General features: G+C 67.3%; 113 protein-coding genes, 1 tRNA gene, 2 pseudogenes and 1 riboswitch. Of the genes and pseudogenes, 62 read left to right on the top strand and 54 right to left on the bottom strand.

Annotation, left to right across the window (positions count from 1 at the left end):
- Positions 1–378: 378 nt before the first annotated feature.
- Positions 379–2,748, bottom strand: a complete 2,370-nt coding sequence (locus CA234_RS05735; protein ID WP_126001127.1) for a TonB-dependent receptor — start codon at positions 2,746–2,748, stop codon at positions 379–381.
- Between the two features lie 225 nt (positions 2,749–2,973).
- On the opposite strand from CA234_RS05735, the gene CA234_RS05730 reads away from it, so the two are divergent.
- On the top strand, positions 2,974–3,444 hold the full coding sequence (locus CA234_RS05730) for an Hsp20 family protein (protein ID WP_125977122.1): 471 nt from the start codon (positions 2,974–2,976) through the stop codon (positions 3,442–3,444).
- Positions 3,445–3,897: 453 nt separating this feature from the next.
- The gene (locus tag CA234_RS05725) at positions 3,898–4,785 is read left to right on the top strand and encodes an NmrA family NAD(P)-binding protein (protein ID WP_126001096.1); all 888 of its coding nucleotides are present in this window, start codon (positions 3,898–3,900) and stop codon (positions 4,783–4,785) included.
- Positions 4,786–4,972: 187 nt separating this feature from the next.
- On the opposite strand, the gene CA234_RS05720 is transcribed toward CA234_RS05725, so the two are convergent.
- The 3 genes from CA234_RS05720 to secG all read right to left on the bottom strand — a co-directional run bounded on the left by CA234_RS05720 (position 4,973) and on the right by secG (position 7,732).
- Positions 4,973–5,605: a peptidylprolyl isomerase gene (locus tag CA234_RS05720; protein ID WP_241213269.1), complete on the bottom strand. Its 633-nt coding sequence runs from the start codon at positions 5,603–5,605 to the stop codon at positions 4,973–4,975.
- Positions 5,606–5,636: 31 nt separating this feature from the next.
- Complete coding sequence (locus tag CA234_RS05715; protein WP_125977125.1) at positions 5,637–7,268, bottom strand: CTP synthase; 1,632 nt, start codon at positions 7,266–7,268, stop codon at positions 5,637–5,639.
- A 107-nt stretch (positions 7,269–7,375) separates the two neighbouring features.
- On the bottom strand, positions 7,376–7,732 hold the full coding sequence (gene secG / locus CA234_RS05710) for a preprotein translocase subunit SecG (RefSeq protein ID WP_125977126.1): 357 nt from the start codon (positions 7,730–7,732) through the stop codon (positions 7,376–7,378).
- 239 nt (positions 7,733–7,971) lie between these two features.
- Between secG and CA234_RS05705 the strand changes: the two genes are divergently transcribed.
- The 13 genes from CA234_RS05705 (at position 7,972) to CA234_RS05650 (ending at position 17,519) form a co-directional block, all read left to right on the top strand.
- Positions 7,972–8,325 carry a MarR family transcriptional regulator gene (locus CA234_RS05705; RefSeq protein WP_084253223.1) on the top strand — a complete coding sequence of 118 codons (354 nt, stop codon included), beginning with the start codon at positions 7,972–7,974 and terminating at the stop codon, positions 8,323–8,325.
- A gap of 43 nt (positions 8,326–8,368) precedes the next feature.
- Positions 8,369–8,635: an SH3 domain-containing protein gene (locus tag CA234_RS05700; protein WP_241213262.1), complete on the top strand. Its 267-nt coding sequence runs from the start codon at positions 8,369–8,371 to the stop codon at positions 8,633–8,635.
- Positions 8,632–9,570: an N-acetyl-gamma-glutamyl-phosphate reductase gene (gene argC, locus CA234_RS05695; RefSeq protein WP_125977127.1), complete on the top strand. Its 939-nt coding sequence runs from the start codon at positions 8,632–8,634 to the stop codon at positions 9,568–9,570. Before CA234_RS05700 ends, argC begins: the two co-directional genes overlap by 4 nt.
- A gap of 167 nt (positions 9,571–9,737) precedes the next feature.
- Entirely contained in the window at positions 9,738–11,198 is a 1,461-nt protein-coding gene (zwf, locus tag CA234_RS05690; protein WP_126001094.1) for a glucose-6-phosphate dehydrogenase, read from the top strand.
- Between the two features lie 218 nt (positions 11,199–11,416).
- Positions 11,417–12,124, top strand: a complete 708-nt coding sequence (pgl, locus tag CA234_RS05685; protein ID WP_125977129.1) for a 6-phosphogluconolactonase — start codon at positions 11,417–11,419, stop codon at positions 12,122–12,124.
- Positions 12,125–13,948, top strand: coding sequence for a phosphogluconate dehydratase (gene edd, locus CA234_RS05680; protein WP_125977130.1), 1,824 nt, complete (start codon positions 12,125–12,127; stop codon positions 13,946–13,948).
- Between the two features lie 127 nt (positions 13,949–14,075).
- Complete coding sequence (glk, locus tag CA234_RS05675; protein WP_125977131.1) at positions 14,076–15,044, top strand: glucokinase; 969 nt, start codon at positions 14,076–14,078, stop codon at positions 15,042–15,044.
- 29 nt (positions 15,045–15,073) lie between these two features.
- The gene (gene eda / locus CA234_RS05670) at positions 15,074–15,658 is read left to right on the top strand and encodes a bifunctional 4-hydroxy-2-oxoglutarate aldolase/2-dehydro-3-deoxy-phosphogluconate aldolase (RefSeq protein ID WP_126001126.1); all 585 of its coding nucleotides are present in this window, start codon (positions 15,074–15,076) and stop codon (positions 15,656–15,658) included.
- A 119-nt stretch (positions 15,659–15,777) separates the two neighbouring features.
- Complete coding sequence (locus CA234_RS05665; protein WP_093295321.1) at positions 15,778–15,984, top strand: ParD-like family protein; 207 nt, start codon at positions 15,778–15,780, stop codon at positions 15,982–15,984.
- Between the two features lies 1 nt (position 15,985).
- Positions 15,986–16,753 carry a type I methionyl aminopeptidase gene (map, locus tag CA234_RS05660; RefSeq protein WP_126001093.1) on the top strand — a complete coding sequence of 256 codons (768 nt, stop codon included), beginning with the start codon at positions 15,986–15,988 and terminating at the stop codon, positions 16,751–16,753.
- A gap of 113 nt (positions 16,754–16,866) precedes the next feature.
- A complete protein-coding gene (locus tag CA234_RS24255; protein ID WP_164521714.1) occupies positions 16,867–17,034 on the top strand; it encodes a hypothetical protein in 168 nt (55 codons plus the stop codon).
- On the top strand, positions 17,034–17,330 hold the full coding sequence (locus CA234_RS05655) for an antitoxin Xre/MbcA/ParS toxin-binding domain-containing protein (RefSeq protein WP_125977134.1): 297 nt from the start codon (positions 17,034–17,036) through the stop codon (positions 17,328–17,330). Before CA234_RS24255 ends, CA234_RS05655 begins: the two co-directional genes overlap by 1 nt.
- A 9-nt stretch (positions 17,331–17,339) precedes the next feature.
- Complete coding sequence (locus CA234_RS05650; protein WP_010543827.1) at positions 17,340–17,519, top strand: hypothetical protein; 180 nt, start codon at positions 17,340–17,342, stop codon at positions 17,517–17,519.
- 18 nt (positions 17,520–17,537) lie between these two features.
- Here CA234_RS05650 and CA234_RS05645 read toward each other — a convergent pair whose 3' ends face one another.
- Together CA234_RS05645 and CA234_RS05640 are read right to left on the bottom strand one after the other, a co-directional pair.
- Positions 17,538–18,221, bottom strand: coding sequence for a PEPxxWA-CTERM sorting domain-containing protein (locus CA234_RS05645; protein ID WP_125977135.1), 684 nt, complete (start codon positions 18,219–18,221; stop codon positions 17,538–17,540).
- A 135-nt stretch (positions 18,222–18,356) separates the two neighbouring features.
- Positions 18,357–18,827: a YaiI/YqxD family protein gene (locus CA234_RS05640; RefSeq protein WP_126001092.1), complete on the bottom strand. Its 471-nt coding sequence runs from the start codon at positions 18,825–18,827 to the stop codon at positions 18,357–18,359.
- Positions 18,828–18,941: 114 nt separating this feature from the next.
- On the opposite strand from CA234_RS05640, the gene CA234_RS05635 reads away from it, so the two are divergent.
- Positions 18,942–19,388: a hypothetical protein gene (locus CA234_RS05635; RefSeq protein ID WP_164521719.1), complete on the top strand. Its 447-nt coding sequence runs from the start codon at positions 18,942–18,944 to the stop codon at positions 19,386–19,388.
- A gap of 36 nt (positions 19,389–19,424) precedes the next feature.
- Here CA234_RS05635 and CA234_RS05630 read toward each other — a convergent pair whose 3' ends face one another.
- The 9 genes from CA234_RS05630 to fabD form a co-directional block, all read right to left on the bottom strand.
- On the bottom strand, positions 19,425–21,002 hold the full coding sequence (locus CA234_RS05630) for an alginate export family protein (RefSeq protein WP_241213260.1): 1,578 nt from the start codon (positions 21,000–21,002) through the stop codon (positions 19,425–19,427).
- Between the two features lie 153 nt (positions 21,003–21,155).
- Positions 21,156–22,937: a methyl-accepting chemotaxis protein gene (locus CA234_RS05625; RefSeq protein ID WP_241213259.1), complete on the bottom strand. Its 1,782-nt coding sequence runs from the start codon at positions 22,935–22,937 to the stop codon at positions 21,156–21,158.
- A gap of 267 nt (positions 22,938–23,204) precedes the next feature.
- Entirely contained in the window at positions 23,205–24,809 is a 1,605-nt protein-coding gene (locus CA234_RS05620) for a peptidase S10 (protein WP_125977139.1), read from the bottom strand.
- Between the two features lie 78 nt (positions 24,810–24,887).
- Positions 24,888–25,904 (bottom strand): endolytic transglycosylase MltG, encoded by a 1,017-nt coding sequence (mltG, locus tag CA234_RS05615; protein ID WP_126001089.1) that lies wholly within the window; start codon positions 25,902–25,904, stop codon positions 24,888–24,890.
- 4 nt (positions 25,905–25,908) lie between these two features.
- A complete protein-coding gene (gene fabF, locus CA234_RS05610) occupies positions 25,909–27,168 on the bottom strand; it encodes a beta-ketoacyl-ACP synthase II (protein WP_125977141.1) in 1,260 nt (419 codons plus the stop codon).
- Positions 27,169–27,303: 135 nt separating this feature from the next.
- On the bottom strand, positions 27,304–27,552 hold the full coding sequence (locus tag CA234_RS05605) for an acyl carrier protein (protein WP_010543822.1): 249 nt from the start codon (positions 27,550–27,552) through the stop codon (positions 27,304–27,306).
- 100 nt (positions 27,553–27,652) lie between these two features.
- A complete protein-coding gene (locus CA234_RS05600; RefSeq protein WP_125977142.1) occupies positions 27,653–28,186 on the bottom strand; it encodes a hypothetical protein in 534 nt (177 codons plus the stop codon).
- Between the two features lie 34 nt (positions 28,187–28,220).
- Positions 28,221–28,961, bottom strand: coding sequence for a 3-oxoacyl-[acyl-carrier-protein] reductase (fabG, locus tag CA234_RS05595; protein ID WP_126001088.1), 741 nt, complete (start codon positions 28,959–28,961; stop codon positions 28,221–28,223).
- A 13-nt stretch (positions 28,962–28,974) separates the two neighbouring features.
- Positions 28,975–29,910 (bottom strand): ACP S-malonyltransferase, encoded by a 936-nt coding sequence (fabD, locus tag CA234_RS05590; protein WP_126001087.1) that lies wholly within the window; start codon positions 29,908–29,910, stop codon positions 28,975–28,977.
- A 280-nt stretch (positions 29,911–30,190) separates the two neighbouring features.
- On the opposite strand from fabD, the gene CA234_RS24750 reads away from it, so the two are divergent.
- The 5 genes from CA234_RS24750 to CA234_RS05565 all read left to right on the top strand — a co-directional run bounded on the left by CA234_RS24750 (position 30,191) and on the right by CA234_RS05565 (position 34,251).
- Positions 30,191–30,784, top strand: a complete 594-nt coding sequence (locus tag CA234_RS24750; RefSeq protein WP_241213258.1) for a PEPxxWA-CTERM sorting domain-containing protein — start codon at positions 30,191–30,193, stop codon at positions 30,782–30,784.
- A gap of 149 nt (positions 30,785–30,933) precedes the next feature.
- The gene (gene rpsF, locus CA234_RS05580; RefSeq protein ID WP_125977145.1) at positions 30,934–31,308 is read left to right on the top strand and encodes a 30S ribosomal protein S6; all 375 of its coding nucleotides are present in this window, start codon (positions 30,934–30,936) and stop codon (positions 31,306–31,308) included.
- A 14-nt stretch (positions 31,309–31,322) separates the two neighbouring features.
- A complete protein-coding gene (gene rpsR, locus CA234_RS05575; protein WP_010543816.1) occupies positions 31,323–31,547 on the top strand; it encodes a 30S ribosomal protein S18 in 225 nt (74 codons plus the stop codon).
- An 11-nt stretch (positions 31,548–31,558) separates the two neighbouring features.
- Positions 31,559–32,152: a 50S ribosomal protein L9 gene (gene rplI, locus CA234_RS05570; RefSeq protein ID WP_125977146.1), complete on the top strand. Its 594-nt coding sequence runs from the start codon at positions 31,559–31,561 to the stop codon at positions 32,150–32,152.
- 209 nt (positions 32,153–32,361) lie between these two features.
- On the top strand, positions 32,362–34,251 hold the full coding sequence (locus CA234_RS05565; protein ID WP_125977155.1) for a potassium transporter Kup: 1,890 nt from the start codon (positions 32,362–32,364) through the stop codon (positions 34,249–34,251).
- Between the two features lie 62 nt (positions 34,252–34,313).
- Here the strand turns inward: CA234_RS05565 and CA234_RS05560 are convergent, their stop codons facing one another.
- From CA234_RS05560 to CA234_RS05545, 4 genes are all read right to left on the bottom strand, one after another.
- Positions 34,314–35,825: a SulP family inorganic anion transporter gene (locus CA234_RS05560; protein WP_125977147.1), complete on the bottom strand. Its 1,512-nt coding sequence runs from the start codon at positions 35,823–35,825 to the stop codon at positions 34,314–34,316.
- On the bottom strand, positions 35,822–36,517 hold the full coding sequence (locus CA234_RS05555; protein ID WP_125977148.1) for a carbonic anhydrase: 696 nt from the start codon (positions 36,515–36,517) through the stop codon (positions 35,822–35,824). Before CA234_RS05555 ends, CA234_RS05560 begins: the two co-directional genes overlap by 4 nt.
- Before the next feature lie 101 nt (positions 36,518–36,618).
- Entirely contained in the window at positions 36,619–37,932 is a 1,314-nt protein-coding gene (locus CA234_RS05550; protein WP_241213257.1) for an ATP-binding protein, read from the bottom strand.
- Positions 37,933–37,940: 8 nt separating this feature from the next.
- Positions 37,941–38,651 (bottom strand): response regulator transcription factor, encoded by a 711-nt coding sequence (locus CA234_RS05545; RefSeq protein ID WP_121079427.1) that lies wholly within the window; start codon positions 38,649–38,651, stop codon positions 37,941–37,943.
- Positions 38,652–38,797: 146 nt separating this feature from the next.
- On the opposite strand from CA234_RS05545, the gene CA234_RS05540 reads away from it, so the two are divergent.
- The 15 genes and pseudogenes from CA234_RS05540 to pncB all read left to right on the top strand — a co-directional run bounded on the left by CA234_RS05540 (position 38,798) and on the right by pncB (position 52,580).
- On the top strand, positions 38,798–39,256 hold the full coding sequence (locus CA234_RS05540; RefSeq protein ID WP_126001086.1) for a hypothetical protein: 459 nt from the start codon (positions 38,798–38,800) through the stop codon (positions 39,254–39,256).
- A gap of 56 nt (positions 39,257–39,312) precedes the next feature.
- Positions 39,313–39,513: riboswitch (cobalamin riboswitch) on the top strand.
- Between the two features lie 153 nt (positions 39,514–39,666).
- Entirely contained in the window at positions 39,667–40,683 is a 1,017-nt protein-coding gene (gene cobT / locus CA234_RS05535) for a nicotinate-nucleotide--dimethylbenzimidazole phosphoribosyltransferase (RefSeq protein ID WP_126001085.1), read from the top strand.
- The gene (locus tag CA234_RS05530; protein WP_125974308.1) at positions 40,680–41,246 is read left to right on the top strand and encodes a histidine phosphatase family protein; all 567 of its coding nucleotides are present in this window, start codon (positions 40,680–40,682) and stop codon (positions 41,244–41,246) included. The genes cobT and CA234_RS05530 overlap by 4 nt, the downstream gene beginning before the upstream one ends.
- Positions 41,243–41,965 carry an adenosylcobinamide-GDP ribazoletransferase gene (cobS, locus tag CA234_RS05525; RefSeq protein WP_125974307.1) on the top strand — a complete coding sequence of 241 codons (723 nt, stop codon included), beginning with the start codon at positions 41,243–41,245 and terminating at the stop codon, positions 41,963–41,965. Before CA234_RS05530 ends, cobS begins: the two co-directional genes overlap by 4 nt.
- Entirely contained in the window at positions 41,962–42,939 is a 978-nt protein-coding gene (locus CA234_RS05520; protein WP_126001084.1) for a threonine-phosphate decarboxylase, read from the top strand. The genes cobS and CA234_RS05520 overlap by 4 nt, the downstream gene beginning before the upstream one ends.
- Positions 42,932–43,864: an adenosylcobinamide-phosphate synthase CbiB gene (cbiB, locus tag CA234_RS05515; protein ID WP_125974302.1), complete on the top strand. Its 933-nt coding sequence runs from the start codon at positions 42,932–42,934 to the stop codon at positions 43,862–43,864. The genes CA234_RS05520 and cbiB overlap by 8 nt, the downstream gene beginning before the upstream one ends.
- Positions 43,852–45,309: a cobyric acid synthase gene (locus CA234_RS05510; protein WP_126001083.1), complete on the top strand. Its 1,458-nt coding sequence runs from the start codon at positions 43,852–43,854 to the stop codon at positions 45,307–45,309. The genes cbiB and CA234_RS05510 overlap by 13 nt, the downstream gene beginning before the upstream one ends.
- Positions 45,306–45,812, top strand: a complete 507-nt coding sequence (cobU, locus tag CA234_RS05505) for a bifunctional adenosylcobinamide kinase/adenosylcobinamide-phosphate guanylyltransferase (RefSeq protein ID WP_126001082.1) — start codon at positions 45,306–45,308, stop codon at positions 45,810–45,812. The genes CA234_RS05510 and cobU overlap by 4 nt, the downstream gene beginning before the upstream one ends.
- A gap of 26 nt (positions 45,813–45,838) precedes the next feature.
- Positions 45,839–46,117: pseudogene (locus CA234_RS05500) on the top strand (membrane dipeptidase); the annotation flags it as partial.
- Positions 46,118–46,233: 116 nt separating this feature from the next.
- Positions 46,234–46,686 carry a MarR family transcriptional regulator gene (locus CA234_RS05495; RefSeq protein ID WP_241213255.1) on the top strand — a complete coding sequence of 151 codons (453 nt, stop codon included), beginning with the start codon at positions 46,234–46,236 and terminating at the stop codon, positions 46,684–46,686.
- The gene (locus tag CA234_RS05490) at positions 46,683–48,728 is read left to right on the top strand and encodes an FUSC family protein (RefSeq protein ID WP_125974294.1); all 2,046 of its coding nucleotides are present in this window, start codon (positions 46,683–46,685) and stop codon (positions 48,726–48,728) included. Before CA234_RS05495 ends, CA234_RS05490 begins: the two co-directional genes overlap by 4 nt.
- Positions 48,725–48,940, top strand: a complete 216-nt coding sequence (locus CA234_RS05485; protein WP_125974292.1) for a DUF1656 domain-containing protein — start codon at positions 48,725–48,727, stop codon at positions 48,938–48,940. The genes CA234_RS05490 and CA234_RS05485 overlap by 4 nt, the downstream gene beginning before the upstream one ends.
- Positions 48,937–49,866 carry an efflux RND transporter periplasmic adaptor subunit gene (locus tag CA234_RS05480; protein ID WP_241213254.1) on the top strand — a complete coding sequence of 310 codons (930 nt, stop codon included), beginning with the start codon at positions 48,937–48,939 and terminating at the stop codon, positions 49,864–49,866. Before CA234_RS05485 ends, CA234_RS05480 begins: the two co-directional genes overlap by 4 nt.
- A 2-nt stretch (positions 49,867–49,868) precedes the next feature.
- A complete protein-coding gene (locus CA234_RS05475) occupies positions 49,869–51,266 on the top strand; it encodes an efflux transporter outer membrane subunit (protein ID WP_125974290.1) in 1,398 nt (465 codons plus the stop codon).
- Positions 51,267–51,275: 9 nt separating this feature from the next.
- Complete coding sequence (gene pncB, locus CA234_RS05470; RefSeq protein ID WP_126001081.1) at positions 51,276–52,580, top strand: nicotinate phosphoribosyltransferase; 1,305 nt, start codon at positions 51,276–51,278, stop codon at positions 52,578–52,580.
- Here pncB and CA234_RS05465 read toward each other — a convergent pair.
- From CA234_RS05465 to CA234_RS05455, 3 genes are all read right to left on the bottom strand, one after another.
- Positions 52,577–53,620, bottom strand: coding sequence for a DUF2332 family protein (locus tag CA234_RS05465; protein ID WP_241213253.1), 1,044 nt, complete (start codon positions 53,618–53,620; stop codon positions 52,577–52,579). The genes pncB and CA234_RS05465 overlap by 4 nt on opposite strands.
- Positions 53,621–53,723: 103 nt before the next feature.
- On the bottom strand, positions 53,724–55,571 hold the full coding sequence (locus tag CA234_RS05460; RefSeq protein ID WP_342449839.1) for a methyl-accepting chemotaxis protein: 1,848 nt from the start codon (positions 55,569–55,571) through the stop codon (positions 53,724–53,726).
- Positions 55,572–56,085: 514 nt separating this feature from the next.
- Positions 56,086–56,319: a hypothetical protein gene (locus tag CA234_RS05455; protein WP_125974284.1), complete on the bottom strand. Its 234-nt coding sequence runs from the start codon at positions 56,317–56,319 to the stop codon at positions 56,086–56,088.
- Between the two features lie 99 nt (positions 56,320–56,418).
- Here CA234_RS05455 and CA234_RS05450 point away from each other — a divergent pair, with 99 nt between their 5' ends.
- Positions 56,419–57,573, top strand: a complete 1,155-nt coding sequence (locus tag CA234_RS05450) for an aminotransferase (RefSeq protein ID WP_125974282.1) — start codon at positions 56,419–56,421, stop codon at positions 57,571–57,573.
- A 4-nt stretch (positions 57,574–57,577) separates the two neighbouring features.
- Here the strand turns inward: CA234_RS05450 and mtnA are convergent, their stop codons facing one another.
- Genes mtnA through CA234_RS05430 form a run of 4 tightly spaced genes read right to left on the bottom strand, consistent with a single transcriptional unit; the run spans position 57,578 to position 60,448 of the window.
- Positions 57,578–58,624, bottom strand: coding sequence for an S-methyl-5-thioribose-1-phosphate isomerase (mtnA, locus tag CA234_RS05445; protein WP_125974280.1), 1,047 nt, complete (start codon positions 58,622–58,624; stop codon positions 57,578–57,580).
- A complete protein-coding gene (gene mtnC / locus CA234_RS05440; protein ID WP_125974278.1) occupies positions 58,621–59,253 on the bottom strand; it encodes an acireductone synthase in 633 nt (210 codons plus the stop codon). Before mtnC ends, mtnA begins: the two co-directional genes overlap by 4 nt.
- A 23-nt stretch (positions 59,254–59,276) precedes the next feature.
- Positions 59,277–59,825 (bottom strand): cupin domain-containing protein, encoded by a 549-nt coding sequence (locus CA234_RS05435; RefSeq protein WP_164521718.1) that lies wholly within the window; start codon positions 59,823–59,825, stop codon positions 59,277–59,279.
- Positions 59,822–60,448: a methylthioribulose 1-phosphate dehydratase gene (locus tag CA234_RS05430; RefSeq protein WP_126001079.1), complete on the bottom strand. Its 627-nt coding sequence runs from the start codon at positions 60,446–60,448 to the stop codon at positions 59,822–59,824. The genes CA234_RS05435 and CA234_RS05430 overlap by 4 nt, the downstream gene beginning before the upstream one ends.
- A gap of 263 nt (positions 60,449–60,711) precedes the next feature.
- Here CA234_RS05430 and CA234_RS05425 point away from each other — a divergent pair, with 263 nt between their 5' ends.
- Positions 60,712–61,431: a murein L,D-transpeptidase catalytic domain family protein gene (locus CA234_RS05425; protein WP_125974275.1), complete on the top strand. Its 720-nt coding sequence runs from the start codon at positions 60,712–60,714 to the stop codon at positions 61,429–61,431.
- Positions 61,432–61,680: 249 nt separating this feature from the next.
- Entirely contained in the window at positions 61,681–63,732 is a 2,052-nt protein-coding gene (locus CA234_RS05420) for an NAD(+) synthase (RefSeq protein WP_126001078.1), read from the top strand.
- 6 nt (positions 63,733–63,738) lie between these two features.
- Here CA234_RS05420 and CA234_RS05415 read toward each other — a convergent pair whose 3' ends face one another.
- From CA234_RS05415 to fdhD, 3 genes are all read right to left on the bottom strand, one after another.
- Complete coding sequence (locus tag CA234_RS05415) at positions 63,739–65,340, bottom strand: response regulator (RefSeq protein ID WP_126001077.1); 1,602 nt, start codon at positions 65,338–65,340, stop codon at positions 63,739–63,741.
- 72 nt (positions 65,341–65,412) lie between these two features.
- A complete protein-coding gene (locus CA234_RS05410) occupies positions 65,413–65,943 on the bottom strand; it encodes an NTP transferase domain-containing protein (RefSeq protein WP_125974272.1) in 531 nt (176 codons plus the stop codon).
- On the bottom strand, positions 65,940–66,689 hold the full coding sequence (gene fdhD, locus CA234_RS05405; protein ID WP_126001076.1) for a formate dehydrogenase accessory sulfurtransferase FdhD: 750 nt from the start codon (positions 66,687–66,689) through the stop codon (positions 65,940–65,942). The genes CA234_RS05410 and fdhD overlap by 4 nt, the downstream gene beginning before the upstream one ends.
- A 67-nt stretch (positions 66,690–66,756) precedes the next feature.
- Here fdhD and CA234_RS05400 point away from each other — a divergent pair, with 67 nt between their 5' ends.
- Positions 66,757–69,018, top strand: coding sequence for an FdhF/YdeP family oxidoreductase (locus CA234_RS05400; protein ID WP_126001075.1), 2,262 nt, complete (start codon positions 66,757–66,759; stop codon positions 69,016–69,018).
- A gap of 109 nt (positions 69,019–69,127) precedes the next feature.
- Positions 69,128–71,347: a glycoside hydrolase family 3 C-terminal domain-containing protein gene (locus CA234_RS05395; protein WP_125974269.1), complete on the top strand. Its 2,220-nt coding sequence runs from the start codon at positions 69,128–69,130 to the stop codon at positions 71,345–71,347.
- 45 nt (positions 71,348–71,392) lie between these two features.
- Here CA234_RS05395 and CA234_RS05390 read toward each other — a convergent pair whose 3' ends face one another.
- The 3 genes from CA234_RS05390 to CA234_RS25145 all read right to left on the bottom strand — a co-directional run bounded on the left by CA234_RS05390 (position 71,393) and on the right by CA234_RS25145 (position 73,901).
- On the bottom strand, positions 71,393–72,412 hold the full coding sequence (locus CA234_RS05390) for an oxidoreductase (RefSeq protein ID WP_125974268.1): 1,020 nt from the start codon (positions 72,410–72,412) through the stop codon (positions 71,393–71,395).
- A 92-nt stretch (positions 72,413–72,504) separates the two neighbouring features.
- Positions 72,505–73,017 (bottom strand): GAF domain-containing protein, encoded by a 513-nt coding sequence (locus tag CA234_RS05385; RefSeq protein WP_126001074.1) that lies wholly within the window; start codon positions 73,015–73,017, stop codon positions 72,505–72,507.
- The gene (locus CA234_RS25145; protein WP_209092187.1) at positions 73,014–73,901 is read right to left on the bottom strand and encodes a GGDEF domain-containing protein; all 888 of its coding nucleotides are present in this window, start codon (positions 73,899–73,901) and stop codon (positions 73,014–73,016) included. Before CA234_RS25145 ends, CA234_RS05385 begins: the two co-directional genes overlap by 4 nt.
- A gap of 235 nt (positions 73,902–74,136) precedes the next feature.
- On the opposite strand from CA234_RS25145, the gene CA234_RS05375 reads away from it, so the two are divergent.
- From CA234_RS05375 to CA234_RS05360, 4 genes are all read left to right on the top strand, one after another.
- A complete protein-coding gene (locus CA234_RS05375; protein ID WP_125974265.1) occupies positions 74,137–75,597 on the top strand; it encodes an altronate dehydratase family protein in 1,461 nt (486 codons plus the stop codon).
- A 127-nt stretch (positions 75,598–75,724) separates the two neighbouring features.
- On the top strand, positions 75,725–75,955 hold the full coding sequence (locus CA234_RS05370; RefSeq protein ID WP_125974264.1) for a hypothetical protein: 231 nt from the start codon (positions 75,725–75,727) through the stop codon (positions 75,953–75,955).
- Positions 75,956–75,960: 5 nt separating this feature from the next.
- Complete coding sequence (locus CA234_RS05365) at positions 75,961–76,485, top strand: gamma carbonic anhydrase family protein (protein ID WP_125974263.1); 525 nt, start codon at positions 75,961–75,963, stop codon at positions 76,483–76,485.
- A 112-nt stretch (positions 76,486–76,597) separates the two neighbouring features.
- On the top strand, positions 76,598–77,542 hold the full coding sequence (locus CA234_RS05360) for a nitronate monooxygenase family protein (protein WP_125974262.1): 945 nt from the start codon (positions 76,598–76,600) through the stop codon (positions 77,540–77,542).
- 4 nt (positions 77,543–77,546) lie between these two features.
- On the opposite strand, the gene CA234_RS05355 is transcribed toward CA234_RS05360, so the two are convergent.
- Positions 77,547–78,008 (bottom strand): DUF1465 family protein, encoded by a 462-nt coding sequence (locus CA234_RS05355; RefSeq protein ID WP_126001073.1) that lies wholly within the window; start codon positions 78,006–78,008, stop codon positions 77,547–77,549.
- Positions 78,009–78,081: 73 nt separating this feature from the next.
- Positions 78,082–78,279: a DUF465 domain-containing protein gene (locus CA234_RS05350; protein WP_125974260.1), complete on the bottom strand. Its 198-nt coding sequence runs from the start codon at positions 78,277–78,279 to the stop codon at positions 78,082–78,084.
- 161 nt (positions 78,280–78,440) lie between these two features.
- Between CA234_RS05350 and CA234_RS05345 the strand changes: the two genes are divergently transcribed.
- Complete coding sequence (locus CA234_RS05345) at positions 78,441–78,593, top strand: YdcH family protein (RefSeq protein ID WP_125974258.1); 153 nt, start codon at positions 78,441–78,443, stop codon at positions 78,591–78,593.
- 153 nt (positions 78,594–78,746) lie between these two features.
- On the opposite strand, the gene CA234_RS05340 is transcribed toward CA234_RS05345, so the two are convergent.
- The 3 genes from CA234_RS05340 to CA234_RS05330 all read right to left on the bottom strand — a co-directional run bounded on the left by CA234_RS05340 (position 78,747) and on the right by CA234_RS05330 (position 80,460).
- On the bottom strand, positions 78,747–79,121 hold the full coding sequence (locus CA234_RS05340) for a PilZ domain-containing protein (RefSeq protein WP_125974256.1): 375 nt from the start codon (positions 79,119–79,121) through the stop codon (positions 78,747–78,749).
- A 114-nt stretch (positions 79,122–79,235) separates the two neighbouring features.
- A complete protein-coding gene (dksA, locus tag CA234_RS05335) occupies positions 79,236–79,703 on the bottom strand; it encodes an RNA polymerase-binding protein DksA (RefSeq protein WP_125974254.1) in 468 nt (155 codons plus the stop codon).
- 301 nt (positions 79,704–80,004) lie between these two features.
- Complete coding sequence (locus CA234_RS05330; RefSeq protein WP_125974252.1) at positions 80,005–80,460, bottom strand: host attachment family protein; 456 nt, start codon at positions 80,458–80,460, stop codon at positions 80,005–80,007.
- 95 nt (positions 80,461–80,555) lie between these two features.
- Between CA234_RS05330 and serS the strand changes: the two genes are divergently transcribed.
- From serS to CA234_RS24250, 4 genes are read left to right on the top strand one after another with little or no spacing between them, the layout of a single operon-like run.
- Complete coding sequence (serS, locus tag CA234_RS05325; protein WP_125974250.1) at positions 80,556–81,836, top strand: serine--tRNA ligase; 1,281 nt, start codon at positions 80,556–80,558, stop codon at positions 81,834–81,836.
- Complete coding sequence (gene surE, locus CA234_RS05320; protein WP_125974248.1) at positions 81,836–82,603, top strand: 5'/3'-nucleotidase SurE; 768 nt, start codon at positions 81,836–81,838, stop codon at positions 82,601–82,603. The genes serS and surE overlap by 1 nt, the downstream gene beginning before the upstream one ends.
- Positions 82,604–82,615: 12 nt before the next feature.
- A complete protein-coding gene (locus tag CA234_RS05315; protein WP_125974320.1) occupies positions 82,616–82,960 on the top strand; it encodes a DMT family protein in 345 nt (114 codons plus the stop codon).
- 44 nt (positions 82,961–83,004) lie between these two features.
- Complete coding sequence (locus CA234_RS24250; protein WP_164521717.1) at positions 83,005–83,145, top strand: hypothetical protein; 141 nt, start codon at positions 83,005–83,007, stop codon at positions 83,143–83,145.
- A gap of 39 nt (positions 83,146–83,184) precedes the next feature.
- Here CA234_RS24250 and CA234_RS05310 read toward each other — a convergent pair whose 3' ends face one another.
- Genes CA234_RS05310 through CA234_RS05300 form a run of 3 tightly spaced genes read right to left on the bottom strand, consistent with a single transcriptional unit; the run spans position 83,185 to position 86,256 of the window.
- Complete coding sequence (locus tag CA234_RS05310) at positions 83,185–85,011, bottom strand: M2 family metallopeptidase (protein ID WP_125974246.1); 1,827 nt, start codon at positions 85,009–85,011, stop codon at positions 83,185–83,187.
- 59 nt (positions 85,012–85,070) lie between these two features.
- A complete protein-coding gene (locus CA234_RS05305) occupies positions 85,071–85,763 on the bottom strand; it encodes an alpha/beta fold hydrolase (RefSeq protein ID WP_241213267.1) in 693 nt (230 codons plus the stop codon).
- 49 nt (positions 85,764–85,812) lie between these two features.
- The gene (locus tag CA234_RS05300; RefSeq protein WP_125974242.1) at positions 85,813–86,256 is read right to left on the bottom strand and encodes a GFA family protein; all 444 of its coding nucleotides are present in this window, start codon (positions 86,254–86,256) and stop codon (positions 85,813–85,815) included.
- A 163-nt stretch (positions 86,257–86,419) separates the two neighbouring features.
- Between CA234_RS05300 and CA234_RS05295 the strand changes: the two genes are divergently transcribed.
- Positions 86,420–88,270, top strand: coding sequence for a cache domain-containing protein (locus CA234_RS05295; protein WP_241213265.1), 1,851 nt, complete (start codon positions 86,420–86,422; stop codon positions 88,268–88,270).
- A 107-nt stretch (positions 88,271–88,377) separates the two neighbouring features.
- Here the strand turns inward: CA234_RS05295 and CA234_RS05290 are convergent, their stop codons facing one another.
- From CA234_RS05290 to CA234_RS05270, 5 genes are all read right to left on the bottom strand, one after another.
- On the bottom strand, positions 88,378–88,734 hold the full coding sequence (locus CA234_RS05290) for a tetratricopeptide repeat protein (RefSeq protein WP_125974238.1): 357 nt from the start codon (positions 88,732–88,734) through the stop codon (positions 88,378–88,380).
- A 269-nt stretch (positions 88,735–89,003) separates the two neighbouring features.
- A complete protein-coding gene (locus CA234_RS05285) occupies positions 89,004–89,429 on the bottom strand; it encodes a biopolymer transporter ExbD (protein ID WP_125974236.1) in 426 nt (141 codons plus the stop codon).
- A 26-nt stretch (positions 89,430–89,455) separates the two neighbouring features.
- The gene (locus tag CA234_RS05280) at positions 89,456–89,935 is read right to left on the bottom strand and encodes a biopolymer transporter ExbD (RefSeq protein WP_125974234.1); all 480 of its coding nucleotides are present in this window, start codon (positions 89,933–89,935) and stop codon (positions 89,456–89,458) included.
- Positions 89,936–90,018: 83 nt separating this feature from the next.
- Complete coding sequence (locus CA234_RS05275; RefSeq protein WP_125974232.1) at positions 90,019–90,822, bottom strand: MotA/TolQ/ExbB proton channel family protein; 804 nt, start codon at positions 90,820–90,822, stop codon at positions 90,019–90,021.
- Between the two features lie 75 nt (positions 90,823–90,897).
- On the bottom strand, positions 90,898–91,572 hold the full coding sequence (locus tag CA234_RS05270; RefSeq protein WP_125974230.1) for an energy transducer TonB: 675 nt from the start codon (positions 91,570–91,572) through the stop codon (positions 90,898–90,900).
- A gap of 404 nt (positions 91,573–91,976) precedes the next feature.
- Between CA234_RS05270 and CA234_RS05265 the strand changes: the two genes are divergently transcribed.
- Positions 91,977–92,636 carry a hypothetical protein gene (locus CA234_RS05265; RefSeq protein ID WP_206431092.1) on the top strand — a complete coding sequence of 220 codons (660 nt, stop codon included), beginning with the start codon at positions 91,977–91,979 and terminating at the stop codon, positions 92,634–92,636.
- Between the two features lie 21 nt (positions 92,637–92,657).
- On the opposite strand, the gene CA234_RS05260 is transcribed toward CA234_RS05265, so the two are convergent.
- The gene (locus tag CA234_RS05260) at positions 92,658–93,029 is read right to left on the bottom strand and encodes a dihydroneopterin aldolase (RefSeq protein WP_093295416.1); all 372 of its coding nucleotides are present in this window, start codon (positions 93,027–93,029) and stop codon (positions 92,658–92,660) included.
- Positions 93,030–93,213: 184 nt separating this feature from the next.
- On the opposite strand from CA234_RS05260, the gene CA234_RS05255 reads away from it, so the two are divergent.
- From CA234_RS05255 to CA234_RS05240, 4 genes are read left to right on the top strand one after another with little or no spacing between them, the layout of a single operon-like run.
- Entirely contained in the window at positions 93,214–93,735 is a 522-nt protein-coding gene (locus CA234_RS05255) for an N-acetyltransferase (protein ID WP_125974228.1), read from the top strand.
- A gap of 58 nt (positions 93,736–93,793) precedes the next feature.
- The gene (locus CA234_RS05250; RefSeq protein ID WP_126001072.1) at positions 93,794–94,360 is read left to right on the top strand and encodes a DUF1285 domain-containing protein; all 567 of its coding nucleotides are present in this window, start codon (positions 93,794–93,796) and stop codon (positions 94,358–94,360) included.
- Positions 94,357–94,953 carry a CoA pyrophosphatase gene (locus CA234_RS05245; protein ID WP_126001071.1) on the top strand — a complete coding sequence of 199 codons (597 nt, stop codon included), beginning with the start codon at positions 94,357–94,359 and terminating at the stop codon, positions 94,951–94,953. The genes CA234_RS05250 and CA234_RS05245 overlap by 4 nt, the downstream gene beginning before the upstream one ends.
- Positions 94,941–96,188 (top strand): CCA tRNA nucleotidyltransferase, encoded by a 1,248-nt coding sequence (locus CA234_RS05240; protein ID WP_125974222.1) that lies wholly within the window; start codon positions 94,941–94,943, stop codon positions 96,186–96,188. Before CA234_RS05245 ends, CA234_RS05240 begins: the two co-directional genes overlap by 13 nt.
- Here the strand turns inward: CA234_RS05240 and CA234_RS05235 are convergent.
- The 3 genes from CA234_RS05235 to CA234_RS05225 all read right to left on the bottom strand — a co-directional run bounded on the left by CA234_RS05235 (position 96,128) and on the right by CA234_RS05225 (position 101,237).
- Positions 96,128–97,807 (bottom strand): bifunctional diguanylate cyclase/phosphodiesterase, encoded by a 1,680-nt coding sequence (locus tag CA234_RS05235; protein ID WP_126001070.1) that lies wholly within the window; start codon positions 97,805–97,807, stop codon positions 96,128–96,130. The genes CA234_RS05240 and CA234_RS05235 overlap by 61 nt on opposite strands.
- Positions 97,808–97,907: 100 nt before the next feature.
- Positions 97,908–100,148 carry a DNA topoisomerase IV subunit A gene (parC, locus tag CA234_RS05230; RefSeq protein ID WP_125974218.1) on the bottom strand — a complete coding sequence of 747 codons (2,241 nt, stop codon included), beginning with the start codon at positions 100,146–100,148 and terminating at the stop codon, positions 97,908–97,910.
- Positions 100,149–100,232: 84 nt separating this feature from the next.
- A complete protein-coding gene (locus CA234_RS05225) occupies positions 100,233–101,237 on the bottom strand; it encodes a hypothetical protein (protein WP_126001069.1) in 1,005 nt (334 codons plus the stop codon).
- 196 nt (positions 101,238–101,433) lie between these two features.
- Between CA234_RS05225 and CA234_RS05220 the strand changes: the two genes are divergently transcribed.
- The 4 genes from CA234_RS05220 to purQ all read left to right on the top strand — a co-directional run bounded on the left by CA234_RS05220 (position 101,434) and on the right by purQ (position 104,288).
- Positions 101,434–102,264, top strand: a complete 831-nt coding sequence (locus CA234_RS05220) for a DUF4349 domain-containing protein (RefSeq protein WP_164521716.1) — start codon at positions 101,434–101,436, stop codon at positions 102,262–102,264.
- A 140-nt stretch (positions 102,265–102,404) separates the two neighbouring features.
- On the top strand, positions 102,405–103,184 hold the full coding sequence (gene purC, locus CA234_RS05215; RefSeq protein WP_093295430.1) for a phosphoribosylaminoimidazolesuccinocarboxamide synthase: 780 nt from the start codon (positions 102,405–102,407) through the stop codon (positions 103,182–103,184).
- A 211-nt stretch (positions 103,185–103,395) separates the two neighbouring features.
- The gene (purS, locus tag CA234_RS05210) at positions 103,396–103,626 is read left to right on the top strand and encodes a phosphoribosylformylglycinamidine synthase subunit PurS (RefSeq protein ID WP_125974214.1); all 231 of its coding nucleotides are present in this window, start codon (positions 103,396–103,398) and stop codon (positions 103,624–103,626) included.
- Positions 103,623–104,288, top strand: coding sequence for a phosphoribosylformylglycinamidine synthase subunit PurQ (purQ, locus tag CA234_RS05205; protein ID WP_125974212.1), 666 nt, complete (start codon positions 103,623–103,625; stop codon positions 104,286–104,288). Before purS ends, purQ begins: the two co-directional genes overlap by 4 nt.
- Before the next feature lie 55 nt (positions 104,289–104,343).
- Here purQ and CA234_RS05200 read toward each other — a convergent pair whose 3' ends face one another.
- Entirely contained in the window at positions 104,344–105,123 is a 780-nt protein-coding gene (locus tag CA234_RS05200; protein ID WP_125974210.1) for a sulfite exporter TauE/SafE family protein, read from the bottom strand.
- 104 nt (positions 105,124–105,227) lie between these two features.
- Complete coding sequence (locus CA234_RS05195) at positions 105,228–105,971, bottom strand: queuosine precursor transporter (protein ID WP_164521715.1); 744 nt, start codon at positions 105,969–105,971, stop codon at positions 105,228–105,230.
- A gap of 63 nt (positions 105,972–106,034) precedes the next feature.
- Between CA234_RS05195 and CA234_RS05190 the strand changes: the two genes are divergently transcribed.
- A tRNA-Arg gene (locus tag CA234_RS05190) sits at positions 106,035–106,111 on the top strand.
- Between the two features lie 311 nt (positions 106,112–106,422).
- Here the strand turns inward: CA234_RS05190 and CA234_RS05185 are convergent.
- A pseudogene (locus CA234_RS05185) lies at positions 106,423–106,755 on the bottom strand (TonB-dependent receptor plug domain-containing protein); the annotation flags it as partial.
- 228 nt (positions 106,756–106,983) lie between these two features.
- Here CA234_RS05185 and CA234_RS05180 point away from each other — a divergent pair.
- A complete protein-coding gene (locus CA234_RS05180; protein WP_125974156.1) occupies positions 106,984–107,919 on the top strand; it encodes an endonuclease NucS domain-containing protein in 936 nt (311 codons plus the stop codon).
- Positions 107,920–107,940: 21 nt separating this feature from the next.
- On the opposite strand, the gene CA234_RS05175 is transcribed toward CA234_RS05180, so the two are convergent.
- Positions 107,941–108,636: a hypothetical protein gene (locus CA234_RS05175; RefSeq protein WP_125974154.1), complete on the bottom strand. Its 696-nt coding sequence runs from the start codon at positions 108,634–108,636 to the stop codon at positions 107,941–107,943.
- 133 nt (positions 108,637–108,769) lie between these two features.
- Positions 108,770–109,155, bottom strand: a 386-nt coding sequence (locus CA234_RS24565) for a hypothetical protein (protein WP_206431091.1), incomplete at its 5' end; no start/stop codon positions are given.

Raw genomic sequence — 109,155 nt, 5'->3', positions numbered from 1 at the left:
AGCAATCGCAAGTGTTTGTAGCGGGAACCTACTAAGGGGGCTGACGAGCAGTCGTCACGCAGGCGCCCGGGTCGGCAACGGCTCGGGCGTTTGCTTTTCCGGGGCCTCTGCCGGCTGTTTCATCTCGGCACGATCTTCGCGCGGACTTGTTGCGCGCCAGCCCTGGTGGCGGCTTTCGCGACCATCCCCCATCGCCGTCATCCCCGCGAAAGCGGAGCTCCATTGATGGAGTCGGTGCGGCAGGTACCGAAACGTCCTGGCAAATGGATCCCCGCCTTCGCGGGGATGACGCCAGTAGCAATTATCGGGCGGAGCAGGTCGCCCCGCCCCGCCCGCCAACCTCCCCCGGCCATGGCGGGAGGCCAGTGCGTGTCACGATCAGAAGGAACCGCTGATCGTGAAACCCCAGGTACGCGGGTCGCCCGGCTGGCCGACGACCAGCCCGGTATTGCCCGACTGCACCGAGAGCAGCTCGAAATAGCGCTTGTCGAACGCGTTCCGCACCCAGGCGAAGGCATTCACCTTGCCCTTGCGATAGCCGAGCCGGAAGTTGGACAGCGCGAAACCGTCGATCCAGGTATAGGCCGACGGCGACGGGTTGGACGAGAAGCGCGAGCGCCAGCTGCCGTCATAGCCGAGATAGACCTGCCCTTCCTGCACCGGCGCATTCACCTCGCCGCCAAAGCCGAGCGCCCATTCCGAGATGCCCGGCAGCACCTGGCCCGAAATGTCGCAATTGGCCGGACTCACCCCGCCCGGCGTCCCCGGCGCGCTCGGCGTCGTGCCCGTGGTGCCGCCGGACAGCTCGGGCGGGCACGGCGCGTCGCGGAAGCGGACGTACTTGGCATCGGTATAGGCGCCGTTGACGTAGAGCTTGAAGCGATCGGTCGGCTGGAAGTTCGAATCGACCTCGACGCCGCGCACCCGCACCTTGTCGGCATTGGCGAGATAGCCGCGGATCACGCCCAACTGGCCGTTGGTGACGGTCGCCTGGTAATCCTTCACCTCGGTCCAGAAGCCGGCTAGGTTCAGGGTCGCGCGGCGATCGAGGAACTGCGTCTTTAGGCCCAGCTCGAAATGGTTGACCTTCTCGGGCTTGACCGAGGCAGCACCCAGGATCGGGTTGTTGTTCGCCTCGAGCGGCAGGCCGGACAGGTTGATCCCGCCCGACTTGAAGCTGCGTGCATAGGTCGCATAGCCATGCACGTCGCGGGCGAAGTCGTAGGAGAGCGTCGCGTCGCCCGAGACGTTCCAGTCGCTGAACCGCGCCGAATAATTCTGCGGGGCCAGTACGCCGCGCTGATCGGCGGTGAGGGTCGTGCTGCCCGCGCCGTTGATAACGACCGCGCGGTACGAGCCGGTCTTCTTATCGTAGTTCAGCCGCAGGCCGGGCTGGAACCGCAGCTTGGGCAGGACTTCCCAGTTCAGCTTGCCGAACACCGCAAAGCTGGTGTTGTCGAACCCGATCGTGTTCTTCGAGGTGAGGTCGTTGAGCGTAGCCGGAGTGTTAGCGGCCGCGCTGGTCGGGTTGAGCAGCCAGCGGCTCGCCGCCGGGCCCTGGACCTGCGAGCCCTGAGTGTCGATCGTCTGGTGGAAGACGAACACGCCCGCAGTGTACTCGAGCCGGTTCCTGCCGTTGGAGGCGATCCGCAGTTCCTGCGTCACCTGCTTCTGCTGCGACGGGTTCTGCGAGACGGTGGTGATCGGCAGCCCGACGAAATCGCGGTCGTTCGCCGGCTGCCAGTCCCAATAGCGCCAGGCGCTGACCGAGGTGATCGTCGCCGGCCCGAGGTCCCAGTTCGCGACCAGCGAGGCACCGCCGATCTCCTGGCGCGAATTGATGTCGGCATCGAGATCCGTGCGGCGGTCGAACAGATCGGTGCTTGGCGGCGTGTAGCCGAACGCCGCCGCCAGCGCGGCATATTGCCGGTCGAGCGGCCGCTGGGTGGCGCCGATGCGGACATAATATTGCACGCAGCACAAGGGGTTCTGCAGGTTGAAGTCGCCCGAGAGCGCCAGGTCGAGATTGGGCGCCGCGCGCCACAGCAGCTGGCCGCGCACACCGTAATTGTCCAGCCGGTGAAGGTTGCTGTCCGACCTGGTGTCGTAGATCGTGCCCTTTCGTTTGCTCACCGAGGTCGACAGCCGCACCGCCAGCTTGTCGTCGGCGATCGGCGCCGAGGCCGAGCCCTTGATCTGGAGGAAGTCGTAATTGCCCGTGCTCGCCTCGAAGCGCACCTCGGGGGTGAATCTCGGCTTCCGCGTGGTGATGTTGATCGCGCCCGCAGTGGTGTTCTTGCCGTACAGCGTGCCCTGCGGCCCGCGCAGCACCTCGACCCGCTCGACATCGACGAAGTCGAAGGTGGAGGCGCCGACCCGGCCGATATAGACGCCGTCGACATAGAAGCCGACGCCCTGCTCGATGCCGTCATTGGTAAGGCCGAACGGCGCCCCGAGCCCGCGAATGTTGATCGCGGTGTTGCGCGGGTTGCTCGAATAGAATTGCAGCGCCGGCTGCGACTGCTGGATACGGGACACGTTGAACGCCCCCGCCTCCGCCAGCGTCGCGCCGCTCAGCACCGAGAGCGCGACCGGCACTTCCTGAATCCGCTCCTCGCGGCGCCGGGCGGTCACGACGATGTCGCCGTCTTGGCGTTGCGGCGCCTCGGCGACGGGGGCCGGCACATCGGGTTCGTGCGCCGCAGGCGTCGAAGCGGATAGCAGCAGCGGAATCAGCGGCAGGCTCATCATGTTCCCCTAGAGCGTCGCCTCAATTTCCACTGCTTTGATAGGATTTATCGAGAAAGGAGATGTTTAGGCCCGGCTAGCGGGAATTGGGCCCCCTCTTGAATTAGCAGACCGCAACACCAGATCAGCGTGGCGAGGCGCCGAACGGGCTTCGCACCGATGTCGCGGCAGTCGGCCGGGCATCGAGATGATCGACGTTCAAATTGCTCACAGGAGAATCTGAAGATGCGTCAGCTCGACTTTACTCCCTTCCGTCGCTCGGCGATCGGGTTCGACCGGCTGTTCGACATGCTCGAAGCCAGCGCCCGCCAGGCGAATTCGGAAAACTATCCCCCCTTCAACCTCGAGCGTCTTGCCGAAGACCGCTATCGCATCACCATCGCGGTGGCCGGCTTCAAGGCGGACGAGATCGACATCACCGCGCAGCAGAACCTGCTGCTGGTCGCCGGCAAGAAGGCCGGGGAGAATGAGAACAACCAGGGCAATTATCTGCACTTGGGCATCGCCAACCGCAGCTTCGAGCGCCGCTTCGAACTCGCCGATTTCGTGCGAGTGGAGAATGCGAACCTGGCCGACGGCCTGCTGACGATCGAGCTGCTGCGCGAAGTGCCCGAGGCGATGAAGCCCAAGAAGATCCAGGTGGGTACCGGCAGCGCGCCGGCCGCGATCGACCATCGCACGGCCAACGCAGCGTAACGGCACCTGGCAAGTTCGCGGCGCTCCCCTCCCTTAGGCGCCGCGACGGGGCGCCCGGGCTTCGACCCGGGCGCCTTTTCTTTTGGGGGCGGGGCGACGCAAGGGGGTGCGACCGCCCGCTTACTACCGCCACCAGCTCGGTCGCTTCCTGCCCGACCGCCTCTAGAGCATTTTCAAGTTGACCGTGTACGGTCAACGACTCGGAAAATGCGGCAAACAAACATCCAGAGCGTCTTCACCCATGGTGAAAACGCTCTGGGCCGATCGCACCGGACCGCTGCAGGAACCCGCCTTGTAGCCTGGTCCGATCGCATGCGTTCGTCCAAGGGCGCATGCGAGGTGCTGGCATGCTTACAGGAAGAAGAGAAGGTGGCCCTGGAGCCCTATAGGTTTGCCGATCAAAAGTGGTAAGCCAACACCGCTGGGTTCCAGCAGGAACGGAGACGACCGACGATGATCGTGGTAGCAGGGGCATCCGGGGACCTTGGCGGACGCATTGTTCAGGAACTCTATGCGCTCGACGCGCCCGTTATTGCGCTTGCGCGGCCCGGTACATCGGCGGCTAGCCTGCACGATAAAGGATTTGTCGTACGGGAATGCGATTTCAGCGATGTCGACTCCATCGCGCGCGCACTTTCCGGCGCGCAATGCGTGGTCTCCGCGCTGAGCGGGCTGGATCCGGTCATCGTCGGAGCACAAGGGCGCCTGCTCGATGCTGCGGTCCAAGCCGGGGCGGCGAGGTTCATACCGTCCGACTTCGCCATCGACTTTCGCCGCGTACCGCCCAAGTCCAACCGGAATCTCGCGCTTCGCCGCATGTTTCTTGAGAAGGCACAATCGGCCCCGATCCGTTTGACGTCGATCCTCAACGGTGCGTTCATGGACATGCTGACCGGGACGATTCCGATCATTCAGCACCGAATCAAGAGCGTGCTGTACTGGGGCAGCGCCGATCAGCCGATGGACTTCACGACCATCGCCGACACGGCTCGCTATACGGCCAGGGCTGCAATCGATCCGGAAGCGCCGCGCTGGCTCAAGATTGCAGGCGCGCAGGTCAGCGTCCGGGACATCGCCGCAGCGGTCAGCCGCGTGCGGGGAAGCACATATCGCGTCCTTCCCGCCGGGACGCTCGGTTCGCTCGGGCTGATCATCCAGATTGCAAGACGGATCGCACCGGGCAGGCCGGACGATCTCTATCCCGCGTGGCAAGGCATGCAGTACATGCGAAACCTGTTCGCCGGGGAAGGAGCGTTCGAGCCTCCGCTCGACAATGATCGTTACCGCGACATGACATGGACCTCACTCGATGAGGTGCTGCGCGCTGCCCGAGCAGCCTGAATACCGCAACCGCTGAGCGTCGGCGCGTGGCAAGCGCTGCCGTCCGGCGAAACAATCGGAAATGATTGCCGAGTCCCGAACTTCGACACCGGACGACTGGTGCGAGGGAGCTTCCCCTGAGCGCGCCAGAGGCCTGGTCCTGGCGAGAATTGGCGCTGTCCGGATTGCGCGCTTGGCTCCCGCCGCCTCACCCCGCCGGCTTCAACCCCAGCAGCCACGGCTTCACCCGCCCCGTCGGCCTGGCGACCCCGTCCAGCCGTTCGGCGCGGACGATCGTCACCGGCTTGAGGATCATCTGGCCCTTCATCACGTCGCGCCCGCCGCCGCTGGGCAGCGCGAGGATGCGCTGGACCACGTCCATCCCGCCCACAACGTGGCCGAACGCCGCGAAGCCGAGGTTCGCACCGCGCGCGTCGAGCCCCGGATTGTCGCCGACCATGATCGAGAAATTGCCATTGGCCGAATTGGGATTTGGCCCGTGCGCCATCGAGATGGAGCCGTTCAGGTGCTTGAGCCCGGTCTTGCTGGTCGGCTCGAGCGGCAGCGGGTCGAGCATCCGACGCGCATCGGTGCCGACGCCGCCCTGGATGAAGCCCTTGGTGGGCTCGGTCTTGCGCCGCGCGGTGCGGTAGAAGCTGGTGCCCTCCAGCCGCCCGTCATCCACATAGGCGAGGAAGTTGGCGACGGTCTTGGGTGCGCGCTTGGCATCCAGCGCCAGCGTGATCGCGCCCATGCTCGTCACCAGCCGCACGCGAACCTCGCCGGGCACAGGCCGCGGCTGCTGCGGCGCCGGCGCTGCGGACACCGCCAGCAGCGCCAGTCCGGCGACGAAGACCCGTCGCAGCACGCCCTTAGACGAGCCGCGAGTGCTTGACGGCGGCTTCGATGAAGCCCGCGAACAGCGGGTGCGGATCGAACGGCTTGGACTTGAGCTCGGGGTGGAACTGCACGCCGACGAACCAGGGATGGTCCGGCCGCTCGACGATCTCGGGCAGCGTGCCGTCGGGCGACATGCCCGAGAAGACCAGGCCGCCTTCTTCGAGCACCGGCTTGTAGGCGGTGTTCACCTCGTAGCGGTGGCGGTGGCGCTCGCTGATCGAATCGGTGCCGTAGATCGACGCGACCACGCTGTTGCCGCCAAGCTTGGCCGGATAGGCGCCGAGGCGCATCGTGCCGCCCAGGTCGCCGCCTTCCTCGCGCTTCTGCAGGCCGTCGGCGGTCATCCATTCGGTGATCATGCCGACCACCGGCTCTTGCGTAGGGCCGAACTCGGTGGTCGAGGCGTCGGCGATGCCCTGGGCGCGGACGCCCTCGATGCACGCCATCTGCATGCCGAGACAGATGCCGAAGAACGGCACATTGCGTTCACGCGCGAAGCGAACGCCGGCAATCTTGCCCTCGCTGCCGCGCTCGCCGAACCCGCCGGGGACGAGGATGCCGTGCATCGGCTCGAGCATCGCGGCGACTTCGGCCTCTTCCTGCTCGAACAATTCGGCGTCGAGCCAGCGGATGTTGACCTTCACGCGGTTGGCGATGCCGCCATGGACCAGCGCCTCGGTGAGCGACTTATAGGCGTCGGGCACGCCCATATATTTGCCGACCACACCGATGGTGACTTCGCCCTCGGGGTTCTGCAGCCGCTCGACGATGCCGCTCCAGCGGCTGAGGTCGGGCGCCGGGCCCGGCTCGATGCCGAAGGCCTTGAGCACTTCGCCGTCCAGGCCTTCGCCGTGATATTGCAGCGGCACCGCATAGATGCTCTTGGCGTCGAGCGCCGGGATCACCGCCGAGGTCGGCACGTTGCAGAACTGCGCGATCTTGGCGCGCTCGCCGGCCGGCAGCGGACGCTCCGAGCGGCACACCAGCACGTCCGGCTGGACGCCGAGCGCGGCGAGCTCGCGCACGCTGTGCTGGGTCGGCTTGGTCTTGAGCTCGCCGGCGGCGGCAATGTACGGCACCAGCGTCACGTGGATGCTGACCGTCTGGCCGCGCCCGAGATCGTTGCGGAGCTGGCGAATCGCCTCGATGAACGGCAGCGATTCGATGTCGCCCACCGTGCCGCCGATCTCGCACAGCACGAAATCGAGATCCTCGGTCTCGGCCTGGGCGAACGCCTTGATCGCGTCAGTCACGTGCGGGACCACCTGCACGGTGGCGCCCAGATAGTCGCCGCGCCGTTCGCGCTCGATGATCGTCTTGTAGATCCGGCCCGAGGTGACGTTGTCCGCCTGGCGCGCGGTCACGCCGGTGAAGCGCTCGTAATGGCCGAGGTCGAGGTCGGTCTCCGCGCCGTCGTCGGTGACGTACACCTCACCATGCTGGTGCGGCGACATCGTGCCGGGATCGACGTTGAGATAGGGATCGAACTTGCGGATGCGGACTCGATAGCCACGGGCCTGGAGCAGCGCCGCGAGGCTCGCTGCCATGAGACCCTTGCCGAGCGAGGAGACCACGCCGCCGGTGATGAAGATGTACCGCGCCATGGGAGAAAACGCCTAACGTCAAAGGGCGCAGACCGGCAAGCGTTAGAATCCGCCGGTCGCGCAAATTTTACGGTGAATCCGCCGCAAGTGCGGCGAACTACGGATGCTTACTGGCTGAACGGAACCGCGCTGTTGCCGGTCGGTGCCGTATCGTTGCCGGTCGGCGCCGGAGCGCTCGGGACCGTGAGCGGGGCGACCGCGGCGGGCGCCTTCTGCAGGCCGGCGTCGATCTTGGTCGAGTGCCGGGTGGCCGCCAGGAAGGCGAGCACGATGCTCATCAGGATGAACGCGGTCGCCAGGATCGCGGTCATGCGCGTCAGGAAATCGGCCGCGCCGCGTGCCGACATGAGACCGGCCGGGCTGCCGCCCGAGGTGAGACCGCCACCCTCCGACTTCTGAACGAGGATCACCCCCACCAGCAGGGCGGCGATGATGAACTGAACGACGAGGAGGAAGGTGAACATGAAATCCGGTGCCCGTTAGCGAAGGGCGCGACATAGGCGAGCCGCCCGGCGCAATCAACCGCCTGTTCCGCCCCCGGCTCCGGTGCCTGTGCGCAACCCCATGGCAGACCGGCATTTTCATCGCGATTTTCGCACAACATTTCGCCCGCGCACTGAAACCTAGTTGTAAAATGCGCGTTTGTTTCTTCGGTTCGATGCCGTGCCGGGCCTGAAACGAACGAGTGGTGCTTGTGAACGCTATGTCCGAACAGACCCTGTGGGGGTGGAAGAATACGCTGATCGATTATGTGCGCTCGGGCGAGCCCGATCTCACCAATCGGCAGATGGCGCTGCTGATGCTTGTATATCTGGACCCCGGCCCCCATACGGTGCGCGGTCTGGCGCGGGCGCTCAACGTCTCGAAGCCGGTGGTCACGCGTGCCTTGAATCGACTGGGCACGCTCGGCTATCTGCGCCGCCAGCGCGACGACACCGACAAGCGCAACATCTTCGTAGCGCGTACCGCGGAAGGGGCAGAGTTTCTTGCAGAGTTCGGGCATTTCCTCGCTGGCAACACCATCAGCGAGCCAGTCCCAGAGCGCGCCGACGCGTAAGCGTCTGGCGCTGGACGGCCGTTCGGCCGCGATCGATCCCCGGGTGGACGCCGTCCGCCCCGACATCGCCGATATCCGCCTCGCCGGCCGCGTTTTCGCGCCGCATTATGCATCGCCGATGCCGCGCGTGGTCCATTTCGAGACGCCGCTGCGCGCGACCGCCAAGGGCGACGAGCCGGCGCTGACCATGCTCCAGAAGGGCGATGTGTTCGAGGTTCTCGAAATCGCCGGCAGCCACGCCTGGGGCGTCGCCCCCGGTCCGGCCTTGGTCGGCTATATCGACGCATCGGCCTTGGGGGAGACCGAATGATCGCGCATGTATTCATCGACGGTGCCGCCGGCACCACCGGCCTGGAGATTCGCGAGCGCCTCGCCGGCCGTGCCGAGATCGAGGTGATGGTCCTGGACGACCAGGACCGCAAGGATCCGAAGAAGCGCGCGCAGGCACTCAACGCCGCCGATTTCGTCATCCTCTGCCTGCCCGACGACGCGGCGCGCGAAGCGGTGGCGATGATCGAGAACGAGCGGACGCGGGTGATCGACGCCTCCACCGCCTATCGCACCGCCGCTGACTGGACCTATGGCTTCGCCGAGCTCGAGCCCGGCCAGGCCGCGGCGATCGCCGAGGCGGCGCGGGTGAGCAACCCCGGCTGCTACCCCACCGGATTTCTTGCGCTGGTCCGCCCGCTGATCCGCGCCGGGCTGATCCCGCACGACTTCCCGCTGAGCGTCAACGCCGTCTCGGGCTATTCGGGCGGCGGCCGTGCGATGATCGCCGAGTTCGAGGGCGACGGCCCGGAGGCGACCGCCACCGCCTTCCGGCCCTATGGCCTGTCGCTTGCCCACAAGCATGTGCCCGAGATGCAGAAGCATGCGCGGATCGAGCATCCGCCGATCTTCCTGCCCTCGGTGGCGCGCACCTATCGCGGCATGATCGTCGAGGTGCCGCTGCCGCTGTTCGCCTTCACCCGCAAGCCCTCGGTCGAGGCGCTGGAGAACGTCCTGCGCGACGCCTATCGCGATTCGCCGGTGGTGCAGGTGCTGCCCGCCGATGTGCCGACGGTGTCGATCGAGGAAAATGCCGGCACCGATCGCCTGTCGGTCCGCGTGTTCGGCAATGACGAGACTCGCCAGGCGCGGCTGATCGCCACGCTCGACAATCTCGGCAAGGGCGCTGCGGGTGCCGCGGTGCAGAACCTCAACATCATGGCCGGGCTCGATCCGACCGCCGGGCTGGTGCTCTAACTACCCCGCTCCTGCCTTCTTGTCCCCCTCCTGCCTGCGAGAGGGGACAAGAAGGCAGGAGCGGAATAAAACTCCAAAATTTGCCGCCTTCGCATACCTATTCCTCCCCTCCGGCTTGATCTTTCGGCCGCATTGGTGTCTCGCGGGGCGAACCAATCGAGAGGGAAATGATGCAGCAGCCCGTCGGCAAATTGCTTCTGTTCGGTGCCACCGGTGATCTGGCGCAGCGCATGCTGCTCCCCTCGCTCTACGCGCTGCACGCCGATGGCCTGTTACCCGATGGCCTCACCATCACCGGCACCGCGCGCTCCGAGCATGACGACGAGGGCTATCGCGCCTTCGCCGCCAAGGCGCTCGACCAGTTCCTGCCCGCCGATCGGAAGGACGACAGCGCTGTCGCCGGCTTCCTCCAGCGCGTGCACTATCAGACGCTCGATGCCTCGCAGACCGAAGGCTATGCCGCGCTGAAGGAAAAGCTGGGCGACATCTCCGGCGGCCTCGCCATCTTCCTGTCGACCGCGCCCTGGTTGTTCGGCCCGACGATCAAGGGCCTCGAATCGGCGGGCCTCGCCGGCGAGAATGTCCGCATCAGTCTGGAGAAGCCGCTCGGCCGCGACCTCGCCTCCAGCCGCGAGATCAACGACATCGTCGCGGAGGCCTTTCCCGAGGAGCGCACCTTCCGGATCGATCACTATCTCGGCAAGGAGACGGTGCAGAACATCCTGGCGCTGCGCTTCGGCAACTCGCTGTTCGAGCCGGTGTGGAACGCCCGCGGCATCGACAGCGTGCAGATCACCGTCTCGGAGACGGTCGGCCTCGAAGGCCGCGCCGGCTTCTACGAGGATACCGGCGCGCTGCGCGACATGGTGCAGAACCACATGCTCCAGCTCGTCGCGCTGATCGCGATGGAGCCCCCTGCCCGCTTCGACGGCACCTCGATCCGCGACGAGAAGGTCAAGGTCCTGCGCTCGCTGCGCAAGATCCCGCCGGCCGAGGCGCCCAACCTGACCGTCGTCGGCCAATATGGCGGCGGCGCGGTGAAGGGGCAGATCGTGCGCGATTACGCCACCGATCTCGGCAAGGACTCGCGCACCGAGACCTTCGTCGCGATCAAGGCGCATGTCGACAATTGGCGCTGGCAGGGCGTGCCCTTCTATCTGCGTACCGGCAAGCGGCTCGCCGAGCGCCGCTCGGAAATCGTCATCCAGTTCAAGCCGGTGCCCCACTCGATCTTCGCCGAGCGCGGCGGCATGCTCCAGCCCAACGCGCTGGTCATCCGCCTCCAGCCGGAAGAATATGTCCAGCTGCTGGTGATGGCGAAGCAGCCGGGCCTCGACCGCGAGGGCTATCGCCTGCGCGAAGTGCCGCTCAACCTCAGCCTCGACGCCGAGTTCGCCGGCACCACCCGCCGCATCGCCTATGAGCGCCTGCTGCTCGACCTGATCGAGGGCGATCCCACGCTGTTCGTCCGTCGCGACGAAGTGGAAGCGCAGTGGGAATGGATCGACGCGATCCGCGCCGGCTGGGACGCCAACGATCTCAAGCCCAAGCCCTATGCCTCGGGCAGTTGGGGGCCCTCGCTCTCGATCGCGCTCACCGAGCGCGACGGGGTGCATTGGCACGAATGAACGGGGCAAGCGCCTTATCTACAGACGTCATCCCGGCGAAAGCCGGGATCCATTGCCCTCACCGTCTCGGCTCCATCCCCGGCGTCGCTGTAAAATGGATCCCGGCTTTCGCCGGGATGACGGTTGAAGGGCGAGCGAAACCGCGAGCCAAACCCTATATCGGACCCGCGCGGCGCCTGCGCCGCTGACCAGGTCCCACCGAAACCCAAGGAGCTTACATGACGACCGAAATCGAATGGTGGGACTATGACGACTCCGCCGAGATGGGCGACGCGCTCGCCGGCGACGTGCAGTTCATCATCGAAAGCGCGATCGATGCGCGCGGCGCCGCGGTCATCGCGCTCGCCGGCGGCCGCACTCCTGGCCCGATCTATGCCAAGCTGAGCAAGGCCAAGCTCGACTGGAAGCGCGTGACGATCATCCCCACCGACGATCGCATCGTACCGATGGGCGACCCGATGTCGAACGTCACCGGCCTCGCCAAGGTGTTCCTGCCGCTCGGCGCCCGCGTTATCCCGGTCGTCAGCGAGAAGGCCGACGACTACAAGGCCGCCGGCCGCGCGGCGGACGCACGCCTGCAGGATTTTCACTGGCCGCTCGACCTTTGCCTGCTCGGCATGGGCGCCGATGGCCACACCGCCTCGATCTTCCCCGGCCCCGATCTCGCCGAAGCGCTGACCGGCCCCAAGGAGCGCCGCGCGTTGGGCGTGATGCCCGATCCGCTGCCGCCCGAAGCCCCGGTCCCCCGCGTCTCGCTGTCGCTCGCCGCGATCGTCTCGGCCCGCGCACTGATGATCGCGATCACCGGCCAGGAGAAGAAGGACGTGCTGGAGCGCGCGATTGCCGAAGGCGCCGGCTCGACCCTGCCGATCGGCCGCGTGCTCGCCGAAACCGAACTGCCCGTCGACATCCACTGGAGCCTGTAAATGGCCACGCTGAACGCCGAAATCGCAGCCGTCACCGATCGGGTGATCGAGCGGTCCAAGGCGGGCCGCACCGCCTATCTCGACCTGATCCGCCGCGAGCGCGATTCGGGCAATGATCGGCCCAAGCTGGGCTGCGCCAACCTCGCCCACGCCTATGCCGGCACCGAGGAACAGCGCGACGCGCTGAAGACCGGCAACCGCATGAACATCGGCATCGTCACCTCGTACAACGACATGCTGTCGGCCCATGCGCCCTATTATCGCTATCCCGAGCAGATGAAGGTCTGGGCGATGGAAGCCGGTGCCACCGCGCAGGTGGCGGGCGGCGTGCCTGCGATGTGCGACGGCGTGACCCAGGGCTATCAGGGCATGGAGCTCTCGCTGTTCAGCCGCGACACCATCGCGATGGCGACGGCGGTGTCGCTCAGCCACCGCGTGTTCGAAGGCGCTGCGCTGCTCGGCATCTGCGACAAGATCGTGCCGGGCCTGCTGATGGGCGCGCTCCGCTTCGGCCACCTGCCGATGGTGCTGATCCCCGGCGGCCCGATGCGTTCGGGCCTGCCCAACAAGGAAAAGGCCGCGGTGCGCGAGCGCTATGCCGAGGGCAAGGCGACGCGCGAGGAGCTGCTCGAGTCCGAGATCGCCGCCTATCACGGCAAGGGCACCTGCACCTTCTACGGCACCGCCAACTCGAACCAGATGATGATGGAGGCGATGGGCCTCCACGTTCCCGGCTCGGCCTTCGCCAATCCGGGCACCAAGCTGCGCCAGGAGCTGACCCGCCACGCCGTCCACCGCCTCGCCGAGATCGGCTGGAACGGCGACGACTATCGCCCGATCGGCCATGTCGTTGACGAGCGCGCGATCGTGAACGCGGCGATCGTGCTGCTTGCCACCGGCGGCTCGACCAACCACCTGATCCACGTCCCCGCCTTCGCGCGCGCGGCCGGCATCACCATCGACTGGGAGGATTTCGATCGCCTCTCGCGCGTGGTGCCGCTGATGACCCGCGTCTATCCGAACGGTTCGGCCGACGTGAACCAGTTCGAGGATGCCGGCGGCCCGTCCTTCGTGATCAAGGAACTGCTCCGCGCCGGGCTGATGCACGGCGACGCGCTGACCATCGCCAAGGACGGGATGGCCGCCTATGGCCGCAAGCCCGACATTGCGGGCGACGCGCTGGTCTGGACCGAGCATGGCGCGACGAGCAACGACGAGAATATCGTCCGCACGGTCGAGACCGCCTTCTCCCCCGAGGGCGGCTTCCGCATCCTCAAGGGCAATATCGGCCGCGCCTGCATCAAGGTCTCGGCGGTCGAGCGCGAGCGCTGGATCATCGAGGCCCCGGCCCGCGTCTTCTCGGACCAGCTGGACGTGCTGGAGGCGTTCAAGGCCGGCGAACTGGAGCGCGACGTGATCGTCGTGGTCCGCTTCCAGGGTCCGCGCGCCAACGGCATGCCCGAGCTGCACAAGCTCACCCCCCAGCTGGGCGTGCTCCAAAATCGCGGCTTCAAGGTGGCGCTGGTCACCGACGGGCGCATGTCGGGTGCCAGCGGCAAGGTGCCGGCGGCGATCCACCTGTCGCCGGAGGCCCTGGGCGGCGGCCCGATCGGCAAGGTGCGCGACGGCGACATCCTCCGCCTCGATGCCGAGGCCGGCACGCTCGAAGCGCTGGTCCCGGCCGACGAGTGGGACGCGCGCGAGCATGCGGTCGCTCCGCCGCCGGCCGTCGGTACCGGCCGCGAGCTGTTCGCGATGATGCGCCACCACTGCGACGAAGCCGAGAAGGGCGCGTCGGCGATGCTGCACGAAGCCGGCCTGTAAGACTGTAACGCATGTAAATCATGCCCGGTACGACCGCGCGGACTTTACATCCGCGCGGCGGACGGGAAGAAGGACGGCCGCCCACTGGCAACGTTGACAGGGGCGCCAGAGAGAGGATCGAAATCGGATGGAAGTCGTCGCCGTCGACATCGGGGGGACCCACGCGCGCTTCGCAGTGGCGGAGGTGGCGGAAGGCCGCGTCGTCTCGCTCAGCGAGCCGATCACCCAGAAGGTGGCCGAACATCCCAGCCTGCAGCTCGCCTGGCGCGCCTTCGGCGAGAAGCTCGGCCGGCCGGTGCCAAAGGCCGCCGCGATCGCGGTCGCCTCGCCGATCAACGGCGATCTGATCAAGCTCACCAACAATCCCTGGATCATCCGCCCGCCGCTGATCCCGGATCGGCTGGGCGCCGATACCTGGACGATCGTCAACGATTTCGAGGCGATCGGCCATGCCGTCGCGCAGCTCGAGGACGAGGCGTTCCTCCATCTCTGCGGGCCCGATACGTCGCTGCCCGACAAGGGCTCGATCACCGTCTGCGGCCCGGGCACCGGCCTCGGTGTCGCGCAGGTGTTCCGCCACCGCGGCGGCTACGACATCATCGCGACCGAGGGCGGGCATAGCGACTTCGCCCCGCTCGACGCGATCGAGGACGCGCTGGTCAAGCGCCTCCGCCGCACCTATCAGCGCGTCTCGAAGGAACGCATCGTCGCCGGCCCGGCGATCGTCTCGATCTACGAGACGCTGGCCGATCTCGAAGGCGTGCCGGTCGCCCGTCTCGACGACAAGGCGATCTGGACGCTGGCGCTGGAGGGCAAGGACAGCCTGGCGGTGGCCGCGCTCGACCGCTTCTGCCTCAGCCTGGGTGCCGTCGCGGGCGACCTCGCGCTGGCGCATGGCCCGAAGGCCGTGGTGATCGCGGGCGGTCTGGGCTTGCGCCTGAAGGACCATCTGCTGCAATCGGGGTTCGGCGAGCGATTCGTCGCCAAGGGGCGCTTCCGCTCCCTGATGGCGACGATCCCCGTCAAGCTGATCACCCATCCCCAGCCGGGCCTGTACGGCGCAGCCGCCGCCTTCGCCCAGGAGCATGCACAGTGAGCGACACCCGCCTTTCGATCGAAGCCATCATGCGCACCGCGCCGGTCATCCCGGTGCTGGTGATCGACGACGCCGCCAAGGCGCGTCCGCTCGCCGAGGCGCTGGTGAAGGGCGGCCTGCGCGTGCTCGAAGTGACGATGCGCACCCCGGCGGCACTCGAAGCGATCCGCGAGATGAAGAAGGTGCCGGGCGCGATCGTCGGCGCCGGTACCGTCGTCAACACCCAGCAGTTCGAGCAGGTCATGAAGGAGGACGCCGAGTTCATCGTCTCGCCCGGCCTCACCGATCGCCTGGGCGACGCGATCGCGCGCAGCGGTGTGCCGTACCTGCCGGGCATCGCCAATGCCGGCGATCTGATGCGCGGCATGGATCTGGGCCTCAGCCACTTCAAGTTCTTCCCGGCCGAAACTTCGGGCGGGCTCAAGGCGCTCAAGGCGCTTGCAGCACCCTTCTACCAGGCGAAGTTCTGCCCCACCGGCGGCATCAGCCTGGCGAGCGCGCCGGAATGGCTGGCGTTCGATCCGGTGCTTTGCGTCGGCGGCAGCTGGATCGCCAGCGGCTCGCTGGAAGAGGTCGAAGCCAAGGCCCGCGAGGCGGCGGCGCTGCCGCGCTGACATTTCGCATCTAAGCCCCTCCTCCCCTGAAGGGGAGGGGCTTGCAGTCCTACCCCCCTTGCCCCTCCCCAATATACGAACCATATACGCTCCGTACGTTCACCTCTACCGGAGCACTCATGGGCATCGTGAAAATCGCCGACGACCTCCACGAGGAGGCCCGCCGCGCCAGCGCGGTGATGTGCCGCTCGATCAACGCCCAGGCGGAGTACTGGATGAAGATCGGCATGCTCGCCGAGGCGAATCCCACCCTGCCCTTTAACGAGATCGTCCGCCGCCAGCTTGCCGAGGCGCAGGTCGGCGCCGCCGCGCTCGAGGCCGCCTGAGATGGTCAAGACTCCGGAAGAGCTCGACTTGATGCGCGAGGCGGGCCGGCTGCTCGCCCAGGTGTTCGAGATGCTCGATCGCACGCCCCTCGCCGGCATGTCGACGCTCGAGATCGACACGCTGGTCGAACGCTACATCACCGACGAACTCCACGCCCGCCCCGCCAGCAAGGGGCAATATGGCTATGGCTTCGTGCTCAACTGCTCGATCAACCATGTCGTCTGCCACGGCGTGCCCGATGCCGGCACGATCGTGCAGGACGGCGACATCATCAACCTCGACATCACGCTGGAAAAACACGGCTTCATCGCCGACTCGAGCAAGACCTACATGGTCGGCACCGTTTCGCCCCAGGCGAAGCGGCTGGTCAAGGTGACGCAGGAGGCGCTGTGGAAGGGCATCGCCCAGGTCCGCCCGGGCGCGACGCTGGGCGACATCGGCGCGGCGATCGAGCGCCACGCCAAGCAGCACGGCTATGCCATCGTGCGCGACTATTGCGGCCACGGTATCGGCCGCGAGATGCACGAGGAACCCTCGGTCCTCCATTTCGGCCGTCCCGGCACCGGCATGAAGCTGCGCGAGGGCATGACCTTCACGATCGAGCCGATGCTCAACCAGGGCACCCGAAAGGTGACCACGCTCGACGACGGCTGGACGGTGGTGACCAACGACCGCAAGCTCTCCGCGCAGTTCGAGCATACCGTGGCAGTGACGGCCACGGGCGTGGAAGTGCTGACGCTGCGCGAGGGCGAACGCGCGCTGGCCTAATCGCCACGGTTGCGAAACGGCCCGGCGATCCCCACTTACATGCTATCGTCGGCTTCCCCTCCCGTAAGCGCCGGCGGCTGGGTCCATCATGTTCTCGCTTGCGCAGCTCGGATATGCCGATGGATCTCGCCTATCTCCTTTCCCGCCACCAGAACGCCCTGACCCGCGCCGGCACCGCCGCGTGCATATCCTCGCGTGCGGCGCATCGCGCGTTCGCCGCTGGCTATGCCGAGCGCATCGCCGCCTATCGACAGGCCCATGCCATGACGGTCGCCGCCTGATGGGCGCGATCACCAAGGTCGCGGTGGGCGCGACGTCGGACGAGCTCGATCGCAAGCGCTTCCGCGGCACCACCAAGACCAAGCTGGCGCCCGAGGTCATCGCGCGCCAGTCGCGGGTAGCGCTGCTCGCCTTCCAGGCGCTCCCCGATCGCGAGACCGCGCGGCTGTTCCTCAACAGCGAGGACGAGGCGCTCGGCGGCCGCCCGATCGACGTGGCGAGCGCGAGCGAGGCGGGCGCAGAACGCGTCGCCGCGATGTTGCGCGCCCGGATGGCACCGGCCGCCAAGATCGATTAAGCCCGCGCCATGGCCGAACGCTTCGAACGACACCGCCAGCCCTGGCGCCCCGACGAGCTGCAAAAGCTCCACACCCTCGCCAAGAAGGGCATGCCGCTGCGCGCCATCGCCAAGGCGCTCACCCGCAGCGAGGAATCGGTGAAGGAACGCGCCAAGCTCGACGGGCTGTCGATCGCCAAGCTGCACTGAGCCGGGCAGGTCGCCCGCTTAGGCGCAGGTGACCGAAGTCCGCCGCCGCCGGGCGCGGAGCGCGCCGCCCATCAGCCCGAAGCCGCCGAGCATCAGCGCCCATGCCGCCGGCTCGGGTACCGGGCTGGCGGTCAGGCGCGCGCCGACGGTGAAGGGGCCCACGCCGGCATAGGCGGCGTTGATCGCATCGACGCCGGCCTGGTTCAGCTCGATCGTATAGCCCGCGGCCCCGGCGCTCACGGTGATCTTGCCGAGTACCGCGCCCGAGCCGAGATCGTCGAAAATGCCCTCGGCACCATTATATTGCTGCAGCCCGACGATCGAGCTGGTCACGTCGTACAGCGTCAGCTCGAGCGGCCGCCCGGTCGCATTGCCATAGCCGTCGACGAGCGCGTTGCCGATGGTCAGCGATGCACTGGTCACCGGTCCCGTCGGGAAGAAGCTGAAGAAGGAGCGATACTCCGTCGTCGAGCCCCAGCTGGTCACGCTGCCGGTGAAGTAATTGGTCCAAGCGTTATAGTGCGTGCCGTTGCTGTCGAACCAGCCGGTCTGGAAGGCATTGATGCTGCCGGCCCCGTTCACCGTAAGCTTGACCGAGCCGCTGGGCGAATTGTTGAAGAGGTAGAAGTCCGCCGCGAGGGCGGGCGTGGTGCCAACGGCGGCAAGCAGCAACGCTGCGCTCGCCAGAACTCGACTTTGCATCGCAAGACCTCCCCGGAATGCATCCCCATGCATTGATAGTTAACGGTGGGTTATCCCAAACCATGGTGGAGTCAAGACAAGCGATTCCGTCGCTGTCCCGTAATTGATCAACAGCTTAGCCGGCTATATTCCAGATCATCCGGCAGCGGCGCGCTTCGCTCGCACCAGCGCCGCATCGAGCGCGGACAGGAAGCGCGAGCGGTCTCCCTTGCCGAAGGGCGGCGGCCCGCCGATGCGATCGCCGCCGGCGCGCAGATCGGCCATGATCGCGCGCACCGCCACCGCGCTGCCGATCGAACTGGTCGTGAAAGGCTTGCCGTTGGGCGCGAGCACCGCCGCCGCGCCGGCCTTGAGGCAGCGATCGGCGAGCAGGATATCCGCGGTGATCACCACCGAACCGGCATCGGCGTGGTCGGCGATCCAGTCATCGGCGGCGTCGAACCCGTCGTTCACCACCACGCGGGTGAGCAGCGGGTGCTGCGGAATGCGCAAATGGGCGTTGCTCACGATCGTCACCGGCACCTCCATCCGCCAGGCGACCTTGTAGATTTCCTCCTTCACCGGGCAGGCATCGGCATCGACGAGGATATGGGGCGTGATCGGCATGGCCCCCCCTGCCACAGCCGCTCCCGAAACGCGACCTCCCCGCCGCTTGCAAAAAGAACAAATGAGAAACAAATCGCTTTCCTACAGATGCGATCCATGCCTATCCTCGGCCCCATGCAGCCCGAAGACGACGATCCCTTCGACTTCGCGCCGGTCGCCACCAGCCCGCGCGTCGATGGCTGGAGCGCCGAGCGGCAGCGCGCCTTCATCGCCGAGCTCGCCAGCCATGGCGGCGTCGCCGCGGCGGCGCGCGCGGTGGGGATGACGCCGCAGAGCGCGCGGCGGCTGCGCACCCGCCCCGATGCGGCCGGCTTCGTCCGCGCCTGGGATGCGGCGGTCGACCAGGGCCGGCTGATGGCGCTCGATCTGGCGATGAAGATCGCCCGCGAAGGGCGACTGGTGCCGATCACGCGGCGCGGCAAGATCATCGGGCATCGCCGCCGCTTCGACAGTCGGCTGCTGTTCGCCGCCTGCTATGGCGAGCCGATGCAGCGCTACGAACGCGAAGCGCGGGCGGCGCTGGAACCAGCCCCGCCCGCGTCGCGGCCGGGATCGCGCTGATGTCGATTTCCCGGAACTTTCGGAACTTTTGCGGCCTCAGAAACGCAAGCTGATCCAGCCGGCGAGGAAATGCGATCCCTTCGATCCCACTGCCTTGAGCACCGCGCCGGGCTCGAAATATTCGTAGCGGCCGATCACCGAGACGCGCGGGCTGACCTTCCAGGTCGCCTGCAGCCGCGCCGCGTCGCCGACATGCGCGCCCTTCACCAGCTGGGTGCCCGCATAGGCGGTGCCGGCGCCGCGATAAACGGCGTCGGTCGCGTCGACACGCAGGCTGTGCTGCAGCTCGGCGGTGAGGTCGAGCGACGTGCTCGGCGAAATGGTGACGTTCGGCGAGACCTGGAACAGATTGCTCAGGCCAAGCACCAGCTGGTAGCTATAGGCGATCGATCCGGCGGTGATCACCCGCGTGTTGCGGATCGTGCCGCTGCCATAGGCGCCGCCGCCGCTCCCGTAATCGAAGTGAATGCCGGGCTTGGGCTTCAGCCCCTTCTTGCTCAGGCTGTAGGTCTGCGCCGCCTGGAGGAACCAGGCATCGATCGGCCGGCCGGCAAGGTCGCCGCCCTGGTGGTTGACCAGCCAGTCGAAGGTCAGCTTGCCCATGCTGCCCCAAAGGCGGGCGCCGTAATAATGGCGGATTTCGACCCCGCTGGTCTTGCCCCACTTCAACATGTCGTTGCGCTCGCGCCAGAAGAAGGGATCGAAGAAGATCTTGCGCTTGGCCTGGTTGGCGAGGACGACGCCGAAGGTGACGCCCGAGAATCGCGTACCGTCGTCGATCCGGTCGTCGCCGCTGCCGCCCAGGCCGAGCGTGGTCTGCTTGAAATCGAACAGATCGGCGCGGAACTGCGCGAACGACACCCAGGCACGGCCGCCGTTGAGCTCCGTGTGCATCGAGTTGTCGTCCTTCACCGAGATCAGCCCCGGCGCACCGTCGGTGAACTCCTGCCGGCCATAGCGCACCCCGGCACTGACGCCCGGCAGCACGGTGCCGCTCAGCTCGACGAAATATTGCTGGGCGAACAGGTCGTTGCGCGATTTGCCCGCCGGCGTGCCGATATTGTACCCGGACAGCCCGCCATGAGCGAGCTCGCCATAGGCGCGCAGCGGGCCGACATGCACGTCCGCGCCGGCGAAGATGCGCAGCAGCTGCTCCTCGCGATGCGGCCCCTTGGAGAGCCCGGGCTGCGATACGAGCTGCTCGCGCAGCCGGATCTCACCCGACAGCGTGACATAGGCCAGGCCATCCCCGGCGATCGGCAGATATTTCAGCCGATCGAGCGGATCGTCGCGCTTCTTGGGATTGCGCATGCCGCGCCAGTCCTCGGCCCAGCGCGAGGTGTTGTAGCCGCCCAGCTTGATGCCGAACCCGTCGGCCTGCGACGGATAGGTGAAGGTGGCCGGGGAGGAAGGCGCGCGCGGCGTCACCGCCTCGGCGGGGGGCGTCGACTTCTGCGGCGGGATGCTCTGCTGCGGCCCGTCCTGGGGCACTTCGGCGATCACCAGCAGTGCGGCGGGTTCGATCGCCGCTTCGGTCTGGGCGAATGCGGGCGCGGCGCCGAGCGAGAGGCCGATCGTGGCGACCAGGGGCAGGAACAATTGGGAACGCGACATGGGAAAATCCGTGCTGGCACGGCGCCGCAATGCCTCGTCCCTGTCCCTGTGAACGGGGCAATGCTGCGCCTCGGGAGGGCGGCGGGCCGCCCCCGGATATCGGGTCTTGCGAAGGTGGCGGGCGGTGCCGTCGCGGCACTGCCCGCCGGGCAATCAGAAGCTCGCCCACTCCTCGGCACCGGCCATGGCCGGTGCCGCGCGGGGTGCCGCTGCCGGAGCCGGACGGGGCGCGGCGGATGCCGAGCGCGCCCGCGCACGTACCGGCGCTGCGTTGCCGATCTTGAACCGCGCCGCCTGCTGGGTGAGGCCGCTCACCTCGCCGGCCAGGTTGCGGGCGGCAGCGGAGGTCTGCTCCACCATCGCCGCGTTCTGCTGGGTCGAATGGTCCATCACACCGACCGCCGTGGCGATCTCGCTGATCGCCGAGGACTGGGCGCGATTGTCGATGGCGACCACCTCGATGAACTCGTGCACCTGGCTGACGCTGCTGGTGATGTTGGCGAGCGCCGCATCGACCTTCTTCACCGAGTCCACCGCGACGACGATGTCGGCCTGGGTAGTGGTGAGCTGTTCGCGGGCACGGCGGGCCTCTTCTTCCGCGCGCATCGCCAACGCCGAGACGAGGTCGGCGACGACGGCAAAGCCACGGCCCGCCTCGCCTGCCCGACCGGCCTCGACGGCGGCGTTCATCGCAAGGACGCGGGTCTGGAAGGCGATCTTGTCGACGCCCTCGATCACGGTGTCGATGCCGCGCGCGCTTTCGGACACCCGCTCCATTGCCGCCGTTGCATCGGTGGCGGTGGTACGGCCGGAGTCGACGATGCCGATCGCTTCCTGGGTGAAGCCCACCGTCTTGTCGGCCGCGTCGGCGCTCGACTTGAGGCGATCGTTCATCTGCTGGAGCGCGGCCGAGGTCTGCTCGAGGCTGGCGGCGTTGCTTTCGGTGCGGCGGGCGAGATCGTCCGACGCCGCCGAGATCTCGGTCGAGCCGGTCTCGATGCTGCGCGAGGCCTCGGACAGCACGCCGATCAGCTCGCGGAGATTCTCCAGCGCGGTGTTGAAGTTGTCGCGGAGGCTGCCGTACGCTGGCGGTACCTGGGTGGTGATCGCGCTCGTCAGGTCGCCCTCGGACATGGCGTGGAGCTTTTCCGAGAGCAGCTGGACGATCGCCTGCTGGTCGGCGTCCGCGGCGGCCTTGGCGGCCTCGGCATGGACCTTGGCCTCGGCATTCTGGCGGAACACCTCCAGCGCCCCTGCCATCGCGCCGATCTCGTCCTTGCGGCCCGAGCCCGGGATCGCCGCGGCCGTGTCGCCGCCGGCCAGGCTGCGCATCCGGGCGGTGATGGCGCCGAGCGGCAGCGTGATCGAGCGACTGACGAAGAGGACGGCGACGACCAGCACCAGCACGATCACCAGCGCTGCCATGGCGAGCTTGATCTCGGCATCCTGCACCGCTGCCTGGATTTCCTCGTCGAACACGCCGGTCGCGACCACCCAGCCCCAGGGCTTGAAGGCGCGGACGTACGAGATCTTGGACTTGATGCCCTTCCCGCCCGGCAGTTCATATTCGTACGATACGACGCCGGCGCCCTGCTCGGCAGCGACCTTCACCATCTCGCGGAAATGATGGGCGCCCGCGGCATCGGTGCTGTCATAGGCCGACTTGCCGACCTTCTCCGGCTTCACCGGGTGCATCACCATCATGTGATTGGTGTCGAGAATGAAGAAATAGTCGCTCGCGCCGAAGCGCATCGAACCGATCACCTTCTTGGCGGCGGCCTGGGCGTCCGCCTGCCGCATCCGGCCGGCGCGCTGCTCGGCTTCGTAATAGTCCAGCTGGCTATAGGCGATGTCCACCGCCTGCTTGGTTCGTTCTTGAAAACTCTTGGTGAGCGAGCTGTCGAGCTGGTTGATCGACAGAAGAATGACCAGCACCAGGCCGACCAGCGACCCCGCGCCTATGATAAATAACCGGTTACCAATGCTGATATCATTCAAAAAGCGCACCACGACCTCCGGATATGTCCATTCCGGATTGTTATAGAGCGATGCAGTTCGAGAGATTCTTTTTCGTATGACTTATTTCGCATTCGCAGCAAAACGAATCGAAACGTTTTCAAATGCTAACAACAGTCGAACTGGACCTTCCGGAATTATGCGGAGGTGGAGGAGCGCCCAGCTGGCACTCCTCCTTGTCCAGCGTCAGTTCTGGGCCGCCTTGGCGGCGGGCCGAGCCGGCGGCTGGGCGGAGGCGGCAGTGCGCAGCGCCTCGTCATACCAGGCCGCGAGGTCGCGGTGCATCTGCGGCATGGTCGTGGGGTTGAGGTAGACCATGTGGCCCGCGTCATAATAGGTGAAGCGGATGTTCTTCTGCAGCTGCGCATCGAGCAGCATGTGGCTGACGTCGAACTCCGCGCCGTAGAACGGGGTGGCGAAGTCGTAATAGCCGTTCATGAAGAGCACCTTCAGATACGGATTGGTCCGCATCGTATAGGCCAGGTCGACGGCACTGTCCGGGGCGAGATGGGTGCCGCTGCCGTCGGGCGCGCGGTGCTTCCAGTCCCAGTCGAAGCCGGGGCCGCGCGCCGTCATGCGATAGGGCATGTCGGTCTTGTAGCCGAGCACGCGCGTCGCATAGTCCTGGAAGGTGGCGACGAAGGCGCCGGTGACCGCGGTCGAGGCCGGATCGTCGCTCGGGCTGTCGGCATTGGCGTCGGTCATGTTGAGCAGGTAGCGCGAGTCCAGCCGGCCGACGGCAAGGCGACGATCGCGCAGCAGCTCGGTCTGGAAGCGCGGCAGGGTCAGGCGCAGGTCGGCGCGCAGGATGTAAGCCTCGCTGATGCCGGTGTATTCGGACATCTTCCTGGCCACCGCCGCCTTCTCCTCGGCCGAGATGGCCGAGCCCTTGGCGAGCGCCGCGGCATAGGGTCCGCTGGTGAAGGCGCGAACCTCGGCGAGGAAGGTCGGCAGGTCCGCGGGGCGGTTCTGCAGCCGGTTATGATACCAGGCCGTCGCCGCCATGGTCGGGAACAGGGTGAGGAAATTCTGGTCGTAGCCGGGCTGGCGAACACCATAGTTCATGATCGTCGAGAACTGGACCATCCCGTTGAGGCTCAGCCCCGCATCCTCCAGCTTGGCCGCGACCACCGGGTTGCGCAGCGTGCCATAGCTTTCGCCGAACAGGAACTTCGGCGAAGGCCAGCGATCGAACTTGCTGGTGTAGCGCAGGATCGCGCGGGCAAAGCCGTCGGCATCCTGGTCGACGCCCCAGAAATCCTTGCCGGTCTTGTCCCCCAGCGGCCGCGACCAGCCGGCGCCGAGCGCGTCGATGAAGACGAGGTCGCTCTTGTCGATCAGCGAATCCGGATTGGGGCCGAAGCCATAGGGTGCCGGGCGGATATATTCGGGATTGGCGGTGGTGACGCGGACCGGCGCGAAGCTGCCCATGTGCAACCAGATCGTCGGCGATCCCGGCCCGCCATTGTAGAAGAAGGTCACCGGCCGCTGCTCGCGCGCCGCTCCGTCACGGGTGTACGCGGTGTAGAAATAGGAGGCGGTGGGCTTGCCGTCATCGTCGCGGATGGTGAGCGTGCCGGCGGTGGCGGTATAGGCGATCCGCTGGCCGCCGACGGTGACGGCGCCATGGCTGACCGCCGTCGTTTCCTCCACCGAAGGCTTGGCCCAGGCGGCCTCGGCCTCGGCCTTCATCTGCTCGCGGTGGTCCGGGCCCTTTGCCGCCGGCTTGTCCTGCGCCCAAGCCGGGCTGGTGGTGGCGAGCAACAGGCACAGAAAGGCAGCACGACGCATTCAAATCCCCCTATGTTCTTGGATCAGGGAGACTTTGTTACATGGCTGCGCCGTCGAGACAAGCGCGCGAAAGTCGCGTTACATTTCCCCGCGCGCACGGCGAATGGCGTACCACTTCGCCACGTTCGCCTGGTGCTGTTCATAGGTCTCGGCGAAGACATGACCGCCGGTGCCGTCGGCCACGAAGTACAGCGCCTTGGACTGCGCCGGGTGCAGCACCGCGTCGATCGAGGCGCGCCCCGGATTGGCGATCGGGCCCTCGGGCAGGCCGCGCATCGCATAGGTGTTGTAACCGTTCTTCGCGCGCAGCTCCGACTGGAGAATGCGACGGCCGAGCGGCTTGCCCTTGGTGATCGGGTAGATGATCGTCGGATCGGCCTGGAGCGGCATGCCCGCCTTCAGTCGATTGGCATAGACCGCAGCCACCGTGGTGCGCTCGGCCGGCTTGGCCGTTTCCTTCTCGACGATCGAGGCGAGGATGATCGCCTCGCGCGGCGTCGTCACCACGAGCGCCTTGTCACGCTTGGCCCACGCCTTGGCGAGATAGTCGGTCATTGCCTTCTGCATCCGCGCCAGCACCGCCGCACGCGGTTCGTCGCGCACATAGGCATAGCTGTCGGGCAGCACCGAGCCCTCTTCTGGCGTCTTGGCGGTGCCGGTGAGCGCGGGCGCCTTGGCCAGCGCCTCGGCGACGAGGATCGAGGGCATTCCCTCGGGCACCGTCACCAGCCGCTGCAGCGTCTTGCCATCCTGCAGCATCGCGAGGATCTGGCGCGCGCTGCTCCGCGGCGCGATGCGATATTCGCCGGCGCGTATCGTGCCATTGCCGCCGAACGCCTTGGCGAAGGTCAGAAAGATCGGGCGCGACGTGATCGCCCCCGCCTTTTCCAGCTGCCGGGCGGCGCGGGAGAGTGTCGCGCCCTCGGGCACGACGACGCTCAGTTCCTGCGTTGCCGGCCCCGGCCCTGCCCAAAGGAACCAGCCCCCGCCAAAGGCCGCGACCAGCAGCAGCGCGGCGACGAGAAGGACGCGCGGCCCCCGGCTCCTGCGTGCGAGCGCACGCCTGGCGGGTCGAGGTCGCGCGTTCTTCGCCATCGGATCAGAGCGCCTTCATCACCAAGCTGGCATTGGTGCCGCCGAAGCCGAACGAGTTGTTCAGCACGGCCTTCACCTTCCGCTGCTTGGCGACGTGCGGCACGAGATCGATGCCCACGCAATTGTCGCTCGGATTGTCGAGGTTGAGCGTCGGCGGCACGATCTGGTCGCGCAGCGCAAGAATGCAGAAGATGCTTTCCACCGCACCGGCACCGCCGAGCAGGTGGCCGATCGCCGACTTGGTCGAGCTCATCGACGCGCCGCCGATGTCGTCACCGAACAGGCGACGCACCGCGCCCAGTTCGAGCTCGTCGCCCATCGGCGTCGAGGTGCCGTGCGCGTTGATGTAATCGATGTCGCCGAGCGCAAGGCCCGACTTGCGCATCGCCATCTGCATCGAACGGAACGCGCCCGAGCCTTCCGGATGCGGCGCGGTCACGTGATAGGCGTCGCCCGACAGGCCATAGCCGACGACTTCGGCGTAGATCTTCGCCCCGCGGCGCTTGGCATGCTCATATTCCTCGAGCACGACAACGCCCGCGCCTTCGCCCATGACGAAGCCGTCGCGGTCCTTGTCCCAGGGGCGGCTTGCCTTGGTGGGATCGTCGCGGAATCCGGTGGAGAGCGCACGCGCCTGGCCGAAGCCGGCGATGCCGATCGGGCACACGGTGCTTTCCGCGCCGCCGGCGAGCATGATGTCGGCATCGTCCATCGCGATCATCCGCGCGGCGTCGCCGATCGAGTGGGCGCCGGTCGAGCAGGCGGTGACCACCGCGTGGTTCGGACCCATCAGCCCATACTTGATCGAGACCTGGCCGGAGATCAGGTTGATCAGGCGGCCATGAACGAAGTGCGGCGAAACCCGCTTCGGGCCCTTCTCGGCGAGGACGAGCGATTCGCTCTCGATACCCGGCAGGCCACCGATGCCCGAACCGATCGAGCAGCCGGCGCGGAAGCGCATCTCTTCGGGCATGTCGGTGAGGCCGGCATCCTCGATCGCCTGGCCGGCGGCATCGATGCCGAAGACGATGAACGGATCGACCTGGCGCTGAATCTTGTGGTCGACGCGCTTGCCGGCATCGAAGCCATATTCATGATCGGCCGGCTTCACTTCGCAGGCATAGTTGCTCTGGAAATCCGTCGCGTCGAACTTGGTGATCGTGCCCGCGCCGGACTTGCTGGCGAGGATGTTCTTCCAGGCGGTTTCGACATCGGCCCCCAGCGGGGTGACGAGGCCCAGGCCGGTCACGACTACGCGGCGCATGGCAGTTCTCCAGTCAATTTCTGTTCGGTTCGTTCGTAATACAAAACGGCTCCCCGTCCGCATCGCCAAAGGCACGGGACGGGAAGCCGCCTAGTCGCAATTCCTGCCCATCGGGCCGGGAGCGCGTTTCGAGCGTCAGCCCTGCTGATGCTCGGAGATGTAGGCAACGGCGTCGCCGACGGTGCTGATCTTCTCCGCGGCGTCGTCCGGGATCTCGACCCCGAATTCTTCCTCGAAGGCCATCACCAGCTCGACGATGTCGAGGCTGTCCGCGCCGAGGTCATCGGTGAAGCTCGCGGTCGGCACCACGTCCTTGGCGTCGACGCCGAGATGGTCGACAACGAGCGCCTGCACGCGGGTGGTGATCTCTTCCTGGTTGGCCATGGTCCCTGTTTTCCTTTGTGATGGGGCTCTGAATCCGTTTTCCCGCACCTAGAATGCCGCCGGGGCGGTTGCAAGAGGGTGCCGCAAGGGCCCGCTCCCGTTATCGGGAAAAGTCGGCTGAAGCATATTCCAGCGTGTTGAGAAACGCAAAATATTGCGCGAGCAGTTCCGCATTGGCGCGGGTCTGTTGCGCTTCATCGGTAACGGCGGCGCGGATCAGGTCCTGCGTCGCCTTGGGGGTCAGCGGCTTGCGGCGCACCTCTTCGGGCAGTGCGGCGAACTGCTGGTCGAGCGTCGCGGGGTCGAAGCCCTTCGCCTGGACCACGCGCTTCGCCACCGGCAGGCCCACTTCCGCCAATGCATAGACGCCGGAGGCAGTGGCTGCCGCGCCGCTCCACCCGCGCTCATTGGCGCAGGCGGTGGTAGCGTCGTTGAGCCCGCGGGTGACCGCCGCCGAATAGCGCGGCCGCTGACCGGGCGTTCCCAGGTTCCGCTCGACATCGGCGGCCAGCTGCGCCTTCACCGCCGCGTCGAGCTTCTGCCCGACGCAGACAATCGAGGTGGGATCGGCCGGCGCCGCGAAGGCCGGGGCTGCGGTGGCAAGTGCAAGTGCTGCAGCAACAATCAAACGCATCGTCTTCCTACTCCACGCCCCCCGGCTGCTCGGCTCAGAGCATCGCCATCCCGCCGTTCACATGCAAGGTCTGGCCGGTGATATAGGCCGCTTCCTTGCTGGCGAGATAGACGACCGCCGCACCGATATCTTCGCCCTCGCCCAGCTTTCCGGCAGGAATGCGGCCGAGCAGCGCCTCTTTCTGCGCATCCGGCAAAACGTCCGTCATCGCCGACCGGATGAAGCCCGGCGCGACGCAGTTGACAGTGATGTTGCGGCTCGCGAGTTCCTGCGCCAGCGCCTTGGACATGCCGACCAGGCCGGCCTTGGACGCGGCATAGTTGGCCTGGCCCGGATTGCCGGTTGCACCGACGACCGAGGTGATCGAGATCATGCGGCCGAAGCGCGCCTTCATCATCGGCTTGGCGGCGGCGCGCATCAGGCGGAACGCGGCTTCCAGATTGACCTGGATCACCTGCTCCCACTCCTCGTCCTTCATCCGCATCGCAAGATTGTCGCGGGTAACGCCGGCATTGTTGACGAGGATGTCGAGCTTGCCACCCAGCGCTTCCACCGCCTGTGGTACCAGCGCATCTACCGCCGGGCGATCGGAGAGGTTGCAGGTCAACGCGACATGCTCGCCGCCCAGGCCGGCGCGGAAGGCTTCCAGCTTCTCGGCATTGGAACCCGACACCGCGAGCTTGGCGCCTTGTGCCGCGAGCGCCTTGGCGATCGCCGAACCGATGCCGCCCGATGCGCCCGTGACGAGCGCGGTCATTCCCGTAAGATCGAACATTTCCCGTATCTCCTCAGAGCGCCTTCACGAGCGCTTCAATGTCATCCATCGACACCACGCTGGTCACGCCGGCATCCGGAGTGATGCGCTTGACCATGCCGCCGAGCACCTTGCCGCCCAGCTCGACGAAATCATGCACGCCCGCATCGAACATCGCCGAAACCGATTCGCGCCAGCGGACCATGCCGGTCACCTGCTCGACGAGCAGAGTGCGGATCGTCGCCGGGTCGGCGACCAGGGCCGCAGTTACGTTGGCATAGACCGGCACCAGCGGCGCCTGGATCGCCACCTCGGCGAGCGCGGCGGCCATCGCGTCGGCGGCGGGCTGCATCAGCGGGCAGTGGAACGGCGCCGAGACCGGCAGCAGCAGCGCGCGCTTGGCGCCGTGGTCCTTGGCGATGGCCACCGCGCGCTCGATCGCGGCGCGGGCGCCCGAAATCACCACCTGGGTGGGATCATTGTCGTTGGCGACGGTGCACACCTCACCCTCGGCCGCGGCATCGGCGATCGCCTGCGCCTTGACGAGATCGGCCCCGAGCAGCGCCGCCATCGCCCCCTCGCCCACCGGCACCGCCGACTGCATCGCATCGCCGCGCTTCCGCAGCAGCTTCGCGGTCGTGGACAGGTCGAGCGCGCCGGCGGCGCACAGCGCGGTATATTCGCCGAGCGAATGGCCCGCGACGCAATCGGCCTTGTCGGCCAGGCGGATGCCGCCTTCCTTCTCGAGCACGCGCAGCACAGCGATGGCGTTGGCCATGATCGCCGGCTGGGCGTTGGCGGTGAGCGTCAGGTCGCCTTCGGGGCCCTCGCTCATCAACTTGAAGAGGTTCTGGCCCAGCGCCTCGTCGACTTCCTGGAACACTTCGCGCGCGGCGGGGCTCGCATCGGCCAAGGCCTTGCCCATGCCGACGGCCTGGCTGCCCTGGCCGGGGAAAAGAAACGCGCGCATAACTATGTCTCCTGCGGAAGCGCCGTGAATGGGCGAGCGCGTTACGGCGAGACATGGGGCGGACGCAAGCCTGCCGCTCGGCTACACCCGCCACAAAGTCGATGCCGAGCAGCATCCAACCGACAAGTCGACCCTTCACCCCATCAGCCCATCGACTGTAGCGATCTGGGGCAGTTGCCCGCTTTTGGCACGATTAACCAAAGTCCTTATCGTTGTTACAGTTACACGTCAGCCGTACCGTCCTCTCAAGTTCACTGATGCAGTAGCGGGAGGATTTGAAATGAAGATGAAGACGATGCTGGCCGGCGCGGCCGCCCTGATCGCGGCAGCACCTTGCGCCGCAAATGCCTCGATCATCGTTCCTGGAAAGTGCTCGTCGGTCGCGGCCTCGAGCGGATGCCTGTTTCTGGGCAATATCAACGGCAACGACAACGTCTTCAATCCGAACAGCTACAAGCAGGCGGAGCTCGTCTACAACGTCTACAACAATTTCGTCCCGAGCGCGCAGCCGAACATCACGCTCAACTATCTGTTCGACACCAGCAGCACGTCGGGCCTGATCACCGGCGCAGGCACCTCGTCGGGCACCTGGGCGACGCCGGGCTATGTGATCGACTATATGGCGGTGAAGGCCGGCAATTATTTCTCGCTCTACAAGGTCGCGGATCTGAGCAGCGGCAGCTGGAGCACGATGGACATCCCGCACGGCAAGAATGCCAAGGACCTGTCGCACATCGCCTTCTTCGGCTCCGCGGCAGTGGCGGGCGTGCCCGAGCCGGCGACCTGGGGCATGATGATCGCCGGTGTCGGCATGGCCGGGGGTGCCCTGCGCCGCCGCCGCGCCCGCCAGCAGCTGCGCGTCGCCGCCGCCTGATTGCGCTTGCATCCGCCCCCGCATTTGCGTAAGGGCGACCGATCGGAGCGGAGCAGCAATGCGTCCGCTCCGTTTGCTTTATCGAGACGACAGCCGGAGGGGCGACCGCATGGGGCGGCGTCAGCGATCGGCCAACAGGAAGAGAACGAATGGCTCTGTACGAGCATGTGTTCCTTGCGCGCCAGGATCTGGCACAGGCGCAAGTGGACGCGCTGGCGGAAACCGCCACCAAGATCGTCGAAGACAACAACGGCAAGGTCGTCAAGACCGAGACCTGGGGTCTTCGCAGCCTCGCCTATCGTATCGCCAAGAACCGCAAGGCGCACTACGTGATGCTCGAGATCGACGCACCGGCCGGCGTGGTCGCCGAACTGGAGCGCCAGACGCAGATCAACGAAGACGTGATCCGCTACATGACCGTCAAGGTTGACGGCCATGAGCAGGGCCCCTCGGTGATGATGCGCAAGGGCGACCGCGAGCGTCGCGGCCGTCGTGACCGCGATGGCAACTTCGAAGGCGAATAAGGAGCGTATAGACCATGGCACGACCCTTTTTCCGCCGCCGCAAGAGCTGCCCCTTCTCCGCGAAGGATGCGCCCCGGATCGACTATAAGGACGTCCGCCTGCTGCAGGGCTTCGTCTCCGAGCGCGGCAAGATCGTCCCCTCGCGCATCACTTCGGTGAGCGCGAAGAAGCAGCGCGAGCTGGCCCAGGCCATCAAGCGCGCCCGTCACCTGGGCCTGCTGCCCTACATCGTCAAGTAAGGAGCGGATCCATGGAAGTCATTCTGCTGGAGCGCGTTGAGAAGCTCGGCCACATCGGCGACGTGGTGAAGGTGAAGGACGGCTTTGCCCGTAACTTCCTCCTGCCGCGCAAGAAGGCGCTCCGCGCCAACGAAGCCAACCGCAAGGTCTTCGAAGCCAATCGCGAGCGCATCGAAGCCGAGAACGCGACCCGTCGCGTCGAGGCCGAGAAGGAATCGAAGACGCTCGAAGGCGTTTCGGTGACCCTGATCCGCCAGGCGTCGAACACCGGCCAGCTGTACGGCTCGGTCGCGGTGCGCGACCTGGTCGACGTGCTGACCGCCGACGGCCACAAGGTCAACAAGGCGCAGATCGTGCTCGACCGTCCGATCAAGGCGATCGGCGTGTACGAAGTGCGCGTCGCGCTGCACCCGGAAGTCGCGGTGACCATCAAGGTCAACGTCGCACGTTCGCCGGAAGAAGCCGAGATGCAGGCGCAGGGCGTCGACGTCACGGCGGCGATGTTCGAGCGCGAAGAGACCGGCTTCACCGAGGATTATGATCCCAACGCCGAGCCGGGCGAGATCGCGACCGAAGCCCCCGCTGCGGAAGACGCGCAGGGCTGAGTCGAGCGACTCTACCAACAAGGCAGGGGCCGTACCGAGCAATCGGTGCGGCCCTTTCCTTTTGGGCGAATGGAAACATGCCACACCTGTCCTGAAATCGGCTGGCGATGCCAAAGGCTGCCCCTCGATGCCTCTAGTGTAGGAAAATCTGCAGGCGTACCGCGTGGCACCCCGAATCGGTCGGGGCACGGAGACCTGCAGTGGAGCAGTTGGCGAGCGACGGGGATGCCCCCGCGCATCCGCATCAGGAGCGGTTCGCCGCGCTGGCGATCGGCGCGATCGGCGTGGTGTTCGGCGACATCGGAACGTCGCCGCTATATTCGCTCAAGGAAAGTTTCATCGGCCATCACAAGCTGGCCCTGGATCCGGCGCACATCTACGGGGTGCTGTCGCTGATCTTCTGGACGATGACCTCGATCGTCACGATCAAATATGTCGCGCTGATCCTGCGCGCCGACAACAAGGGCGAAGGGGGCAGCCTGGCGCTGCTCGCACTGATCACCCGCAAGATGGGCGACACGCGCTGGCGCGTCGCGATCACCATGACCGGCGTGATCGCCACCGCGCTTTTCTATGGCGACGCGATCATCACGCCCGCGATCTCGGTGCTCTCGGCGGTCGAGGGCCTCACTACCGTCCAGGCGGGATTCACGCCGCTGGTGCTGCCGGTGACCGTGGCGATCCTCGTCGCGCTGTTTGCGATCCAGGCACGCGGCACGGCGGCCGTGGGCAAGCTGTTCGGGCCGGTGATGCTGGTCTATTTTGCGGTGATCGCGGTGCTCGGCATCCGCGGCATCATCGCCGCGCCAGAGATCCTCTGGGCGCTCAATCCCTGGTACGCGATCAAGTTCTTCACGCTCGACCCCGGCCTCGCCTTCCTGGCACTAGGCTCGGTGGTGCTGGCGGTGACCGGCGCCGAGGCACTCTATGCGGACATGGGCCATTTCGGCCGCCGCGCGATCATGGTGTCGTGGCTCTACGTCGCCTTTCCGTGCCTGATGCTCAACTATCTGGGCCAGTCGGCGCTGATCCTGCGCAATCCGGCGATGATCGAGAACCCCTTCTTCCTGATGGCGCCGGACTGGGCGCGCCTGCCGCTGGTCATTCTCGCCACCATGGCGACGGTGATCGCCAGCCAGGCGGTGATCTCGGGGGCCTTTTCGGTCTCGCAACAGGCGGTGCAGCTCGGCTTCCTGCCGCGGCTGCGCATCCTCCATACCAGCGCCAAGGCGGCAGGACAGATCTACATCCCGCTGGTCAATTGGGGCCTGCTGGTGATGGTGGTGCTGCTGGCGCTGGGCTTCCGCAGCTCGAGCAACCTCGCCTCGGCGTACGGCATCGCCGTGACCGGCACGATGTTCATCACCGCCTGCATGCTCGGCGTGCTGACCTTCGCGGTGTGGAAGTGGAACAAGCTGCTCGCCGGCCTCGTCACCGGCATCTTCCTGCTGATCGACGGCGCCTATTTCGCCTCGAACATCACCAAGATCCCCGACGGCGGCTGGTTCCCGCTGCTGGTGGCGGCGGTGGCGTTCGTGCTGCTGACCACCTGGTCGCGCGGGCGCCGGCTGGTGCTCGATCGGCTGCAGGAAGGCGCAATGCCGATCGCGCTGTTCATCCGCTCGGCGGCGCAGACCGCCACGCGGGTGAAGGGCACCGCGGTGTTCCTCACCTCGACGCCGGACAGCATCCCCCCCGCCCTGCTCCACAACCTCAAGCACAACAAGGTGCTGCACGAGCGGATCGTGCTGCTCACCGTCGCGATCGAGCCGGTACCGCACGTCCGCGGCGCCGAATGTAGGTCCATGGAGCCGCTCGGCGACGGCTTCTTCCGCGTCGTCCTCCATTATGGCTTCATGGACGAGGTCGACGTACCGGTGGCGCTTGCGGCGATCCAGGAGTGCGGCGCGCCGTTCCGGCCGATGGAGACCAGCTACTTCCTCGCCCGGCAGACGCTGCTGCCCTCGTCGCGCCCCGGCATGGCGATCTGGCGCGAGAAGCTGTTCGCTTGGATGGTGCGCAATGCGGAAAGCGCGATGGAGTTCTTCAAGCTTCCCACCAACCGCGTGGTCGAGCTCGGCAGCCAGCTGGAAATCTGAACATAAAAATGGGGCGGCTTCCGCAAGGGAAGCCGCCCCAGGCCTTCGGGGTGTGCCCCTTCTTAGCCGGCGAGAACCGCGGTCTTGCCGCTGGCACCCTGGACATCGACCGGCGAACCGCCCGCACGGCGGCGCTGCAGCCAGTCCTTGAGCAGTTCGGCGCAGCTGTGATCGACCGCGTCGAGCCGCGACACGTCAAGCAGCACCGACTTGCCGCCCGGCACCGACTCCAGCCGGTCCGAAAGCTTGGGCAACGTGATGAAGGTCGCCGAGCCGGCGAGCGCGATCCGGTGTTCACCCGCTTCCTCCTGCTGGTCGACCTTGAGGCCGAGGCGACGGAGGTTCGGCACCAGCTCGAGCAGCGACAGCGCGATGCCGACGAGCACGCCGGTGAGCAGGTCCTCGGTCACGACGAGCAGGCAGGTCACCGCCCAGATCGCCGCCGGCAGCACACCGTAATGCGCGAACAGGTGGCGGACATGCTTGAGGTTGACCAGCTTGGCACCGGTCACGACCAGCACCGCACCCAGCGCCGCCATCGGGATCTCGCGCAGCAGCCAAGGCAGCAGGGCGACGAAACCGAGAATCCAGGCGCCGTGCAGGATCGCGGAAAGCCGCGTCTGCGCACCGGCCTGGACGTTGGCCGAGCTGCGGACGATGACGCCCGTCATCGGCAGCGCCCCGGCGACGCCGCACAGCAGGTTGCCGATGCCCTGCGCGCGCAGTTCCTTGTTGTAGTTGGTGCGCACGCCGTCGTGCATGCGATCGACCGCGGCGGCCGAAAGCAGCGTCTCAGCGCTGGCGATGAAGGCGAGTGCGATCGCCGCGGTGATGACGCTCGGGTCCATCCACTTGGCGAAGAAGCCGTTCTCCGGCAGCGCGATCGCCGAGACGATGTTCGAGGGCACGCTGACGCGGGTCACGTCGAAGCCGAAGCTGAACGCCACCAGCGTCGCCGCGACCACGCCGACCAGTGCGCCGGGGACGAGCTTGACCGCGGCGGGCTTGAACTTGTCCCAGCCGAGCATCGTCGCGATCGTCAGCAGGCCCAGCGCAAGCGCCATTTCCGTCGAGGCGAGGTCGCTCGACAGGCCCAGCACGCGGCCGGGCATCGCCGCCAGGTTGGCGAGGCCGCTCGACAGCGGCTTGGCGTCGAACAGCACATGATATTGGCCGACGACGATCAGGATGCCGATACCGGCGAGCATGCCGTGCACAACGGCAGGCGAGATCGCGCGGAACCAGCCGCCAACGCGCAGCACGCCGGCAATCACCTGAATGGCGCCGGCGAGGATCAGGATGGGGCCGAGCGCGGACAGGCCCTGCTCGCGCACCAGTTCGAACACGATGACGGCGAGGCCCGCCGCCGGGCCGCTGACCTGCAGCGGCGAGCCGGCGAGGAAGCCAACGACCAGGCCACCGATGATGCCGGTGACCAGGCCCTTTTCGGGCGGCACGCCCGAGGCGATGGCGATGCCCATGCAGAGCGGCATCGCCACCAGGAACACGACGATGGACGCCGTGAAGTCGCGCACGAAGCTCTTAGGCTTCGGTGCTTCCGCGACCGTGCTCATTCGGCTGCCTCCGCATATTCGATGTCGCGCGCCAGCCGCTGGCCGGCCGGGAGCGCCACCGGCATCGGACGATCTTCGCGAATCGGCATGAAGCGGCCGCTCTCGCCGTCGAGGCCGAGCACAACGCCCGCGCCGATATCGACGAACCAGCCGTGCAGCGCGATCTCGCCGCGCGCGATGCCGGCCGCGACCGATGGGTGGGTGCGCAGGTGCGCCAGCTGGACGACGACATTCTCGAGCGCGGCGGTGCGGACCGCATCGGCGCCCTGCAGATTGTCATAGCCGCCGTCGACGACGCACTTGGCGGCGTGGCTGTGGCGCAGCCAGGCGGTGACGTTCGGCATGCCTTCCAGCATTTCCGGGTTCATCAGCGCCTTCATCGCGCCGCAGTCCGAATGGCCGCAGACGATGATGTCGCGCACGCCCAGCGCCGCGACCGCATATTCTACGGTCGACGAAACGCCGCCATTCTGGGTGGCGAAGGGCGGCACGATGTTGCCGGCATTGCGGCAGACGAACAGGTCGCCCGGGTTGGCCTGGATGATCTGCTCGGGCACCACGCGGGAGTCGGCGCAGGAGATCATCAGCGCCTTCGGGCTCTGCCCGTGCGTGGCAAGCTTGGAATAGAGGGCGTGCTGGTTCGGGAAGACCTGCTTCTCGAAATCGACGACGCGTCCGATCACTTCGTTCACGGCTTGCTCCTGTAACACACCCGCGACGCGGGCATCTCTTCAGGATCGCACACTATCGATCGCCATTTGCTGCATCGCGGCGCGTTCGTAAGAAAACGTTGCTAAGCCCCTGCGCCATTGCGCGGCAGGAGGATTTCGGCGCAGAGCCCGCCGCCCTCGCGATTGGCAAGGCGAAAGCTGCCGCCCTCCGCCTCCGCCGCCCGCGCGACGATCGACAGGCCGAGGCCGAACCCCACGGTGTCGCGCGAACGTGCCGCGTCGAGCCGGACGAAGGGCTGCATCACCCGCTGAAGATCCTCCTCGGGAATGCCCGGCCCCTTGTCCTCGACGCGGATCGCCACCGCGCCGTCCGCGGGCACCAACCGGATGCAGCATTGGCCGGCATAATGAACGGCATTGTCGACGAGGTTGTTGAGCGCGCGCTTGAGCATCAGCGGGCGCAGGACATGCTCGAAATGGTCCGGGCCGTCATATTCCACGTCGCGGCCGTGATCGGCATTGTCGTCGGCGATCGTCGCGCACAGCACCGCGAGATCGACGCGCGCCGGCGTTTCCTTGTCCCCCTCCCCGCCAAGGAACGCGAGCAGCGACGAAATCATCGCCTCCATCTCGGTGATGTCGGTCTCGACCGCGGCGTGCACGTCCGGATCGGCGATCGCATCGGCGCGCAGACGCAGCCGGGCCAGCGGCGTGCGCATGTCGTGGCCCACGGCCGCGAGCGCCTGGGTGCGATCGGCGATCAGCCGCTGGATGCGCTCCTGCATGCGGTTGAACGCGCTGATCACTCGGCGCAGTTCCTTCGGACCCGCTTCCTCCACCTTCAGGATGGTGCCGGTGCCGAAGCGGTCGGCAGCGAGCGCCAGCCGTCGCATCGGCAGCAGCATGCGCCGGAGCAGGATACCGCTGATCAGGATCAGCGCCAGCGCCGGTGCCAACGCGAGCAGTATCCGCGAGAGGCCAAGGTCGGCAGCATGGACATGCTCGCGCGTTCGAAAATACATCCAGCTGCCGTCGGGCATCGGCACGGCGCCGACGATCAGCGCCTTGCTCCCTTGCGAGGTGAGTCGCAGGCGCAGGCCGTTCGAGGCGAGCGTCGGCTCCCAGAGCACGACCTGCTCGTAGAGACGGTCGAGGTCGGGCTGCTCGCGCAGGCCGCTCGGCAATTGCGGCATCCACCGCACTTCGTAGCGCGAGGTGGTGAATTCGACCGCGAGGTCCTCGCGCCGCGCGGGCGGCTGCTCGGCGAGCAGCTTGCGCGCGATCACCAGATGCTCGGCCAATCGCCGCGCTTCGTCGTCGCGCACCGCGAACTGGCTGGCCCGCTCGTAGAGCAAGGTCGATACGGCGAATTCGATAAGGATGGTCAGCAGCAGGATCGCGAAGACCTGCCCGATCAGCCCGGAGGGACGCTTCAAAAACGCCCTCAACTGCGCGTCACGGGCACGTTGAGCGTGTAGCCGATGCCGCGCACGGTCACGATCGGCGCCTGGTGACCCGCATCGGAGAGCTTGCGCCGCAGCCGGCTGACCAGCACGTCGATGCTGCGATCCGAGCTGTCGCCCAGCCGGGTGCGCGACAGTTCGATCAGCCGCTCTCGCGAGATCACCCGACCCGAATGGTCGCACAGCGTGACGAGCAGGTCGAATTCGGCACCGGTAAGGTCCACCACGGCACCGGTCGGCGACAGCAGTTCGCGACGCGGCAGGTTGACCGTCCAGCCGTCGAACTGGATCTCGCCCTTGGGCCGCTCGGCGGTGTCGCGTTCGCCCGCGCCGCGGCGTAGCACCGCGCGCACCCGCGCCACCAGCTCGCGCGTACCGAACGGCTTGGGAAGATAATCGTCGGCGCCCAGCTCGAGCCCGACGACGCGGTCGGTCTCGCTGCCCTTAGCCGAGATGAAGATGATCGGCACCGAGCTCTTCTGGCGGATGGCACGGCACAGATCGATGCCGCTGGTGCCCGGCAGCATCACGTCGAGCAGCACCAGGTCCACCGGCCCCTGCTCCAGCGCCAGCCACATCTCCGGCGCCGACGAAGCGGGACGCACCGTATAGCCGTTTTCCTGGAGCGCGCGGGCGGTCAGCGTGCGAAGTTGCGGATCGTCCTCGACCAGGACGATCGTGGGAAGGCTCAGCGGGGGTTCACCTGCATACATCGCGAAGAAACCTAGGGACAGCGATCCGGAGGGTCAACGCCGCCCGGCCGCATTGCGGCGTGACGCGCGTCACGGGCAGTGCGTCTCGTCAGCGGTACAAGGCCCCATATCGTGGGGAAACTATCATGCAGATGCCGCGCCTCCAACGTTCCGTCCTGCCCGGTCGCGCGCGTGCGAATCGCGGCACCCTGGCGGCCATCGAACTCGAAGGCTTGAACCAGGATATGGCGCCCGCACGCGACGATCCGGCGTTCGGCCCGCGCCATCTGCTCGCGGCGCTCGACGGGCTGTCGGCAGCGGTGATCGAGGCGACGGGAAGCTGGGCCTTTCTCACTGCCGAGCGGATCCAGCTGATCGACGCCGCGCACAAGCTCGCGTGGCTGCTGGTTCGGGTGAACCGCAGCGAATCGATGGTCGCCCGCGCACCGGACCTCGCCGCCACGACGCGCGCCGTCGCGGCCGCTACCTATCGCCTGCGCGCCGTGCAGGAACTGGGCGACGGCGCCGATGCGATCCAGCCGCTGTTCGAATTGATCGTCCGCATCGACCAACTGCTGCCGCGCACTGCCCAGCTCTACCAATAATCACGCGCGGCGCTGGCATATCGCCGATAGCGGAGCTAGAGGAGCGGCGAAGGTTCTACCTTCGAACCCATGCCGGTGCCCGTTCGCGGGCGAGAAGGGAATGCGGTGCGGGCGCTTCGGCGCTCCAAGGCCGCAGCTGCCCCTGCAACTGTGAGCGGCGAGCGGCCGGGCAAAGGCCATTGGGAGCGATCCCGAGAAGGCGCCCGAACCGCGATGACCCGCAAGCCAGGAGACCTGCCGGCACGGGGTCGCTCACGCCTGGTCCAGGGTGCGGCCACGGCGCGGAATCCTCCGTTCGAGCGACGAGAATGTGCCGGGCACGCGACTGTGCGCCCGGTCGATTGTCATTGCAGGAACGAGGCGACGAACGTGTACATCAATGCTTCCCCCAAGCGCGGCGCAGGCGCGGCATGATCGATCTGTCGAGCGTCGCCGCGTTCGATCGCGCGCTGGCTTCGCTGCCTTCTCGCGACGCGGCTGCCGCGGATGCCGCGCGGCAACGCCAGCAGCAGCTCACCAAGCCGCCGGGCTCGCTGGGGCGGCTGGAGGACCTCGCGATCTTCCTCGCCGGTTGGCAGGGCCGTGCGCACCCCTCGATGGATGCGGCGCGGGCGGTGATCTTCGCCGGCAACCACGGCGTCGCCGCGCAGGGCGTCAGCGCCTTCCCCGCTGAAGTGACCACGCAAATGGTCGCCAATTTCGCGGCGGGCGGTGCCGCGATCAACGCACTGACCGGCGCGATCGGGATGCGGCTGGACGTGGTCGCACTCGACCTCGACCGCCCCACCTGCGACTTCACCACCGGCCCGGCGATGGACGAAGCCGATTGCCTTGACGCACTCCAGCAGGGCGCCGCGGTGGTAACTGCCGATACCGATCTGCTGCTGCTCGGCGAGATGGGCATCGCCAACTCGACGGCGGCCGCGGCGCTTTGCCTGCGCAGCTTCGGGGGCACGCCGGCGGATTGGGCCGGCCCCGGCACCGGCCTCGACGCGCACGGCGTCGGCCACAAGGGCGCGGTGATCGCCCGCGCGATCGAGGTCCATGCCGAGGCACTCCACACGCCCTTCGAGACGCTGCGGCGGCTGGGCGGTCGCGAACTGGCGGCGATTGCCGGCGCCGTCCTCGCCGCGCGCCATGCGGGGGTGCCGGTGCTGCTCGACGGCTTCATCTGCTGTGCATCGCTCGCGCCCTTGGCAGCGACGGCACCCGGCATCGTCGACCATTGCATCGCCGGCCATTGCTCAGCCGAACCCGGCCATGCACGGCTGCTCGCGCGGCTGGGGCTGGAGCCGCTGCTGCGGCTCGACATGCGGCTGGGCGAAGGCAGCGGCGCAGCGGTGGCCGCAGCGGTGCTGCGCTCGGCGCTGGCCGCGCACAACGGCATGGCGACCTTTGCCGAGGCAGGCGTCGCCGGCGGCGCATGAGCGGCATCGTCCTCCACCTGCTGCGCCACGGCATCACCGAGGCCGACGGCCGGCTGATCGGCCGCACCGACGCGCAGCCGCTCGCGGAGGGGGTCGACGCCTGCGTCGCGCGCGCAAACGGGCTGGCGGTGGACGCAGTGGTGAGCTCCGATCGCGCCCGCAGTGCGGTACCTGCAAGGCAGATCGCGGCCGCCCTGTCCCTTGAAGCCGGCGAAGACCCTCGCTGGCGCGAACTCGATTTCGGCGCATGGGACGGGCTGTCCTTCGACGCGATCGACGCCGAGGCACTCGCCGCATTCCAGGCGGAACCGGCGCGTCATGTGCCCCCCGGCGGCGAAACCTGGCCGGCACTTGTTGCGCGCGTCGGCGACGCGATCGATGCCATCGACCGCCCGACCCTTGTGGTAACCCATGGCGGTGCGATGCGGGCGGCGCTCGCCAGCCTGTGCACCTTCGACTTCCCCCACCTCTGGAACATCGCTTTGCCCCATGCCGCGCTGCTGAGCCTGCGCGTTTGGCCCGGCACCCCGCGCGTCGGCCAGATCATCGGACTCGTGACATGAGAGAATTCGTCCTCGCCCTCCAGTTCCTCACGCGCCTGCCGCTGCCCGCGGTTAAGGCGAACGACGCGACCTTCGCCCGATCGATGCGCTGGTTCCCTGCGGCCGGGCTGCTGGTCGGGCTGGTGCTGCTCGTCGCCCTGTTGCTAGGCAATTTGCTCGATCCCTGGACCGGCGCCCTGCTCGGCCTCTTCGCCTGGGTAAGCGTCACCGGCGCGCTCCATCTCGACGGGCTCGCCGACCTCGCCGATGCCCGCGGCGCGCTGCACAAGGGGGGCGAGCGGCTGCGCGAAGTGCTCGCCGACCCGCATGTGGGCAGCTTCGGGGTAGTGGCGATCGGGCTGCAGCTGCTTGCCAAGCTGGTGCTGCTCCACGCGCTGCTGGCCAGCCCCGGCTGGTGGACCATCCTGTTCGTCCCCGCCGCCGCCCGCTTCGGCCCGCTGGTGTGGACGCGCTGGCTGCCGCCGCTGCACGAGGGGCTGGCCAGCCGCTTCCGCAGCGCGGTGCGCCCCGCCGACCTGATCGTCTGGCTGGTGCTGCTCGCCTTCGCCGCCGCGCTTGCGGCCCCCGCGCTGCTCGCAGCGCCCGTGCTGATTGCCGCCTGGGGCTGGCGGATCCAGCGCCTGCTTGGCGGCATCTCGGGGGACGGGCATGGCGCCGGGATCGAGCTGGTCGAGACCGGCCTGCTGCTGGCGCTGGTGATCGCGCCACACCTAGGATGAGCGATCCGCTGCGCCACCATGGCGGCAACCTCGCCGCTGCCCGAGCGAGGTATGGCGACGGGCCGTGGCTCGACCTTTCGACCGGGATCAACCCGGTGCCCTGGCCGGTGCCCGTCGATCTCGACGTCGACCTGGGGCCGTTGCCCGATCCGTCGCTGCTCGCCGATCTCGAAACGGCGGCGGCAGCCCATTTCGGCCTGGTGCCCGAACAGGTCTGCGCAATCCCGGGCAGCGAAATGGGGCTGCGGCTGCTGGGACAATTGCTGGGCGGCAGCGCCTACCACCGCGTGCCGGGATACCGCACCCATGGCGCGGCCTTCGCCGACAGTCTGCCACTGTCCGCGGACGGTCCCGTGTCGGGCGACGCAGCGCTGCTCCTCGCAAACCCGAACAACCCTTGCGGCACGCTGCGCGACCGGGCGGCGCTGGAGGCGATGCTCGCCGAGCGCACCGCCGCGGGCGGCTGGTTGATCGTCGACGAAGCCTTTGCCGATGCGCATCCGGAGGCGAGCATCGCGCCGCTGGTGAACGATACGCGCCGGCTGATCGTGTTCCGCTCGTTCGGCAAATTCTTCGGACTGGCCGGGCTTCGGCTCGGCTTCGTCCTGGCCCCCCGCCTTATCCTCGCCCGCTACCGCGCTCTCCTCGGCGACTGGCCGATCGACGCGACCGCGCTGGCGATCGGCACCCGCGCCTATCGCGACCGGGCTTGGATCGAGGCGACGCGGACGGCGCTTTCGGCCCGAGCTTCGACCTTTGACCGCCTGCTCGAAACGCACGGGCTGCTACCCGGGGGCAAGTCGCCGCTGTTCCGGCTGGCCTCCCACCCGGACGCCGCAGCGATCTTCGAGCGGCTGGCCCAGGCGCACATCCTCGTCCGCCCGTTCGACTATGCCCCGCGCTGGCTGCGCTTCGGTGTCCCGGCCGACGCCGCCGCGCTGGACCGTGTAGACCGGGCACTCCGCCATGGCTGAGCCGGTCGCGCTCGCCGCGCTGGCGCTGGAGGCGGCGGTCGGCTGGCCGGCCTGGCTCTACGCGCGGATCGGACATCCGGTCGGCGGCTTCGCCCGGCTGATCGCCGCCTGCGAGCGCCGCTGGAACCGGCCCAAGGCTCCGGAGCAGCGCCGCCGGCGGTTCGGTGTCGCAACGGTGTTGCTGCTCTTTCTGATCGCGATCGCGGCCGGACTTGCGATCGAAGCCGTTGCGGCGCATTCCTCCTTCGGCTGGCTGGTGCTCGTGATCGCGGCCTTTCCGGGGCTCGCCCAGCATAGCCTCTACGTCCATGTCCGCCCCGTCGCAGCAGCGCTGGCGCGCGGTGACCTGACTGCGGCGCGCACGGCGGTCGGCTATATCGTCGGGCGCGACACCGCACGGCTCGACGCACCCGGTGTTGCTCGCGCCGCGATCGAAAGCCTCGCCGAAAGTTTCTGCGACGGCGTCGTCGCACCGCTGTTCTGGCTGCTCGTCGCCGGGCTGCCCGGTCTGTGGGCGTACAAGGCGATCAACACCGCCGACAGCCTGATCGGCCACCGCGAGCCCCGCTGGCGCGCCTTTGGCTGGGCGGCAGCGCGCACCGACGACCTGCTCAACCTGGTGCCCGCACGGCTATCGGGCATGCTGCTCTGCCTGGCCGGTGGGCGCGGCTGGCGGACCTTGTGGCGCGACGCCGGCAAGCACGCGTCGCCCAATGCCGGCTGGCCCGAAGCGGCGATGGCCGGTGCCCTCGGCCTGCGGCTCGCGGGGCCGATCGCCTATGACGGGGTGGTCGCCGACAAGCCGTGGATCGGCGACGGCCGCGCCGAGGCGACCGCGCACGATATCCGCCGCGCGCTCGCCCTCTATGTCCGCACCTGCGGGCTGCTATGGATCCTCGCCGGAGGGGTCGCATGGCTGCGCTGATGCTGCAGGGGACCGGATCGGACGTCGGCAAGTCGGTGCTCGTCGCCGGGCTTTGCCGCGCGCTCGCCAACCGCGGCCTCCGCGTCCGGCCGTTCAAGCCGCAGAACATGTCGAACAACGCCGCGGTGACCGAGGATGGCGGCGAGATCGGCCGCGCCCAGGCGCTCCAGGCGCTCGCCTGCCGCGTGGCGCCGCATACCGACATGAACCCGGTGCTGCTCAAGCCCCAGGCCGATCGCACGTCCCAGCTGGTGGTGCACGGCAAGGTGCGCGGCACGCTCCACGCCGGCAATTACCGCGAGGCGCGCAAGGCGCTGCTCGGCGAGGTTCTGACCAGCTATCACCGCCTCTCGGCCGCGTGCGACCTGGTGCTGGTGGAAGGCGCAGGTTCGCCCGCCGAGATCAACCTGCGCGCCGGCGACATCGCGAACATGGGCTTCGCCCGCGCCGCGAAGGTGCCCGTGATCCTGGTCGGCGACATCGATCGCGGCGGGGTGATCGCGGCGGTTGTCGGCACCCGCGCGGTGCTCGACGCCGAGGATGCGGCGATGATCCGGGGTTTTCTGATCAACAAGTTCCGCGGCGATCCTGCGCTGTTCTCTGACGGCTATGCGCAGATCGAAGAACGCTCCGGCTGGCGCGGCTATGGCCTGATCCCCTGGCTGCGGGACGCATCGCGGCTGCCGAGCGAGGACGCGGTGGTGCTCGAGCGCAACTCGAAGTCGAAGGGCGGCCGCATACTGATCGCCTGCCCGATGCTGCCGCGCATCGCCAATTTCGACGATCTCGATCCGCTCAAGCTCGAACCCGGCGTCACGCTGGCGATGATCCCGCCGGGCAGGCCGCTGCCGGGCGACGCGGCGCTGGTGATCCTGCCCGGCTCCAAGGCGACGATCGCCGACCTCCAAGCCGTACGCGAACAAGGCTGGGACATCGACCTGCTGGCCCATCATCGCCGCGGCGGCGCCATCCTCGGCATCTGCGGCGGCTACCAGATGCTCGGCCGCACCATCGCCGATCCGCACGGGATCGAGGGCCCGGCAGGCAGTGCGCCTGGGCTCGGTCTGCTCGACGTGGAAACGAAATTGACCCGCGAAAAGGCACTCCGCCCTGCGCAGGGCACCGCCCTTGGCGCCGAGATCCGCGGATACGAGATGCACATGGGCATCACCACCGGCCCGGACACCGCCCACCCCTTCGCGACGCTCGACACCGGCTCGGACGGTTCCATCGCGCAGGACGGCCGCGTATTCGGCACCTATCTCCACGGCCTGCTCGCCAGCACGGAGCTTCGCCGGGCGCTGCTCGCGCGGATCGGCATCGCCTCAAGCGGGATGGATTATGCCGCCTCGGTCGATACCGCACTCGATGCGATCGCGGCCGAGCTCGAAACCCATGTCGACATCCCCGCGCTGATCGCGCTCGCCCAGGAAGCACCCCGATGACCAGCCTGTTCGTCCTCGGCGGCGCCCGTTCGGGCAAGAGCCGCTACGCGCAGGCCCGCGCCGAGTCGCTCGCCGGTGACCTGCTCTACCTCGCCACCGCGCAGGCGTTCGACGCGGAGATGGAGGAGCGCATCGCCCGCCACCGCGCCGACCGCGGCCCGCGCTGGTCGACGCTCGACGTGCCGCTCGACTTGCCCGCCGCGATCCTGGCCAATGCGGCGCCGGGCCGCGTGCTGCTGGTCGACTGCCTGACGCTGTGGACCTCGAACCTGATGTTCGCCGAGCGCGATCTCGACGCCGAGACGGAGGCGCTCGCCACCGCCGTGACGCAGGCCGCCGGTCCGGTGATCCTCGTCGCCAACGAAGTCGGCCTCGGCATCGTGCCCGACAACGCCCTCGCCCGCCGCTTCCGCGACGCCGCCGGGCGGATCAACCAGGCGATCGCCGCGACAGCGGACGAAGTGCAATTCATCGCCGCCGGGCTCCCGCTCCGGCTGAAGTAGGCGGCAATTGACGGGTCGGCGACAGCGCCACCGACACGCCCGAATGGCGCGGCTTCAGCCCGCTCGGGCGGCAATGGGTGGCGGAGATGAACCGGCTGAGCATGGTGATCGACGTCAGCCACGCCTCGGACGACGTGTTCGACCAGGCGCTGGCAGTGTCGAAGACGCCGATCCTCGCCTCGCATTCCGGAGCCAAAGCGATCTTCGATCATCCGCGCAACCTCGACGACGCGCGGATGCGCAAGCCGGCGGCGGCGGGCGGGGTGCTGCAGATCAACAACGTCTATCTCGCGCCAGCGGTGTAGGTACCTGGCGGCGATTCCCTGAGCGAGCGGCCGCGGCGCATCCCACATAAAAAACATTCTGCCCATACCAGCGGAGAGCTTGACCTGATTAGTTAGCGTCCTAACTAACGGCCCTCATGGCCGATCGGCAAACCCTGGAACGCGCGCTCGCGACGCGAATGAACCCCGCATCGCGGGCGTGGCAGCGGCTGGGCGACGCAGCCCTTGCCTCGCTCGATATCTCCAGCTCGACCGGATGGACGCTGGTCTATCTTCAGCGACTGGGCGAGGACACGCGGCAGGCGGACCTCGCTCGCGCCGTGGGTGTGACCGAGGCGTCGCTGGTTCGGACGTTGCACGCACTGGAAGACGCCGGGCTCGTCGAACGCATCGCCGATCCGCGCGACCGCCGTGCCAACACGCTGCGGCTGACAAATGCCGGCGTTTCGCTTGCGTCACGGATCGACGCGCGGCTCGCCGCGTTGCGCAGCGAGTTGCTCGATGGGGTGAGTGACGAAGCGCTGGAGACGACCTTGGCGGTACTCGATCATCTGGCGGCGCGTCTCGCCGAACGGCGGCCGCAGCCATGAACGATCGCTGGGGCATCGACGCCGCCGTCTTCTCGCTCAAATCCTATGCGGCGGCGATGCTCGCCATCTATCTGGCGCTGTCGATCGGGCTCGACCGTCCCTATTGGTCGTTCCTCACCGCCTATATCGTCGCGCAACCGCTGGCGGGCGCGGTGCTCTCCAAGGCGCTGTTCCGCGTGATCGGCACGGTCGTCGGCGCCGCCGCCGCCGTGGCGATGGTGCCGCCGCTGATCAACACCCCCGAGCTGCTGGTGCTCGCCATTTCCGGATGGCTCGCTCTCTGCGTGTTCGTCTCGCTGCTCGACCGGACCCCGCGCTCCTACATGTTCGTGCTGGCGGGCTATAGCGCCGTGCTGATCGTGCTGCCGAGTGTCGATGCGCCGGGCACCATCTTTACCGTGGCGAGCCTGCGCGTGCAGGAGATCACCCTGGGCATTCTCTGCGGCAGCCTGGTGCACGCCGTGGTCTTCCCCCGCTCGGTCGCCGCCTTCCTGCTCACCCGCGTCTCGTCCATCCTCAAGGATGCCGAGCGCTGGTCGCACGATTCGATCGCGCTGGAGCCGGTCGCCGGCGTGGATGCCGAACGCCGCCGCCTCGCCGCCGACATCACCGAGCTCCACCAGCTCTCGATCCATCTGCCGTACGAGACCGCCCGCACCACCCCGCGTGTGCGGACGGTCCGGGCGCTACAGGACCAGCTTTCGCTCCTCATGCCGCTGGGCGCGGCGGTTGACGATCGCACCGTGCAGTTGCTCGCGCATGGCGGGCTGCCGCAGGACGTGGCCGCGTTGCTCGTCGATACGCAACAATGGCTGAAGACGCTCGATCGCGACCGCGACGAGCGCGCCGCCGACGCCGCCATCCTCGAGGCGCGCTGCGCTGCGCTCGAGCCCGACGTCCACCCGGGCAGCACCTGGCACGACCTGCTGCTGCTCAGCCTGCTTTCGCGCCTGTCCGCGCTGATCGGCGCGCATCGCGACTGCCGCGAACTCGCCGAGCAGCTCGCCACGCTCGATCGCCGCCCGGTGAGCCCGCGCGTTGCCGAGCTGCTCGAAGGCCGCCGCGGTCGCGAACTCCATATCGACTGGATCGGCGCGGCGCGCGGTGCGCTCGGCGCCTTCCTCACCCTGGCCGTCGGCTCGGCGATCTGGATCGCGAGCGGCTGGTCGGAAGGGTCGACCGCGGTGATGCTCGCGGGCGTGTTCCTCGCGCTGTTCGCCGCCGCGCCCGATCCGCTGCTGCCGCTGCGCACCTTCTTCTGGGGGACGTTGGTCGCGACGATCCTGGGAGCGATCTACGGCTATGCGATCATGCCGCGGCTCGACGGATTCGGGCAGCTCGCCGCGGCGATGGCGCCGCCGCTGCTGATCCTCGGCGCGATGATGCATTCGCCGAAGTGGATGGGCCTGGCGCTGCCGACGCTGCTCGGCCTCGGCAGCCCGCTGCTCATTTCGGCAAAATACACCAGCGCCTTCGCCAGCTTCGTCAACGGCGCGATCGCGCAGCTGATGGGAGTCGCCTTCGCCATCGTCATGGCGCGGCTGCTACAGTCTGCGGGCATCGAGCAGGCGATCCGGCGGACGCTCCGCGCCGGCTGGGCCGACATCGCCGAGCGCAGCACCTTGATGACGCCCCCCGACATCCGCGGCTGGATCAACCGCATGCTCGATCGCATCGCGCTCCTGGCACCGCGACTGGCGCTGAGCGGCCGCTCCCCGGGCAAGCCGCTCTATGACGCGCTGCGCGACCTGCGCACCGGTGTGGCGATTGCGGAATTGCGCGCGCTGCGGCTCGAACTACCCCCCGAACGCTCGGCGCCGCTCACCGAGGTGCTTCGCGATGTCGGCGACTATTACCGCCGGCTCGAACCGGAAGTGGAAAAGCCCGAGGACCCTGGCTTGCTTGCCCATATCGATACCGCGCTCCACGCCATTGCGCAGGACAATGACGCGACCGTCCGCCGCACCGCCGCGCTCGGCCTGCTCGCGCTGCGCCGCAATCTCTTCCCCAACGCAGATCCCATGCCGGAGGCCAGGCTGTGACCGGCGAAATCTCCATCGACGGCGTGTTCGTGCCGACGCTGCTGCTGCTCGGGGTGCTTGCCATGGTGCTGACGATGGCGCTCGCCCGCCTGTTCAACGCCTTCGGCCTGTATCGCTTCGTCGCCTATCGGGCGCTCGTTGATCTGTGCCTGTTCATCCTCCTGCTCGGCCTGCTCGCCTGGGCCACCCCCTCGATCGGATTCCACCCATGAAACGCTACCTTCCCGCCCTCGGCCGCAGCGCCGCGACGATCCTGATCGTGATCGCCGCCGCCTTCGTCGCGTTGTGGTTGTGGCAGCATTATGCACGCAGCCCCTGGACGCGCGACGGGCGCGTGCGGGCGGACGTGGTGCGGGTGACGCCGGACATTGCCGGGCTGGTGACGGCGGTAGCCGTGCACGACAACCAGCAGGTCAAGGCGGGCGACCTGCTCTTCGTGATCGACCAGCCGCGCTATGCGCTGGCACTCGCCCAGGCGCGCGCCAGCGTGGAGAGCGCGCGCGCGACGCTCAACCAGGCGCAGCGGGAGGCGCGGCGCGACCTTGCGCTCGGCAATCTCGTCGCCGCCGAGACGCACGAGCAGAATGTCGCGCGTGTCGCCACCGCCCAGGCCGCGCTCGCCCAGGCGCTGACCTCGGTGCAGAGCGCCGAGCTCAACGTCTCGCGCACCCGGGTGAAGGCGTCGGTCAACGGCACCGTGACCAATCTCGATCTGCACCCCGGCGACTATGTCGCGGTAGGGCAGCAGGCGATGGCGCTGATCGACACCGACAGCCTGCGCGTCGAAGGCTATTTCGAGGAAACCAAGCTGCCCAGCATCCGCATCGGCGCACCGGTGACGGTGGAGCTGATGGGCGAGCCGCGGCTACTCCACGGCGTCGTCGAGAGCATCGCCGCGGGCATCAACGACACCACGCGCAGCAATTCGGGCAACCTGCTGCCCAGCGTCGACCCCACCTTCACCTGGGTCCGCCTCGCCCAGCGTATCCCGGTTCGGGTGAAGCTCACCCGGCTGCCGCCCGATATCCGCCTGATCGCCGGCCGCACCGCCACGGTGACGATCCAGCCGGTCGCGACCGCACAGCCCGTGCAGGCCAAGCCGACGCCGACTCCCTCCGCTACCCCGAAGGCCCAGTGACCATGCGCCGCCTCACCCTGCTCGCCGCGCTCGCGCTGATCGCCGGCTGCACCCGCGCCGGGCCGGACTATCACCCGCCGGTCGCCGGCCCCGCCAACGATCCCGCAGCCACCGGCAAGTTCCTCTCGGCGCAGGACAAGGCCTTCGCCGACGAACCGCTGCCCGATCGCTGGTGGCGGCTCTATGCCGATCCGCGGCTGGACGCGCTGGTCGAGCAGGCGCTGGCGGCAAATACCGATCTCCGCGCCGCCGACGCCAATCTCCGCCGTGCCGAGGCGGTCGTCCGCCAGACCGAGGCCTCGCGCCAGCTGACCACCGATCTCTCCGGCGGCACGACGCTGTCCCGCCCTTCGGGCACCGGTACCACCTTGCCGGGGACGCTCGGCTACAATCTGGGCATTTCCGTCGGCTACCCGCTCGACGTGCGCGGCAAGATCGCGCGGGCGATCGAAGCCAGCCTTGCCGACCGCGATGCCGTCGCCGCCGCACGCGATGCGGTGCGGATCAGCGTCGCCGCCGCCACCGCCCGCGCCTATGCCGATGTCTGCGCCGCCAATTTCCGGCTCGCCGCAACCCAGCGTATCGTCGCCCTTCAGCGCCAGACCTTCGGCGCGACCCAGCGGCTCCAGCGCGCCGGCCGCGGCACCGCCTTCGACGTGACGCGCGCCCAGGCGGCGGTGCAGACCAGCGAAGCTAATCTGCCGATCTTCGCCGCCCAGCGCCGCGCCGGGCTCTACACGCTCGCCGCGCTGCTCGGCCGTCCTGCGGCCGACTATCCGCGCGATGTCGAGAGCTGCGCCGCCCTCCCCGCCCTGCCCCGCCCGATGCCGGTGGGCGACGGCGCCGCGCTGCTCCGCCGCCGCCCCGACATTCGCCAGGCCGAACGCACCATCGCCGGCGACACGGCACGGATCGGGGTCGCCACCGCCGATCTCTACCCGCAGATCAACCTCGCCGGCTCGGCGGGGCTGAGCGGCCTGGTCGATCGCGCCGGCGGCCCGACCTCCTTCGGCTTCAGCCTGGGACCGCTAATCAGCTGGAGCTTCCCCAATCGCCCCGCTGTCCGCGCTCGGATCGAGGCGGCAGGTGCGCAGGTCGATGCCGACATCGCCCGTTTCGATTCCACCGTGCTCAGCGCACTCCGCGACACCGAAACCGCGCTGGAGACCTATGCCCGCGACCGCGACCAGGCCGAGGCGCTCCGCCAGGCGCGCGACAGCGCGGCGACGGCGGCGGACCAGGCCGGCCGGCTGTTCCGCTTCGGCCGCAGCGATTTCCTCGCGCTGCTCCAGGCGCAGAGCAGCCTCGCCCAGGCGGAAGCCAGCTATGCCACGGCCGAGGCGAAGCTGCCCGACGACCAGATCGCGATCTTTCTCGCACTTGGCGGCGGCTGGGAATAAGAAGGCGCCATGACCTTCACCGATATTGCGAGCCGGACCTACAACCATAATTTCCGGCTCGATCCGATCGTCCGCAGCCTGCTCGACACGGACTTCTACAAGCTGCTGATGCTGCAGATGATCCGGCGTCTCCATCCCGAGACGCAGGTCACCTTCTCGCTAATCAACCGCAGCAAGTCGGCGCGGCTCGCCGAGGTGATCGACGAGGCCGAACTGCGCGCCCAGCTCGACCATGCCCGCTCGCTGCGCTTCGCCAAGAAGGAACTGATCTGGCTCGCCGGCAACAGCTTCTACGGCAAGACCCAGATGTTCGCGCCGGACTTCCTCGCCTGGCTCGCCGAGTTTCAGCTGCCGGAATATGAACTGGAGCGGCGCGACGGCCAGTTCGTGCTCCACTTCCACGGCCCCTGGACCCACACGACGATGTGGGAAATTCCGGCGTTGACCATCGTCAACGAACTCCGGTCGCGCGCGGCGATGCGGGGTCGCGACCGGTTCGCGCTCGACGTGCTCTATGCCCGCGCCAAGGCCAAGCTGTGGGACAAGGTCGAGCGGCTGCGGACGCTCCCCGATCTCGTGCTGTCGGACTTCGGCACCCGCCGCCGCCACGGCTTCCTGTGGCAGCGCTGGTGCGTCGAGGCGCTCAAGGAAGGGCTCGGCCACCGCTTCATCGGCACGTCGAACGTGCTGCTCGCCATGGACGCGGACCTGGAGGCGATCGGCACCAATGCGCACGAGCTGCCGATGGTGGAAGCGGCGCTTTCGCCCGACGACGCCAGCCTCGCGGATGCGCCCTACCGCGTGCTCGAGCAGTGGCGCGCCCATTATGGCGGCAATCTGCTGATCGCGCTGCCCGATGCGTTCGGGACCACCTCGTTCCTCGCCCGCGCGCCCGACTGGGTGGGCGACTGGACCGGCTTCCGCCCGGACAGCGCGCCGCCGATCCCGGGCGGCGAGCAGATCATCCGCTGGTGGCAGGCGCATGGCCGCGATCCGCGCGAGAAGCTGTTGATCTTCTCCGACGGCATGGACGTCGAATCGATCGAGGCGACCTATCGCCATTTCAATGGGCGGGTGCGGATGAGCTTCGGCTGGGGCACCAACCTCACCAACGATTTCCGCGGCTGCGATCCGGAGGGTGAGGCCGGGCTGGAGCCGATCTCGCTGGTCTGCAAGGTGGTGGCGGCGAACGGCCGCCCGGCGGTTAAGCTCTCCGACAATCCGGCCAAGGCCACCGGCGAGCCTGCCGAGATCGAGCGCTACCTACGCGTATTCGGCAGCGAGGGCCGCACCGAGCACGCGGTGCAGGTCTAGCCGCGCCAGTCGACCGAATTGCCATAGGGGTGGCACGTCGCGAGCACGCGGCGTTCCACCCCGCCGGGGAACCAGCTGAGCGACAGCCGCACTTCGCTGCGCGTCTCGGTCCATTCGAAGCCGACCCAGGCGAGCGGTCGCTCGGGCGTGGCATATTGCCCGGCATCCTGGATCATCGCGACCACCGCGGCACGGTCGCGCGGCGGCAGATATTGCAGCACCATCGAGTGCATCACGACGCGGCAGACGCCCGCTTCCTGCGGCACGGCGAGTTGGCGGGCGAGCCACTCGGAAGCATCCCCCTTCTCGATCTGGGGCGGATGACGCCGCGCCATGCCCAGTGCCTCTTCCAGCCGGTGTAGCCGTAGCGGCTGGTCGGCGAAGATATAGGCCATCAGGCGCTCGCAGGTCGCCGGATCCGAAGCGCTGAGCGGATTGAGGTCGACGCCGCGTGCAGAGACGACTTCCAGCGGCGCAGGCTGCGGCGCCGGGCCGTGCCAGTCGGGCGTCACCTGCACCGGCGACTGGCGATCCCCGGCGAGCGCCCCGCCGAGATCGAACCCGTAGCGGCCGAGATTGAGGTTGAGGCCGCAACTCGAACCGATTTCCAGGATCTCGAACGGCAGGCCGAAGCGGCGGCGCACCTGCATCAGCGCCGCGACGATCGCCCCGGAGCGACCGACTTCATTGGTCTGCGGCGTGCGGCGCAGGAAGCCGGCGATCAGATCGTCTTCGACGGCCAGCGCCTCGCCGATCGCGCCGTCGAAATCGTCATGTTCGTGGCGATACAGCGCCGCCAGGGCCGGCGGATTGCCGCGGCGGGCGAGGAAGTGGAGCGCAGCGTTGAAGCGCATCGCGAGTGCCGCGGAGGCAGGATCGCCCTCCCAGTGCGTGATCAGCGCCTCGCTGTGCGGGCCGCGGCCAAGCTGGCGCAATCCGGCCGCCAGCACCTCGCCGATGAACGGCGAGCCCAGCTCGGTGGCGACGCGCGCCATGCGCGCGATCTCCGCAATACCCGTCCGGGGTGCGATCATGTTCATTACCATTTCCCGGGCAGAAGCCGCGTCGGATCTTGTCGCCGGGGGCCGTCCGATTCGCAACCGGATCGAACGGCCATGCCCGGTCTTCACGTGCTTCCGACGATCAGAAGCTCTGCCAGTCGTCGTCCGCGCCGTTGCTGCGGACGAGGGCCGAGACGGCGGCCGCCGGAAGCGGCTTGACGCTGCCGCCGTTGAAGCGGCTGGGCGCCACTCGCGAAGTCTGCATCGGAGCACCCCCGCCATTGCCGACCTTGAAGCGGCTGGCCTGCTCGGAGAGCACGCTGACTTCGCTCGCCAGGTTGCGCGCGGCGGCCGAGGTTTCCTCCACCATCGCGGCATTCTGCTGGGTCGACTGGTCCATTTCGCCCAGCGCGGCGCTGATCTCGGTGACCGCGCTCGACTGCGCCTGGTTGTCCGAGGCCATGTTGCCGAGCAGCTGGTGGACTTCGCCCACGCCGCTGGAAATGTCGGCCAGCGCGCCGTCGACGCGCTGCACCGCCTGCACGGCAGTGACGATGTCGCTCTGCGTCGCGGTCAGCTGGTCGCGGGCGCGGCCGGCCTCCTCTTCGGCGCGCATCGCGAGCGCCGAAACGAGGTCGGCGACGACAGCGAAGCCGCGGCCCGCCTCACCCGCACGACCGGCCTCGACCGCGGCGTTCATCGCGAGAACGCGAGTCTGGAATGCGATCTTGTCGAGGCCTTCGATGACGCTATCGATGCCCTTGGCGCTGTCCGACACGCGGGTCATCGCCTGCACCGCTTCGTCGGCGGTGCTGCGGCCGTTGTCGACCGTCGACATCGTGCCGTCGGCGCGCTCCACCGTGCGACCGGCGGCGGCGGCGGTAGCCTTGAGGCGCTGGTCCATCTGGGTGACGGCGGCAGCGGTTTCTTCGAGGCTGGCTGCATTGGCTTCGGTGCGGCGGGCGAGGTCTTCGCTGGCCTGGGCGATCTCGTTCGAGCCGGTGCGGATCGACGCGGTCGCCTCGATCACCGACGCGATCAGCTCACGCAGGCTCGACAGTGCGTTGTTGAAGTTGGTTTTCACCACGCTGTATTCGCCGGGGAACTCGACGTTGATCTGCGCGGTGAGGTTGCCCTGTGCCAGTTCGGCGAGGTGCGACGAGACGGTTTCGACGACCATCTTCTGCGTCGCCTCGGCCTTGGCACTGGCCGCGTCCGACGCTTCCTTGGCGAGTGCGGCATCGCGGAACACCAGCACCGCGCGGGCCATGTCGCCCAGTTCGTCGCCGCGCGCGGTGGCGGGTACCTCGACATGGTTCCGGCCGGCGGCCAGGTCCGCCATGGTGCGGGTCAGCTGACTGATCGGGCGGGCGATGATGCTGCTGAGCGTGACCGCCAGACCGATCGCGATCCCGATCAGCGCGATCGCGCCGATGATCAGCACGGTGGTGGCAGTAGTGATGGCGCCTTCCTGGCGCGCGCCGTTCTTCTCGATCGCTTCGGCCTGCGCGTCCTTGATCGCGCGCAGCGGCAGAACCGCGGCCGACACCAGCACCGCCTTGCCTGCGCCGCGGACCTCGGCCTGCGCCTCTTCGCGCTTGCCGGCCTTGACCTGCGCGATCAGCCGGTCGCCCCACTTCTCGCGCCACGACAATGTTTCGGTGCGCGACTTGCGCAGCGCCTCGAGCAGCGCCGGATCGGTCAGCAGCTTTTCCAGCTCGGCCGAAGTCTCGTCATATTCGCTGCGCCCCTCGTCGTACGACTTCAGGTACGTGGGATCGGCCGTGACGAGGAAGCCGCGCAGCTGGCTGTTCTGGCGCAGCAGCGCCGTTTCCAGCGTCAGCGTCTTCGAATGGATCTGCTGGCTGAGATTGTTCTGGTCGGTGACCGAACGGATCATCGAGATGTTCATGAAGAACACGATCATCACGATCGCTGCCGATGCACAGATCAGCAGGAACGACAGTGCGAGCTTCCTCGGAATTTTCATCGATGCAATCATTTCTGGTCTTTCCGATAGTTTTTGGCGCGCCCGAACATGCTGGTGTCGATCGCGACCTGCGCTAGGGCCGAACCGATCGCCGAAAGGGAGAGAAGGGGCGTGGTCACGCTCGGTCGGCGCCCGGCGCCGACGGTCGGCAGCCTGCGGCCGCAGGGGCGACCCAAGCACCAGCAATGGCAAAAAACCGAACCCGCACGCGCATACCCAACCCCGTTCCCGGTCTGTGGTTTATCGCATTATAGGAACGATCTCTTACCGATCGGTCACCGAGCGCAGAAACAACCTCCGGAAAAGCGCTTAGAACGCTCGGAGGGAACATCGGAAATAGCGTTGTGAAGGCGCCGTTCCGGTTCAGAAAATCCGGATAGGCCGACGCTGCCTGGCATTCCCTACGTTATAGTCCGCAGGTTTGCAGATGAACACATGCACGGTGATCGGCTCGCGCAAAGCATGCGGCGGGAGCACATCGTGCCGTTCCCGCCGCAGCCGAACGGTCAATGCGTTACTTGCGGTCCTTGCGACCGCCCTTCCAGTAAAGAAGGCCGGCGACGATCGCAGCGGACCCGACGCCGATCGCGGCACCCATGCCGATCTGGCGCGAGCTCGGCATGCGACGCTTGGCCGCCTCCGCGATCTCCTTGGCGGCGGCAAGCGCCTCCCCTTCCCCGGCGTGCGGCGCTTCGGCCTTGGGATAGGGCGACTGGGACTCGGCGGGCACGGGCGGTTTCTTGGTCATCGTCTTCCTTCGACACACACGGTCATCAACCGCCGTCTTCATGCGGCGGTTCCGCCCCGGCTTGCAAGGCGCAACCGCACTCCGCCATAGCCGCATGCGATGAACCCGATCTATTGCTCGATGGGCACCACCATCTTCGAAGCCATGTCAGCCCGCGCCCGCGCGAACGGCGCGATCAATCTTGGCCAGGGCTTTGCCGACGGCCGCGGGCCCGAAGCCGTGCTGGAGGCCGCCGCGCGCGCGGTGCTGGAGAAATCGAACCAGTATCCGCCGATGGCCGGGCTGGCCGAACTGCGCCAGGCGGTGGCGGATCACTATGCCCGCCACCAGGCGCTCAACCTCGCGGCCGAAGAAGTGATCGTCACCTCGGGCGCGACCGAAGCGCTGGCCGCCGCCCTTTTCGCCCTGATCGAGCCGGGCGACGAAGTACTCTGCTTCCAGCCGCTCTACGACGCCTATGTGCCGCTGATCCGCCGGGCCGGCGGCGTGCCACGCTTCGTCCGCCTCAGCCCGCCCGAATGGCGGATCGAGCGTGCCGCGCTGGAAGCCGCGGCGACGCCCAAGACCCGGCTGATCCTGCTCAACAACCCGCTCAACCCCGCCGCGACGATGGCCAGCGCCGAGGACCTGGCGATGCTCGCCGACTTCTGCGTCGCGCACGATCTCACCGCGATCTGTGACGAGGTGTGGGAGCACGTCACTTTCGACGGCGCCCGCCATCTGCCGCTGATCGGCTTTCCCGGGATGCGCGAGCGGACGGTGAAGATCGGCAGCGCGGGCAAGATATTCGCGCTGACCGGCTTCAAGGTCGGCTGGATGTGCGCCGCCCCGCCCCTCGCCCGGGTGGTGGCCAAGGCGCACCAGTTCCTCACCTTCACCACCCCGCCCAACCTGCAATGGGCGGTGGCCGAGGGGCTGACGACGCAGGACGACTGGGTACAGGACGCCCGCCACCGCTTCCAGGCCGGGCGCGACCGGCTTGCGGCGGGGCTGCGCGACGCCGGCTTCGCGGTGCTGCCAAGTGCTGCGACCTATTTCCTCTCGGTCGACCTCACCGCCTCCGGGCTGGCGATGAACGACGTGACCTTCAGCGAACGCCTCGTCGACGAGGCCAAGGTCGCGACGATCCCCGTCTCGGCCTTCTACGCCGAGGATCCGGTGACCAACGTCGTTCGCTTCTGCTTCGTCAAGGAAGACGCGGTGCTGGACGAGGCGCTCGCGCGGGTGAAGGCTTGGCGCGCGGCGCTGTCCTGACGCCTCAGATCCGGTCGAGCACCCCGCGTTCGGTGATGTAGCCCGTCACCAGTCGTGCCGGGGTCACGTCGAAGGCCGGGTTGAGCGCCGGGGAGTCGGTGACACGGATCGTCGCGATACGGCCAGCTTCGTCGGGGCCGGTCAGCCGCGTCACTTCCTCGGGCGCGCGCGCCTCGATCGGGATGTCGGCACCGCTGGCGGTCGCCGGATCGAAGGTCGTGTAGGGCAGCGCGACATAGAAGGGCACGCCATTGTCGTGCGCCGCGAGCGCCTTCAGATAGGTGCCGATCTTGTTGCAGACGTCGCCATTGGCCGTCACCCGGTCGGTGCCGACGATCACCGCGTCGACCTGCCCCTGCATCATCAGCAGCCCGCCCGCATTGTCGGCGATCACCGTGTGCGGCACGCCGTGGTTGCGCAGCTCGAAGGCGGTGAGCAGCGCGCCCTGATTGCGCGGGCGGGTCTCATCGACCCAGACGTGCACCGGAATGCCGGCATCGTGCGCGAGATAGATCGGCGCCGTCGCGGTGCCGTAATCCACCGTCGCCAGCCAGCCCGCATTGCAATGGGTGAGGATGTTGAGCGGCCGGTCGGGGTGCCTGGCGTGGAGCCCGCGGAGCAGGTCCAGCCCATGTTCGCCGATCGCGCGGCAGAGCTCGGCATCCTCGTCGCAGATCGCATCGGCGCGCGCATAGGCGGCGGCAGCGCGCTCACCATAGGGCAGGCCCTCTACCGCCGTCCGCACCTGCTCGAGCGCCCAGCGCAGGTTTATCGCGGTGGGTCGCGTCTCTACCAGCATCGCATAGGCGGCATCGAGCCCCGTATCGCTGGCGTCCACCGCCAGCGCCATCGCCAACCCATAGGCCGCCGTCGCCCCGATCATCGGGGCACCGCGGGTCCACATCTCGCGGATCGCCACTGCGGCGGCATCGAGGTCGCGCAGTTCGACCCAGCGGATTTCCCAGGGGAGCTGGCGCTGGTCGAGGATGCGGATGCCCTTGCCGTCCGCGGTGCGCGCGATTGAACGGATGTGCTTGCCTTCGAGGATCACAGGCGAACCTCCGAGAGCGAGTGAATGTCGGCGGGGCCGCCGGCGCGATCGATCAGCAGCGCCCCCAGCCCTGCCGCGCGCGCGGCATCGACCTCCGGTTGCATATCGGACACGAACAGGATTTCCTTTGCTTCGCAGCCCATTGCAGCCGTAATCTTGGCATAGCTCTCAGCTTCTCGCTTCGGCCCGGTCGTGGTGTCGAAATAGCCGGAGAGCATCGGTGTCAGGTCGCCGGCGATCGAATGGCCGAAGATCAGCTTCTGCGCCGCGATCGAGCCAGAGGAGTAGATGTAGATCGACACGCCGGCCGTATACCAACGATGCAGCGCCTCGGGCGTGTCGGGATAGACGTGCCCCTGCAGCGTGCCGTCGGCATAGCCCTGTGCCCAGATCAGCCCCTGCAGCGTCTTGAGCGGCGTCGCCTTGCGATCCTCGGCGATCCAGGCGAGCAGGGTCGCCACCTTGTCGTCGCCCGGCACTTCGGCGAGGATCGGTGCGACCTCTTCACAATGGGCCTCGATATAGCTTGCCAAATGCCTGGCAGCATATGGGAAAAGTACCTCCGCAACGAAGGCGATACTGCTCGTGGTCCCCTCGATGTCGAGCAGGACGGCCTTGGTCTGGGTCATGGGGATACTCGCTGCGTCGCGGGTCAGGCGGCGATGCGCTCGTGGCGCGGGAAGCGGTCGGCGATGGCGTCGCCGGTGAACTGGGCGATCCACCCGTCGGGATTGGTGAACAGCCGGATCGCGGTGAAGCGGGGGCTCGGCCCCATGTCGAACCAATGTGGGGTACCGGCGGGCACCGAGATCAGGTCGCCCTCCGTACAAAGAACCGCATACACGCGATTGTTCAGATGCAGCGTGAAGAGCCCCTCCCCCTCCACGAAGAAGCGCACCTCGTCTTCGGCATGGCGATGCTCGGACAGGAACTTGGCGCGCAGCGCATCCTTTTCGGGGTGGTCGGGCAGCATCCGGATCACGTCGACCGAACGATAGCCCTGCTCGCCCTTGAGCCGCTGGACCTCGGGCGCGAAAGCAGCGAGCACCCCCGCCTGGTCGGCATCCGCTGCGATCGCACGCGAAGGCCAGCGCTCGAAGCGCACCCCGCGGATCGCCAGCTCCTCCGCGATCGTCACCGGATCCTGCGTGTCGAGCAGCGGCGTCGTGCCGGTTTCCAAGAAGATACGAAGTCGGCTCATCGTGTCCATGCCCGTCTGAAGCTGGCCTCGGCGAGCTCGGCGGCAATCATCCATTCGGTCGCCTCCAGCACGCGTTCGGCCTCGTCCACGTCCTTGCCCCAGGCATAGAGCCCGTGGCTGCGAATAAGATACGCCGGAATGGCGCCGGGTACCAGCAGCGCGGGGCGGATCGCCGCTTCGATCACCGCCATGTCCTGGCTGTTGTCGACGATCGGCAGCCGTACCTCGGCCGCATGGGTGGTATGGCCCGGATAGGCCTTGAGCATTTCGTGCCCCGCCAGCGTGATGCCGTCGGCTTCGGTCGCCCGGCTCAGCCCCACCGCCTGCGGCGAATGGCCGTGCAGCACCGCGCCGGCTTCGGGAAACAGCCGGTAGAGTGCGAGATGAAGATCCGCCTCCGCCGACGGCTTGCCGGCGGTGAGCGGCCGGCCATCCAGATCGACGCGCATGATCCCGTCGCCGGTCAGCCGGCCCTTGTGGCGTCCCGAGACGGTCAGCGCGACACTGCCATCGTCGAGCCGGGCCGAGTAATTGCCCGAGGTCGCCGGCGCCCAGCCGCGCGCGTCGAGCCGCCTGCCGGCCTCGATCAGCGCCGCGACGGCCTGTTCATAGGACATGGTCATGCCGCGCCTCTAGCGCTTCGCAGACGCGGCGCGACACAGATTTTTTTCGTTTCGGGAAGAGATCAACGATGCCAGTGCGATGCGGCGCGATTCGCCCGATGGTTCGTTCCCGCCGTCCCGAAACGACATGACGGGTCGGTGAACCGGGCAGGAGGTGCGCCGAAACGCGCCATCAAGCGGCATTAGCGGAAACATCGTTAACGATGCTTCTGCTATACGGTTTCCCGGGCATGACAGAAATTTGCGGGCGCAGAACAAAGATCATGGATTCGAACGCTTCGGTACAAACACGTCGGGCTTTGCTCAAATCCGCGCTGGTAATGGCGAGCGGCGCAGCGGTTTCGGCCTGTGCCTCGCGCACCATCGGGACGACGCTGGCGGCTGCGCCACCACCGCCGCGGATCCAGCCGGCCCCGGTGGCTTCGCTGCATGCGGCACCCAAGGTTGCCGCCCAGCCGCGGATCGTCCCCGCCGGCATCCGGCCGGACCTGTTCAAGCGTGCGACCGCGGCGCTCGACCGGCACTCGATGCATGTCGACACGCACGACCGGATCGCCGTTGCCGATTTCTCGCTGCCTTCGTCGCAGCCGCGCTTCTTCCTGGTCAACATGGGTACCGGTGAAGTCGAGCCGCTGCTGGTCGCGCACGGCATCGGTTCCGATCCGGGCCATACCGGCGTGCTCCAGCGCTTCTCCAACCAGATCAATTCCGAAGCGACGTGCGAGGGCGCGTTCCTCACCGCCGATTATTATGTCGGCAAGCATGGCGATTCGCAGCGGCTGATCGGGCTGGACCCGACCAACAACAACGCCATGGCGCGCGCGATCGTGGTCCATTCGGCCTGGTATGCGAACCCGGACATGGTGTCGAAGCACGGCAAGCTCGGCCGCAGCCAGGGCTGCTTCGCCGTCGGCGAACGCCAACTGGCCAAGGTGTTCGAACGGCTGGGGCCGGGCCGGCTTATCTACGCGGCCAAGGCGTAAACTTGCCTTAGCCCTCCCCTTCAGGCGCATCAGGCAGGCGCTGCCCCCGGCAGCGCCTGAACAGCGTGGGGCGCTGTTCACCTGATGGGGGGTTGGGGTTCGGCCCTGTCTTACCGAGGCCAACAAGCGTTCTGGAATTCCTCCACCCTCAACCCCTCCTCCAAGGAGGAGGGGCTTAAACAGCCTATCCCGGATACATCCCGCCCCCGCGGGGTTGGCAGGCCATGGTCCCCGGCATAGGACACACGCATGGCCGATCCGCATCCGTTCTTCGCGCTCCACCGTCACGGCATGATCCGCGCGGGCGTCTGCACGCCCGTCGGCACCGTCGCCGATCCCGCCGCCAATGCCCGCGCGACCATCGTGCTGGCGCAAGCGGGGGACGCCGCCGGCGCGGATATCCTCGTCTTCCCCGAACTCAACGTCACCAGCTATGCGATCGACGACCTGCATCTGCAGGACACGATCCTCGCCGCCACCGAGGCCGGCATCGCCGCGATCGTCGAGGCGAGCCGCACGCTGAAGCCGGTGCTGCTGGTCGGCGCGGCACTGGCGCGCAACGGCCGCCTCTACAATTGCGCCATCGCCATCGCGCGCGGCCGCATCCTGGGCGTGGTGCCCAAGACCTACCTGCCCAACTACCGCGAATATTACGAGAAGCGCTGGTTCGCCTCGGGCTCTGGGCTGCGCGACCTCGCCATCACCGTCGCCGGCCAGACGGTGCCGTTCGGGCCCGACCTGCTGTTCGCCGCGGAAGACCTGGCCGACTTCGTCTTCCATATCGAGATCTGCGAGGATTATTGGGCGCCCCAGCCCCCCTCCACCGAAGGGGCGATGGCCGGGGCGCTGGTGCTGTGCAACCTGTCTGCCTCGAACATCGTGATCGGCAAGGGCCGCGAGCGCGAGCTGCTCTGCGCCTCGCAGAGCTCGCGGACGATCTCCGCCTATCTCTATTCGGCCTCGGGACCCGGCGAGAGCACCACCGATCTCGCCTGGGACGGCCAGGGGCTGATCTACGAATTCGGCGAGAAGCTCGCCGCTTCGCAGCGCTTCGAGCTGACCGATGCGATCACCTACGCCGACCTCGACCTTGAACGGCTGCGGCTCGAGCGGATGCGCGACGGCACCTTCAACGACAACGCCCGCAACGCCGGGATGCCCGAAACCCGCTTCCGCCGCATCGCCTTCGCGCACCAGCCCGACTTCGCCGATCGCGGGCTGCTCCGCCCGACCCGCCGCTTCCCCTTCGTGCCCAACACCCCGGCGGCGCTGGAGGAGGATTGCTACGAGGCGTTCAACATCCAGGTGGAAGGCCTGCGCCAGCGGCTAGCCTCGACCAAAAGCAAGGCGCTGATCATCGGCATTTCGGGCGGGCTCGATTCCACCCACGCGCTGATCGTCGCCGCCAAGGCGATGGACCGGCTCGGCCGCCCGCGCACCGACATCCTCGGCTATACCATGCCCGGCTTCGCGACGAGCGAGGGCACCAAGTCCAACGCCTGGGCGCTGATGCGCGCGATCGGCATCACCGCCGCCGAGATCGATATCCGCCCTACCGCGCGGCAGATGCTGGCGGACATCGGCCATCCCTTCGCGCAGGGCGAGCCGGTCTACGACGTCACCTTCGAGAACGTCCAGGCGGGCCTGCGCACCGACTATCTGTTCCGTCTCGCCAACCGCAACGGCGGCTTCGTGCTCGGTACCGGCGACCTGTCCGAGTTGGCGCTGGGCTGGTCGACCTATGGCGTCGGCGACCAGATGAGCCACTACGGCGTCAATGCCGGCGTGCCCAAGACGCTGATCCAGTATCTGATCCGCTGGAGCGTCGAGAGCGGCCAGTTCGACGGCGAGGCGGCGACCGTGCTGCTCTCGATCCTCGATACCGAGATCTCGCCCGAGCTCGTCCCCGCCGATGCCGATGGCAAGATGCAGAGCACGCAGGACCGGATCGGCCCGTACGAGCTCCACGATTTCTTCCTGCACCATATCGCGCGGTTCGGGCTCAAGCCGTCCAAGGTGGCCTTCCTCGCCTGGCACGCGTGGCGGGATGCCGAGGCGGGCCTGTGGCCGATCGGCTTCCCGGCGGAGGGCCGCAACCAGTACGACCTGGCAACCATCGCCAAGTGGCTGGAAACCTTCCTGTTCCGCTTCTTCCAGATCAGCCAGTTCAAGCGCTCGGCGCTGCCCAACGGGCCCAAGGTCTCGGGCGCCGCCGCGCTCAGCCCGCGCGGCGACTGGCGCGCGCCTTCGGACAGCGTCGCGACCGCCTGGATCGAGGAACTGCGCGCCGCGCTGCCCTGAGCGGCCTCAGCCGCGGGCGACCGCGCGGATCTTGCGCAGCAGTTCGTGCGAATCGAACGGCTTGCGCAGGATGGTCACGTTGGGCGAGGCGATCGCGTCGAGCTTGTTCGAGTCCGCAAAGCCGGTGATCAGGATCACCGGTAGCGCCGGATCGGTAGTGGCGACCTGGTCGGCGACTTCGCTGCCGCTCAGCTCGGGCATGGCGAAGTCGACCACCAGCGCGGCGAAGCGGCGCCCCTGCACCAGTGCCACCCCGGCCGCGCCATCTGCCGCCTCCTCCACGTCCGCGCCCGCCGAGCGCAGCATTTCGGCGAGCGACGCGCGGACATGTGCGTCGTCGTCGACCAGCGCGATCGTCATGCCCGCCAGGCTGATCCGCTCGTCGCGGGCGGAATCGTCCTGCACGTCGCGGCGGGGCTCGACCGTCGCCAGCGGCAACAGCAGCGTGACGGTGGTCCCCTGCCCCAGTTCGCTGTCGATCAGCAGCGTGCCGCCCGACTGGCGCAGCACCCCGAACGCCATCGACAAGCCCATGCCGGTGCCCTTGCCCACGCCCTTGGTCGAGAAGAACGGCTCCACCGCGCGCGCCACCACCTCTGGCGTCATGCCCATGCCGGTATCGGCAATGCGCAGCGCGACATAGTCGCCCGCGGGCACGTCGGGCGCGACCTTGCCGCTGCGCAGCTCGGCCGAGATCGTCAGCACGCCGCCTTCGGGCATTGCATCGCGCGCGTTGAAGGCGAGGTTGAGCACCGCGAGTTCGAGCTGCAGTGCATCGGTCTGCACGTTCCACACGGGATCGATCCGCTCGATCCGCACGCGCCCCAGCGGCGCCACCGCGCGCTCGACCAGCCCCGCCATGCCGCCGACCAGCTCGGCCAGGCGCACCGACTTCACGTCGAGCCGCTGCTTGCTGGAGAAGGCGAGCAGCTGGCCGGTCAACTGGCGACCGCGCTCCACCGCGTCGAGCGCGCTCGACGTCCAGCGGATCACCCGGTCGGCATCGTCGGGCTTGCGCGCGATCAGCTCGAGATTGCCGGCGATCGCCTGCAGCAGATTGTTGAAGTCATGCGCGATGCCTCCGGTCAGCTGCCCCACCGCCTCCAGCTTCTGCGCCTGCAGCAACGCCGCCTCGACCGTCTCGCGCTGGGCGACTTCGCTCTTCAGCTCGGCGAGCGCAGCATCGCGCTGCTCGACCATCGCGGCGAGCTGGGCATTGGCTTCCTTGAGCTTTTCCGAAGAAGGCAATTTGGTCAGCGTCGGCAGGAGCGGCCAGAGCAGGATCGCGGTGAGCACCGATACCGCTGCCGTCAGCAGCTTGACCAGCGCCTCCAGTCCGTAGAGCGGGCTGAACAGGGTCACCACGCCCATCACATGCGTCATGCCGCAAGCGAGGATGAAGAGGGCGAAGCACCAGAACACCCAGCCGAACGCCAGATCCTTGCGGCTGCGCACCAGCGCCACCAACGCGATCGGGATCGAGAAATAGGACAACGCAATCAGCGTGTCAGCGACGATATGGGTCCACAGCAACAGCGGCTGCCACGACAGGCAATAGCCATGGGGCGAGTAGTTCCCGCTCCAGAAGGCTGCGAACACGCTTTCCATCCATCCCCCTGCCGCCGGCCGTCGCCGACAGAAAATTGCGCACGACCTAGCGCATGCGAATGAGAAGCGGAACTAAGGAAAAAACCCGGTGACCCTCGAAAGATCGTCGCAGGAGTTGATGTTGGGAATGGGTGCCCCCCAATCGATTGCCGTTGCGCCCGCGTGCGCGGCCCAGGCCTTCATCGAGGCACGCGCGCCGGAAGCAATATAGGCGTCGCATACGGGGGCGAGCGCCGCATCCCAGATGCCGAGCACCGGCAGTTGCGCAACAAAGCAAGATCCGCCGTGCGCCAACAACGCTGCCAGCAGCCCCGCCGGCAGCAGCGGTGTATCGCACGGCGCGACCAGCACCCGCGCCATCCCACGCTCGGCAGTTTCACGGAGCGCCGCATTGAGGCCCGCCAGCGGCCCCAGGCCGGACGCCGGACGATCGGGGATTCCGCCCTCGCCTGGGCGGCCGCACAGGATCACGCCGTCGCAATGGGGTGCCAGCGCTGCGGCGACATGGTCGATCAGCGCGCGTCCGTCGAGCGCCGCCAGTGCCTTGTCCGATCCGAAGCGCCGCGCCTGGCCGCCCGCCAGGATCGCACCCAGCGGCTTCATGGCACCAGCCGGAGCATGGCGTCCGGCCGCACCAGCGCGGCCAGCCGCAATCCCGCCGCGCGGGCACGCTCCGCCGCCAAGGCGGTCGGTGCGGAGATCGCCGCGAGCAGCGGGCAGCCCGCCAGCACCGCCTTTTCGACCAGCTCGAACGAGCAGCGCGCGCTGATCAACGCGAAGCCCCCGTCCCAGCCCAGCCCCTGCCGCGCCATCGCGCCGACCAGCTTGTCGAACGCATTGTGCCGCCCGACGTCCTCGCGGACCAGGCGGATCTCCCCCTCCGCCGAGCAGAGCGCCGCGGCATGAGCGGCGCCGGTCTCGCGGTTGAGCGGCTGATGGTCGCGCAGTGCCTCGGCCGCGCGGAAGATCGCGGCCGAGGACGCCCCGCTTTCCGCCTCGATCCTCGGCAGCGGGCGCAGCGCTGCTTCGAGATTGTCGATCCCGCACAGCCCGCAGCTCGAATCCGTCGTGCGGTGCCGAACCCGCTCGATCACCGTCGAGGGATCGGCCAGCGTCACCCGCAGCACCACACCCTGCTCGGCCTGGTGGCTTCCCACGTCCACCGCCGCCCCCAGCCGCTCGGATGCGACGAAGCCGGTGGCGAAATCCTCCAGGTCGGTCGGCGTCGCCATCATCACGGCGTAGCCCAGACCGTTGATTTCGATCGCGACCGGCACTTCCGCGATCAAGCTGCGTTGGAGCCGGGTCTCCGACCCGTCGGGCGTCCTGCGATCGAACCACATATCCATGGGTTGCAGATAGGCAGGCGTCCGGCCCAGGGATAGAGGCAGGATACGTGGTGCAAGGAGCGTGGCGATGGCCCGGGCGAAAGACGGAACGATACATTATGCGGGCGCCGAGGGCGGCTGGGGCTCGATGCGCGGCATGGCGCTGGTCGCCGGCGCCGAACGCCCGAGCGCCGACGCCCTCAAGACGCTCGCCAAACAGAACAAGCCCGGGGGCATGATGTGCACCTCCTGCGCCTGGACCAAGCCGGCCAAGCCGCACATGTTCGAATTCTGCGAGAACGGCGCCAAGGCGACGCTGTGGGACCTCACCACTCGCCGCGCCACGCCGGAGTTCTTCGCCCAGCACACCCTGACCGAGCTGCGCGGCTGGAGCGACCACGACCTCGAACAGGCCGGCCGCCTCACCAATCCGATGCGCTACGATCGCGCTACCGATAAATACCTGCCCTGCACCTGGGATGAAGCCTATCGCGCGATCGGCAAGAAGCTGCGGGGCTATAACCCGAAGAGCACGATCTTCTACGCCTCGGGCAAGGCGAGCCTGGAGACCAGCTACGCCTGGGCGCTGTTCGCGCGGCTCTATGGCCACAACAACCTGCCCGACAGCTCGAACATGTGCCACGAGACCACCTCGGTCGCGCTCAAGTCGACGATCGGCGCGCCGGTGGGCACCTGCGTGCTCGAGGATTTCGAGCATTGCGACGCGATCTTCTTCTTCGGCCAGAACACCGGCACCAACAGCCCGCGCTTCATCCATACGCTGACCGCGGCCCGCAAGCGCGGTGCCAAGATCGTGACCTTCAACCCGATCCGTGAGAAGGGCCTGCTCGAGTTCCGCAACCCGCAGAGCCTCCAGATGGTGACCGGCGGCAAGACCGAGATCTCGCACCAATATTATCAGCTCAAGCCGGGCAGCGACATTTCCGCCATGCTCGGCATCGCCAAGCATGTGCTCGCCGAGGAGGATCGCCGCGGCGGCGTGATCGACCGCGCCTTCATCGCCGAGCACACCCACGGCTTCGAGGAATTTGCGGAGAAGGTCCGCAGCACCAGCTGGGAGACGATCGAAGCCGAGACAGGCCTGCCCCGCGCCGACCTGATCGCCGCGGCCGAGGTTTATATTCAGGCCGAAAGCGCGATCGGCATCTGGGGCATGGGGCTCACCCAGCATGTCGGCGGCTATGACAATGTCGCGGGCGTGGTGAACCTGATGCTGCTGCGCGGGAATATCGGCCGCCTCGGCGCAGGCGTCTCGCCGGTACGCGGCCACTCCAACGTCCAGGGCCAGCGCACCGTCGGCATCTCCGAGAAGCCCGAGCTGGTGCCGCTCGACCAGCTTTCCGAGCAGTACGGCTTCCAGCCGCCGCGCGACGAGGGCTATACCACCGTCACCGGCTGCGAGGCGATCGCCAAGGGCGAGATCAACGCCTTTCTCGGCCTCGGCGGCAATTTCCTCCGCGCCGTGCCCGATCACCGCGTGATGGAGAAGGCGTGGACCGGCATGGGCCTCACCGTCCAGATCGCCACCAAGCTCAATCGCGGACACCTGTTCTGCGGCGAGACCGCCTATCTGCTCCCCACGCTGGTCCGTTCCGAGCGCGACGTGCGCGACGGCATGCCGCAGGTGGTGACGATGGAGGACAGCCTCAGCTGCATCCACGGTTCGATCGGCGAGGCCAAGCCGGCCAGCCCGCATCTTCAACCCGAGCTGGCGATCGTCGCCGGGATCGCGAAGGCCGCGCTCGACCCCAACCCCAATGTCCCCTGGGAGGCTTGGTCGAACGACTATGCGCTGGTCCGCGATGCGATCGAGGCGACCTATCCGGACAAGTTCAAGGACTTCAACCAGCGGCTGTTCACCCCCGGCGGCTTCTTCAAGGGCAACAGCGCGCGCGACCGAAACTGGAAGACGGAGAGCGGCAAGGCCGAGTTCACCGTGCCCAGCCACCTCAACGCCACCGGCTTCGCCGATGCGGACGGGGTGTACCGGCTGATGACGCTGCGCTCGAACGACCAGTTCAACACCACGGTTTACGGCTATTCGGATCGCCTGCGCGGGATCGAGGGCAAGCGCGACGTGCTGCTGATCAGCCCCAGGGAGATGGAACGCGCCGGGCTGAAGGAAGGTCAGCGCGTGGCGCTGGTCGGCGACGATTCGGATGGCGTCGACCGCGTGGTCGAAGGGCTGGAGGTGCTGCCCTTCAACCTGCCCCAGGGCTGCGTCGCGGGCTATTACCCCGAGCTCAACCCGCTGATCGCGCTCGGCCACCACGACGGCGCCTCGAAGACGCCCGCGGCGAAATCGGTGCCGGTGCGCATCCGCGCCTGATCCTGATATAGAAGACGCGCTGCAAAGACGGCCGCCGGCTCTTGTCGGCGGCCGTTCTTATGCTAGGCAGCGGACAACGTTGACAAGCGATCCGGGAGGAGAGGACGACATGAAACGACACGCTCTGAAGCTGGCAGCCCCGCTGCTCGCGCTCGCCGCCACCACTGCCTTTACGGCGCCTGCGCTGGCGCAGACCCAGGCCTCGCGCCCCTGGACCAACGCCAAGCTGTCGCCCGACGCGCGCGCCAAGGCGATCCTCGCGCAGATGACCGAGGACGAGAAGCTCACCTTGGTATTCGGCCTGTTCGGCACCGATTTCGCGCCCAAGAACTTTAAGACCCCCGCCGAGGCGCGTCCGGGCTCCGCCGGCTATGTTCCCGGCATCCCGCGCCTGGGCATCCCGGCGCAGTGGCAGACCGATGCCGGCGTCGGCGTCGCGACGCAGGGCGGCGCCGAGCGCAAGCGCGGCCGCACCTCGCTCCCCTCGGGCATCGCCACCGCCGCGACCTGGGACCCCGCCCTCGCCTTCAAGGGCGGCGCGATGATCGGCGCGGAGGCGCGCGCCTCGGGCTTCAACGTGATGCTCGCGGGCGGCGTCAACCTGCTGCGCGAGCCGCGCAACGGCCGCAACTTCGAATATGGCGGCGAGGATCCGCTGCTCGCCGGCACGATCGTCGGCGCGCAGATCGCCGGCATCCAGTCGAACCACATCATCTCCACGGTGAAGCATTACGCGTTCAATGACCAGGAGACCGATCGCAACAAGATGAACGCGGTGCTCGATCGCACCGCCGCGCGGATGAGCGACCTGCTCGCCTTCAACATCGCGATCGAGAAGTCCGATCCGGGCTCGGTGATGTGCAGCTACAACAAGGTAGACGGGCTCTGGGCGTGCGAACAGCCCTGGCTGCTCACCGACGTGCTGCGCCGCGACTGGGGCTGGAAGGGCTTCGTGATGTCCGACTGGGGCGCGACCCACTCTACCGCCGCCGCCGCCAATGCGGGCCTGGAGCAGCAGTCCGGCTGGCCGTTCGACGAGCAGCCCTATTTCCGCGAGCCGCTCAAGGCGGCAATCGCCAAGGGCGACGTGAGCAAGGCACGCCTCGACGAGATGGCGCACCGCATCCTCCGCTCGATGTTCGCGCACGGGCTGTTCGATCACCCGATCACCGGCGCGCCGCTCGATCTCGCCCCGGCGATGCTCAAGGCGCATGCCGACGTGACCCGCGCCGATGCCGAGGCGGGTATCGTGCTTCTCCAGAACAAGGGCGACGTGCTGCCGCTCGCCGCCAGCGCCAAGCGGATCGTCGTGATCGGCGGCCATGCCGACAAGGGCGTGCTGGCGGGCGGCGGCTCGTCGCTGGTCTATCCGGTCGGCGGCAATGCCGTGCCGGGGCTCGAGCCGAAGATCTGGCCGGGCCCGGTCATGTACCACCCCTCCGCACCGCTGGAGGCGCTGCGCCGCCAGCTGCCGGGCGCGACGATCTCCTATCTCGATGGCACCGACCCCGCCGCCGCCGCGGCAGCTGCCAAGCAGGCCGACATCGCAGTCGTGTTCGCCACGCAGTGGGCGGGCGAAGCCTTCGACGTGTCGCTGAACCTAACCGACAATCAGGACGCACTGATCGACGCCGTCGCTGGCGCCAATGCCAAGACGGTGGTGGTGCTAGAGACCGGCGGCCCGGTGCTCACCCCCTGGGCCGACAAGACCGCGGCGATCCTGGAAGCCTGGTATCCCGGCACCGCGGGCGGCGAAGCGATCGCCAATGTGCTGACCGGCAAGGTGAACCCCTCGGGCCACCTCCCCGCCAGCTTCCCGCGCAGCGTCTCGCAGCTGCCCAAGCCGAGCGCGCCGAACGAAGGCGAGACCCGCTACACCGAAGGCGCCACGGTCGGCTACAAATGGTACGACGCGAAGGGCGACAAGCCGCAATTCGCCTTCGGCCATGGCCTGTCCTACACCCGCTTCGCCTATTCGGGCCTCAAGGCAACCGCGCCCAAGGGCCAGGTGACCGTGACCTTCACGCTGCGCAACACCGGCAGCCGCGCCGGCGCCGACGTGGCGCAGGTCTATGTCTCGGGCGCCGGCTGGGAAGCGCCGAAGCGGCTGGGCGCGTTCCAGAAGGTGTCGTTGGCACCGGGCGCGTCCAAGACCGTCTCGGTCACCGTCGATCCGCGCCTGCTGGCGGTGTTCGACGGCGCGGCGCACCAGTGGAAGATCGCCGGGGGCAGCTACAAGGTGCTGCTCGGCCAGTCAGCGGAGGACATCGTCGCGACGACCACCGTCAATGTGCCCGCGCGCACCCTGCCGGTCGGCTGGCACCCCTGACCGACCCGGCCCCGCGCGCCTCGAACGGCGCGCGGGGCTATCCGCTCAAGCGAGCGGGATACGCCGCCCCTCTTCCGCGCTCTGCCGGGCAAGCTCGATCAACTGGAGCCCGGCGAGCGCATCCTTCGCCGCAACGGGCGGTGCCGCGCCGTCGCGGATCGCGGCCGCCACCCCGGCATAGAATCGCCGATAGTCGCCGCGCTCCGACGCGATCGTCTCGGTCGAACCGTCGGGCAGCGTCAGGACGCCATATTGCGCCGGGTCCTCCAGCCCATGGCCGGGATCGCGCACCGATCCCCCGGCGCGCATCGCCGCCTCCTGCGGATCGAGCCCGTACTTCACGAAACTGCCGCCGCGACCATGGAGCGCAAAGCGCGGCCGCGCCGCCGCGATCATCCGCGAACTCGCCAGCACCACCCGGCGCGTGCCGTAGAACAGCGTCACGGTGAAATAGTCGTCGACCGGGCTGTTGCCACGCTGTCGGGCGACATCGCCCTGCACCGCCTCGGGCATGCCGAACAGGACCAGCGCCTGGTCGATCATGTGCGGCCCCAGGTCGAGCAGCTGCCCGCCGCCCTCGGCTTCCTTCCAGGCCTGCGACAATTCGGGGCGGAAGCGGTCCCAATGCGCCTCGAACAGGAGGATCTCGCCCAGCCGGTCGCCTTGCACCAGCGCCTGCACCGCGAGGAAATCGCTGTCCCAGCGCCGGTTGTGGAACGGCACCAGCAGCCGCGCCTGCGCCTCGGCGAGGCCGATCAGCGCCTCGGCCTCGGCGGCGCTGGGGGTCAGCGGCTTGTCGATCACGACATGCTTGCCCGCTTCGAGCGCCGCCGTGGCGAGCGGGAAATGCGTGGCATTCGGCGTCGACACCACCACCAGATCGATTGCGGGATCGGCGATCAGCGCTTCGGGGCTGACGGCCGGCACCCCCGGATAGGCCTTCGCGACGGCCTCGGCCCGAGAGGAGCCAACGGCCGCCAGTTCGAGCCCGTCGACCGCGTCGATCAGTGGTGCGTGAAAGGCGGTGCCGCCTAGGCCGAAGCCGATAAGGCCGGTGCGGATCATGGCGTTCTCCCGTTGCCGTATGGCTGCGGCCTAGCGGCAACGCCCCGCCATTCCAAGCAAGTCGCCGCAGCCGCCCGGAAAAACCGGTCCGCTCAGCAGGTTCGCGGTGCAGCCCCGATGCGGTCGCCGACCGCATCGGCCAGTTTGTGCAGCTGTGCCCACTGCCGGAACGATGCGGGGCCGTGGGGGCGGCGGTCGAGCCCGCACACGGCGCCGATCGGGAAGGGCCCGCTCCGCACCACCACGCCGGTATAATAGCGCACGCAGGGGCCGCCTGCGACCAGCGGGTTGGCGCGGAAGCGCGGATCGATGTGGAGATCGGGGACGCTGAGCAGCCCATCCGGCGCCGCGATGGTATGCGAGCAAAAGGCGATCGAACGCGGCAGCACGACCGGCTCGATCCCGACCGCGCTGATCATCCGCTGCACATCGCCGTCGGTGACCGTAACCATCGCGATCGGCGTGCGCAACACCATGCAGACTTCGCCGAGCAGTTCGTGCAGCACGGGATCGCTCGGCGATACCGCGCGCAGACCGTCTACCGCGCGCTGGCGGCGCGCCTCGTCCTCGGGCCGGAACGCGGCGGAGAAGAAGTGGAGCGTCATGCCGCCCGCCGCACGGTGCCGGGCTCGTCGAACGCGATCCGGATCGCGTTCTTGCCGTTGCGCTTCACTTCCAGCATCGCCTCGTCCGCCAATCCGATCATCCGTTCGGTATCCCGCGCCGCGTGGGCATCGATCACCACCGCCCCCATGCTGCAGGTGACCGCATGGCCGGTCGAGCGCAGTGCCTCGCTGAGCCGTGCATGGAGGCTCTCGGCGACCTGCTCGGGCACCACGCCGCGCTCGATGGCGAGGAAGGCGCAGAATTCGTCGCCGCCCAGCCGGGCGAACAGGTCGTCGGGCCGCATCCGTGCGCGGGCCTCGTCGGCGAAACGCCGGAGTACTAGGTCCCCCGCCGCGTGCCCGTGCCGATCGTTGACCGCCTTGAACCCGTCCAGATCCATGTAGAGCAGCAGCAGCGTCGAACCGCGACGGCGCGCGATCTGCGCCACCCGCTCCAGCTGGCTGCGAAACGCGCCCCCGTTGAGCGAGCGGGTGAGATAATCCGTGGAAGCGCGCCACAACTCGCCGTCGATGGTGTGGCGCAGCGTCGCCACCATCAACACGATCATGATCGCACCCGCGGCACGAGTCACCGTGTTCCAGACGACGACCGGCGCGGAGAGAGCCTGAAAGTCCAGGAACGGCAGCGATCCGAACCCGTTCAAGGCGGAGCCGAGCGCGATCGAGAACAGCACGACGATGATGCCGGCGCGCTCGCGCAGCGTCCATGCCGTGAGAATGTCGACGAACAGATAGCCGATCGTCATCGAGACCGTCGGCCCGGTCGCCCAATCGGCGACGATCGTCACGACCATCGCCGTGCAGACCGCGATCCAGGCCTGCAGGCGGCTCAGCCGCATCGTCCAACGAAAACTGCGCATCATCGCCCTGATCAAGGCCGACTGCGGCGGTGGTGCCTTCACGCGATCCAACTCCCCCACGGCGTGGATACCCCTTTACTGCCCAATGGCTTAACGGCCCCGAAACACAGGCGGCCGGTTCTCGCCGCTCCGGAATAGTACGAGTGCGGGTTTTTGACGGCGCGTCGTCCGCAATGGGGCACGAGCACGCAACAATGCCTCTAGGAGGTTCGCTCGCAACCCCCTATGCTCGGAGTTGATGACTGCAGCCTTGTTCCAGATCGACCCGCGTGACCCCGTCGCCACCGCCCTCCGCCCGCTGCACGCAGGCGACACGGCGCTGGGGGTCACCGTTACCACGGACATCCCCCAAGGCCACAAGGTCGCGATCCGGCCGATCGAGGCCGGCGCACCGGTGCACAAGTTCGGGTTCCCGATCGGTCATGCGACACGGGCCATCGCGCCCGGCGAGCACGTGCATACCCACAATGTGGCGACCGCCCTCGCCGCGAGCGGCAGCTACGCGTACCAGCCCGCCTTCGAAGCAGCACCGGCCGCTGCCGGGCCAACCTTCCTCGGCTATCGCCGGGCAGACGGACGGGTGGGCACCCGCAACGAAATCTGGATCCTGCCCACGGTCGGCTGCGTGGGCCGCACCGCCGAGAAGATCGCCGAGCGCGCCGCCGCGCGCTTCGCCGGCCGGGTCGACGGCATCCACGCCTTCGCGCATCCCTTCGGCTGCTCGCAGCTCGGCGACGATCTGGAAGGCACGCGTGCAATCCTGACGGCGCTCGCCAACCATCCCAATGCCGGCGGCGTTCTGCTTGTCGGACTTGGCTGCGAATCCAATCAGATGCGCGGCATGTTGGAGGGTATTTCTCAGCCCAACCTCCGCACCATCGGCGCGCAGGCGGCTGGCGACGAAATCGAAGAGGGAATCGCTCTAGTAGAGGAACTTATCAACCAGGCTGAACAGGCCGTGCGAACCGAGGAGCCACTCGCGTCTCTGGTCCTCGGGGTGAAATGCGGCGGTTCGGACGGGTTCTCAGGATTGACCGCCAACCCACTGGTGGGACGGATGAGCGATGCGGTCACGGCCGCGGGCGGCACCGCCATCCTCACCGAAATTCCCGAGATCTTCGGGGCCGAGCAGTTGCTGATGGCGCGCGCGGCGACCGAGACGGTGTTCGGGAAGATCGTCGATCTGGTGAACGGCTTCAAAGCCTATTTCACCCGGCACGGCGAACCAGTCTCGGAAAACCCCTCCCCCGGCAATCTCGCCGGCGGCATCACCACGCTGGAGGAAAAGTCGCTCGGCGCGGTGCAGAAGGCGGGACACGCGACGGTCACCGACGTGCTCGGCTATGGCCAGCGCGTGCAGCGTCCGGGCCTCGCGCTGCTCGAAGCGCCGGGCAACGACGCGGTCTCGTCCACCGCGCTGGCGGCCGCGGGCGCAACCGTCATCCTGTTCACCACCGGCCGCGGCACGCCGCTGGGCTTCCCGGTGCCGACGATCAAGATCGCCTCGAACAGCGACCTCGCCGCGCGCAAGCCGGGCTGGATCGATTTCGACGCTGGGCAGGTACTCGCCGAGGACATGGAGGCGGCGAGCCGTGCCCTGCTCGAACGGATCGTGGCGATCGCCTCGGGGGATCCGACGGCTGCCGAGCGCAACGGCGAGCGCGAGATCGCGATCTGGAAGCGCGGCGTTACGCTCTGAGGGGCGATTTGTTCCCAAGAAAATGCGGCGAATGCATGCTGCATCGCGGCGATCCGCAATTCCCCTGGATTGATGCTGAAAGCTGAACGGGTTAGCCCTGAAAGCGAGCAGAGATCGGGTGGTAGCAATGGCTGAATTCTTCGTGTTCCTGTACGCAATGGCCGCCGGCTTCGTGCTGCTGACGATGCAGCGCAACCGCCGCGAGCAGCGCGCCGATGCACCGATCGTGACGCTGGTCGGCTGGGGGCTGTTCTCGCTGTCCTCGACGCTCGCGCTGCTGCTCGGCGCCGTCGCGCTGGCGCTGGCGCTCGGCATGCAGATGCCGCTGCCCGCCGGCTTCGAGAGCTTCGCGCTCTAACCGGCATGCCGCTCTACGCCTTTGGGGGAAAGGCGCCGCAGGTCGCGGCGGATGCCTGGGTCGCGCCGAGCGCCGAACTGATCGCCGACGTGCGGGTGGCGAGCGGCGCCAGCATCTGGTTCGGCGCCGTGGTCCGCGCCGACAACACGCCGATCGTCATCGGCGCCCGCAGCAACATCCAGGAAGGCGCACTGCTCCATTCGGATCCCGGCGCACCGCTGACCATCGGCGACGAGGTGACCGTCGGCCATCATGCCGTGCTCCATGGCTGCACGATCGGCGACGGCTCGCTGATCGGCATGGGCGCGATCATCCTCAACCGCGCGGTGATCGGCGCCGAATGCCTGGTCGGGGCCGGCGCACTGATTACCGAGGGCAAGGAATTTCCGGCCGGCCAGCTGATCATGGGCAGCCCCGCCCGCGCGGTCCGCCCGCTCGACGCGGCGCAGCGCGCGATGCTGCGGGCCAGTGCGGCGCTCTATGCCGCCAAGCAGCGCGAATACGCGACGGGCCTCACCCGAATCGACTGATTCGCGCGCTTTCCGGGATCGGGTTGCGCGTCGGCGCTTTGGCCGCCCGTGCATGCCGTAGCGTCGCCGACACCCGCCTAGACAGGCTTCGTAGCTGCGGTATCACTCGGGCATGGCGCTACCGGCTCTCTTCGATCGTCTGCGGCTTCCCGTCATCGGCTCGCCGCTGTTCATCATCTCCTGCCCCGAACTGGTCATCGCCCAGTGCAAGGCGGGGATCGTCGGCTCCTTCCCCGCGCTCAACGCGCGGCCGCAGAGCCAGCTCGACGAGTGGCTGCACCAGATCACCGAGGAACTCGCGGCCTGGGACCGCGACCATCCGGACACGCCCGCCGCGCCCTTCGCGGTCAACCAGATCGTCCACCGCTCCAACCCGCGGCTGGAGGAGGATGTCGCGAGCTGCGCCAAGTGGAAGGTGCCGATCGTCATCACCTCGCTGGGCGCCCGCCCCGAGCTCAACGACGCGGTGCACGGCTGGGGCGGCATCACGCTGCACGACGTTATCGACGATCGCTTCGCCCACAAGGCCGTCGAAAAAGGCGCCGACGGCCTGATCCTGGTCGCAGCAGGCGCCGGCGGCCATGCCGGGCGGCTGAGCCCGTTCGCGCTGGTCCAGGAGGTGCGCGAATGGTTCGACGGACCCGTCGCCCTTTCGGGCTCGATCGCCACGGGCGGCGCGGTGCTGGCGGCGCAGGCGATGGGCGCCGACCTCGCCTATATCGGCTCGCCCTTCATCGCGACCGAGGAGGCCAACGCCGTCCAGGCCTATAAGCAGGCGATCGTCGACGGCCGCGCCGAGGACATCGTCTATTCGAACCTGTTCACCGGCGTGCACGGCAATTACCTGCGCGCCTCGATCGTCAATGCCGGGCTCGATCCGGAGAATCTGCCCGAGAGCGATCCGAGCGCGATGAACTTCGGCGGCGCCAAGGCGTGGAAGGATATCTGGGGCTCGGGCCAGGGCATCGGCGCGGTGCATGCGATCGAACCGGCAGGGGCGCGGATCGACCGCCTTGGTGCGGAATATGCCGCCGCGCGGGCACGGCTGGCGCTCTAGGCGTTCAGAAGGCCCCGGCGAGCCGATCGAGCATCCGCCGCGCCGGGCTCGACACTGCGATCGGCGACGCGTCGAAGGCGGAGTCCAGCCGGGCAACGCGGCGATACAGGTCCATGCTCGCCCGCACGATGATCACCGCCTGGAGCGGCATGTCCTCGAGCAGCGCGGCGTCGGTTTCGGGTGCGGGGCCTAGCCGGCGACCGGGGGCGCGGGTATCGGCCAGTTGCAATTCTCCGGCATCCACCGCACGCTGGGTGAGCAGCCAGGCGATGACGTGCATCAGCCGCGTCGTCACCTTGAGCGACTCGCACGAGAACGCCACCCGGCTCAGCGCCGCCAGCGCATCGCGCTCGTCGCGGCCGAGCTGGTCGAAATAGCCGCGCGCCTCATCCGCCAGCACCATCGCCTCGACATAGAGCGAGTCGACCAATCGTCGGTGCAGGGTAAGGGCGTCGGAGCGCTTCATCCCCCTCTAGCTGCCACAGGATCGCGACGCGCGGAAAGCGCCAATTTTGCCGCGTCGCAGCAAAACGGAACAATCACGCAATGATGTCCGGGATCAGCTGGTCCTCGAGCAGCGAAATCTCGTCGCGGAGCTTGAGCTTGCGCTTCTTGAGGCGCGCGATCTGCAGCTGGTCGCCGGTACCGCTATCCGCCAGCGCGGCGATCGCGGCATCCAGGTCGCGATGCTCGGCACGCAGGGGCTCCAACCGGCGCCGGATCTCGCTTTCGTCCATTCTATGCCCCCAGTGCGCCCGACTCGCCGGATCGTTGCCCGGCATGCGAACCATCGCGGCTTTTCCGCGGTCTGTCGATCAGTGTTGATTCTGCACGCGACAAGCGGCGCAAAACATGATGTAGTTCGCTCCCCTCAGAGTTATCGAAGGAGGAATGCTTCATGCACGCCGGGCATCTTTCGGCACTTACCGCCAAACATTCGCAGCTGGACCAGCGAATCGCCAGCGAAACGCAGCGCCCCCTCCCCGATCACATACTGTTAGCGCAATTGAAGAAAGAGAAGCTGCGGGTCAAGGAAGAGATGCAGCGATAACCGTCCCGTTCACGGACTATTTACCGAAACCTTGGACTCGCGCGGCAGAAACTTGCCGCGCGAGCCGGGGACATACGCTCCATCAGCAATGGCTGCATGTCGGAAGCTGCATGTCGGAAAGCGCGAGATTCGGCGGAATGGGTTCGGCGCAGCTTAGCGGCGCGTGAAGATCGGCTTTACATAGGCCGGCGTCTGGGTGCCCCCGCCCACCGGCTTGCGCGCCAGCTTCGGATCGATCTCATTGTCGAACGCGACGCCCACGCGCCCTTCGGCCGCCCAGGCGATCTTGCCCTTCACCCAGCCGACGCCGCGAACTTCGATCTCCACCGGCGTGCGCAGGCCCACCGGACCGGTATATTCGGCCATCAGCCCGCCGGCCGAAAGATTACGCACCCGCACCGTACCGACATCCTCGCCATCGACGCGGAACTGCGCGGTCAGCAACAGGCTGTCGCGGGCACCGCTGCGCTTGCCCGCAAAGTCATCGGCCGAAAGCGTGGTGGCGGGGATGTAAGACTGCTGGTCCATGATTGGCTCTCGATGGCGGATTCGCACCCGCAGGGAGTAGACCAACAACTCTTAACGAAAGGATTAACCGAAATCCGCCCCGGTATTTTGCCGGAGCGGATTTGAACGTAGATTTCACTCGTCCCGGCTGATCTTCTCGTTGCGCTCGTGCCGCTCCTGGGCTTCGACCGTCATCGTCGCCGTGGGACGGGCTTCGAGCCGGCCGAGCGGGATCGGTTCGCCGGTCACTTCGCAATAGCCATATTCGCCTTCCTCGATGCGGCGCAGCGCCGCGTCGATCTTGGCGATCAGCTTGCGCTGGCGATCGCGGGTGCGCAGTTCGATCGACCAGTCGGTTTCGCTGGAGGCGCGATCGGTGAGGTCCGCCTCGCGCAGCGGCTCGGACTGGAGCTGGTTCAGCGTGCCAGCCGCCTCGCGATAGATCGCGTCCTTCCAGCCATTCAGCTTGTTGCGGAAATATTCCTGCTGCCGCGGATTCATGAAGGGTTCGTCGTCGCTCGGCCGATAGCCGTCGTCGCCATCATTCGCGGCCGGAGGAACGCTTTTATCGTGCTCGTCAAAACGGCCTAAAACAGTTGCCATTCCCACTCTCCACACCAGTCCCCGGTGGCGTGCCGCTCGAGAGACTGCATTGCCCGCAGGCGCTATACTTTCGCAAGCAGCCATTAACAAGCCAATGCCGCGAAAGCTTTTTGGCGGGAATTCCCTATAGTTCAGTAGAAATTAGCAATCCCTGAACCACTTGCACTTTTTTCCGTTTCGGACGGACACAGACGCCGTCCGGCAAGCAGCTTCCGTCCTGAAATCGAACACGGGGCGGGTCTTCGGCGCGATACTGGCGGGCGGTGGCGGACGCGACGCAGGCCCCGTCCGCCACGAGTCTTCAGGCGGACTGCAGCGCCTTTTCGATGTCCGGCACCGGATGATCGGTCAGGTCCTTGGCCAATTCGCCCTTCAGCCGATCGCTGACGCTGATATGATAATGCTTGCGCAGTTCGCCCAGCGTCTTGGGCGGCGCGACGATGATCAGCGACTCGAAGCTGTTGCGCAGCGCCTCTTCCTTGAGCATGCCCGCGACCTCGGCGGCGAAGCGATCTTCTTCCAATTGATGGAAATCGGTTTCGCCCATCGTGCCGCCGGACGATGCGAACTGCCCGCCGCCGCGCGTGGACGCCGCCGCGCCCGACGAATCGGTCTTCTGATCCGAGTCCTTAGGATTTGGGTGGAGTTCCTTCCGCACCACTTCGAGGTTGAGATATTCCGCATCGCCCTGGTTGCGCAGCATCAGCAGCTTGCGGCCGTCGGCGACCACCACCATCGCATCATGGGGAACCAGCATCGCGCTCTCCTTGTCGCTGTTCAGTTGGAGCGCAACCAACGGGCGGGCGGCGGCGGGGTTGCGTGGGGAACGGGCCCCGGCCATAGGTTCGCGCCATGCACGACATCCGCTTTCTCCGCGAACATCCCGAAGCCTTCGACCAGGGCCTGGCCAAGCGCGGCCTCGAGCCGCAGTCGGAGGCGTTGCTGGCGCTCGACGAACGCCGCCGCGCGCTGGTGACCGAGCTGCAGGCCGGCCAGGCGCGCCGCAACGAAGCCTCGAAGGCGATCGGCGCCGCCAAGGCGAAGAAGGACGAGGAAGCCGCCGCGGCGCTGATGGCGGAAGTGGCGGCGCTCAAGGAGCGGATGCCCGCGCTCGAGGCCGAGGAAAAGGCGGTGGGCGAGGAACTGGAAGGCCGGCTCGCCGCCCTGCCCAACCTTCCCTATCCGGACGTGGCGCTCGGTGCGGACGAGAATGACAATGTGTTCGTGCACGAGCGCGGTACCGTTCCCGCCTTCGCTTTCGCGCCGAAGGAACATGACGCGATCGGCCCGGCGCTGGGTCTCGACTTCGAGACCGGGGCGGCGATGTCCGGCGCGCGCTTCACCTTCGTGCGCGGCGCCGCTGCCCGGCTCCACCGCGCGCTCGGCCAGTTCATGCTCGACACGCTGACCGGCAGCTATGGCTATGAGGAATGCGTGCCGCCGCTGCTGGTGCGCGACGAGGCGCTGTTCGGCACCGGCCAACTGCCCAAGTTCGCCGAGGACCTGTTCCAGACCACCGACGGTCGCTGGCTGATCCCCACCGCCGAGGTGAGCCTGACCAACGCGGTGCGCGAGAAGATCCTGAGCGAGGAGGAACTGCCGCTCCGCCTGACTGCGCTCACCGCCTGCTTCCGTTCCGAGGCGGGGGCTGCGGGCCGCGACACGCGCGGCTTCATCCGCCAGCACCAGTTCGAGAAGGTCGAGATGGTGTCGATCACCACCCCCGACCAGTCCGAAGCGGAGCATGAGCGGATGACCGACGCCGCCGAGGACGTGCTGACCAAGCTCGGCCTCGCCTTCCGCCGGATGAAACTGTGCAGCGGCGACATGGGCTTCACCGCGGCGCGCACCTACGATCTCGAAGTGTGGCTGCCGGGCCAGGACCGCTATCGCGAGATCTCTTCCTGCTCGACCTGCGCCGACTTCCAGGCGCGGCGGATGCACGCGCGCTACCGCCCCGAGGGGGAGAAGGGCACGCGCTTCGTCCACACGCTCAACGGCTCGGGCCTGGCGGTGGGCCGCACGCTGGTTGCGGTTCTGGAGAATTATCAGCAGGAAAATGGCGCGGTGTCGGTGCCGGCGGTGCTCCAGCCCTATCTGGGCGGGCTGACGCTGCTCGAACCGCGCGGCTAATGCGGATCCTCCTCACCAACGACGACGGCTATCATGCCCGCGGCCTGGCCGTGCTGGAGCGGATCGCGCGGACGCTGTCCGACGACATCACCGTCGTCGCGCCCGCCGAGGAGCAGTCGGGCAAGGGCCGCTCGCTCACCCTCACCGAGCCGTTCCGCGTCCGCCGCCACGGCGAGGGTCGCTATGCGGTGAAGGGCACGCCCACGGATTGCGTTATGTTCGCGCTGGGCGAGGTGATGGCCGATGCCAAGCCCGACCTGATCCTCTCGGGGGTCAATCGCGGCGGCAATCTTGCCGAGGACGTCAGCTATTCGGGCACGGTCTCGGCGGCGATGGAAGGCGCGCTCGCGGGCATCCGCTCGATCGCGCTCAGCCAGCGATACGCGCGTAGCGGCATGGGCGATGCGGTACCGTTCGACACCGCCGAGACCTGGGGTGAGCGCGTGCTGCGGCCGCTGCTCGACGTCGCGATGGAGCCGCGCACGCTGGTCAACATCAACTTCCCGCCGATCGCGGCCGATGCGGTGCAGGGGATCAAGGTCGTGTCGCAGGGGTTTCGCGACTATGGCCGCGTCGCGCTCGACAAGCGGCTCGATCCGCGCGGCTTCCCCTATTACTGGCTGGCGATGGGGCGGATGCCGCACCAGGCGGCGCCCGATACCGATCTCGACGCGATCGAGGCCGGGTTCGTCACCGTCACCCCGCTGCACCTCGACCTCACCCACCGCGAGTCGATGGATCGGCTGCGCGGCGCCTATGCGGGCTGAGCAGCCATGCCGATGATGGATCGCCTGCTGCCGATCGGGCTGCTGTTCGTCTCGAACGTGTTCATGACCTTCGCCTGGTATGGGCATCTGAAGTTCAAGAACGCGCCGTTGCTGCTGGTCATTCTCACCAGCTGGGGCATCGCGCTGATCGAATATTGCTTCGCCGTGCCGGCCAACCGGCTGGGAAGCGCGGTCTATTCGGCGGCACAGCTCAAGGGCATGCAGGAGGTGATCACCCTCACCGTCTTCGCCGCCTTCTCGGTGCTGTATCTGGGGCAGCGGATCACGATGAACCATCTGATCGGCTTCGCACTGATCGCGGCAGGCGCCTTCTTCCTGTTCCGCACGCATCACTGAACCGGGCGGCGGCGGGCGCGTTTCCCTTGGACAAGGAGAGCGCCATGAACCCCGAACCGACCCGCGAGACGCCCGACACCCAGCCCGGCACCGCACACCAGCCCGACGGCACCGACAGCTCGGCCGAATGGAATGCCGAGATCGCCGACGAGAACATGATCCCGGATCAGGATCCGGAGGCGTAAAACGGGGCGGCACCCTTTCGGCGTGCCGCCCGCTTCCGATCACCATCCCTGCGGCTGGCCCTTGTTCTGCGCGTCGAGCCACGTCTTCAGCGGCGCGAAATATTCCATCATCGCCTTGCCCGAGATCTCGCGGCTGCCGGTGAAGGTCTGCAGCGCATCGGGCCAGGGCTTGGACGCGCCCATCTCGAGCATCTTGTTCAGCCGCGCGCCCACTTCCTTGTTGCCGTAGAAGCTGCAGCGATGCAGCGGGCCCTTCCAGCCCGACTGGTCGCACGCCGCTTTGTAGAACTGGAACTGGAGCAGCCGCGCAAGGAAGTAGCGCGTGTACGGCACGCTGCCGGCCACGTGATACTTGGCCCCCGCGTCGAACTTGGTCTCGTCGCGCGCCACCGGCGGCACGATGCCCTGGTACTGGAGGCGCAGCTTGTTCCAGCCCGCCTCATACTGGCTGGCGGGAATCGTGCCGTCGAAGATCTGCCAGCGATATTTGTCGACCAGCAGGCCGAACGGCAGGAACGCCACCTTGTCCATCGCCTGGCGGAGCAGCAGGCCGATATCCTTGTCGGCGCTCGGCACCTGGGCGCGATCGAGCAGGCCGATCTGCACCAGATATTCGGGCGTGATCGACAGCGCGACGAAATCGCCGATCGCCTCGTGGAAGCCGTCATTGGCACCGTTGCGGTATAGCGCCGGCTGCGCCTTGTAGGCGCGCTGGTAGTAATTGTGGCCGAGCTCGTGGTGGATCGTGACGAAATCGTCCGCATTCACCTTGATGCACATCTTGATGCGGATATCGTCCTTCTCGTCGATGTCCCAGGCCGAGGCGTGGCACAGCACTTCGCGATCGGCGGGCTTCAGGAACAGCGAGCGTTCCCAGAAGGTGCCCGGCAGCGCCGCGAAGCCGAGCGAGGAGTAGAAGCCCTCGCCGGTCTGAACCATCTTCTTCCAGTCGTAGTTCTTGGCCTTGAGCAGGTCGCCCACATCATAGCCGAGATCGCCGGCGCCCTTGGGCGCGACCACGTCATAGATATTGCCCCATTCCTGCGCCCACATGTTGCCGAGCAGGTCGGCGCGGATCGGGCCGGTCTTGGCCTGCACCGCGTCGCCATACTTCTCGTTGAGCTTGCGGCGGACATAAGTGTGGAGCGCGACGTAGAGCGGCTTCACTTCGTTCCACAGCTTGTCGGTCATCGCCGCGAACTCGGCGGGCGGCATGTCATAGCCCGAGCGCCACAGCGCGCCGGTGTCGGCGAAGCCCAGTTCCTTGGCGCCCTGATTCGCGATGCCGACCAGCTTGGTGTAATCGGGGCGCATCGGCGCGCCGACAGCGTCGTTCCAGCTGACCCACATCTCCTTGAGCTCGTTGGGATCGCGGCTGGTGCCCATTGCGGCTTCGATGTCGCTGCCGTTGATCGGCTTGCCGCCGCGCGTACCCTTGCCCTTGGCGTAGAAGGAGCCGAGCTTAGTCGAAATGTCGCTGAGCTGCTGGGCAGCGCCCGGGGTGGTCGGCGCGGGCAGCACCAGCGCGGCGCGGAGCATGGTCAGCTGGCGCTGCTGCTCCGGCGTGAGCCCCGGCGCCTTCTGCAGGCGCGCGGCATCCAGCGCGAAGCGGACCGCCATCTCGGTGCCCTTGGCGCCGTAATCGGCCGCCAGCGCGTCGGTATCGTCGGTGATGTAGGTCGCGTTGACCCAGGCGACCCGCGAGGCGGTCAGCGTGAACGCCGCCATTTCCTGCTGCGCGCGCGTCAGGAACGCGGCGGCGTCCGACGCGGTCGGCGCGGCGGCGGGCGTCGTGCTGGTCTGCGACTGGGCGGGTGCGGCGAGCATCGCGGCGAGCGCCGCGAGCGAAAGGCCGGTACGGATCATGATGCTAAGTCCCCGGGAATCAAGAAAGGCGCGACCCTGCCGCGCCTTGCCCACCCCCGTCAACCAGCGAGGAACTCGACCAGCGCATCGCCGAGCTCCGGCCGGGTGACCGCGCTCATGTGATTGCCCGGGATTTCGATGAACAGGCCGTACGGCAGCAGGTCCGCGACTTCCTTGGCCGAGCCATTGTCGTAATCGTCCGCGCCCGAGATGACGGCGGTCGGCTGGGTGATCGCCGCGATTTCGTCGCGCGGGGTGTCGACGAAGGTGTCGAGGATGCGCAGCAGCGCGACCGGATCGCCCTTGGTGGTCTTGAGGAAGGCCTCGGTCAGCCATTCGGAGCTGCCGCGCTGGAAGCTGCCGAGATTGGTGAGCACGCGGTGGAAATAGGCGCCGCGGCCCTTGGTCGCGACCAGCCCGTCCAGCCCCATGCCCGAGAGCACCACCTTGTCCGGCGTGGCGCCGTTGGCGAGCATCCGCACCACAGTGCGCGCCCCCAGCGAGTAGCCGCCCAGGTCATAGTCGGTGAGCCCGAGATGCGCGATCAGCGCGAAATTGTCGCGCATCAGCACGTCGGGCGGATAGGCGGCGGGATCGTGCGGCTTGGCGCTGTGCCCGTGCGCGCGCAGATCCGGCATGATCACCCGAAGGCCGCGCGCGGCGAGCTTTGCGGCATGGCCGTATTTGATCCAGTTGACCTCGGCAGTGGAGAAATAGCCGTGGATCAGCACCACGGGCCGCCCCTCCCCCATCTCGGTCCAGGCGATCTCCTGCCCATCGAAGCTGGCGAAGCGGTGCGTTTCAGTCGGGTAGTCGGCCAATTGCGTCCATCCATCGTTTGACGACGTTCGGGTTGTCCTCGGTGCGGTATCGGGGCAGCGCGGTCGTGTCGAGCCACTGTTCGTGCAGGCTCTCCACCGCGTAGTTGTGGCGGGGCTGGAAGCGGTCCGGCGCATCGAAGCTGCCGATCGTCAGGTCCAGGTTCTCGCCGTCGAGAAATTCGAAGGTCAGCGGGGTGCCGCATTCGCGGCAAAAGCCCCGCTCGGCGATCGGCGACGAGCGATAGCGATCGGGCTCCCGCTCCCAGGTCACGTTCGCCTTGGCCACGCCCTTGAAGGCGATCGAGACCCCGCCGGTCGCGCGCTGACACATCCGGCAATGGCAGAGATAGGCGTCGTCATTCTCGATCCGCACCCGGTAGCGGATGCGGCCGCACTGACACCCGCCGGTGGCGTCCTCCTCCATCCTTCCCTCCTTCGCCAAGATCTCGATGCGCAACGGAGAGGTCTCCGTAATTGCCCTTAGGCACCCCTGAAAACCGCCGCCAACTTCCTGCACTATAATGAATACGGAGATTACCGCATTGAGCGTGGATTACGCGTCGCGGGGCCATTTTGACGGGATCGACATGCTCAAGCGCTTTCACAACCTATCGCTAGCTTCCAAGACGACGATGCTCGCCGTCGGCGGCATGCTCCTGCTCGCCATCGCCACCTTCTTCGTCGCCGATCGCGCACTGATGCAGCAGGCCGCACAGACCGCCGCCGAGCGCCAGGAAGTGAACATGCGCGTCGCCTGGAGCGTGATCAAGGGCTATGGCGCGGACTTCCGCGTTGACGGCGACGACCTCTATGTCGGCACCCACAAGCTCAACGATTGGGACGCGCCGGTCGACGAAGTGAAGCGCCTCGTCGGCGGGACCGCCACGATCTTCCGCGGCGACATGCGCGTCTCGACCAACGTCATGAAGGAAGACGGCAGCCGCGCGGTTGGCACGCCGCTCGCGCGCAACGCCGCCTATGAAACGGTGCTCGGCAAGGGCCAGCCCTATCGCGGCACCGCCGACATCCTCGGCAAACGCTTCTTCACTGCCTATGATCCGATCAAGGACGCGTCGGGCAAGACGATCGGTATCCTGTTCGTCGGCATTCCCGAGAACGACGTGATGGGCGCGATCGGCGGCGCGCGCTGGACGCTGGCGCTGTCGGCGGCGCTGATTTCGCTGCTCGTCGCCGGCGCCGCCTGGTATGCCGGTCGCCGGATGTTCTCACCGCTGGTGCAGATGACCGATGCAATGCGTGCGCTTGCCGCCGGCAAGGTCGACATCGCCATCCCCGCCCATGCCGCCACCGACGAGATCGGCGCGATGGCCGAAGCGCTCCAGCATTTCCGCACCTCCGAGCTTGCCCGCCAGCAAGCCGAAAGCCGCGACCGGGAGGCCGAGGCAGCCCGCGAACATGCGATGGACGCGCTCGGCCAGGCCCTCGCCAAGGTTGCCGGCGGTGACCTGACCGCGGACATCGGCCACGACTTCCCGACGGATTATGCCAAGCTCGCCGATCATTTCCGCTCGGCGATCGGCAGCCTGCGCGAACTGATCGGCACGGTGCTCGAAGGCACCGCGTCGATCCGCACCGGCTCGAACGAAATCGCCAGCGCATCGGAGGATCTGGCGCGCCGCACCGAGGGCAACGCCGCCAGTCTCGAGCAGACTGCCGCGGCGATCGCCCAGATGAACCAGCGGATCGACGCGACCGCCACCGCAGCCGGCGTGACGGTGGAGCGCGCCGACCAGGCGATCGGCGTCGTCGGCTCGGGCCGCAGCACCGCCGACGAAGCGGTGCAGGCGATGACTCGCGTGTCGGACAGCGCCAAGGGCATCGACAGCGTCATCGAGGGCCTCGACAAGATCGCCTTCCAGACGCGCGTGCTGGCCATGAACGCCGCGGTCGAGGCCGGCCGGGCGGGTGAGGCAGGCCGCGGCTTCGCTGTCGTCGCCGACCTCGTTTCGGCGCTCGCGATGCGCGCCGAGGAAGAGGCCAAGCGCGCCCGCGATCAGCTCACCGTCACCCAATCCGAGGTCGTGATCGCCCGCGGCGCAGTCGAGCGCGTCGATAACGCCCTCGCGGCAATCGTCGACACGGTCGGCGAGGTTCACCAGCTGCTCGGCGGCATCGCCGCGGACAATCGCGCCCAGTCGAGCGCGATCCGCGAGATCAGCAGCGCGATCGGCGACATGGACCGTGCGACCCAGCAGAATGCCGCGATGGTCGAGGAAACCTCCGCCGCGGCGCGCCAGCTCACCGCGCAGGTCGCGCGGCTCGATGCCCATGCCGCCACCTTCCAGACCGGTGGCCCGCAGGCGCCGCTGCGCCGGCCGGTGCTGCCGTCACAGACGGCCGCAGCCAAGGCCCCGGGCACCATCCGCGCCGTCCCGGTCCAGGCCATCGCGGACGGCGACGACTGGGCCAGCTTCTAAGCTCGATCTGCTGCCCAAAAGGAAAAGCGCGCCGGCGGAGCCTGGCGCGCTTTCACCTTTTATAGCAGTACGAGAGCGGATCGGATCTCGACCCGCTCGCTGCCCGCTCAGCGCGATGCGATCGTCTGGCGCTGGCTGAGGTAGCGCAAACCGGTCTGAGCGATGGCATGGGACCCTGCGACGCGATCGGTCGTCACCGTCATCAGCACGTCGTCCTTCTGCAGCACGTCGCGGTACAGCGCGCGCGCTTCGTCGACCCTGCCGGTGGCATAATAGATGGCGGCGAGGTTCAGCTGCAGCTCGGGGCGCTGGTCGAAGCGCATCTGGTCCAGAAGCTTCTGCTCGGCGGTCGCATAGGAACCCGTCATGATTTCGCGGGCCGCGAGGTTCCTATCCTGTGCGAGCACCGGCGAGGCGAGGGCCAGGAGGGACACCGCGGCCGCTGCGACAAGTTTGATCGACATAACGCTCTCCTTTCAGTCGTGACACCAAGGTTGCATTTTTATGACACTTGGATGACTGATACGTGACACGTTCGCGACACGGTCGCAACCCCGCATTTGCGCTGAGGCGCGAGCGGCCATCGTTTGCCGGCATCGCGCCAGCAGGCGCGCCGCAATCCGGGAGATCGCTCCGCAGGCCAGCCCCTTCCCCGCCGCCACCGCTTGCCTGAGACACAAAAAAGGCGGCCCCGAAGGGCCGCCTTCCCAAAATACTCTGACCGCGCCGCGGATCAGAAATCGTTGCGGTACTGCTCGTTGCCGACGAAGCCGAGCTTCGTGACGTTCGCCCGCTTGATGATAGCCAGCACGCGATCGACCACGTCGTAGCGCGCGGCCGGATCCGGCTGGAAGTGCAGCTCGGGTTCCGGCGAACGCTGCAGCGATGCGTCCAGATACTGGCGCAGCATCACGTCGTTGATCGGCATGCTGTTCCAGAACACCTGGCCCTGCGCGTCGATATAGACCTTGTTCTTGTCCGGCTCGACGGGCTGCGACGCATTGTTGCTCGGCTGCGGCAGATCGACCTTCACCGCATGCGTCTGGACCGGAATGGTGATGATGAACATGATGAGGAGTACGAGCATGACGTCGATCAACGGCGTCGTGTTCATGTCCATCATCGGCTCGCCGTCATCACGGCCTGCGCTCATTGCCATTGTCGTAACTCCTTAAGCGAGGCCGTTCAGAGTCGGGCGTTGCCCGAACCGGGCTCCGGTTCCGAGATGAAGCCGACCTTCACGAAACCCGCCATCTGCATCGTGTAGATGGTGCCGCCGATGCAGCGATAGGGCGTGTTGATGTCACCGCGGATATGAACTTCGGGAAGTTCGAGACCTGCGGCGTTCGGGCCACCCTGACGGTCGATTTCGGCCTTCAGCTTGGCAACCGCCTTGTCGAGCAGCTCGGTGTGGTTGACCCGGGTCAGACCCCAGTAGATCTCACAACCGTCCGGACCGCCCTTGACCGAGAGTGAGACATTTTCCGGCTTCGTGGTCGTCGGTTCGAACTGCACCTTCGGCAACGCGAGGTCGATCGTCTGGACCACAACGGGAACGGCGATGAGGAAGATGATCAGAAGAACCAGCATCACGTCCACGAGGGGCGTGGTGTTGATGTCCGACATCGGTACGTCGTCGCCGCCGCTGCCTGTGCTAATCGCCATTGGGCGTTATCCTATCCTCTTGTGCGCCGGATCGCGATCCGGCGGCAGGGCCACGCGACCTGCGCAGCCCTGCGACCTTGGTCTTACGGGCGGGTCGGGGCGCCGCCGGTCTGGCCAGCGGTCGTGGTCGCCGGCTTCGCAGCAGCGGCAACGGCCGGCTTCTTCGCGGCAGCGGCAGTCGCCGGCTTCACGCGGCCGTCCGAAGCCAGGTAGCCGAGCACGTCGTTCGAGAACGCGTTGAGGTTCTCGGCGATCGCCTTGTTGCGGCGCTGCAGGAAGTTGAAGGCGAGCACGGCCGGCACGGCGACGACGAGGCCGAGTGCGGTCATGATGAGCGCTTCACCGACCGGGCCGGCGACTGCGTCGATCGAAGCCTGACCGGCCGAGCCGATCTTGATGAGCGCGCGGTAGATGCCGATAACGGTACCGAACAGACCGATGAACGGCGAGGTCGCACCGACGGTCGCGAGGAAGGCGAGCCCGCCGCCCAGCGCCGAGTTGATCGAACCTTCCGAACGGGCCAGCGAGCCGTGCAGCCAGTCATGCGCTTCGACCGGGTCGGTCAGCAGCTTGTACTGCTCCTGGGCTTCCAGGCCATCGTCGACGATCTGGCGATAGGCCGAGTTCTTCTCGAGCTTGGCAGCGCCTTCACGCAGGCTCGACGAGCTCCAGAAGGTCGCGCGGACGCGCTTCGCCTGGTTGATGATCTTCTGCTGCTCGAACAGCTTGGTGAAGAGGATGTAGAGCGACACGAAGAGCATGAGCACCAGGATGGTGAACACCGACTGCGAGATCAGGCCGCCTTCCTTCAGCGCCTGCTGGAGGCCATAGGGGCTTTCGCCGCCCTTAGCTGCGGCGGCACCGGCAGCGAGAATGGTCGTGAGCATTTTGGGTCTTTCCTCTAAAAGATAGCTTCTTGCGCAAGCCGGTCCACCTTGCCCGGCGGACCGGAAACCGGAGAGTTACTTCTGGATCTGCCACCTGAACCGGTTCACGTACGGAGCCGGAATCTTGTTGCCGTTCGCATCCTCGGCCGGCTCGAAGCGTGCACGACGCTTGAGCAGGTTGCACGCCTGGCTATCCAGACGGCTCGAGCCACTGGACGACGTGACCGTGCACGAAACCACCCTGCCCGTCGCATCGACGTCGAGGCGGAAGCCCGTGACACCTTCTTCACCCGCACGCTGCGACTCCGACGGATAATCGTCGTTCGTCACCCACGAACCCGGCGAGCTGCGCGGCTTCAGTGCCTTCGCGACCCGCGGCGGGGCCGGCGGGGCCGGGGGAGCCGGCGGCGCGGGAGGCGCAGGCGGCGTGATCGGCGGTGGCGGCGGGATGATGTTGGTGGTGGCGACCGGCGGCGCAGGCGACACCGACTGCACGATGGCCGGCGGCACCACGACCTGGGTCGGGGGCGGCGGCACCGGCGTGTCCGGCGGCGGCGGCGGCGGCGGAATCTCCTCCGGCGGGGGCGGCGGCTCTTCGACCTCGAAGGTCTTCAGCTCTTCCGCCTTCTTCTTGATATATTGGTATGCCAGACCTGTGACGAAGGCATAACCCATGCCAGCCACGATGATAGCGACGATTACGATCGCTACCACACGACTGCCACTTACATTCCGGTCAGCGTAAGCCATTCGGCAACGTCACTCCCTCTAATCCTGCTTGCGACCCTGGCCGGCTGGCAGCCGCGCACAAGTCCGCTCGCCTCGGGTCACACTGCGCCCCTGATGGCGAGAGCACCGAGTCTGTATCGTGGGCATTCCGACGACGCAAACTCTTTGTCGGACGAATTGGTCGTACAATGCGCCCATGGCAGAATTATTTCTGTATAAGATCGGCACAATCCGGTACCGGCAGCGGCATGAAAACTGCCCTACCCCTGCTGTTTTGTTGCGCTGCGGCATTTCCTGCGTCTGCGCAACCCGCCCCGCAAACCGCGCAAATCCGCCAAGAAGCGCAAAGTGGCTTACCCAGTTATGCCACCGTCGCGACGGCCGTAGTAAACGCGCCGCTGGTGATCGACGCGCGGATCAGCGACATGATCCGTATCAAGGAAAATGCGGCACCCGGTCTCGCATCGGGACGGGCGCGCCTCTACGTCACCGCCGATGTGCTGGCACTGATTCGCGGTAGCAGCGCACTTCCGACCCAGATTTCGTACCTGGCGGACGTACCCCTCGATTCTCGCGGCAAGCTACCCAAATTGAAAAAGCAGCGCGTGCTCCTGTTCGCCCGCCCGGTCGGCAACAAGCCCGGCGAGATCCAGCTGACCGGAGTCGACAGTCAATATCTGTGGAGTCCCGAGCTTGACGCGCGCACCCGCGGCATCACCCGCGAAGTGCTGGCCAGCGACGCCCCGCCGGCGGTGACCGGCATCGGCAATGCCTTCCATGTGCCGGGCGCGCTCCCCGGCGAAGGCGAGACCCAGATCTTCGTGAAGACCGCCACCGGCGCGCCGATCTCGCTGCAGGTCCTGCGGCGCCCGGGCGAGAAGCCGCACTGGGGCGTGTCGCTGGGCGACATCGTCGACCCCAATGCGGGCGCGCCCAAGCCCGAGACGCTCGCCTGGTACCGGCTGGCCTGCGGACTTCCCAGGACGCTGCCCGACAGCGCGATCACCGCGGAGACGCCCGAAAACGCGCAGGCTGCGCGCGAGGACTATCACGTCGTGCTGCGCGACCTCGGCCCCTGCACCTGAGCCCTGCCCCGCCGCCGGTGCTCAGCGCCGGTGGCGGACCAGCGTGATGCCGATCGATTCGTCGGCCTCGGCAATCGCGAGCTTCACGATCCGCACCTCGACCCGCCGCACCCGCGAATCGGAGACGAACAGCGTCTCGCAGATATGGTCGGCCACCGCCTCGATCAGCGTGAAGTGCACGTCCTTCGGCAGCGCGTCGGTCGCGGCGTGCTTGAGGTCGATATAGCTTTTCGAGGCGCTGAGCGGCGTGTCCGGCAGAAAACGCTCGGGCAAATCGAGATCGGCGATGACGGAGATGCGCAGCGGCTGCGGCAGGTGCGTCTCCTCGGAATATACTCCGGTGAGCACCTCCACCTCGAGGTCCATGACCTGAAGCTGCAATGAATCGGGCAATCGAGCGGCCTTTCCTGAGGCGAAACAGGCGCGCGCCATAGCAGATCGCGCCGCATCCGAAAGCCCGGGCACTTCCCGTGCAGATTCTGCATGTCCATCGGCAAAATCCGCGCTTGCGCTCCGCCGAGGGAACGCTAAGGCGCGCGCCTTTCGGCATCGGGTCCGAGGCGGGGAAGGATAGGCGGTGGTTCAGATAGTTGCGCTCGATGCGGTCGATCCGCACGCCGTCGAGGCGTTGCTCGACCGTGCGTTCGGCACCGAGCGGCATCTGCGTACCGCCTATCGCGTACGGCAGAGCACCCAGCCGATTCGCCCGTTCAGTTTTGCCGCATTGAACGAAGATGGCAAGCTCGCCGGCACGATCCAGAGCTGGCCGGTGGCGCTGGCGAGCGATTCGGGGCCGATGGTGCCGCTCGTCATGGTTGGCCCCGTCGCGGTGGAGCCCGATCTGCAGCAGGGCGGAATCGGCCGCCGGCTGATGCAGGAAATGCTGGACGCGGCGGACGTGAGCGCGCTGCCCGGCGCCGAGGCGCTGATGCTGATCGGCGATCCCGAATATTATGGCCGCTTCTTCGGATTCGATGCGAACCGTACCGCCCGCTGGCGCCTGCCCGGGCCGTTCGAGCCGCGCCGGCTGCTCGCACGCGGCGCGGCGGTGCCCAGTTGCTCGGGCATGCTCGTGCCGCGCCTGCGCAAGGTCGCCTGAGCGCGCACCTGCGCGCGCAAGGGTTCGACAAAGCCGCGCGGCGCGCTAAGGGAAGCCCATGCCCAACACGCCGCCCCCCGATTTCGCCAGCCTGTCGCTCGCCGAGATCGCCCGCCTGGCGGAAGAGCATCGCCTCCCGCCCGTCGAAAGCTGGAACCCGGCGCATTGCGGCGACAGCGAGATGCGCATCGCCCGCGACGGCACCTGGTACCACCAAGGCAGCCCGATCGGCCGACCGGCGATGGTGCGGCTCTTCTCCACGATCCTGCGGCGTGAGCCCACCGGCGGCTTCGTGCTGGTCACCCCTGTCGAGAAGCTCGACATCGCGGTGGAGGATGCGCCCTTCGTCGCCGTCGAACTGAAGGTCGAGGGCGAAGGCGCGACCATGCGGCTGGCCTTTCGGCTGAACACCGGCGATATCGTCGTCGCCGGCCCGGACCATCCGCTGCGGATTGAAGCGCGCGAAGATGGCCCCCACCCCTATCTTGTCGTGCGCCGCGGGCTCGATGCCTTGGTCGCCCGCAGCGTCTATTACGAGCTCGCCCAGCTCGCATTGGCGCAGGACGGCGCCGCGCCGGGCGTCTGGAGCCAGGGCGTGTTCTTCCCGCTCGAGCCCGAAGCATGAGGCTTGCCGACCAGCTCCGGCGCGCGCTAGACAGCCGGCCGGCCCAGGCGACGACGCTGCTCCCCGGCGACCACGCCTTTTTCGATCCCGCCCAGGTGACGAGTGCCGCCGCGGTGCTGCTCGCGGTGACCGATCGCGACGTGCCGGGCGTGCTGCTCACCCGCCGCAACGCCAATCTGCGCCGCCACGCCGGCCAGATCGCCTTTCCGGGCGGCCGCATCGATCCCGAGGACAAGGATCCCGTCGACGCCGCGCTGCGCGAGGCCGAGGAGGAGATCGCCCTGCCCCGCAGGCTCGTGGAGGTGGTCGGCACGGTCGAGCAGTACCGCACCGTCACCGGCTATCAGGTGACGCCGGTGATCGGGGTGGTACCGCCGGACCTGACCCTGGTGCCCTCCGAGGCCGAGGTCGCCGAGGTGTTCGAAGTGCCGCTCGCCTTCCTCCTCGACGATACCAACCATCAAAAGAAAAGCGCTCCCTACCAAGGGTATGAGCGCCATTATTACGAGATCATGTGGAACGATTATCGAATCTGGGGTGCCACGGCGGCGATGCTGGTCAACCTGTCGCGGCGGATGGCATGGCCGCGCTGACGCTGCCGGAGACCGACTGGCGCGGCCGCGCCGGCCTGGACGCGCTGACCGAGGTGCTGGGTGCGGACGAAGGGCTGTGCCGCTTCGTCGGCGGGGCGGTGCGCGATGCACTGCTGGGCCTTCCCGTCGCCGACCTCGACCTTGCCACCGCGCTCGCACCCGAGGAGGTGCTGGCCCGGTTGCGTGCCGCGGGCATCCGGGCGGTGCCCACGGGCCTCGACCATGGCACGATCACCGCAGTGCTCGAAAGCGGTCCCGTCGAGGTGACCACGCTGCGCCGCGACATCTCCACCGATGGGCGCCACGCCACCGTCGCCTTCACCGACGACTGGCGCGAGGATGCCGCGCGCCGCGATTTCACGATCAACGCCCTCTATGCCGACCCGAACGGCGGTGCACTATACGACTATTTCGGAGGGCTGGCGGACCTGGAGGCGCGCCGCGTGCGCTTCATCGGCGATCCGCTGCGGCGGATTGCCGAGGATCATTTGCGGATCCTCCGCTTCTTCCGCTTCCTCGCCCGCTTCGGCGACACGCCTGATCCCGAAGGGCTGGATGCCTGCACCGCCCGCGCACGCGACCTGATGGCGCTCAGCCGCGAGCGAATCCGCGACGAGCTGCTCAAGCTGCTGGTCGCGCGCGATGCGGTGGGGGTGACGGCGCTGATGCTGGAGCGCGGCATCCTCGAGCCGGTGGTGCCGGAAATCACCTCAGCCGCAACGCTGGCAGCACTCGCCGAACGCGAAGCCCTGCTCGGCGCCGTCCCCGACCCCATCCGCCGCCTCGCCGCACTGCTGCCGCGCGATCCGGCCGCCGGCGATCTGATCGGGGCGCGGCTCAAGCTCTCCAACGCGCAGCGCAAGCGGCTGGTCCTCGCGCTGACCGACGGCGGAACCGACGATGCCCGCGCCCTCGCCTATCGGATCGGCCGCGAGGCTGCGGAGGATCGTCTGCTGCTCGCCGCCCCCGACGACGCCGAGGCCGCCCAGGGCTGGGCAGCACTTACCGGATGGGAGATCCCGCGCCTGCCGATCGCCGGCGGCGCGCTGGTCGCGCGCGGTCTCGCCAAAGGCCCGGATGTCGCCCGCGCGCTGCGCACGATCGAAGACCAGTGGATCGCGGAGGCATTCCCGGATGCTTCCCGCGTCGACGCGATCGCCGATGCCGTAGTGGCTCAGGCCTTGAACGCCTCGATCAGCGCGAAGGCGGCGTCGCCGGGGACCGGTCGCGAATAATGATAGCCCTGGCCGTAGGTGCAACCCAGCGCGCCTAGGGTCTGGGCGAGTTCCGGCGTCTCGATCCCCTCGGCGGTCGTCTGCATGCCCAGCGCATAGGCGAGGCTGAGGATCGCGCGGATGATCGCCACCTTGTCGCGATCGGCGAGCATGCCGGTGACGAAGCTGCGGTCGATCTTGAGCACGTCGATCGGCAGCTTCTGCAGATAGGCCAGGTTCGAATAGCCGGTGCCGAAATCGTCCATCGCCAGCGTGGTGCCGAGGTCCTTGAGCGCCGACATGGTCTGGGCGATTCGATCGGGATCGCTGACGATCGCGCTTTCGGTCAGCTCCAGCGTGAAGCGCGAGCCGGGCATGGCGTGGCGATCGAGCGCGTTCTTCACCATCGCGCCGATCTGGTCCCGCTGCAGCTGGATCGCCGAGAGATTGACCGCGAGCTTCACGCCGCAATCGCCGCCGGCGCGGGCGTCCCATTCGGCGAGCGTGCGCGCCGCCTCTTCCATCGCCCAGCGGCCGAGCGGGACGATCAGCCCCGATTCCTCCGCAACGGGAATGAAGGCGTTGGGCGAGATCAGTACACCGTCGTCGTTGGTCCAGCGGGCGAGCGCCTCGAACGACGTGATCCGGCCGGTGCCGAGGTCGCAGATCGGCTGGAAGTTGAGCGTCATGCAGCCATTCTCGATGGCGCGGCGCAGCTCGGTCTCGATCGCGAACTGCTCGCGCGCCAGGTCGAAGGCGCGGGTATGGTAGAATTCGGTGTGGCCGCTCTTCTTGGCACGGCGGACCGCCAGCTGCGCATTGCGCACCAGGTCCTCGGGGTCGCCGTCTATATCGGTGCCGAGCGCGATACCGATCGAGCAATCGATGCGGATCTCGAAATTGGAAAGGCGGAACGGGTTGGTCAGCGCCGCATGGACGCGCTTGGCGACCTGCACGGCGTCGTCGGGCCCGTCGTCCAGCGACATCAGCACGCCGAATTCGTCGCCGCCGATCCGCGCCAGCACGTCGCGGCCGCGAAGCGCCCCCTTGACCCGCCGCGCGACCGAGATCAGCAGCTCGTCGCCGGCGAGCGCCCCCATGCAGGCATTGACCCGGCTGAAGCGATCGAGGTTGATCACCAGCACGGCATGCGCCGCCGCGTCGCCCGCGCCGATGCGGGTCTCGAGCTCGTCCGAGAAGCCGGCGCGATTGGGCAGGCCGGTGAGACTGTCGGTCGCCATTTCGCGGCGCAGGCTCTGCTCGGTGCGCAGTTCGGAGGTCTGGTCAACCAGCGTGATCAGGCAGCGCGGTTCGCTTGAGCCCCGGCGGGCGAGCACGACGCGGAAATGGCGGCTGTCGACCTCGCCGCCAAAACGCCAGGCGATTTCCTCCTGCTGGCGGTCGGAGGCGAGAAACTGGCCGATCCGCGCGCCGAGCAGCTGGACCACCGGCGAGTCCTGCGCAGTGCAACCGAGCCCCGCGACGCGAAACTGGGTGTTGACCGCAGCGAAGCTATACCGGCCGTCCTGGATCTCCAGCACCGCGGCCGGAATCGGCATCAGTTCGAGCAGCCCGTCGGTACCCGGCGGCAGCGCCGAAGACGGGTCGTCGATCCGCGGAGCAGGCTCCGCGGTACGCATACTCAGAGCCCGGACTCTTCGAAACGCCATCTCCTTCGGCATAGCCGCAAACTAGTTAAAGCGGCCTGAAGGACGCGGAGGCATCCACAGGTTTTATCAATCAAAATTTATTATCACGCGGGAAGCCGGTGGGCGGCATCCGCCCCGCTGCCCCGCGCGCGGCACGCCACGGCATCACGTCGGGCTCGGAGCGATAGCGCTCCTGCTCGCCGCCCATGCGCCAGCGCAGGCCATCGGCAAATTTGAAGGTGATCACGTCGGACAGGCCGCCATCGCGGTAGCGCTGGAGCTGCACGCCCTGCCCGCGCGTCATCTCGGCCACTTCGGAAAGCGGGAAGACCAGCATCTTGCGATTGTCCCCGATCGCCGCGACGAAATCATCCTCGGCACCGATCGGGCGGACCAGCTTGAGGTGCGCGCCGGGCCGCGGGGTCACCACCTGCTTGCCCTTGCGCGTCTCGGCGATCACTTCCTGGCTGCTCACGATGAAGCCGCGCCCGTCGCTCGCCGCGACGAGCAGCTTGGGTGCTGCGCTTGCGGGCAGCAGATTGACGATGTGCCGCTCGGCCTCCAGATCAATCAGCAGCCGCACCGGCTCGCCAAAGCCGCGGCCGCCGGGCAGCTTGTCCGCGCCGAGCGTGTAGAAGCGGCCGTTGTCGGCGGCGAGCAGCAGCTTGTCGGTGGTCTGGGCGTGGAAGGCCAGGAAGGGGCCATCGCCTTCCTTGAACTTGAGCGCCTCGCCGCCGAGATCCTCGACATGCCCCTTCATCGCGCGGATCCAGCCGCGCTGCGAGAGGATGACGGTGATCGGCTCGCGCTCGATCATCGCCTCCAGCGGGATCTCGCGGGCCGGCGCCATCTCGACGATCGCGGTTCGGCGGGCGCCGAGCGGAGTATCGAGCCCGTAGCGGGTAATCATCTTGCCCAGCGCGCGCTTCATCCAGGTGCGCTGGCGCGCCTCCGAGCCGAGCAGCGTCTCCAGCTCGGCCTGTTCCTTCTCCAGCTTCTCCTGCTCGCGGCGAAGCTCCATCTCCTCCAGCTTGCGCAGGGAGCGCAGGCGCATGTTGAGGATCGCCTCGGCCTGGCGGTCGGTCAGGCTGAACTCGGCCATCATGATCGGCTTGGGCTCGTCCTCGGTGCGGATGATCTCGATCACCCGGTCGAGGTTGAGATAGGCGGTGATATAGCCACGCAGCAGCTCCAGCCGGTCGGCGATCTTCTCCAGCCGGTGCTGCGACTTGCGCTGCAGCACGACGAACTGATGCTCCAGCCAGCCGGCCAGCGCCTCGGCCAGGCTCATCACCCGCGGGGTTCGGTTCTTGTCGAGCACGTTGAGGTTGAGCGGCACGCGCACTTCGAGGTCGGACAGGCGGTAGAGGCTGTCCATCAGCGTGTCGGCGTCGACGGTGCGGCTGCGCGGTTCGAGGACGATGCGGATGTCCTCCGCGGATTCGTCGCGCACGTCGCCAAGGATCGGCAGCTTCTTGTCGTTGACCAGCGCCGCGATGCCCTCGATCAGCTTGCCCTTCTGCACGCCGTAGGGGATTTCGGTGACGACGAGGTGCCAGCCCCCGCCCTTCTCGGTCACCTTCTCGATCCTGGCACGCACGCGGAAGCTGCCGCGGCCGGTGGCATAGGCCTCGGCGATCGCGGCGGGGCTGTCGACCGCGATGCCGCCGGTCGGAAAGTCCGGGCCCTTCACATAGTCGAGCACGTTCGCCTGCGGATTGTCGATCAGCGCGACGGCGGCCTGCATCAGCTCGGCGGCATTGTGCGGCGGGATGCTGGTCGCCATGCCCACCGCGATGCCCGCCGCGCCATTGGCGAGCAGGTTCGGGAACAGGCCGGGGAACAGCTCCGGCTCCTCGTCTTCCCCATTGTAGGTCGGGCGGAAATCGACCGAATTCTCGTCGAGCCCGTCCATCAGGTCGATTGCGACCTGGGTCAGCCGCGCCTCGGTGTAGCGGTAGGCGGCGGCGTTATCGCCGTCGATATTGCCGAAATTGCCCTGCCCGTCGACCAGCGGATAGCGCAGCGCGAAGGTCTGCGCGAGCCGGACCATCGCGTCATAGACCGAGGCATCGCCATGCGGATGGTATTTACCGATCACGTCGCCGACGACGCGCGCGCACTTCTTGTACCCGCTCGCCGGGTCCAGCTTGAGCAGCCGCATCGCCCAGAGCAGCCGGCGATGGACCGGCTTCAGCCCGTCGCGGACATCGGGCAGCGAACGCGCGGTGATCGTCGACAGCGCATAGACGAGGTAGCGCTCGGAAAGCGCGCTGTCGAAGGGCACATCGGAGGCGCCGGAAGGTTCGGAAACATCGGTGTCGAGGCTCATCGCCATCCCGGATAGCAGGCAGGAGGGGGAAACGCCAAGGGCGTTCCCCTTATGATCCGATCGATGCCCCGAATTGTTTCGGAATCAGCCCACCAGATGGCGGAAGAAGCTGCGGTTCTTGGCGATCAGCGGCCGCAGATGCTCGGGCAGCTCGCGCAACTTCAGCTTGCGGATTGAAGGTGTGCGGTGCGACGGCCCGATCGAGACGAGCAGCGAAAGCATGCCGCGGCGGTGCGTCGGCGGTGTGCCGCGATGGAGCGCGAAGGTGTTGACGAAATAAACGTCGCCCTTATCCGCCAGCACCACCCCGGCGCCCATGGCCTGCTTCAGTGGCTCCAGATCTTCGTCGTGGAAGCGACGCACTTCGTAGAATTCACGCAGGCTCGATGTCCTTGGTATCATCTCCAGCGGTCCGTCCGCCCGCGTTTCGATCGGCGAAAGCGGCACGAACACGCGGATGAAGTTGAGCGGCTCGGCGCAATCCCGATGCCAGTTCTGGTTCTGATAGGCGAAGCCGGTGGGCTGCGAGATCCACGCCCAGGCCCAGCTGAGCACCGCGCGCGGCCCCAGCGTCTCACGGCAAAAGGCAATCAGATCCGGGTTGCTGCAGATTTCGAGGAAGGCCGGATCCTCGAAGAGACGTTGCGCATCCATGTACAGGAAAGGATGATCCGTAGCCTCGGGCGCACCGCGATGCTCAAAACCCGGCAGATAGGGATCGGTGAAGGTCTGCGGCGCGAACATCGCCGTCGCCATGCGATCGACCAGCGCGGGATCCAGCATCTTCTCGGCGAAGTGGAAGTCGATCTCGTGGAACTCGGCCGCGCGCGGCGTGCGGCCGATCCGCGCAAGCGGCTCGCGCAGCAGCCGTTCAATGCGGCTAAGCTTGCGCAGCCTGGCAGGATCGTTGGATCTCGTGCGCAGCCAGAAGATATAATTATAGGCATAGTTGTAGAACAGCCGGTGGCGCAGCCGCCCCAGCCGCGTATCGCGCCTTATGCCTTCGACAACCTGCGCGGTGTACGGCTTGATACCCGCTTCGGGAGTATGATCCAGCCCCACCAACATTGCCTTGCCGAAGCGCGTCATCGTGACCTTCCGTCCTACCCTCATCCCCCTTCATTTTAGGACGCATCTGCACCGAGCGAGCGCGGCGCGGCAATATTTGCCGGGTCGTCGCCACGTGGGCGGTAGCCGCAATCCCGCCCCAATTGCGGCGAAATTGTGACTTGACTTTATCCTAGCCCGATGATGGGATTTGCACGTCACCATCAAGGGGATGTCGATGCGCAAATTTCTCGTGCTCGGTTGTGCAGCGCTGCTCGCCGCTTGTTCCTCCAACCGGCAAGACAGCGCCAGGGACACGGTGGCGGAAGCGGAGGCGCCGGCAAACCCCGGGGCGGAGCCTCTCAAGGTCGCCCTGCCCCAGCTCAGCTATCGCTACACGCTCAGCTTCCTGCTCCCCGAGGCACGGCTCGCAGAAACGCAGGACGGGCACCGTGCCATCTGCGAGCGGCTGGGGCCGGCACGCTGCCAGCTGGTCATGCTGACCCGCAACGAGGCCGAAGGCCGCATCGGCGACGCCCTGCTGAAGCTCCGCGTTACCGCCGCCGATGCGGGCTATTTCACCGGCGAAGCGGCGCGGCAAGTGACAGCGGCGGGCGGTCGCGCGGCGAACACCGACGTCGCCGGCGAGGACGTGTCCAAGGACCTGACCGATACCGCCGCGCGCATCCGCCAGCGCGAACTGCTCGTCGCCCGCCTGACCGAGACGCTGCGCACCCGCAAGGGATCGGTCGCCGATCTCGTCCATGCCGAGCACCAGGTCGCCGCCGCGCAGGAAGAGCTCGACAAGGCGCGCAGCTGGCAGCGCGAACTCCAGGGTCGCGTGGCGATGGCCGATGTCGAGATCCGCTACCAGGCGCTCGCCGCCCCCGCCTCGGGTGCCAGCGTCGGCGCAGCGCTCGGCGAGGCGGCGCAAGGCTCGGCCTTGGCCTTCGTCTGGGGCATGCAGCTGCTGCTCTCGCTGGCGATCTACCTGCTGCCCTGGGCCGCCGTGTTCGGCGCGGGCGTAGGCGTGGCGACGCTGCTCCGCCGCTCGAAACCGGTCGCGTGAACAAGTCCTGCAAGGGGAGCGGCGCCGCATTGCACCCCCGCCCCCCTTGCGGTATAGCGCGAAGCCTTCCAGAGCCCCGGCGGTCACGCGGAGAAATCCCGTGGAGCCGGGGCAACGCATTTCCAAGGGACTAGGCCGACATGGCACGCCGCCGGCAAATCTACGAAGGCAAGGCTAAGATTCTCTACGAGGGTCCGGAGCCGGGCACGCTGATCCAGTATTTCAAGGACGACGCAACCGCCTTCAACGCCCAGAAAAAGGGCACGATCAACGGCAAGGGCGTGCTCAACAACCGCATCAGCGAGCATGTCTTCACCCTGCTCGGCGGCATCGGCATCCCGACGCATTTCATCCGCCGCCTCAACATGCGCGAGCAGCTGATCCGCCAGGTCGAGATCGTGCCGATCGAAGTCGTGGTGCGCAACGTCGTCGCCGGTTCGCTGGCGAAGAAGCTCGGCATCGAGGAAGGCACCCCGCTGCCCCGCACGATCGTCGAATATTACTATAAGGACGATGCGCTCGGCGACCCGATGGTCACCGACGAGCATATCCTGGCGTTCGGCTGGGCCGCGCAGGAAGAACTGCACGACATGGCCGACATGGCCATCCGCGTGAACGACTTCCTCTCGGGCCTGTTCGCCGGCATCGGCATCCGCTTGGTCGACTTCAAGCTCGAATTCGGCCGGATCTGGGAAAACGACTATCCTCGGATCATCCTCGCCGACGAGATCAGCCCCGATGGCTGCCGTCTGTGGGACATCGCCTCGGGCGAGAAGCTCGACAAGGACCGCTTCCGTCGCGACCTGGGCGGCGAAGTCGAGGCCTATCAGGAAGTCGCCCGCCGCCTGGGCCTGTTCCCGGAAGGCGACGGCTCCGACGTGCTCGACCTCGAGACGCATCGCAAGAAGCGCGGCAAGTAACATTCCGTTTCCTCCCCCGGCACGCCGGGGAAGGGGACCGTTCGCATCGCGAATGGTGGAGGGGCCTCGCCGCACGCGGGGCCCTTTGTCGTTTGCCCCCTCCACCACCGCCTGCGGCGGCGGTCCCCCTTCCCCGCTTCGCGGTGGAGGAAACGACTGTTCCCACGTTTTACCGTTGCGACTTCGGCCCTCTCGCGCCATAGCGCCGCCCATGAAACTCCGCATCATCGTCACCTTGAAGAACGGCGTGCTCGATCCGCAGGGCAAGGCCATTCAGAACGCGCTAGGCGGCCTCGGTTTCGAGGGCGTCGAGGATGTCCGCGCCGGCAAGATCTTCGAACTGGAGGTCGCCGATTCGACAAGCGACACCGCGATCGACGATATGTGCCGCAAGCTGCTCGCCAACACGGTGATCGAGAACTACCGGGTCGAAAAGCTGTGAAGACCGCGGTCATCGTCTTCCCCGGCTCCAACTGCGATCGCGACATCGCGGTCGCGCTGGAGAGCGTGACCGGCACCACGCCGCACATGGTTTGGCACGGCGACAGCGAGTTGCCCGAGGGCCTGGGCCTGATCGCCCTGCCCGGCGGCTTCTCCTATGGCGATTATCTCCGCTGCGGTGCCATCGCGGCGCGCTCTCCGGTAGTGCAGGCGGTGATCGAGGCAGCCCATCGCGGCACGCCGGTGATCGGTATCTGCAACGGCTTCCAGGTCCTCACCGAAACCGGGCTGCTGCCGGGCGCGCTGATGCGCAATGCCGGCCTCGATTTCATCTGCCGCGACGTGCCGCTGGTGGTGGACAATAGCCAGTCGATCTTCACCAGCGCCTATCAAGCGGGCGAGCAGCTCTCGATCCCCGTCGCGCACCATGACGGCAATTATTTCGCCGATGCCGAGACGCTCGACCGCCTCGAAGGCGAAGGCCGCGTGGCGTTCCGCTACGCGCAGAACATCAACGGTTCGGCGCGAGGCATCGCGGGCGTGATGAACGCGGCGGGCAACGTGCTCGGCATGATGCCCCACCCGGAGCGCAAGATCGAAGCCGCGCATGGCGGCGACGATGGCCGCCGGCTGTTCGAAGGCCTGCTCGCCGCAGTCGCCTGACCGCCAACGCATCCGAATACAGGGCCGCGGTTCCCGGACCGCGGCCTTTTTGTTGTCAGAAAAGCATCTTAATCCCGACCAGCGCGAGCGTCGCGGCGAGGATCGGCACGAGCACCTTGTCCGAGGTCCGCGTCGCCAGCAGGCTGCCGATAATGATGCCGGGGATCGATCCGGCGAGCAGCGACACGAGCAGCGATCCGTTCACCGATCCCAGCATCCAGTGGCCCAGTCCGGCGAGCAGGGTCAGCGGCACGGCATGGGCGATGTCCGACCCGACGAGCTTGTTCACCGCCTGGTGCGGGTAGAGCATCAGCAGCGCGGTCATCCCCAGCGCCCCCGCCCCCACCGAGGTCAGCGACACCAAGAGACCCAGCATCGCGCCGAGCGCAATCGTGACATAGCCGATCCGCGCCTCGCCCAGCCGCTCGAACCGGGGCGCCATGATCAGCACCAGGCGGCTGCGGAAGAAGGTCGCGATCGCCGTCACCACCAGGGCGATGCCCAGCGTGACCGTGATCACCCCGCCGCTGTTCTTGGCATGCTCCTGCGCGCTCGACAGCAGCAGCAGCGTCAGGATCGTCGCGGGGACGCTGCCAGTGGCAAGCCTGCGCACAACCTTCCAGTCGATCGTGCCGTGCAGGCCGTGCACCCCCGCCCCCACCGTCTTGGTGGCGGAGGCGTAGAGCAGGTCGGTGCCCACCGCGGTGGCCGGGTGGAAGCCGAAGGCGAGAACGAGCAGCGGCGTCATCAGCGAGCCGCCGCCGACCCCGGTCATGCCGACCAGCAGCCCGACGAGCACCCCGGCGATGGAATAAAGCGGATTGAACGCGAGCACGGGAATCCCTGGCAACCGATTTCATACCAGCATGCGGGGATTTTCCCCGAACGCCAGAAAGAATTGGTTTCAGGCCGATGTCCGCGCGCGCGACCGGCTGCGCCTCAAACGCGCGTCGCGAAGGGCGTGAAGTCGGTCCCTTCGTCGAACACGTCGACGCCCTCGGCGCGCTTGAGGAAGCCGACGACGATATAGGTGAGCGGCGTCAGCAGCACTTCCCAGCCGACCTTCAGCACCCACTGGGTGAACAGCACCTTCACGACCAGCGCATTGGTCCAGCCCTCGGCGCCCCAGAAGGCGAGCGGGTAGAAGATCAGGCTGTCGACCGCCTGCCCCGCCACGGTCGAGCCGACGGTGCGGGTCCACAGCATCCGGCCGCCGGTCCACAGCTTCATGCGGGCCAGCACATAGGAATTGACGAACTCGCCCGCCCAGAAGGCACAGACCGAGGCCAGCACGATCCGCGGCACCTGGCCGAAGATGACTTCGTAGGCCGCCTGGTTCTTCCAGTCCGGCGCCGGCGGCAGCGCGACGACGACCCACGCCATGAACGCCATGAACAGCACCGCCGCCGTCCCCGCCCAGATCACCCGGCGCGCACGGGCATAGCCATAGACCTCGGTCAGCACGTCGCCGATGATGTAGGAAATGGGGAAGAACAGGATGCCCGCCCCGAACGGCCAATAGCCGACTCCCGGCAGCCAGATCTGCGCGACCTTGCCCGCGCCGATCACGTTCGACAGCAGGATGATCGCGACGAAGGCGGCCATTACGAAGTCGAAATAACGGAAATGCCCGCCGGCCAGGCTGCGGGCGGTGACATGGGTGGGAGCGTGCGGCATGTTCATTGCAGTGCAGTATGCGAGGCGTTTGCCCCCCGCGCAATCTGCGCTTAAAGGCATCCGTAACGCGCGCCCGTAGCTCAGTTGGATAGAGCACGAGCCTTCTAAGCTTGGGGCCGCTGGTTCGAATCCAGCCGGGCGCGCCAGGAAAAGCTGGGAACATGGAGGTTACCTAACAGCCCCCTCTCCGGGCTCGAGGTAACACATAGGTAACGGAGGCCTATTTCTGCACTTGCGGGTGCGGAGTAGCGCCCATGCTTGCTCACCAGCGAGGCGAAACAGCGCAGGTTCCGCCCGGCACAGCCCTCCGAAGGCAGAGGCCACAGGTTCGAATCCTGTCGGGTGCGCCATCTTTTCAATGACTTAGCGCAGCGTCGCCACGGCCGTACGGAAAATGTACGGAAAACATCGTCGGACGAAATGCGCTCAAATGAACCCTCGCAGAGACGATTCGGGCGGTCGATGCGCCGACGCGTGCGCTGGTCAGGAGTCCGTCATAGTCGCGGCGCAGGATCAGGTTGGCGACCCCGCCGATCGCGTCCGAGCCGTAGAGCGCCGAGGCGCCGTCGGTGATGACCTCGATGCGTTCGAGCGCCGCCAGCGGGATAATGGAGATGTCGACGCCCTGGTTGACGGCGTCGTAAGGAAGGCGGTGACCATTGATGAGCGTCAACGTCGCGTCCGAGCCCAACCCGCGAAGGTTGCTCACCTCGATGGCCCCTCGCCCACTTCGTGCTCGGCGCTCAGGCGCGGCGACCGCCCTGTCAGCGCGCGCGCTGCCGGGTGCCATCGGCGCTAGGCGTCACAAGGGAGCGCCTGCTGCCCCCAGAATGTCGACTCTCCCCGCATTGGATTGCTCGGGCTAGCGACGAATGAGGAGCGGGGGCGGGCCGACGCGCTGCTGGGTCACTACATTCGCAGCGATCTGCAGAGAAGCCCAACAAATCAAGCCATCGGACGGGTTTCTGCTCTCGTGAAATCCGCCTAGGACGCTTCATCCAGGCTTTGGGGTGGGGCAATGAAGAACTATTACCGTGTGATGCTCGGCCGGAAGAGCATGCACGCCAGGGAGTGCTTTGAAGGCGGCTTTATCGGCACCGATTTCGGCATCCATGAGGACCTGTCGGGCAAACTCCCGGAATCCGTCCGCCCGTTCAATCGGGCCTACGCCCCGATCTATCTCCAGCTCCACCCTGAAAAGAGCAAGGTGGCGGCCGGCCTCGCCTGCGCCGCAATCTGGACGGTTTCGAAGATGCTGCGACCAGGCGACATCCTTCTGTCACCCGACGGCACCGGCCGGTACCGAGTCGGCGCGATCGAAGGCGAATATTGGTACGCGACAGGCGCGGTATTGCCGCACCGACGCACCGTCATTTGGCACGATATCTATATAGACCGCGCGGCAATGAGCGAGCCGCTGCGCAACTCCACGGGCTCGATCGGCACGGTGTCGAACATCAACGTGCATGCGGAAGAAATCGAAAGCCTTATCGGCGGGCTGCCCGCCATCTCCCCCCAGCCCATCATGACCAGCGAGGGTCTGGTGGAAGATGCCGTTGCCTTTGGCATGGAAAAGCACCTGGAAGATTTCCTGGTCGCCAACTGGGGACAGACCGAACTTGGCCGCGACTGGGAAATCTACGCGGACGAAGGCGAGCTTGTCGGCCAGCAATTTCCGACCGACACCGGCGCGCTCGACATTCTGGCGATCAGCAAGGATCGCAAGCGGCTGCTGGTGGTAGAGCTGAAAAAGGGCCGCGCCAGCGATGCCGTTGTCGGCCAGATCCTCCGCTACATGGGCTATGTGCAGGAGGAACTGGCCGAAGCGGGGCAAACGGTGGAGGGCGCGGTAATCGCGTTGGACGATGACCAGCGTATCCGTCGTGCCCTCGCCATGGTGCCAGCGGTTCGGTTCTATCGGTACCGGGTATCGTTTCAGCTCATTCCTGCATAGGCCGCCCATGCCCGTAGGGGATCAAAAGCTGTTCGCTGCCGGTGACGCTGCCATTCGCTTTTCGGCCGTCGCGCGAGCGAGACCGTCGAGCTTACGCACCTCCGGCGCCCCCCGTTTGAGGATCAATACGAACTGATTGGCCTCAGCCATGGCCGTCAGCGTCGTTTCCGGCGCGTATAGGCTGCAATCCATTCCACGGGCGTCTTTGCACCAACTGAAGGAGAAGAAAGCCGGCTCGACCTTGCTCTTGTTCGAGGCCGGCCCAAACTTCGCTTCCAACGCGTTCACGATCTGCTGCGAGGTGCGACCAGCGAGCGGGCTACGATATTTTATCTGCACTGCCTCCTGACCAGCGGGCGTAGGCTCGAATTCAATCGACCATGTGCTACCGCTATTGTCAGCAAAATACAGGCCACGTGTGTGCGTATAAGATGGGGCCATGGGCACGGTCTTCCCCCGGAGCAGATCCATCTGCTGGACGACCCGTTCTTCGAAGGAAGGGTTGTCAGTCCGATGCCCCTCGATCTTCAGGCCCCGCGCTCGGGCAACCTCCACCGCCTCCGATGGCGTCATGCCCAGCTTGACGCCGCCCACATCGAAGCTGGACGGCACGCCCTTCGTCAAAGGCCAACCCGCAAGTCTGGAACGCCCATCCGCGTCGATCGCAGCCTGCTTTACCTGAGCCTCGGCACGCGCTGCGGCCAAGGCAACGAGCATTCCACAAGCAATAGCAACGAATTGACGCTGTTTCATACGATCCCCGAGATGCCGTTTTGATCACAGCTCCTCTGCCGCCGATCGCGTTAACGGGTGGTAAGGAATGGTATCTCGGCACCGCGTCTTGCGTCCGTCACACAATGGCATGATCAATGTGCTGGCGTACGCCTCCATCGCGGCCCTTCTCCGCGCACAGGAACACCAGGGAACCGCCGCTCACCTCCTGCAGGGACACCCGCTGACAATGAGCCATCTCAGCGTGCTCGAAGCCGTGGTGCGTCCGGAGGTACACCTCGCCCGCCGAACCATTCTGGTACTTTCCGTGGCCCGATTCGCGGTCGACTCTCGACTTCCTGACCAAAGGAACCCACGCTGTTTCAAGCACATTCAAGTGAACCGCGCCGGGTTTGTCGGAGGCCCCAACTCCTGAGAGGAAGGGCCTATGACGAGCAAGACGACGAACAAGTTCTCGCCTGAGGTTCGCACGCGCGCGGTGCGGATGGTGCTGGAACACGAGAA

It is taken from the genome of Sphingomonas sp. ABOLE (genome assembly GCF_003950455.1).
Classification (GTDB): domain Bacteria; phylum Pseudomonadota; class Alphaproteobacteria; order Sphingomonadales; family Sphingomonadaceae; genus Sphingomonas; species Sphingomonas trueperi.
This window is presented reverse-complemented; position numbering and strand designations above follow the sequence as displayed.

What these genes read in the sequence shown, in the direction of transcription:
- CA234_RS05735 (WP_126001127.1), bottom strand. Translation starts at nt 2,748, where the DNA reads ATGAGCCTGCCGCTGATTCCGCTGCTGCTATCCGCTTCGACGCCTGCG.
- CA234_RS05730 (WP_125977122.1), top strand. Translation starts at nt 2,974, where the DNA reads ATGCGTCAGCTCGACTTTACTCCCTTCCGTCGCTCGGCGATCGGGTTC.
- CA234_RS05725 (WP_126001096.1), top strand. Translation starts at nt 3,898, where the DNA reads ATGATCGTGGTAGCAGGGGCATCCGGGGACCTTGGCGGACGCATTGTT.
- CA234_RS05715 (WP_125977125.1), bottom strand. Translation starts at nt 7,268, where the DNA reads ATGGCGCGGTACATCTTCATCACCGGCGGCGTGGTCTCCTCGCTCGGC.
- secG (WP_125977126.1), bottom strand. Translation starts at nt 7,732, where the DNA reads ATGTTCACCTTCCTCCTCGTCGTTCAGTTCATCATCGCCGCCCTGCTG.
- CA234_RS05705 (WP_084253223.1), top strand. Translation starts at nt 7,972, where the DNA reads ATGTCCGAACAGACCCTGTGGGGGTGGAAGAATACGCTGATCGATTAT.
- argC (WP_125977127.1), top strand. Translation starts at nt 8,632, where the DNA reads ATGATCGCGCATGTATTCATCGACGGTGCCGCCGGCACCACCGGCCTG.
- zwf (WP_126001094.1), top strand. Translation starts at nt 9,738, where the DNA reads ATGATGCAGCAGCCCGTCGGCAAATTGCTTCTGTTCGGTGCCACCGGT.
- pgl (WP_125977129.1), top strand. Translation starts at nt 11,417, where the DNA reads ATGACGACCGAAATCGAATGGTGGGACTATGACGACTCCGCCGAGATG.
- edd (WP_125977130.1), top strand. Translation starts at nt 12,125, where the DNA reads ATGGCCACGCTGAACGCCGAAATCGCAGCCGTCACCGATCGGGTGATC.
- glk (WP_125977131.1), top strand. Translation starts at nt 14,076, where the DNA reads ATGGAAGTCGTCGCCGTCGACATCGGGGGGACCCACGCGCGCTTCGCA.
- eda (WP_126001126.1), top strand. Translation starts at nt 15,074, where the DNA reads ATGCGCACCGCGCCGGTCATCCCGGTGCTGGTGATCGACGACGCCGCC.
- CA234_RS05665 (WP_093295321.1), top strand. Translation starts at nt 15,778, where the DNA reads ATGGGCATCGTGAAAATCGCCGACGACCTCCACGAGGAGGCCCGCCGC.
- map (WP_126001093.1), top strand. Translation starts at nt 15,986, where the DNA reads ATGGTCAAGACTCCGGAAGAGCTCGACTTGATGCGCGAGGCGGGCCGG.
- CA234_RS24255 (WP_164521714.1), top strand. Translation starts at nt 16,867, where the DNA reads ATGCCGATGGATCTCGCCTATCTCCTTTCCCGCCACCAGAACGCCCTG.
- CA234_RS05655 (WP_125977134.1), top strand. Translation starts at nt 17,034, where the DNA reads ATGGGCGCGATCACCAAGGTCGCGGTGGGCGCGACGTCGGACGAGCTC.
- CA234_RS05650 (WP_010543827.1), top strand. Translation starts at nt 17,340, where the DNA reads ATGGCCGAACGCTTCGAACGACACCGCCAGCCCTGGCGCCCCGACGAG.
- CA234_RS05645 (WP_125977135.1), bottom strand. Translation starts at nt 18,221, where the DNA reads ATGCAAAGTCGAGTTCTGGCGAGCGCAGCGTTGCTGCTTGCCGCCGTT.
- CA234_RS05640 (WP_126001092.1), bottom strand. Translation starts at nt 18,827, where the DNA reads ATGCCGATCACGCCCCATATCCTCGTCGATGCCGATGCCTGCCCGGTG.
- CA234_RS05635 (WP_164521719.1), top strand. Translation starts at nt 18,942, where the DNA reads ATGCAGCCCGAAGACGACGATCCCTTCGACTTCGCGCCGGTCGCCACC.
- CA234_RS05630 (WP_241213260.1), bottom strand. Translation starts at nt 21,002, where the DNA reads ATGTCGCGTTCCCAATTGTTCCTGCCCCTGGTCGCCACGATCGGCCTC.
- CA234_RS05620 (WP_125977139.1), bottom strand. Translation starts at nt 24,809, where the DNA reads ATGCGTCGTGCTGCCTTTCTGTGCCTGTTGCTCGCCACCACCAGCCCG.
- mltG (WP_126001089.1), bottom strand. Translation starts at nt 25,904, where the DNA reads ATGGCGAAGAACGCGCGACCTCGACCCGCCAGGCGTGCGCTCGCACGC.
- fabF (WP_125977141.1), bottom strand. Translation starts at nt 27,168, where the DNA reads ATGCGCCGCGTAGTCGTGACCGGCCTGGGCCTCGTCACCCCGCTGGGG.
- CA234_RS05605 (WP_010543822.1), bottom strand. Translation starts at nt 27,552, where the DNA reads ATGGCCAACCAGGAAGAGATCACCACCCGCGTGCAGGCGCTCGTTGTC.
- CA234_RS05600 (WP_125977142.1), bottom strand. Translation starts at nt 28,186, where the DNA reads ATGCGTTTGATTGTTGCTGCAGCACTTGCACTTGCCACCGCAGCCCCG.
- fabG (WP_126001088.1), bottom strand. Translation starts at nt 28,961, where the DNA reads ATGTTCGATCTTACGGGAATGACCGCGCTCGTCACGGGCGCATCGGGC.
- fabD (WP_126001087.1), bottom strand. Translation starts at nt 29,910, where the DNA reads ATGCGCGCGTTTCTTTTCCCCGGCCAGGGCAGCCAGGCCGTCGGCATG.
- CA234_RS24750 (WP_241213258.1), top strand. Translation starts at nt 30,191, where the DNA reads ATGAAGATGAAGACGATGCTGGCCGGCGCGGCCGCCCTGATCGCGGCA.
- rpsF (WP_125977145.1), top strand. Translation starts at nt 30,934, where the DNA reads ATGGCTCTGTACGAGCATGTGTTCCTTGCGCGCCAGGATCTGGCACAG.
- rpsR (WP_010543816.1), top strand. Translation starts at nt 31,323, where the DNA reads ATGGCACGACCCTTTTTCCGCCGCCGCAAGAGCTGCCCCTTCTCCGCG.
- rplI (WP_125977146.1), top strand. Translation starts at nt 31,559, where the DNA reads ATGGAAGTCATTCTGCTGGAGCGCGTTGAGAAGCTCGGCCACATCGGC.
- CA234_RS05560 (WP_125977147.1), bottom strand. Translation starts at nt 35,825, where the DNA reads ATGAGCACGGTCGCGGAAGCACCGAAGCCTAAGAGCTTCGTGCGCGAC.
- CA234_RS05540 (WP_126001086.1), top strand. Translation starts at nt 38,798, where the DNA reads ATGCAGATGCCGCGCCTCCAACGTTCCGTCCTGCCCGGTCGCGCGCGT.
- cobT (WP_126001085.1), top strand. Translation starts at nt 39,667, where the DNA reads ATGATCGATCTGTCGAGCGTCGCCGCGTTCGATCGCGCGCTGGCTTCG.
- CA234_RS05530 (WP_125974308.1), top strand. Translation starts at nt 40,680, where the DNA reads ATGAGCGGCATCGTCCTCCACCTGCTGCGCCACGGCATCACCGAGGCC.
- cobS (WP_125974307.1), top strand. Translation starts at nt 41,243, where the DNA reads ATGAGAGAATTCGTCCTCGCCCTCCAGTTCCTCACGCGCCTGCCGCTG.
- CA234_RS05520 (WP_126001084.1), top strand. Translation starts at nt 41,962, where the DNA reads ATGAGCGATCCGCTGCGCCACCATGGCGGCAACCTCGCCGCTGCCCGA.
- cbiB (WP_125974302.1), top strand. Translation starts at nt 42,932, where the DNA reads ATGGCTGAGCCGGTCGCGCTCGCCGCGCTGGCGCTGGAGGCGGCGGTC.
- CA234_RS05510 (WP_126001083.1), top strand. Translation starts at nt 43,852, where the DNA reads ATGGCTGCGCTGATGCTGCAGGGGACCGGATCGGACGTCGGCAAGTCG.
- cobU (WP_126001082.1), top strand. Translation starts at nt 45,306, where the DNA reads ATGACCAGCCTGTTCGTCCTCGGCGGCGCCCGTTCGGGCAAGAGCCGC.
- CA234_RS05495 (WP_241213255.1), top strand. Translation starts at nt 46,234, where the DNA reads ATGGCCGATCGGCAAACCCTGGAACGCGCGCTCGCGACGCGAATGAAC.
- CA234_RS05490 (WP_125974294.1), top strand. Translation starts at nt 46,683, where the DNA reads ATGAACGATCGCTGGGGCATCGACGCCGCCGTCTTCTCGCTCAAATCC.
- CA234_RS05480 (WP_241213254.1), top strand. Translation starts at nt 48,937, where the DNA reads ATGAAACGCTACCTTCCCGCCCTCGGCCGCAGCGCCGCGACGATCCTG.
- CA234_RS05475 (WP_125974290.1), top strand. Translation starts at nt 49,869, where the DNA reads ATGCGCCGCCTCACCCTGCTCGCCGCGCTCGCGCTGATCGCCGGCTGC.
- pncB (WP_126001081.1), top strand. Translation starts at nt 51,276, where the DNA reads ATGACCTTCACCGATATTGCGAGCCGGACCTACAACCATAATTTCCGG.
- CA234_RS05465 (WP_241213253.1), bottom strand. Translation starts at nt 53,620, where the DNA reads ATGAACATGATCGCACCCCGGACGGGTATTGCGGAGATCGCGCGCATG.
- CA234_RS05460 (WP_342449839.1), bottom strand. Translation starts at nt 55,571, where the DNA reads ATGAAAATTCCGAGGAAGCTCGCACTGTCGTTCCTGCTGATCTGTGCA.
- CA234_RS05455 (WP_125974284.1), bottom strand. Translation starts at nt 56,319, where the DNA reads ATGACCAAGAAACCGCCCGTGCCCGCCGAGTCCCAGTCGCCCTATCCC.
- CA234_RS05450 (WP_125974282.1), top strand. Translation starts at nt 56,419, where the DNA reads ATGAACCCGATCTATTGCTCGATGGGCACCACCATCTTCGAAGCCATG.
- mtnC (WP_125974278.1), bottom strand. Translation starts at nt 59,253, where the DNA reads ATGACCCAGACCAAGGCCGTCCTGCTCGACATCGAGGGGACCACGAGC.
- CA234_RS05435 (WP_164521718.1), bottom strand. Translation starts at nt 59,825, where the DNA reads ATGAGCCGACTTCGTATCTTCTTGGAAACCGGCACGACGCCGCTGCTC.
- CA234_RS05430 (WP_126001079.1), bottom strand. Translation starts at nt 60,448, where the DNA reads ATGACCATGTCCTATGAACAGGCCGTCGCGGCGCTGATCGAGGCCGGC.
- CA234_RS05425 (WP_125974275.1), top strand. Translation starts at nt 60,712, where the DNA reads ATGGATTCGAACGCTTCGGTACAAACACGTCGGGCTTTGCTCAAATCC.
- CA234_RS05420 (WP_126001078.1), top strand. Translation starts at nt 61,681, where the DNA reads ATGGCCGATCCGCATCCGTTCTTCGCGCTCCACCGTCACGGCATGATC.
- CA234_RS05415 (WP_126001077.1), bottom strand. Translation starts at nt 65,340, where the DNA reads ATGGAAAGCGTGTTCGCAGCCTTCTGGAGCGGGAACTACTCGCCCCAT.
- CA234_RS05410 (WP_125974272.1), bottom strand. Translation starts at nt 65,943, where the DNA reads ATGAAGCCGCTGGGTGCGATCCTGGCGGGCGGCCAGGCGCGGCGCTTC.
- fdhD (WP_126001076.1), bottom strand. Translation starts at nt 66,689, where the DNA reads ATGGATATGTGGTTCGATCGCAGGACGCCCGACGGGTCGGAGACCCGG.
- CA234_RS05400 (WP_126001075.1), top strand. Translation starts at nt 66,757, where the DNA reads ATGGCCCGGGCGAAAGACGGAACGATACATTATGCGGGCGCCGAGGGC.
- CA234_RS05395 (WP_125974269.1), top strand. Translation starts at nt 69,128, where the DNA reads ATGAAACGACACGCTCTGAAGCTGGCAGCCCCGCTGCTCGCGCTCGCC.
- CA234_RS05390 (WP_125974268.1), bottom strand. Translation starts at nt 72,412, where the DNA reads ATGATCCGCACCGGCCTTATCGGCTTCGGCCTAGGCGGCACCGCCTTT.
- CA234_RS05385 (WP_126001074.1), bottom strand. Translation starts at nt 73,017, where the DNA reads ATGACGCTCCACTTCTTCTCCGCCGCGTTCCGGCCCGAGGACGAGGCG.
- CA234_RS25145 (WP_209092187.1), bottom strand. Translation starts at nt 73,901, where the DNA reads ATGATGCGCAGTTTTCGTTGGACGATGCGGCTGAGCCGCCTGCAGGCC.
- CA234_RS05375 (WP_125974265.1), top strand. Translation starts at nt 74,137, where the DNA reads ATGACTGCAGCCTTGTTCCAGATCGACCCGCGTGACCCCGTCGCCACC.
- CA234_RS05370 (WP_125974264.1), top strand. Translation starts at nt 75,725, where the DNA reads ATGGCTGAATTCTTCGTGTTCCTGTACGCAATGGCCGCCGGCTTCGTG.
- CA234_RS05365 (WP_125974263.1), top strand. Translation starts at nt 75,961, where the DNA reads ATGCCGCTCTACGCCTTTGGGGGAAAGGCGCCGCAGGTCGCGGCGGAT.
- CA234_RS05360 (WP_125974262.1), top strand. Translation starts at nt 76,598, where the DNA reads ATGGCGCTACCGGCTCTCTTCGATCGTCTGCGGCTTCCCGTCATCGGC.
- CA234_RS05355 (WP_126001073.1), bottom strand. Translation starts at nt 78,008, where the DNA reads ATGAAGCGCTCCGACGCCCTTACCCTGCACCGACGATTGGTCGACTCG.
- CA234_RS05350 (WP_125974260.1), bottom strand. Translation starts at nt 78,279, where the DNA reads ATGGACGAAAGCGAGATCCGGCGCCGGTTGGAGCCCCTGCGTGCCGAG.
- CA234_RS05345 (WP_125974258.1), top strand. Translation starts at nt 78,441, where the DNA reads ATGCACGCCGGGCATCTTTCGGCACTTACCGCCAAACATTCGCAGCTG.
- CA234_RS05340 (WP_125974256.1), bottom strand. Translation starts at nt 79,121, where the DNA reads ATGGACCAGCAGTCTTACATCCCCGCCACCACGCTTTCGGCCGATGAC.
- dksA (WP_125974254.1), bottom strand. Translation starts at nt 79,703, where the DNA reads ATGGCAACTGTTTTAGGCCGTTTTGACGAGCACGATAAAAGCGTTCCT.
- CA234_RS05330 (WP_125974252.1), bottom strand. Translation starts at nt 80,460, where the DNA reads ATGCTGGTTCCCCATGATGCGATGGTGGTGGTCGCCGACGGCCGCAAG.
- serS (WP_125974250.1), top strand. Translation starts at nt 80,556, where the DNA reads ATGCACGACATCCGCTTTCTCCGCGAACATCCCGAAGCCTTCGACCAG.
- surE (WP_125974248.1), top strand. Translation starts at nt 81,836, where the DNA reads ATGCGGATCCTCCTCACCAACGACGACGGCTATCATGCCCGCGGCCTG.
- CA234_RS05315 (WP_125974320.1), top strand. Translation starts at nt 82,616, where the DNA reads ATGATGGATCGCCTGCTGCCGATCGGGCTGCTGTTCGTCTCGAACGTG.
- CA234_RS24250 (WP_164521717.1), top strand. Translation starts at nt 83,005, where the DNA reads ATGAACCCCGAACCGACCCGCGAGACGCCCGACACCCAGCCCGGCACC.
- CA234_RS05310 (WP_125974246.1), bottom strand. Translation starts at nt 85,011, where the DNA reads ATGATCCGTACCGGCCTTTCGCTCGCGGCGCTCGCCGCGATGCTCGCC.
- CA234_RS05305 (WP_241213267.1), bottom strand. Translation starts at nt 85,763, where the DNA reads ATGGGGGAGGGGCGGCCCGTGGTGCTGATCCACGGCTATTTCTCCACT.
- CA234_RS05300 (WP_125974242.1), bottom strand. Translation starts at nt 86,256, where the DNA reads ATGGAGGAGGACGCCACCGGCGGGTGTCAGTGCGGCCGCATCCGCTAC.
- CA234_RS05295 (WP_241213265.1), top strand. Translation starts at nt 86,420, where the DNA reads ATGCTCAAGCGCTTTCACAACCTATCGCTAGCTTCCAAGACGACGATG.
- CA234_RS05290 (WP_125974238.1), bottom strand. Translation starts at nt 88,734, where the DNA reads ATGTCGATCAAACTTGTCGCAGCGGCCGCGGTGTCCCTCCTGGCCCTC.
- CA234_RS05285 (WP_125974236.1), bottom strand. Translation starts at nt 89,429, where the DNA reads ATGGCAATGAGCGCAGGCCGTGATGACGGCGAGCCGATGATGGACATG.
- CA234_RS05280 (WP_125974234.1), bottom strand. Translation starts at nt 89,935, where the DNA reads ATGGCGATTAGCACAGGCAGCGGCGGCGACGACGTACCGATGTCGGAC.
- CA234_RS05275 (WP_125974232.1), bottom strand. Translation starts at nt 90,822, where the DNA reads ATGCTCACGACCATTCTCGCTGCCGGTGCCGCCGCAGCTAAGGGCGGC.
- CA234_RS05270 (WP_125974230.1), bottom strand. Translation starts at nt 91,572, where the DNA reads ATGGCTTACGCTGACCGGAATGTAAGTGGCAGTCGTGTGGTAGCGATC.
- CA234_RS05265 (WP_206431092.1), top strand. Translation starts at nt 91,977, where the DNA reads ATGATCCGTATCAAGGAAAATGCGGCACCCGGTCTCGCATCGGGACGG.
- CA234_RS05250 (WP_126001072.1), top strand. Translation starts at nt 93,794, where the DNA reads ATGCCCAACACGCCGCCCCCCGATTTCGCCAGCCTGTCGCTCGCCGAG.
- CA234_RS05245 (WP_126001071.1), top strand. Translation starts at nt 94,357, where the DNA reads ATGAGGCTTGCCGACCAGCTCCGGCGCGCGCTAGACAGCCGGCCGGCC.
- CA234_RS05240 (WP_125974222.1), top strand. Translation starts at nt 94,941, where the DNA reads ATGGCCGCGCTGACGCTGCCGGAGACCGACTGGCGCGGCCGCGCCGGC.
- CA234_RS05235 (WP_126001070.1), bottom strand. Translation starts at nt 97,807, where the DNA reads ATGCGTACCGCGGAGCCTGCTCCGCGGATCGACGACCCGTCTTCGGCG.
- parC (WP_125974218.1), bottom strand. Translation starts at nt 100,148, where the DNA reads ATGAGCCTCGACACCGATGTTTCCGAACCTTCCGGCGCCTCCGATGTG.
- CA234_RS05225 (WP_126001069.1), bottom strand. Translation starts at nt 101,237, where the DNA reads ATGACGCGCTTCGGCAAGGCAATGTTGGTGGGGCTGGATCATACTCCC.
- CA234_RS05220 (WP_164521716.1), top strand. Translation starts at nt 101,434, where the DNA reads ATGCGCAAATTTCTCGTGCTCGGTTGTGCAGCGCTGCTCGCCGCTTGT.
- purC (WP_093295430.1), top strand. Translation starts at nt 102,405, where the DNA reads ATGGCACGCCGCCGGCAAATCTACGAAGGCAAGGCTAAGATTCTCTAC.
- purS (WP_125974214.1), top strand. Translation starts at nt 103,396, where the DNA reads ATGAAACTCCGCATCATCGTCACCTTGAAGAACGGCGTGCTCGATCCG.
- CA234_RS05195 (WP_164521715.1), bottom strand. Translation starts at nt 105,971, where the DNA reads ATGAACATGCCGCACGCTCCCACCCATGTCACCGCCCGCAGCCTGGCC.
- CA234_RS05180 (WP_125974156.1), top strand. Translation starts at nt 106,984, where the DNA reads ATGAAGAACTATTACCGTGTGATGCTCGGCCGGAAGAGCATGCACGCC.
- CA234_RS05175 (WP_125974154.1), bottom strand. Translation starts at nt 108,636, where the DNA reads ATGCTCGTTGCCTTGGCCGCAGCGCGTGCCGAGGCTCAGGTAAAGCAG.